The sequence below is a fragment of the Luteibacter sp. genome, from assembly GCF_036500425.1.
Classification (GTDB): Bacteria; Pseudomonadota; Gammaproteobacteria; order Xanthomonadales; family Rhodanobacteraceae; genus Luteibacter.
This window is the reverse complement of the sequence record NZ_DASYCB010000028.1, coordinates 1-105,391: the sequence shown is the minus strand read 5'-3', so window position 1 is coordinate 105,391 and position 105,391 is coordinate 1. Positions and strand designations below refer to the sequence as shown.

At 64.3% G+C, this 105,391-nt stretch carries 82 protein-coding genes and 3 tRNA genes; 53 read left to right on the top strand and 32 right to left on the bottom strand.

Going from position 1 to position 105,391, the window contains the following annotated elements; all coding sequences use genetic code 11:
* The first annotated feature begins 431 nt into the window (after positions 1-431).
* From ppnN to VGN46_RS07210, 4 genes are all read left to right on the top strand, one after another.
* Positions 432-1,829 (top strand): nucleotide 5'-monophosphate nucleosidase PpnN, encoded by a 1,398-nt coding sequence (gene ppnN / locus VGN46_RS07225; protein ID WP_331642182.1) that lies wholly within the window; start codon positions 432-434, stop codon positions 1,827-1,829.
* 131 nt (positions 1,830-1,960) lie between these two features.
* A complete protein-coding gene (locus VGN46_RS07220; protein ID WP_331642180.1) occupies positions 1,961-2,116 on the top strand; it encodes a DUF3309 family protein in 156 nt (51 codons plus the stop codon).
* Positions 2,117-2,196: 80 nt separating this feature from the next.
* Positions 2,197-2,331: a hypothetical protein gene (locus VGN46_RS07215; RefSeq protein ID WP_331642178.1), complete on the top strand. Its 135-nt coding sequence runs from the start codon at positions 2,197-2,199 to the stop codon at positions 2,329-2,331.
* Positions 2,331-2,936, top strand: coding sequence for a DNA-3-methyladenine glycosylase (locus VGN46_RS07210; protein WP_331642176.1), 606 nt, complete (start codon positions 2,331-2,333; stop codon positions 2,934-2,936). The genes VGN46_RS07215 and VGN46_RS07210 overlap by 1 nt, the downstream gene beginning before the upstream one ends.
* A 31-nt stretch (positions 2,937-2,967) precedes the next feature.
* Here the strand turns inward: VGN46_RS07210 and VGN46_RS07205 are convergent, their stop codons facing one another.
* Positions 2,968-4,098: a serine hydrolase domain-containing protein gene (locus VGN46_RS07205; RefSeq protein ID WP_331642174.1), complete on the bottom strand. Its 1,131-nt coding sequence runs from the start codon at positions 4,096-4,098 to the stop codon at positions 2,968-2,970.
* Between the two features lie 172 nt (positions 4,099-4,270).
* Between VGN46_RS07205 and VGN46_RS07200 the strand changes: the two genes are divergently transcribed.
* Positions 4,271-4,543, top strand: a complete 273-nt coding sequence (locus VGN46_RS07200; RefSeq protein ID WP_331642172.1) for a DUF2845 domain-containing protein — start codon at positions 4,271-4,273, stop codon at positions 4,541-4,543.
* 88 nt (positions 4,544-4,631) lie between these two features.
* Here the strand turns inward: VGN46_RS07200 and VGN46_RS07195 are convergent.
* Together VGN46_RS07195 and VGN46_RS07190 are read right to left on the bottom strand one after the other, a co-directional pair.
* Positions 4,632-4,708, bottom strand: a tRNA-Asn gene (locus tag VGN46_RS07195).
* A 47-nt stretch (positions 4,709-4,755) separates the two neighbouring features.
* Complete coding sequence (locus tag VGN46_RS07190; protein ID WP_331642170.1) at positions 4,756-5,289, bottom strand: GspH/FimT family pseudopilin; 534 nt, start codon at positions 5,287-5,289, stop codon at positions 4,756-4,758.
* 127 nt (positions 5,290-5,416) lie between these two features.
* Between VGN46_RS07190 and uvrB the strand changes: the two genes are divergently transcribed.
* The 19 genes from uvrB to VGN46_RS07095 all read left to right on the top strand — a co-directional run bounded on the left by uvrB (position 5,417) and on the right by VGN46_RS07095 (position 27,813).
* Complete coding sequence (uvrB, locus tag VGN46_RS07185) at positions 5,417-7,438, top strand: excinuclease ABC subunit UvrB (protein ID WP_331642168.1); 2,022 nt, start codon at positions 5,417-5,419, stop codon at positions 7,436-7,438.
* Positions 7,439-7,519: 81 nt separating this feature from the next.
* Positions 7,520-7,594: transfer RNA gene (locus VGN46_RS07180), tRNA-Val, on the top strand.
* A gap of 100 nt (positions 7,595-7,694) precedes the next feature.
* Entirely contained in the window at positions 7,695-8,405 is a 711-nt protein-coding gene (locus VGN46_RS07175; RefSeq protein WP_331642166.1) for an rRNA pseudouridine synthase, read from the top strand.
* A gap of 124 nt (positions 8,406-8,529) precedes the next feature.
* Positions 8,530-8,925 (top strand): hypothetical protein, encoded by a 396-nt coding sequence (locus VGN46_RS07170; protein WP_331642164.1) that lies wholly within the window; start codon positions 8,530-8,532, stop codon positions 8,923-8,925.
* A gap of 69 nt (positions 8,926-8,994) precedes the next feature.
* Entirely contained in the window at positions 8,995-9,417 is a 423-nt protein-coding gene (locus VGN46_RS07165) for a CopD family protein (RefSeq protein ID WP_331642162.1), read from the top strand.
* Positions 9,418-9,487: 70 nt separating this feature from the next.
* Positions 9,488-12,913: an exodeoxyribonuclease V subunit gamma gene (gene recC / locus VGN46_RS07160; protein WP_331642160.1), complete on the top strand. Its 3,426-nt coding sequence runs from the start codon at positions 9,488-9,490 to the stop codon at positions 12,911-12,913.
* Complete coding sequence (gene recB, locus VGN46_RS07155) at positions 12,910-16,560, top strand: exodeoxyribonuclease V subunit beta (RefSeq protein WP_331642158.1); 3,651 nt, start codon at positions 12,910-12,912, stop codon at positions 16,558-16,560. Before recC ends, recB begins: the two co-directional genes overlap by 4 nt.
* Positions 16,557-18,458, top strand: coding sequence for an exodeoxyribonuclease V subunit alpha (recD, locus tag VGN46_RS07150; RefSeq protein WP_331642156.1), 1,902 nt, complete (start codon positions 16,557-16,559; stop codon positions 18,456-18,458). Before recB ends, recD begins: the two co-directional genes overlap by 4 nt.
* 157 nt (positions 18,459-18,615) lie before the next feature.
* On the top strand, positions 18,616-20,517 hold the full coding sequence (gene thrS / locus VGN46_RS07145; protein WP_331642154.1) for a threonine--tRNA ligase: 1,902 nt from the start codon (positions 18,616-18,618) through the stop codon (positions 20,515-20,517).
* Positions 20,518-20,561: 44 nt separating this feature from the next.
* Positions 20,562-21,089 carry a translation initiation factor IF-3 gene (gene infC / locus VGN46_RS07140; RefSeq protein WP_414675233.1) on the top strand — a complete coding sequence of 176 codons (528 nt, stop codon included), beginning with the start codon at positions 20,562-20,564 and terminating at the stop codon, positions 21,087-21,089.
* Between the two features lie 240 nt (positions 21,090-21,329).
* Positions 21,330-21,527 (top strand): 50S ribosomal protein L35, encoded by a 198-nt coding sequence (gene rpmI / locus VGN46_RS07135; protein WP_045831437.1) that lies wholly within the window; start codon positions 21,330-21,332, stop codon positions 21,525-21,527.
* A gap of 13 nt (positions 21,528-21,540) precedes the next feature.
* Entirely contained in the window at positions 21,541-21,900 is a 360-nt protein-coding gene (gene rplT / locus VGN46_RS07130; RefSeq protein WP_331642150.1) for a 50S ribosomal protein L20, read from the top strand.
* Positions 21,901-22,000: 100 nt separating this feature from the next.
* Positions 22,001-22,993: a phenylalanine--tRNA ligase subunit alpha gene (gene pheS / locus VGN46_RS07125; RefSeq protein WP_331642148.1), complete on the top strand. Its 993-nt coding sequence runs from the start codon at positions 22,001-22,003 to the stop codon at positions 22,991-22,993.
* A 34-nt stretch (positions 22,994-23,027) separates the two neighbouring features.
* Positions 23,028-25,409: a phenylalanine--tRNA ligase subunit beta gene (gene pheT, locus VGN46_RS07120; protein WP_331642146.1), complete on the top strand. Its 2,382-nt coding sequence runs from the start codon at positions 23,028-23,030 to the stop codon at positions 25,407-25,409.
* Between the two features lies 1 nt (position 25,410).
* Positions 25,411-25,710: an integration host factor subunit alpha gene (gene ihfA, locus VGN46_RS07115; protein ID WP_036114917.1), complete on the top strand. Its 300-nt coding sequence runs from the start codon at positions 25,411-25,413 to the stop codon at positions 25,708-25,710.
* Complete coding sequence (locus VGN46_RS07110; protein ID WP_036114913.1) at positions 25,691-26,047, top strand: MerR family transcriptional regulator; 357 nt, start codon at positions 25,691-25,693, stop codon at positions 26,045-26,047. Before ihfA ends, VGN46_RS07110 begins: the two co-directional genes overlap by 20 nt.
* A gap of 47 nt (positions 26,048-26,094) precedes the next feature.
* Positions 26,095-26,171, top strand: a tRNA-Pro gene (locus VGN46_RS07105).
* A gap of 327 nt (positions 26,172-26,498) precedes the next feature.
* Positions 26,499-27,221, top strand: a complete 723-nt coding sequence (locus tag VGN46_RS07100) for a hypothetical protein (protein WP_331642143.1) — start codon at positions 26,499-26,501, stop codon at positions 27,219-27,221.
* Between the two features lie 148 nt (positions 27,222-27,369).
* Positions 27,370-27,813 (top strand): hypothetical protein, encoded by a 444-nt coding sequence (locus tag VGN46_RS07095; RefSeq protein ID WP_331642141.1) that lies wholly within the window; start codon positions 27,370-27,372, stop codon positions 27,811-27,813.
* 175 nt (positions 27,814-27,988) lie between these two features.
* On the opposite strand, the gene VGN46_RS07090 is transcribed toward VGN46_RS07095, so the two are convergent.
* Positions 27,989-28,300: an EF-hand domain-containing protein gene (locus VGN46_RS07090; RefSeq protein ID WP_331642139.1), complete on the bottom strand. Its 312-nt coding sequence runs from the start codon at positions 28,298-28,300 to the stop codon at positions 27,989-27,991.
* Positions 28,301-28,451: 151 nt separating this feature from the next.
* Here VGN46_RS07090 and VGN46_RS07085 point away from each other — a divergent pair, with 151 nt between their 5' ends.
* Both VGN46_RS07085 and VGN46_RS07080 read left to right on the top strand, forming a co-directional pair.
* The gene (locus VGN46_RS07085) at positions 28,452-29,777 is read left to right on the top strand and encodes a homocitrate synthase (RefSeq protein WP_331642137.1); all 1,326 of its coding nucleotides are present in this window, start codon (positions 28,452-28,454) and stop codon (positions 29,775-29,777) included.
* Positions 29,767-30,708, top strand: a complete 942-nt coding sequence (locus VGN46_RS07080) for a sensor domain-containing diguanylate cyclase (RefSeq protein ID WP_331642135.1) — start codon at positions 29,767-29,769, stop codon at positions 30,706-30,708. Before VGN46_RS07085 ends, VGN46_RS07080 begins: the two co-directional genes overlap by 11 nt.
* Before the next feature lie 56 nt (positions 30,709-30,764).
* Here the strand turns inward: VGN46_RS07080 and VGN46_RS07075 are convergent, their stop codons facing one another.
* A complete protein-coding gene (locus tag VGN46_RS07075; RefSeq protein WP_331642133.1) occupies positions 30,765-32,777 on the bottom strand; it encodes a S1 family peptidase in 2,013 nt (670 codons plus the stop codon).
* A gap of 82 nt (positions 32,778-32,859) precedes the next feature.
* Positions 32,860-34,095: a phosphoglycerate dehydrogenase gene (serA, locus tag VGN46_RS07070; protein ID WP_331642131.1), complete on the bottom strand. Its 1,236-nt coding sequence runs from the start codon at positions 34,093-34,095 to the stop codon at positions 32,860-32,862.
* A 123-nt stretch (positions 34,096-34,218) separates the two neighbouring features.
* Here serA and VGN46_RS07065 point away from each other — a divergent pair, with 123 nt between their 5' ends.
* Both VGN46_RS07065 and pip read left to right on the top strand, forming a co-directional pair.
* Entirely contained in the window at positions 34,219-35,601 is a 1,383-nt protein-coding gene (locus VGN46_RS07065) for an FAD-binding oxidoreductase (protein WP_331642129.1), read from the top strand.
* A 289-nt stretch (positions 35,602-35,890) separates the two neighbouring features.
* On the top strand, positions 35,891-36,847 hold the full coding sequence (pip, locus tag VGN46_RS07060; RefSeq protein WP_331642127.1) for a prolyl aminopeptidase: 957 nt from the start codon (positions 35,891-35,893) through the stop codon (positions 36,845-36,847).
* Between the two features lie 130 nt (positions 36,848-36,977).
* Here pip and VGN46_RS07055 read toward each other — a convergent pair whose 3' ends face one another.
* The 3 genes from VGN46_RS07055 to VGN46_RS07045 form a co-directional block, all read right to left on the bottom strand.
* Positions 36,978-39,713, bottom strand: coding sequence for a lamin tail domain-containing protein (locus VGN46_RS07055; RefSeq protein WP_331642125.1), 2,736 nt, complete (start codon positions 39,711-39,713; stop codon positions 36,978-36,980).
* Positions 39,714-39,931: 218 nt separating this feature from the next.
* Complete coding sequence (gene upp / locus VGN46_RS07050) at positions 39,932-40,570, bottom strand: uracil phosphoribosyltransferase (protein WP_331642123.1); 639 nt, start codon at positions 40,568-40,570, stop codon at positions 39,932-39,934.
* 139 nt (positions 40,571-40,709) lie between these two features.
* Positions 40,710-41,027, bottom strand: a complete 318-nt coding sequence (locus VGN46_RS07045) for a PsiF family protein (protein WP_331642121.1) — start codon at positions 41,025-41,027, stop codon at positions 40,710-40,712.
* A 107-nt stretch (positions 41,028-41,134) separates the two neighbouring features.
* On the opposite strand from VGN46_RS07045, the gene VGN46_RS07040 reads away from it, so the two are divergent.
* Entirely contained in the window at positions 41,135-41,518 is a 384-nt protein-coding gene (locus tag VGN46_RS07040) for a hypothetical protein (protein ID WP_331642119.1), read from the top strand.
* A gap of 4 nt (positions 41,519-41,522) precedes the next feature.
* On the opposite strand, the gene VGN46_RS07035 is transcribed toward VGN46_RS07040, so the two are convergent.
* The gene (locus VGN46_RS07035; protein WP_331642117.1) at positions 41,523-43,019 is read right to left on the bottom strand and encodes an aminotransferase class III-fold pyridoxal phosphate-dependent enzyme; all 1,497 of its coding nucleotides are present in this window, start codon (positions 43,017-43,019) and stop codon (positions 41,523-41,525) included.
* A 246-nt stretch (positions 43,020-43,265) separates the two neighbouring features.
* Here VGN46_RS07035 and VGN46_RS07030 point away from each other — a divergent pair, with 246 nt between their 5' ends.
* From VGN46_RS07030 to queA, 8 genes are all read left to right on the top strand, one after another.
* Positions 43,266-44,186 carry an ABC transporter ATP-binding protein gene (locus VGN46_RS07030; RefSeq protein WP_331642114.1) on the top strand — a complete coding sequence of 307 codons (921 nt, stop codon included), beginning with the start codon at positions 43,266-43,268 and terminating at the stop codon, positions 44,184-44,186.
* On the top strand, positions 44,183-44,962 hold the full coding sequence (locus VGN46_RS07025) for an ABC transporter permease (protein ID WP_331642112.1): 780 nt from the start codon (positions 44,183-44,185) through the stop codon (positions 44,960-44,962). Before VGN46_RS07030 ends, VGN46_RS07025 begins: the two co-directional genes overlap by 4 nt.
* 6 nt (positions 44,963-44,968) lie before the next feature.
* Entirely contained in the window at positions 44,969-46,168 is a 1,200-nt protein-coding gene (locus VGN46_RS07020; protein WP_331642110.1) for a sensor histidine kinase, read from the top strand.
* Positions 46,165-47,298, top strand: a complete 1,134-nt coding sequence (locus tag VGN46_RS07015) for a sensor histidine kinase (RefSeq protein ID WP_331642108.1) — start codon at positions 46,165-46,167, stop codon at positions 47,296-47,298. Before VGN46_RS07020 ends, VGN46_RS07015 begins: the two co-directional genes overlap by 4 nt.
* Positions 47,295-47,897: a response regulator transcription factor gene (locus VGN46_RS07010; RefSeq protein ID WP_331642106.1), complete on the top strand. Its 603-nt coding sequence runs from the start codon at positions 47,295-47,297 to the stop codon at positions 47,895-47,897. Before VGN46_RS07015 ends, VGN46_RS07010 begins: the two co-directional genes overlap by 4 nt.
* Before the next feature lie 88 nt (positions 47,898-47,985).
* The gene (locus VGN46_RS07005; protein WP_331642104.1) at positions 47,986-49,182 is read left to right on the top strand and encodes a DUF3142 domain-containing protein; all 1,197 of its coding nucleotides are present in this window, start codon (positions 47,986-47,988) and stop codon (positions 49,180-49,182) included.
* A complete protein-coding gene (locus VGN46_RS07000) occupies positions 49,179-51,548 on the top strand; it encodes a hypothetical protein (RefSeq protein ID WP_331642102.1) in 2,370 nt (789 codons plus the stop codon). The genes VGN46_RS07005 and VGN46_RS07000 overlap by 4 nt, the downstream gene beginning before the upstream one ends.
* A 34-nt stretch (positions 51,549-51,582) precedes the next feature.
* Complete coding sequence (gene queA / locus VGN46_RS06995; RefSeq protein ID WP_331642100.1) at positions 51,583-52,617, top strand: tRNA preQ1(34) S-adenosylmethionine ribosyltransferase-isomerase QueA; 1,035 nt, start codon at positions 51,583-51,585, stop codon at positions 52,615-52,617.
* A gap of 9 nt (positions 52,618-52,626) precedes the next feature.
* On the opposite strand, the gene VGN46_RS06990 is transcribed toward queA, so the two are convergent.
* Positions 52,627-53,391: an IclR family transcriptional regulator gene (locus tag VGN46_RS06990; protein WP_331642098.1), complete on the bottom strand. Its 765-nt coding sequence runs from the start codon at positions 53,389-53,391 to the stop codon at positions 52,627-52,629.
* A gap of 170 nt (positions 53,392-53,561) precedes the next feature.
* On the opposite strand from VGN46_RS06990, the gene fucP reads away from it, so the two are divergent.
* Positions 53,562-54,857 (top strand): L-fucose:H+ symporter permease, encoded by a 1,296-nt coding sequence (fucP, locus tag VGN46_RS06985; protein WP_331642096.1) that lies wholly within the window; start codon positions 53,562-53,564, stop codon positions 54,855-54,857.
* Positions 54,854-55,210 carry an L-rhamnose mutarotase gene (locus tag VGN46_RS06980; RefSeq protein ID WP_331642094.1) on the top strand — a complete coding sequence of 119 codons (357 nt, stop codon included), beginning with the start codon at positions 54,854-54,856 and terminating at the stop codon, positions 55,208-55,210. The genes fucP and VGN46_RS06980 overlap by 4 nt, the downstream gene beginning before the upstream one ends.
* A gap of 109 nt (positions 55,211-55,319) precedes the next feature.
* Here the strand turns inward: VGN46_RS06980 and VGN46_RS06975 are convergent, their stop codons facing one another.
* The 6 genes from VGN46_RS06975 to VGN46_RS06950 are packed head-to-tail and all read right to left on the bottom strand — an operon-like array spanning position 55,320 to position 61,405.
* Positions 55,320-56,462 (bottom strand): alpha-hydroxy acid oxidase, encoded by a 1,143-nt coding sequence (locus tag VGN46_RS06975; protein ID WP_331642092.1) that lies wholly within the window; start codon positions 56,460-56,462, stop codon positions 55,320-55,322.
* A gap of 5 nt (positions 56,463-56,467) precedes the next feature.
* Positions 56,468-57,787, bottom strand: coding sequence for an L-fuconate dehydratase (locus VGN46_RS06970; protein ID WP_331642090.1), 1,320 nt, complete (start codon positions 57,785-57,787; stop codon positions 56,468-56,470).
* 49 nt (positions 57,788-57,836) lie between these two features.
* The gene (locus VGN46_RS06965) at positions 57,837-58,694 is read right to left on the bottom strand and encodes a fumarylacetoacetate hydrolase family protein (RefSeq protein WP_331642088.1); all 858 of its coding nucleotides are present in this window, start codon (positions 58,692-58,694) and stop codon (positions 57,837-57,839) included.
* 10 nt (positions 58,695-58,704) lie between these two features.
* Entirely contained in the window at positions 58,705-59,544 is an 840-nt protein-coding gene (locus VGN46_RS06960; RefSeq protein WP_331642086.1) for an SDR family oxidoreductase, read from the bottom strand.
* Positions 59,541-60,425: an amidohydrolase family protein gene (locus VGN46_RS06955; protein WP_414675232.1), complete on the bottom strand. Its 885-nt coding sequence runs from the start codon at positions 60,423-60,425 to the stop codon at positions 59,541-59,543. The genes VGN46_RS06960 and VGN46_RS06955 overlap by 4 nt, the downstream gene beginning before the upstream one ends.
* The gene (locus VGN46_RS06950; RefSeq protein WP_331642082.1) at positions 60,371-61,405 is read right to left on the bottom strand and encodes an aldo/keto reductase; all 1,035 of its coding nucleotides are present in this window, start codon (positions 61,403-61,405) and stop codon (positions 60,371-60,373) included. The genes VGN46_RS06955 and VGN46_RS06950 overlap by 55 nt, the downstream gene beginning before the upstream one ends.
* A gap of 377 nt (positions 61,406-61,782) precedes the next feature.
* Between VGN46_RS06950 and VGN46_RS06945 the strand changes: the two genes are divergently transcribed.
* The 3 genes from VGN46_RS06945 to VGN46_RS06935 all read left to right on the top strand — a co-directional run bounded on the left by VGN46_RS06945 (position 61,783) and on the right by VGN46_RS06935 (position 67,255).
* Positions 61,783-64,497, top strand: a complete 2,715-nt coding sequence (locus VGN46_RS06945) for a TonB-dependent receptor (RefSeq protein ID WP_331642080.1) — start codon at positions 61,783-61,785, stop codon at positions 64,495-64,497.
* Positions 64,498-64,562: 65 nt separating this feature from the next.
* On the top strand, positions 64,563-66,203 hold the full coding sequence (locus VGN46_RS06940) for an alpha-L-fucosidase (RefSeq protein ID WP_331642078.1): 1,641 nt from the start codon (positions 64,563-64,565) through the stop codon (positions 66,201-66,203).
* On the top strand, positions 66,200-67,255 hold the full coding sequence (locus VGN46_RS06935) for a glycosyl hydrolase family 18 protein (protein ID WP_331642076.1): 1,056 nt from the start codon (positions 66,200-66,202) through the stop codon (positions 67,253-67,255). Before VGN46_RS06940 ends, VGN46_RS06935 begins: the two co-directional genes overlap by 4 nt.
* 80 nt (positions 67,256-67,335) lie before the next feature.
* Here the strand turns inward: VGN46_RS06935 and VGN46_RS06930 are convergent, their stop codons facing one another.
* The 8 genes from VGN46_RS06930 to VGN46_RS06895 form a co-directional block, all read right to left on the bottom strand.
* Complete coding sequence (locus tag VGN46_RS06930) at positions 67,336-69,906, bottom strand: TonB-dependent receptor (RefSeq protein WP_331642073.1); 2,571 nt, start codon at positions 69,904-69,906, stop codon at positions 67,336-67,338.
* Positions 69,907-69,983: 77 nt separating this feature from the next.
* Positions 69,984-73,043 carry a pectinesterase family protein gene (locus VGN46_RS06925; protein ID WP_331642071.1) on the bottom strand — a complete coding sequence of 1,020 codons (3,060 nt, stop codon included), beginning with the start codon at positions 73,041-73,043 and terminating at the stop codon, positions 69,984-69,986.
* 213 nt (positions 73,044-73,256) lie between these two features.
* Positions 73,257-74,423 carry an ROK family transcriptional regulator gene (locus tag VGN46_RS06920; RefSeq protein WP_331642069.1) on the bottom strand — a complete coding sequence of 389 codons (1,167 nt, stop codon included), beginning with the start codon at positions 74,421-74,423 and terminating at the stop codon, positions 73,257-73,259.
* 67 nt (positions 74,424-74,490) lie between these two features.
* Positions 74,491-75,573, bottom strand: coding sequence for an ABC transporter ATP-binding protein (locus VGN46_RS06915; RefSeq protein ID WP_331642067.1), 1,083 nt, complete (start codon positions 75,571-75,573; stop codon positions 74,491-74,493).
* On the bottom strand, positions 75,570-76,460 hold the full coding sequence (locus VGN46_RS06910) for an ABC transporter permease subunit (protein WP_331642065.1): 891 nt from the start codon (positions 76,458-76,460) through the stop codon (positions 75,570-75,572). Before VGN46_RS06910 ends, VGN46_RS06915 begins: the two co-directional genes overlap by 4 nt.
* Positions 76,461-76,462: 2 nt before the next feature.
* Complete coding sequence (locus tag VGN46_RS06905) at positions 76,463-77,350, bottom strand: sugar ABC transporter permease (RefSeq protein WP_331642063.1); 888 nt, start codon at positions 77,348-77,350, stop codon at positions 76,463-76,465.
* A complete protein-coding gene (locus tag VGN46_RS06900; protein ID WP_331642061.1) occupies positions 77,347-78,675 on the bottom strand; it encodes an extracellular solute-binding protein in 1,329 nt (442 codons plus the stop codon). Before VGN46_RS06900 ends, VGN46_RS06905 begins: the two co-directional genes overlap by 4 nt.
* On the bottom strand, positions 78,672-79,382 hold the full coding sequence (locus tag VGN46_RS06895) for a DUF1868 domain-containing protein (RefSeq protein ID WP_331642059.1): 711 nt from the start codon (positions 79,380-79,382) through the stop codon (positions 78,672-78,674). Before VGN46_RS06895 ends, VGN46_RS06900 begins: the two co-directional genes overlap by 4 nt.
* Positions 79,383-79,550: 168 nt before the next feature.
* On the opposite strand from VGN46_RS06895, the gene VGN46_RS06890 reads away from it, so the two are divergent.
* Positions 79,551-80,705, top strand: a complete 1,155-nt coding sequence (locus VGN46_RS06890) for a hypothetical protein (RefSeq protein ID WP_331642057.1) — start codon at positions 79,551-79,553, stop codon at positions 80,703-80,705.
* Between the two features lie 34 nt (positions 80,706-80,739).
* On the opposite strand, the gene VGN46_RS06885 is transcribed toward VGN46_RS06890, so the two are convergent.
* The 7 genes from VGN46_RS06885 to VGN46_RS06855 all read right to left on the bottom strand — a co-directional run bounded on the left by VGN46_RS06885 (position 80,740) and on the right by VGN46_RS06855 (position 95,488).
* Complete coding sequence (locus VGN46_RS06885) at positions 80,740-82,113, bottom strand: alpha-L-fucosidase (protein WP_331642055.1); 1,374 nt, start codon at positions 82,111-82,113, stop codon at positions 80,740-80,742.
* Between the two features lie 38 nt (positions 82,114-82,151).
* On the bottom strand, positions 82,152-83,987 hold the full coding sequence (locus VGN46_RS06880; protein ID WP_331642053.1) for a beta-galactosidase family protein: 1,836 nt from the start codon (positions 83,985-83,987) through the stop codon (positions 82,152-82,154).
* Positions 83,984-86,353 (bottom strand): GH92 family glycosyl hydrolase, encoded by a 2,370-nt coding sequence (locus VGN46_RS06875; RefSeq protein WP_331642051.1) that lies wholly within the window; start codon positions 86,351-86,353, stop codon positions 83,984-83,986. Before VGN46_RS06875 ends, VGN46_RS06880 begins: the two co-directional genes overlap by 4 nt.
* On the bottom strand, positions 86,350-88,953 hold the full coding sequence (locus tag VGN46_RS06870) for a glycoside hydrolase family 3 C-terminal domain-containing protein (RefSeq protein WP_331642049.1): 2,604 nt from the start codon (positions 88,951-88,953) through the stop codon (positions 86,350-86,352). The genes VGN46_RS06875 and VGN46_RS06870 overlap by 4 nt, the downstream gene beginning before the upstream one ends.
* On the bottom strand, positions 88,950-91,292 hold the full coding sequence (locus VGN46_RS06865) for a beta-N-acetylhexosaminidase (RefSeq protein WP_331642047.1): 2,343 nt from the start codon (positions 91,290-91,292) through the stop codon (positions 88,950-88,952). Before VGN46_RS06865 ends, VGN46_RS06870 begins: the two co-directional genes overlap by 4 nt.
* Before the next feature lie 23 nt (positions 91,293-91,315).
* Complete coding sequence (locus VGN46_RS06860; protein WP_331642045.1) at positions 91,316-94,348, bottom strand: TonB-dependent receptor; 3,033 nt, start codon at positions 94,346-94,348, stop codon at positions 91,316-91,318.
* 99 nt (positions 94,349-94,447) lie between these two features.
* Positions 94,448-95,488 (bottom strand): glucokinase, encoded by a 1,041-nt coding sequence (locus tag VGN46_RS06855; RefSeq protein WP_331642043.1) that lies wholly within the window; start codon positions 95,486-95,488, stop codon positions 94,448-94,450.
* 314 nt (positions 95,489-95,802) lie between these two features.
* On the opposite strand from VGN46_RS06855, the gene VGN46_RS06850 reads away from it, so the two are divergent.
* The 10 genes from VGN46_RS06850 (at position 95,803) to VGN46_RS06805 (ending at position 105,262) form a co-directional block, all read left to right on the top strand.
* Entirely contained in the window at positions 95,803-96,120 is a 318-nt protein-coding gene (locus VGN46_RS06850; protein WP_331642041.1) for an STAS domain-containing protein, read from the top strand.
* Positions 96,121-96,135: 15 nt separating this feature from the next.
* The gene (locus tag VGN46_RS06845; RefSeq protein WP_247334704.1) at positions 96,136-96,498 is read left to right on the top strand and encodes a response regulator; all 363 of its coding nucleotides are present in this window, start codon (positions 96,136-96,138) and stop codon (positions 96,496-96,498) included.
* Between the two features lie 41 nt (positions 96,499-96,539).
* Entirely contained in the window at positions 96,540-98,504 is a 1,965-nt protein-coding gene (locus VGN46_RS06840; protein ID WP_331642037.1) for a chemotaxis protein CheA, read from the top strand.
* Between the two features lie 207 nt (positions 98,505-98,711).
* Positions 98,712-99,224: a chemotaxis protein CheW gene (locus VGN46_RS06835; RefSeq protein ID WP_331642035.1), complete on the top strand. Its 513-nt coding sequence runs from the start codon at positions 98,712-98,714 to the stop codon at positions 99,222-99,224.
* A gap of 45 nt (positions 99,225-99,269) precedes the next feature.
* Positions 99,270-100,982 carry a methyl-accepting chemotaxis protein gene (locus tag VGN46_RS06830; RefSeq protein ID WP_331642033.1) on the top strand — a complete coding sequence of 571 codons (1,713 nt, stop codon included), beginning with the start codon at positions 99,270-99,272 and terminating at the stop codon, positions 100,980-100,982.
* A gap of 3 nt (positions 100,983-100,985) precedes the next feature.
* Positions 100,986-101,864, top strand: coding sequence for a protein-glutamate O-methyltransferase CheR (locus VGN46_RS06825; protein ID WP_331642031.1), 879 nt, complete (start codon positions 100,986-100,988; stop codon positions 101,862-101,864).
* Positions 101,861-102,523, top strand: a complete 663-nt coding sequence (cheD, locus tag VGN46_RS06820) for a chemoreceptor glutamine deamidase CheD (RefSeq protein WP_331642029.1) — start codon at positions 101,861-101,863, stop codon at positions 102,521-102,523. Before VGN46_RS06825 ends, cheD begins: the two co-directional genes overlap by 4 nt.
* An 87-nt stretch (positions 102,524-102,610) precedes the next feature.
* Positions 102,611-103,741: a chemotaxis response regulator protein-glutamate methylesterase gene (locus tag VGN46_RS06815; RefSeq protein WP_331642027.1), complete on the top strand. Its 1,131-nt coding sequence runs from the start codon at positions 102,611-102,613 to the stop codon at positions 103,739-103,741.
* An 18-nt stretch (positions 103,742-103,759) separates the two neighbouring features.
* Positions 103,760-104,944, top strand: a complete 1,185-nt coding sequence (locus VGN46_RS06810) for a methyl-accepting chemotaxis protein (protein WP_331642025.1) — start codon at positions 103,760-103,762, stop codon at positions 104,942-104,944.
* 12 nt (positions 104,945-104,956) lie between these two features.
* Entirely contained in the window at positions 104,957-105,262 is a 306-nt protein-coding gene (locus VGN46_RS06805; protein ID WP_331642023.1) for an STAS domain-containing protein, read from the top strand.
* The last annotated feature ends 129 nt before the right edge of the window (positions 105,263-105,391 follow it).

Below are 105,391 nucleotides of genomic sequence, written 5' to 3'. Positions count from 1 at the left end.
TGGCCTACGGCCGCTCCACTTGTGCGGAACTCGCCTCGAGGGTGGACACCAAGGTCTCTCACGACGATTCGGTTGAGTGGAAAGAGAGCCGTTGGCGTGGCCGTCCCGGAACACCAGGGCGATGCGGAAGCGGTTGCTGGTATGCAGTTGCCGATCACGTCCGTCGCGCCTGTGCCGGCGTGCCTGCCGACGATGCTGCCGCGCGCTTTGGCTCGGCCACGCGAACCTCAGGGCACCGAAGGCTCTGCGCCGCCACGTCCGCCCCCGCAGCGGCGTTCCCGGAATTCCGCGACGAACCTTTTTGCGCCGATTTCGGGCCGCTGCCGCCCCACCCTTGACCCCCGCGCCCGCCACGCGTGATCCTAGGCGGTCCGCTCCCGATCCGGAGCGGGGTTCGCCGCTAATTCGCGGTCAGAAGGACGAGTCACACCATGAATGCCATTCAGTTCGGGGAGCCGGTATCCGGCAAGACGGTCAGCGCCCGCGTTTCGCCGGCCGGCGGCCTCGATATCCTTTCCCGCAATGAGGTCGCGCGCCTGCGCGATGCCAGCGGGTCCGGGTTGCACCAGCTGCTGCGCGGCTGCGCGCTGGCGGTACTGACGTCGGGCAACCTTTCGGACGATCCGGACACCATGTTCGGAAACTATCCTGACTTCGACATCCAGGTGCTGCAGGAAGATCGCGGCATCAAGATCGAGCTGAAGAATGCGCCGGAGCAGGCTTTCGTCGACGGCCGCATCATCCGCGGCATCAACGAACTGCTGGTCGCCGTCGTCCGCGACATCGTCTATGTGTCGACGCAGCTGGCCGCCGGCGCGTTCGATCTGGACGACAGCGTGGGCATCACGCATGCCGTATTCGAAATCCTCCGCAATTCGCGCATCCTGCGTCCGCAGATCGATCCGAACCTGGTCGTGTGCTGGGGCGGTCATTCGATTTCGCGCGACGAGTACGAATACACCAAGCGGGTTGGCTACCAGCTCGGCCTGCGCGCCATGGACATCTGCACGGGCTGCGGCCCGGGCGCGATGAAGGGTCCGATGAAGGGCGCGACCATCGCGCACGCCAAGCAGCGTCGCAAGGGTAACCGCTACATCGGCGTGACCGAGCCGGGCATCATCGCCGCCGAGTCGCCCAACCCGATCGTCAACAACCTGGTGATCATGCCGGACATCGAGAAGCGCCTCGAGGCGTTTGTCCGTCTCGGCCACGGCATCATCGTGTTCCCGGGCGGCGTCGGTACGGCGGAAGAAATCCTGTACATGCTCGGCATCTTGTTGCTGCCGAAGAATAAGGGCATCCCGTTCCCGCTCATCTTCACCGGCCCGCGTAACTCGGCGCCGTACTTCGAGCAGATCGACCGCTTCCTGCGCCTGTGCCTGGGCGATTCCGTGGCCGAGCATTACAAGATCATCATCGATGATCCGGCGGCCGTGGCCCACGCGATGGTCTCGGGCATCGACAAGGTGCGTAACCACCGCCTGGACAACAAGGATGCGTTCTTCTTCAACTGGGCGCTGGATATCCCGCTGCCGTTCCAGCAGCCGTTCCCGCCGACCCACGACGCCATGTCGGGGCTCGCGTTGCACAGGGATCGCCCGCGCCATGAGTTGGCGGCGGATCTGCGTCGCGCCTTCTCGGGCATCGTCGCCGGCAACGTCAAGCCGGAGGGCGTTCGCGCCATCGCCGAGCACGGCCCATTCGTGATCGACGGCGAGCCGGAGATCATGCGTGCGCTGGACGATCTGCTGAAGGCGTTCGTCGAGCAGCACCGCATGAAGCTCCCGGGCGGTACCGCCTACGAGCCGTGCTACGTAGTCCGTACCTGATCCACCGGGCAGGGCGGCCCAGCGCCGCCCTGCCATTGGCTGAACGTGACAATGGCGCCCCCTGTGGGCGTCACGGGCCCTAGACGGGGTGGCGGGCGACGATGCGTCTCACATCACCACGGGAGACGCCCATGCTCGTCACCATCCTGCTTATCGTGCTTATCCTCGCCCTGGTCGGCGGCTTGCCGACGTGGGGGTATTCGCGTTCCTGGGGTTATGGCCCTAGCGGCGGTATCGGCGTCATCCTCGCGATCATCCTGGTCTGCTGGCTGCTGGGCGTCTTCTAACGCCGCACTCACGCTGCCGCGCATCCTTGGGTAGCATGGTGGGATGCGCGGCGCCTTCGCGGCGGCGCGAGGAGACTCCCATGCCCCGACCCCACCGCCCCGTGCCCGATACTGACCTTCCGCCCCCCGGTACATCGCCGCCGCCGTTCGACCACGAACCCGTCGAACGTCCAGGCCCCGAGCCGGATACCGACGGGGAGGCGCCGGAAACCTGATGCCAGCGCGCCGCAAGCCCTGGCCGGGCGAGATCCTTCCGCGATCCTTCTTCCAGCGCGATGCCCGCGAGGTCGGGCCGCAATTGCTGAACAAAGTGCTCGCCAGTGCCGATGGCCGGGCAGGGCGCATTGTCGAAGTTGAGGCCTACGTGGGTGCGATTGATCCTGCTGCCCACACCTTCCGTGGCAAGACCAAGCGGAACGAAGTGATGTTCGGTCCGGCCGGGCATATGTATGTGTACTTCACCTACGGCATGCACTGGTGCGCGAATACCGTGTGCGGTGATGAGGGCGAAGGTAATGGTGTGCTGATGCGCGCGCTGGAACCGATCGCCGGCCTCGAACTGATGCGCGCCGCGCGGCCGAAGATCCGTCGTGACAAGGAGCTTTGCAGCGGCCCCGCGCGACTGACGCAGGCGATGGGCATCACCGGCGAGAAGAACGGCATCGACCTGGTGCGTGCGCGCGATGGCTATACGGTTCTCGACGACGGCACGCCACCGCCGGAGAACGTGCCGGGGTCGGCACGTATTGGTATTCGCGAGGGAACCGACCTGCTGTGGCGTTGGTATATCGCGGGGAATCCGAACGTTTCTAAGCCCTAGCACCGGTCTCTTCAGGCCGGGCGTGCCACGGCTAGAGGCCTCGCTCAACCGTCAGAGCAAAGGTTTTGAGTGCGCCTTCGGTTCCCTTGCAAGTGTCATTCGCCAGAAGCGCGAAACCCTGGTCTCGCTGCGGAAACAGGACGATCTGGCTGGAGGCGCCGAAGCTGCCGCCACCGTGAGAAATGACCTTAAGACCATTCAGCGATTCGACATGCCAGGCCATGGCGATGTCCTCGTCGTCGCCATGCGCGAGTGGTTTATGCGAAAGCGCGATGACCGGGTTGGTTTCGTCAAGCTGCCAGCGCACGAAACGCGCCAGGTCGTTCGGTGTTGACCAGAGGCCCCAGGCGGCGCCTGCATTTGCGGGGTGCTGCGGCGCCGGCTCGCCGAACTGGTCGTAGCCGATCACCTGCCGGGATGTAAGTTTTGGCGACAGGGTCAGTGTCGTTGATGTCATGCCCAGTGGCGTAAGGATGCGCTCTTGCAGAAGTGACGCGTAGGGCACCCGGTAGACGTGCTCGAGGCCGGCGCCGATGAGCAGGAATCCTGCGTTCGAATAGCGCTCCTCTTTCCCAGGCTGGCCTTGCAGGGCGGTGTGATGAAGGTCGCGGAGGAAGTCGCTTTCATCGCGGCCGCGGTTCAATGCCAATAGTTGCGCGGGAAGCGTACGAGGATTCTTCGCAGCGAAGATCGCATCGGAATCAGGGATGTCGCGGGGCATTCCCGATCGGTGGGTCAGCAGTGTGGCCAGTGTGACGGGGTGGTCGTCGGCGGCGAGGTTCGGGTAGGTGCTGCTCAGGTAGCGACGGAAGTCGCCTTCAAGGGTCATCTTGCCTTCGTGCACCGCCATGGCGGCGAGCGAAGCGGTGAAGCTTTTAGTAACGGAGGCGATTTCGTAGACACTGTCCGCGGTAGGCAAGATCGAACGTTTGCGGTCGGCGACGCCGTAGTTGTATATGCGCGCGCCTTCCGCTGCGACGGCGGATATTGAGAGACCTGTATGGCAGGAATCCGAAAAGTAAGCGGTGGCCGCCGCATCGACAGCCTTATCCATGGGCGTGTGCAATGGATTGTCGCTAGGCGGATGTGCTGCTGAAGGAGGGCTCATGAAGGCCGTGGCACACATGGCTGCGGCGATCAGGGCTAGACGGCGTCGATGCATGGTCGCTCCGGGGCAGTACCAGGCTCTATCTTCAATGGCGCCGCCCGCTGTGTCATGTGCAATGCGTCAGTGTCCGGTGGCTGAATGCACCTCGGGGGTGATATCTCTTGCAACTTGTGGCTGATCGGGCGACAGCGGTAGTCTCGGCAACACGTAGACAAGGAGATTCCGCATGAAGCGAGTCATCGTCGGGCTGCTGCTGGCCGCCCTCGCCATTCCTGCCATCGCGTCTGAAACCTGGCGCGTCAACTCGCAGGTTGTCAGTACGGGTGACAGCGAAGGTCGCCTGCGTCAGATCGCCGGCAAGCCGGATCGCGAGACGCCTATCGAAACCTCGCGGGGCGGACTACGCGGGTATCGACTCGAATACTTCCAGCAGACTAAGTCCGTGCAGGTCGAAATCATCAACGGGCGTGTCAGCGACATCAAGCAGATTGAGAACTAGCGGGAAGGCGCCCTGCGGATGCCAGGGGCAAAAACTTAAAATCAGGCAAAAGAAAAGGGCTTGCATCGCTGCAAGCCCTTTCTAAATCTGGCGCCCGAAGTTGGACTCGAACCAACGACCCCCTGATTAACAGTCAAGTGCTCTAACCGGCTGAGCTATTCGGGCGGGGAGCCACGTATTTTGTGGATCTTGCCGGGGACTGTCAAGCATTCTTAACGATGGTCTTCACGCGAGCTCGCACAGGCCGCCGCACTCGGCCGATCCGGCGGTTCCGCGTGGATGCGCCCGGCGCTGGAAATCACCACGGAGACCGCCGTAGCGGGCCGGTGGCGGACGCATAGCGTCACCGTATCGTTGCCGCCCGGTGCCCGTCCGGCCTCATCGAAGGTGATGTGGGGCCGGGCCTGGGAGGAGCGAGTGGCGAGCCGGCCGGGTAGGGCATCGTGCGCTGAGACGACGATGGATCCGTCGACAATGATCCAGCCCTGGTGCCAGCGCCCGCCCGGAGTACAGCGCCGGCCATCGCGGCTCGGGCAAGCGGCGACGTGGCCGCCCCGGGCGATCGCCGCGCGCCGGGCGGTGGCGAGGTCATCGGCGAGTGTCTCGGCGGCGTCGCGTAGCTGGGCCTGCGCCAGAATGTTGCCAAGTGCCGGCAGGGCCACGGCCGCCGCAACCGCCAGGATGGCCACGACGACGCATAGCTCGATGAGGGTGAATGCGCGAGAGAAGCGGCAGCGACGGGGCATGACAAGGTCCAGGGGGCGACTCGCCGAGGATGTTCCTCACACGCCCCCTCATCTGTCGGCCGGCAACGTCACGCCATGTAGGCGCAGCGCCTTTAAACTGAACGCTTTCGCCTGCATATTCTGGGCTATGACTGATCTTTTCCAGCTCGTCTCGCCGTTCCAGCCCTCCGGTGATCAACCTGAGGCCATCCGCCGCCTGACCGAGGGCTTCGATGCAGGCCTGGCCTCGCAGACGTTGCTTGGCGTGACCGGCTCCGGCAAGACCTTCACGATCGCCAACGTGATCGAGAAGATCCAGAAGCCGACCATCGTGCTGGCGCCTAACAAGACACTCGCGGCGCAGCTCTATGGTGAGTTCAAGGAGTTCTTCCCGAACAACGCGGTGGAGTACTTCGTCAGTTACTACGATTACTACCAGCCCGAAGCGTATGTGGTCGCCTCGGATACCTTCATCGAGAAGGATTCGAGTATCAACGACCACATTGAGCAGATGCGCCTGGCCGCGACCAAGGCTCTCCTGTCCCGAAAGGATGCGCTGATCGTCGCTACGGTTTCGGCGATTTACGGCCTGGGTGATCCGGAGGACTACATGAGCCTCCGCCTGATCCTGTCGCGCGGAGATCATGTCGACCAGCGCGCCCTTATTCGTCAGCTCACCGAATTGCAGTACACCCGCAACGAGATGGAACTCCGCCGTGGCTCGTACCGTGTACGCGGCGAGGTCATCGATGTGTTTCCGGCTGAGTCGGAAGCGGAGGCGCTGCGCATCGAGCTGTTTGATGGCGATGTAGAGAACCTGTCGATATTCGACCCTCTAACGGGCGAGGTGCTGCGCAAGGTGCCGCGCTACACGGTGTACCCGAAGACCCATTACGCCACCACGCGACAGAGCGTTTTGAACGCGATGGAGACGATCAAGGTTGAGCTCTCGGAGCGGCTGGAGCAGCTGTACAAGGACAATAAGCTCGTGGAAGCGCAGCGCCTTGAGCAGCGTACGCGCTTCGATCTGGAGATGATGGCCGAGGTGGGCTTCTGTCAGGGTATCGAGAACTACTCGCGGCACATGACCCGCCGCGGTCCCGGTGAGCCGCCGCCGACCCTGTTTGATTATCTTCCGCCGGATGCGCTGATGGTGGTCGACGAATCCCATGTGACCGTGCCTCAGCTCGGTGCGATGTATAAGGGCGATCGTTCGCGCAAGGAGACCCTGGTGGAGTTCGGCTTCCGCCTGCCGTCGGCCATGGATAATCGTCCACTGCGCTTCGAGGAATGGGAGCGCCGCGCGCCGCGTGCCATTTATGTATCGGCCACGCCGGCGAAGTACGAACTGGAGCATTCGGACGACAATATTGTCGAACTTGTCGTCCGTCCGACTGGTCTGGTGGATCCGGAAGTCGAAGTACGTCCGGTGCGTACGCAGGTCGACGATCTGCTTGGCGAAATCCGCAAGCGCGTCGCGATGGGTGATCGTGTACTGGTGACGACGCTGACCAAGCGCATGTCGGAGAACCTCACCGATTACCTGTCTGAGCACGACGTAAAAGTGCGTTATCTACACTCCGATATCGAAACGGTCGAGCGCACGGAAATCATTCGTGACCTGCGCCTCGGCGAATTCGATGTGCTGGTGGGCATCAACCTGCTGCGCGAGGGCCTGGATATGCCCGAGGTGTCGCTGGTGGCTATCCTGGATGCGGACAAGGAGGGCTTCCTGCGTTCTAACCGTTCGTTGATCCAGACCATCGGGCGCGCGGCGCGTAATGTGCGCGGCAAGGCCATCCTGTATGCGGACGAGATCACCCGTTCGATGAAGGAGGCCATGAACGAAACGGCACGTCGCCGTGAGAAGCAGATGGAATACAACGCGGCGAACGGGATTACCCCCACGACCGTGGTGCGGCGCATCGCCGACATCATGGAGGGCGCGCGATCCGACCTGGGCGCACGAGGCAAAGGCAAGAAGGGCAAGGATGCGAAGAAGACGGCCGAGCCGGCCGAGAACTACAGCGCGCTGAGCCCCGAGCAGGCGGGCACGATGATCAAGAAGCTGGAGGCGCGCATGTACAAACACGCCCAGAACCTGGAGTTCGAGGAAGCGGGCAAGGTGCGCGATGAGATCCACCGCTTGCGGGAGCAGGCCCTGCGCTGAGGCCCGGGTCGGCCAGGGCGCGCGTTTTTTCGCCGCCCCCTTGCGCAGGCCTGCGGGCATGGGTAAACTGCGCAGCTCTTCGGGCGGTTAGCTCAGCGGTAGAGCACTACCTTGACATGGTAGGGGTCACAAGTTCGATCCTTGTACCGCCCACCACTTTCCTCAATAGGAAAAGTGGTATGAAGACAACGACTAAGGAGCCGTCAGGCTCCTTTTTTCTTGCCTACGGGCACGGTTCAATTCTCAGGCCACGCTGATGACCGAACCCGAGCGCCTCGCCAAACGTATCGCCGCCCTTGTCCCGTGTTCGCGCCGGGAAGCCGAGATGTACATCGAAGGCGGTTGGGTGCGCGTCGATGGCGTCACCGTGGAGCAGCCGCAGTTCAAGGTGCTTGACCAACGCATTGAGATCGATCCCGCCGCCAGGCTGACGCCGTCGGAGCCGGCATCGATGGTGCTGCATAAGCCCGCGGGCGTGGGCGCGGAAGAGGCCCGGGCGTTGATCAGGGTTGAGAACCATCTTGTCGACGATCCATCGGGCGTGCGCGTACTGCATCGGCACTTCGCCCGCCTGGAATCGGTGCTCCCGCTGCCCGACATGTCGAGCGGGCTACTGGTCTTCACCCAGGATTGGCGCGTCAAGCGCCGACTCCAGGAGGATTTCGAGCGTATCGAGCAGGAATGGGTGGTCGAGGTCGAGGGGAAACTGTCGTCGAGTGGCCTGGCCCTGCTCAACCACGGTCTTGTGTTCGACAGCTACGCGCTCCCACCGATCAAGGTGAGTTGGCAGAACGAAACCCACCTTCGCTTTGCCCTCAAGCGAGTCTCGCCGGATACCGTCGTGCGTATGTGCGACGCTGTTGGTTTGAAGGTGCTGGGCATGAAGCGCCTGCGTGCAGGCCGAATTCCGATGGGGCGGCTCGAGCCGGGGCAGTGGCGGTACCTCGCGACGACGGATCGCTTCTGACCTGTTGCCGTTGCTGCTGACGGGCTTGTAGGCGATTTCCTACGCTTCTTGTTGAGCGTCGGAGGCTGTTGCGTTCTTGCTCCTGCGGGGATGCTTGTGGCCTTCCCCAACGGATGCCAATGCCATGAGTGAGTGGTCACTTTCCGCCGCCGACTGGACCTCGATGCAGGAGCGCATGGCGCGTTCTGATGCCCGCTTTGACGCCTTCCTTGGTCGCTTCGACGACCATGTGCGCCGTACGAACGAGAGCTTCCAGCGTATCGATACGCGCCTGGAGCGCATCGACACCCGGGTCGAGCGGCTGGAGGTTCGTGTCGGGGAGCTCGAGCAGTCGGTCAACATCGTTCGTCGTGACGTAAAAGATGTAGACAAGCGCTTGCGCGTGGTCGAAGGCGATGTCCAGGACCTCATCCGCTATCGGCACCGGTTGTGGGGCATGATCACGGCTATCGCGGCGCTGGGCGGCACCCTTGGGTTCGCGGGGGCCCAGGCCTTCTTTCAGGTCATGCGTCTCCCATGAGGCTCACTGCCGCAGGCCGCGGGCTCGTCTGCCGGGCTACACTCATGCCTTTCCAAGGGAGCGCCGCCCATGGCTTACCTGCTGATCAAGTCGCTGCACATCGTGTTTGTCATCGCCTGGATGGCCACGGTGTTCTATCTCCCACGCATCCTGGTGAACATCAAGGAGGCCGAGGCCGAGCCGCCGGTTGTCAAGGCGCGGCTGGAACTCATGGGGCGCCGGCTGTACAAGTTCGGGCACAGCATGTTCGGCATGGCCTTCCTCTTCGGGCTGGTTCTCTGGCTGTATTTCGGCATCAAGGGTGGCTGGCTGGATGCAAAGCTCGCACTCGTCGCCTGCATGCTCGCTTACTTCATCTGGGCGGGCAGGGCGCTGAAGCGCAGCATCGCCGGTGGCTCGCTGCCGTCATCGAAGGTGCTTCGCATCGGCAACGAATTGCCGGTCCTGGTCCTGCTGGCCATCGTTTACCTCGTGGTGGCCAAGCCGTTCTGAGGTCTCGCCGCGTGAGACCTGCATCGGCCATCATGGTTCGCACCATCCAACCCGCCGACGGAGCTGGCGCTTGATCGAAACGCACCCCATCGAGCCGGGCCTCATGGTCCTGCATGGCAATCGCCTGGAAGACCTGCGCGACATCCTCGTGGGCTGGCTTCGCCAGGCGCCCTTGCGGCCGCTCGAAGACGAGCGTGTGCTTGTCCAGTCCAACGGCATCGCCCAATGGTTCCGCCTGGCGCTGGCGCGGGCGGAAGCCGATGGGGGCCTGGGCATCGCCGCGTCGGTGAATGTGGAACTGCCCGGGCGCTTCCTGTGGGATGCCTACCGTGCTGTGCTGGGCCGGGACGCCGTTCCGCCGGAGTCGCCGTTCGACAAGTCGCGGCTTGTCTGGCGCCTGATGCGGCTTTTACCTGCGCTTGCGCGCGAGCCTGTTTTTGAGCCACTGGCCGCGTTCCTGGGCGACGGTAACGACGCGCGCAAATGCCACCAGTTGGCGGAGCGCCTTGCCGATCTTTATGACGGTTATCAGGTCTATCGTGCCGATTGGCTCGATGACTGGGCTGCGGGCCTCGACGTCATGCGTGACGCCCGTGGTGGCCAGTCCGCCATGGCTGAGGTCGACCGCTGGCAGGCGGCCCTCTGGCGCCGCCTGCTGGAGGATGTGGGCCCGGCGGACGCGCATAGCCACCGTGCCGCTGTGCATGCTCGCTTCCTTGACGCGGCGGCCACAGCAAGGGAACGTCCACGCGCACTCGCGCGGCGCATCGTCGTTTTCGGCATGTCCTCGCTGCCCCGGCAGACGCTCGAAGCCCTCTCCGCGTTATCGCGCTGGTCCCAGATCGTGCTGGTGGTGCTGAACCCTTGCCGCCATTACTGGGCGGACATCGTCGACGACCGTGAGCTGCTTCGTGCCGAGCGGCGCAGGCAGGCGGCGAAGCCGGGTGTTCCGCCCATGCCGGATGAGGGCGACCTGCACCTCTATGCAAACCCCTTGCTAGCCGCGTGGGGCAAGCAAGGGCGTGATTACATCCGGATGCTTGATGAGTTCGACCACCCCGAGACGTACCGCAAGCGGTTCACGGCGTGGGATGAGCGCATCGACTTCTTCGAAGAGCCTCCTGCCTCCACGCTTCTTGCCCGGGTGCAGACGGCGATCCTCGATCTTGAGCCGTTGCCCGTAACGCCGGCTGAGATCACTGCGGACGACGATTCCATCGCGTTCCATGTCGCACACGGTCCGCAGCGCGAAGTGGAGATTCTTCACGATCAGTTGCTGGCACGGTTCGAGGCATCGTCGCGCGCAGGGGCCCCCATCCTCCCGCGCGATGTGATCGTCATGGTGCCGGATATCGACACTTACGCACCGCACATCGACGCGGTGTTTGGCCGTGTGTCTCGCGACGATCCACGCTATGTGCCTTACAGCATCGCGGATCGTGCGTCGCGAGGCACGGTGCCCATGGTGATGGCGCTGGACATGTTGATGGGCATGACCGAGTCGCGCTTCGGTGCCGGCGACATGGCCGACCTGCTCGATGTACCCGCATTGCGCCAGCGCTTCGGCCTCGGTGATGACGATCTGCCCTTGCTCCATCGCTGGGCGGACGGCGCGGGAATCCGCTGGGGCCTCGATGCGGAGCAGCGCGCCTCCCTGGGTTTGCCCGCGCTTGAGCAGAATACCTGGCTGTTCGGCGTGCGCCGCATGCTGCTCGGTTATGCCGTGGGGCAGGGTGAGGCCTGGGGTGACATCGAGCCTTATGGCGAGGTGGGTGGCCTGGATGCCCAGCTCGTTGGGCCGCTCGCTGACCTGCTCGAACGCCTTGGCGCGCACTGGCGCGCCATGGCGATCCCTGCCCCCGCGGAGGTCTGGGGTGAACGCCTGCGTGCGTTGATGCGCGATTTTTTCAACGCCACGGATCCCGATGACCGGATGCGCGAGCAGCGCTTGCTCGATGCGCTCGACACGTGGGAGCGCGCGTGTACGGACGCCCGCTTTGATGTGCCGGTGCCGGTCGATGTGGTTCGTGAGGCGTGGTTGGGCCAGATGGACGATGGCGGCCTCTCGAAGCGCTTCCTTGCCGGCGCAGTCAGCTTCGGCACGCTGATGCCGATGCGCGCCATCCCGTTTCGCCTGGTCTGCCTGCTCGGCATGAACGATGGTGACTACCCGCGCGCGCGGCCACCCATGGACTTCGATCTGATGGCGCGTCCTGGCGCGTGGCGCCCAGGCGACCGTTCGCGCCGTGAGGACGACCGCTACCTGTTCCTGGAGGCGCTGCTCTCGGCGCGCGATGCGCTGCATATCGGCTGGGTCGGGCGCAGTGCGCGCGATAACGCGGAGCGTGCACCGTCGGTGCTGGTCGGGCAGCTCCGCGATTATCTTGCCGCGGCGTGGCGTGATGCTGGGGAGGGCGGTCTTTTACACCGGCTAACCGTGGAGCATCCGCTACAGCCGTTCAGCCCGGCGTACTTCCGCGCGGGCGACTCGCGGTTATTCACATACGCCAACGAGTGGCGTCATGTGCATGATGGCGGCATGGAGACAGCGGGCGATGTCTTGCCGGCCTGGTCGACGGATCGGCCTATCGGGCTTGCCACGCTGCGCCGTTTCCTGCGTCACCCGGTTCGCGAATTCTTCCAGGCTCGCCTCGGGGTCCGTTTTGAGATGCCGGATGTGGCGAGTGAGGCCTTGGAGCCCTTTGCCCTGGATGGCCTCGACCGCTTCAGCATGACCGACGCAGTGTTGCGCGCCGCCTTGCGCGAAGACCGCGCATCCGGCCTCGCTATCGCCGAAGCGGCAGCGCGTCTCCAGCGCAGCGGCAAACTGCCCATGGGCGGCTTCGCTGCACCTGTGCGGCGTGAGCTCGAAGATGGCGCTGCAGCCGTTTACGGTCGCTATGTCGCTGAGCGCAGACGGTGGCCCGTCGAAGCAGGCAAGTTCGAGGTTCGCGTGCGCTCCGAGGGTGTCCTGATCGAGGACTGGCTGGCCGGGTTGCGTGCGAATGCGGAGGGAGCCCTCGCTGCTCTTCTTGTCTCGCCCTCGGGCGTACTCGATGCCGACGGCCGGCCACTCGTGCACCGGGTGGTCATGCCCTGGGTCGACCACCTGGTGGCGCAGGCCGCGGGTTACGCCGTCGAGACGCGCTACATCGGCCCCGATGCGACCATTGTCATGGCGCCCGTCCATCCCGACGATGCCCGGCGTGCGCTGGATGCGCTCGTACGGGCGTGGCGCGAAGGCATGTCGCGGCCACTCCCCGTGGCGATGAAGGCGGCGATCGCCTGGATCAGTGCCGGCGATGACGACCACGCCGAGGTGGCCGCCCGGCGTGCGTATGCGCCGTCGGATGAGTTCAGTCGGGGTGAAGTGGACGGCGATACCTATCTTGCGCGTGCGTGGCCCGATTTCGAGATGATGCTGGTCGCGGGATTCGCCGATCAGTTGGGACCGTACCGTGATCTTTGCGGTGTCTTGAAGGTGGAGCAGGCATGACGTTCGTCGTTGAGCCCCTTCGTCCGCTCGCGCTTCCGCTCAACGGCGTGCGCCTGATCGAGGCAAGCGCCGGCACGGGCAAGACATGGACTATTGCTGCGCTATACGTGCGCGCCGTGCTCGGCCACGGGCTAGCGCAGCCCTTACTGCCGCCACAGATCCTGGTCGTGACCTTCACCGAGGCCGCCACCCAGGAGTTGCGCGAGCGGATTCGTGCACGACTGGTGGAAGCTGCGTCAGCCTTCCGCACCGGCCGTGCCGATGAGCCGTTGCTGGCTGAGTTGATCGCCTCTTATGTTCCGGATCAGCATTCGGCCTGTGCCCGCCGGCTTGAACTCGCGGCGCAGTGGATGGACGAGGCCGCCATCTTCACCATCCACGGCTGGAGCCAGCGCATGCTTACCCAGCACGCGTTTGGTAGCGGTCATGCGTTCGCGCAGACGCTGGAGCCGGATGAAAGCGAGCTGCTTGCCGAGTGCGTGCGTGACTACTGGCGGCAGACCTTTTATCCGCTCGACGAAGCAGCGCTGGTTGCCATCCAGGCGGAATGGCACACCCCCGATCAACTCCTGCGCTCGTTAAAGCCGCTCCTTGCCGGTGGTGAAGCGACGCTGCGCGTGGATGGCGTGGTGCTGGGTGTGGGCGACGGCCTCGAGGCCGTGTTGGTCCAGCGTCGCGTATGGGATGAGGAAAATAGCCGGAGGATGGCCGAGGCAGCGCGTGCATGGCGCGAAGACGCTGACGCCATCAGCAAGACGATTATCGATGCCGTTGCCGGCAAGGTGCTGCACAACGGCTGGTACAAGCCCGATCGCATGCCGGCGGACATGGCGGCGATGCGTCGGTGGTCGGCGTCGGGTGATGCGGATGGCTTCGATATCGCGCGCTATGCGTCTAGCCGGCTGGCGAAGGCTGCGGGCAAGAAGGCGCGTCCGGAGCACCCTGCGTTCGCCGCCCTGGAGCATTGGTTCGAGTGGCAGGCCTCACGCGTGGAGGTCCGCCACGTGATCCTCGCCGATGCGGTCGACCGGGTGCGTGTACGTTTTGCTGATCAGAAGCGCCGCCGGGCGCAGATTGGCTTCGACGATCTGCTGCTCAGGCTCGACCGAGCCCTGGCGACGACGGCGGGCGCCGATCTCGCCGCGACGATCCGCCAGCAGTATCCACTCGCGCTTATCGACGAATTTCAGGATACCGACCCACTCCAGTACCGCATCTTCCGCACGGTCTACGGCGTGGATCCCGCGGCGGGCCTGCTGCTCATTGGTGATCCCAAGCAGGCGATCTACGCATTTCGTGGCGCGGATATCCATACCTACCTGTCCGCGCGTGCGGAAGCGCTCGCGCCGCACTACAGTCTTGACACCAATTTTCGCTCGACCCAGGGCATGGTCGACGCAGTCAACGCCTTGTTCTCGCACGGCGAACGCCATGCCTCGGGTGCGTTCCATTTCGATGATCGCGGTTTGCCGTTCACGCCGGTGCTCGCGCGAGGTCGTGGCGAACGTTTCGTGCGCGGGGGTAGGGATCAGCCCGCGCTGCGCCTGTGGTTGCTCGACGATGAGCAACCGGTCGGCGTTCGCTTCTACCGCAAAGAGATGGCGGCGGCCTGTGCCAGCGAGATCGTCCGCCTGCTCGATGAGGCGTCGCGGGGTGGCGCCGGCTTCCTCGACGCGGATGGTGACCTTCACCCGTTGCGGCCCGCGGATATCGCAGTCCTTGTCCGTAGCCACGCTGAAGCATCCGAATTGCGTGCGGCGCTGGGTGAGCGCCGGGTCCGCAGCGTGTTTCTCTCCGATCGCGATTCGGTCTGGGAGAGCGTCGAGGCGACCGATCTGTTGTTCTGGCTGCGCGCGGTCGCGGAGCCATCGTCCGACCTGGCGATGCGCGCCGCGCTGGCGACGCGCACGCTGCATCTCGGCTTCGGCGAACTCGAGCGCCTGAATACTGATGAGCTGCACTGGGAGGCGCGTGGCAGGGAGTTCATGGCCTTACGCGATACATGGCGCCATGCCGGGGTACTGGCCATGCTGCACCGGATGTTGCACGTCTTCGACCTGCCGGCGCGCCTTCTGGCGATGGAACATGGTGAGCGGGCACTCACCAATGTGCTGCACCTCGCCGAGCTGTTACAGCAAGCGGCGGCGACGCTGGATGGCGAGCAGGCGTTGATCCGTTATCTGGCTGAGCGGATCGCCGATACAGCCAGCCACCATGGCGATGACCAGATCGTGCGCCTCGAGAGCGATGATGATCTTGTAAAGGTCATCACCATCCACAAGTCAAAGGGCCTCGAATACCCATTGGTCTTCCTCCCGTTCGTCTGCGCCAGTGGCAAGGCGCGCAACGGGCAGGGTTACCGTTACCACGATGGCGAAGGCGTCTCGCTTGAGCTTCTCAGCGAGAAGCTTGGTGGTCCCGCCGTATCGGAGGCGAAGGAGGCTGCTGAACGCGCCGCGTTACAGGAAGATCTGCGTCTGCTCTACGTCGCACTGACGCGCGCGCGCCATGCCTGCTGGTTGGGCATCGCGCCTGTGGCTGCGGGCAATGCGAAGAAGCCGCAGGTGCACCGCAGCGCCTTCGGGCATCTGCTTACGGGCGGCGTGGAAATCGACAATGGTGCCATCGCTGGTCTGCTGCAGTCGGTCGCCCGTAATGAACCGTCGATGGCGGTGGAATATATGCCTGCGCCGGATGACCGCCGCTACGTCGCCCCGTTGCGCGACGACCGCCTGTTGCCGCCTCGCGAGCCGCGTCTCACGCGCGCCGAGCCATGGCGCATCGGCAGCTACAGCGGCTTGCGCTACGACGAGGCGGAGCAGGATGTCCCCGCCCCGGAAACCGCTATGGACGACGTCATCGTGGAATACGTCGCCGAACCGGTGGCAACCATCGCGGCGCCGGGGAGTATCCACGCCTTCCACCGTGGGGCCGATGCAGGTACGTTCCTGCACGATCTTCTCGAATGGATCGCCGACGAAGGCTTTGCCGCGATTGCGGGCGATCCGGCACGGTTGCGCGACACGGTCGCGCGCCGTTGTGAGCGGCGTGGATGGGAAGGCGCGATCGATCTGCTTACCGACTGGTTACTGGTGCTTCTGCGCACCTCCATGGTACTGCCCGATGGCAAGTCCATAGCACTCGGCGCGCTGGATGATCCTTCGCGCTACCGTGCGGAACTCGAGTTTCTTTTCGAGGCGCGCCACGTCGATACCCTGGCGCTTGATCGCATCGTTCGCGAACACACCCTGGGTGGCGTCGCGCGCCCTGCGCTAGCCAACGATACGCTTAACGGCATGCTCAAGGGCTTCATCGATCTCATCATCGAGCACGAGGGCCGCTGGTATGTCGCGGACTATAAGTCGAACTGGCTGGGCCCCGACGAGCATGCCTATACCCCCGAAGCCATGCGCGCATCGATCCTCGACTCGCGCTACGAATTGCAGTACGCGCTTTACCTGCTTGCCCTGCACCGGCTCCTGCGCACGCGCATGGGTTCGGCCTATGACTACGACACGCACGTAGGTGGCGCCGTCTACATCTACCTTCGCGGCGTGGATGGGCGCGGTCATGGTGTACACGTGGAACGCCCGGCCAAGGCGATGATCGAGGCCATGGATCGCCTGTTCGAAGGAGCCGCCGCATGATTGCCGACATCCACGCCTGGCTGGATAACGCGACGAAGGAAGGCCGCCTTCGGCCGATGGATCGTGCATTTGCTCGCTTCCTCGCCACACTTGATCCAAAAGCGGATGCCCGCGTCCTTGCTGCCGCGGCCCTGCTTAGTAACGAACTGGCCGACGGGCATATCTGCGTGGATATCGGCACGCTCGGCGAGCGTGAGCCCGCCTTGGTCGATGCGGCCACCTGGCTTTCCGGTACGACGCTTGTCGCTCACCCCACGGGCGACACCAAGGCTCCGCTCGTGCTCGACGGCACGCTGTTTTACCTTCGACGCTTCTGGCGCGACGAGGCGCGTGTCGCCGCCGCGATTATCGATCGCTTGATACCGCTTCCCGATCCGCCGGGGCTCGCGGCCGAACTGAACCGCTTGTTCCCGGCCGCGGAAGATGGCGTCGACTGGCAGAAAGTCGCCTGCGCCATCGCCGCGCGCAGCGCATTCGCCGTGATTACGGGCGGCCCCGGCACGGGCAAGACGACGACCGTCGTGCGCCTCCTCGGCCTCCTGCAAACACTGGCCGCCGCGGCGGACGAGCCGCGCCTGCGCATCCGCCTTGCGGCACCCACAGGAAAAGCCGCGGCGCGCCTCAACGCGTCCATCGCGGCACAAGTGGCCCAGCTCGATGTGGACGCCGGAGTGCGCGAGGGTATTCCGGCCGAGGTGACCACGTTGCACCGATTGCTTGGCAGCCGCCCTGACACGCGCGCATTTCTACATAACGCCGACAATCCGTTGCATGTCGACGTGCTCGTCATCGACGAAGCATCGATGATCGATCTCGAAATGATGGCGGCGACGCTCGACGCGCTGCCGGCGGGCGCGCGCCTTATCCTGCTTGGTGACAAGGACCAGCTATCGTCGGTGGAGGCGGGTGCCGTTCTGGGTGACCTGTGCGCCCGAGCCGAACCCGGCTACTACGACGGGGCCACTCGCGAATGGCTGCGCCAGGTCACCGGTGCCGACGTCGGTGCCTGGACGGATCCCGGCGTAGCCTGGCCACTCGACCAGCGCGTGACGATGCTGCGCCGCAGCCGCCGGTTCGGCAGTGATAGCGGCATCGGCGCCCTCGCCGGCGCGATTAACCAGGGGGATGCCAAAGCGGTCGGCGAGGCATTGGGTGGCGCTTTCCCTGATATCTCGCGGCTCCCCGCCACGCCCGCAGGCGTCGCCAACCTGGCGATCGACGGCCGCGGTGATGCACCGGGCTATCGGGATTACCTGACATGGATCAGCGACCACCGCCCGGCCCACGATGCAGGCGAGGATGCCCATGCGACGTGGGGTCGTGGTGCCCTCGACGCTTACGGCCGCTTCCAGCTCCTCTGCGCCACGCGCGGTGGCGATCTCGGTGTGAATGGCCAGAATGAGCGCATCGCCCAAGGCCTGCTCGAGCGTGGCCTCATCAAAGCGACGACCGGCTGGTACGAGGGCCGTCCGGTCATCGTTGTGCGCAATGACTACGCCGTTGGCCTGATGAATGGCGATATCGGCGTCACCCTGGCCATGCCGGACGGGCAGGGCGGAACCATGTTGCGCGTCGCGTTCCTCGTGATGGATGGGGCCGGAGGCGCGCGTGTCCGATTCGTCACCCCCAGTCGCCTCACCGCGGTGGAAACCGTCTATGCGATGACCGTGCATAAATCGCAGGGCTCCGAGTTCGAGCACACGGCATTGGCACTGCCACCTGAGCCGTCGCCGGTACTCACCCGCGAACTGGTCTATACAGGGGTGACCCGTGCCCGTCGCCATTTCACCTTGATGGCCCCTGCCGAGATCCTCGTTTATGCAGTCGCCCGGAAGACCCGGCGCGCATCAGGCCTGCTCAACCGCCTGCGGATTGACACGGGGCGCCCCAGGACTTAGCTTTCCCGCAGTAATCCCAACGAAAAGGTGGCCCGCGGTAACGTCGGCCGAGTGTGTGACATGCGGACTACGCGCTTCCCAACCTGAGCCCCCGCCACGTCTTCGTTGATACCGAAGGGCGCCTGGCGCCCTTTTTGTTTGTCCGGAATTCGCACTCATGATCCAGATCACGCTACCCGACGGCAGCCAGCGCCCGTTCGACCACCCCGTCTCCGTCCAGGATGTCGCCGCTTCGATCGGCGCCGGCCTCGCCAAGGCCACCCTGGCAGGCAAGGTCGATGGCAAGCTGGTCGACGCCAGCTTCAGCATCGACCACGACGCGAAGCTCGAGATCGTCACCGAGAAGAGCCCGGAAGCGCTCGACATCCTGCGCCATTCCACGGCCCATCTGTTGGGCCAGGCCGTGCAGCGCCTGTTCCCCGGCGCGCAGGTCACCATCGGTCCGGTGATCGACAACGGCTTCTTTTACGATTTTGCCTACGAGCGCCCATTCACGCCCGATGACCTCACGGCCATCCAGGACGAGATGGAAAAGATCGTCAAGGAACAGATCCCGGTCACGCGCTCGGTGAAGAGCCGCGACGAGGCGATCACGTTCTTCCGCGGCCTGGGCGAGGAGTACAAGGCCCAGATCATCGAAAGCATCCCGGCGAACGAGGAGCTCTCGCTCTACACCCAGGGTGAGTTCACCGACCTCTGCCGTGGCCCGCACGTGTCGAACACGGGCAAGCTGCGCGCGTTCAAGCTGATGAAGGTGGCTGGCGCTTATTGGCGCGGCGATTCCAACAACGAGATGCTGACCCGTATCTACGGGACCTCGTGGCTGAACGACAAGGACCTCAAGGCCTACCTGCTCCAGCTCGAAGAAGCCGAAAAGCGCGACCACCGCCGCATCGGCAAGCAGCTGGATCTCTTCCACATGCAGGAAGAGGCCCCGGGCATGATCTTCTGGCATCCGAAGGGCTGGGCCATCTGGCAGGCCGTCGAGCAGTACGTCCGCGGCGTCTACAAGAAGAGCGGCTACCAGGAAGTGCGTGGCCCGCAGATCATGGACGTGAGTCTGTGGAAGAAGTCCGGCCACTGGGACAACTACCACGAGAACATGTTCTTCACCGAGTCGGAAAAGCGCACCTATGCGCTGAAGCCGATGAACTGCCCCGGCCACATCCAGATCTTCAACACGAACTTGCATAGCTACCGCGACCTGCCGATCCGTTACGGCGAGTTCGGTGGCTGCCACCGCAACGAGCCCTCGGGCGCGTTGCACGGCATCATGCGCGTGCGTGCGTTCACCCAGGACGATGGCCACATCTTCTGCACCCCGGAGCAGATCGAGGCTGAAGTCGCGGCGTTCCACGCCCAGGCCATGCAGGTCTACGCCGATTTCGGCTTCAACGACATCGCGATGAAGATCGCCCTGCGCCCGGAAAAACGCATCGGTGCGGATGCCGTGTGGGATCGCGCCGAGAGTGCCCTGCGCAAGGCTTTGTCGGCCGCCGGCGTCGAGTGGGAAGAGCTGCCGGGCGAGGGCGCGTTCTACGGCCCGAAGATCGAATACCACATGAAGGACTCGATCGGCCGCGCCTGGCAGGTGGGTACCATGCAGGTGGATTTCATGATGCCCGAGCGCCTCGGCGCCGAGTACGTGGACGAAAATAGCCAGCGCCAGCATCCGGTTATGCTGCACCGGGCGATCGTCGGTTCCATGGAGCGCTTCATCGGCATCCTGATCGAGCACCACGCCGGCTTGCTTCCGACCTGGCTCGCCCCCATCCAGGCCGTGGTATTCAGCATTACCGACGCCCAGGCCGATTACGTGCAAGACGTCGCCCAAGCCCTTGGCGGACAAGGTTTCAGGGTGAACTCCGATTTGCGCAATGAAAAGGTCGGATATAAAATCCGCGAGCACACGTTGCAGAGGGTGCCTTATCTCATCGTGGTCGGAGACCGCGAGAAGGAAACGGGTACCATCTCCGTACGTACTCGCGGTGGCGAGGATCTGGGCAGCATGACCGTGGCCCAGTTCGCCGAACGCTTGGAAGCCGAGACCCGCCGCTAAGGCGCGGGTCCGGTACTTAGATCAATCTTCTGGAGGATAGCGGTATCGCTACGACCGATAACAAGGGCAATCGCAAGAACAATGAGATCAAGGTCCCGCGCGTGCGCGTCCTTGGTGCCGAAGGCGAGCAGTTGGGCGTCATGGAAACCCGTGACGCTATCAAGGCCGCTGAAGAACTAGGCATGGATCTCGTCGAAATCCAGCCGAACGGCGATCCGCCGGTCTGCAAGATCATGGATTACGGCAAGTTCAAGTTCGAAGCCCAGAAGAAGGCTTCTGCCGCCAAGAAGAAGCAGAAGCAGGTCGAAATCAAGGAAGTGAAGTTCCGCCCGGTCACGGATACGGGCGATTACGACATCAAGCTCCGCAAGATGCGTGAGTTCCTTGAGGAAGGCGACAAGGTCAAGGTCACGATCCGCTTCCGCGGGCGCGAAATGTCCCACCAGGACCTCGGCCAGAACCTGGCCAAGAAGATCCAGGCCGACATCGGCGAAGACGGCGTGGTGGAGTCCTTCCCCCGCCTAGAAGGCCGCCAGATGGTCATGATGATCGGCCCGAAGAAAAAGGTCTGATCAAAGAGGGCGCCTAAGGGCGCCCTTTTTTGCTCTTGTAGGAGCGCGCTTGCGCGCGATCCGGGCCACCGTAAGCTCCCATCGCGCGCAAGCGCGCTCCTACACAAGACCTTAATCTTCGTGTATCATCGCCGGCTCGGTCCGTATGGATGGGCCGTGTACCGTTCCCGGCAGGAAGGAAAGCGCAGGCCCCAGGGTCAGCCGCCGGTTCAGTCAGAAACCCGAAAAGGGAGCACTCCGATGCCCAAGATCAAGACCAACCGGGCGGCTGCGAAGCGTTTTCGCAAGACCGCATCCGGCAAGTTCAAGGCTGGTCACGCCTTCAAGTCGCACATCCTGACCAAGAAGTCGACCAAGCGTAAGCGCGGCCTGCGCGCTCCCAACCACGTCAAGCCGTGCGACACCAAGGGTGTGGCTCGGATGCTGCCGTATCTCTAAGGGAGACTAAGTCATGGCACGTGTTAAGCGCGGCGTAACCGCCCGTCGTCGTCACAAGAAGATCATCGGCCGTGCGAAGGGCTACTACAACGCCCGTCGCAAGGTATTCCGCGTAGCTAACCAGGCCGTCATCAAGGCTGGCCAGTACGCGTACATCGGCCGCAAGCAGCGCAAGCGTCAGTTCCGCGCGCTGTGGATCGTCCGTATCAATGCTGCTGCCCGCATGTTCGGTCTCTCGTACAGCCGTCTCATCAACGGCCTGTTGAAGGCGAACATCGCTGTCGACCGCAAGGTCCTCGCCGACCTCGCCGTGCACGACATCAAGGCGTTTGAAGCGATCGCAGAGAAGGCCAAGGCCAGTCTGGCTGCGTAATCCGCTTTACCACGCGCGGTAGTCATACTGCGCGAAGATGGATGACGTGGGGAGAAGGCCTTGCCTTCTCCCCATTTCTTTTTCCACGTCAGGAAAACCGATGGAATCGATCGAGAACGTCGACGCATCCCTGCGCGATATCGAATCGGCCGCCTCGCTCGAGGCGCTGGATAACGTGCGTGTCGCCTTGCTGGGCAAGAACGGCGCGGTCACCGCCGCCCTGAAGGCCCTGGGCCAGCTCACCGGCGAAGAGCGCAAGGCGCGCGGCGCCGAGGTGAACCGGATCAAGGAGTGCCTTACCGACGCGATCGCCGCGCGCAAGCAGGCGCTGGAACAGGCCGAACTCGATCGCCGCCTCGCCTCCGAACGCATCGACGTGACCCTCCCGGGCCGCGATGGCGAATACGGTGGCATTCACCCGATTACCCGTGCCCTCGAGCGCATTTCCGACATCTTTGGCCGCCTGGGTTACCAGCGCGCCGATGGCCCGGAAATCGAAGACGACTGGCACAACTTTGAAGCGCTGAACTTCCCGCCGCACCATCCGGCGCGTGCGATGCACGACACCTTCTACTTCGGTGACGGCCGCCTGCTGCGCACGCATACTTCGCCGGTGCAGATCCGCTCGATGCAGGGTCGGCAACCGCCGATTCGCATCATCGCGCCCGGCAAGGTCTATCGCAGCGATTCCGACCAGACCCATTCGCCGATGTTCCACCAGATCGAAGGCTTGCTGGTCGACGAAACCTCGAGCTTCGCCGACCTGAAGGGCACGTTGGCTGAGTTCATCCGCGCGTTCTTCGAGCGCGATTTCGAAATGCGCTTCCGCCCCAGCTACTTCCCCTTCACCGAGCCCTCGGCCGAAGTGGATATCCGCTGGGATGCCGAAGACGGCAGCACCCGCTGGCTTGAGGTGCTTGGCTGCGGCATGGTGCATCCCACCGTGCTGAAGAACTGTGGCATCGATCCGGAGCGCTATAGCGGCTTCGCGTTCGGCCTGGGCGTCGAACGTTTCGCGATGCTGCGCTATGGCGTCAGCGATCTGCGCGCGTTCTTCGAAAACGACCTGCGCTTCCTGCGCCAGTTCGCCTGACCCACGCCGCCCCCAACGCATACGAGTCGCTCCCATGAAATTCTCTGAAAACTGGCTGCGTGAACTGGTAAGCATCGACGCGGATCGCGCGGCGCTGGTGCACGCACTGACCATGTCGGGCCTGGAAGTCGAAGAAGTCACCGCCCTGGGCGATGGCCTCGACGGCGTCGTGGTCGCTGAGATCGTCGAAGCCACGAAGCATCCCGAAGCCGACCGCCTGCAGGTGTGCAAGGTCGATGCAGGGCAGGGCGAGTTGCTGCAGATCGTCTGCGGCGCCCCCAATGCCCGCGTCGGCATCCGCATCCCGCTGGCCACCGTCGGGGCGAACCTGCCCGGCGGCATCGCCATCAAGGCGGCCAAGCTGCGCGGCGTGGAATCGTTTGGCATGCTTTGCTCCGCCAAGGAGCTGGGCATCGATGCCGATGCGTCCGGCCTGCTCGAGCTGCCAGCTGACGCGCCGGTGGGCAAGTCGCTCGCCGACTACCTGGGCCTGCCCGATGCCAGCATCGAGCTGAAGATCACCCCGAATCGCCCCGATGTGCTCGGCCTCACCGGCCTGGCGCACGACGTGGCCGCACTGTTCGGTAGCCACGTGCGTGCCGCTGGCGTCGCCGAAGTTCCGGCCCTGATCGGTACGACCCGCGGCGTACGCCTGGATGCCGGTGCCGATGCGCCGCGCTACCTCGGTCGCATCATCGAAGGCGTCGATACAACGGCGAAGACCCCGCTGTGGATGACCGAGCGCTTGCGCCGCGCCGGTTTGCGCCCGATCAGCCCGGTCGTCGACGTGACCAATTACGTGATGATGGAGCTCGGCCAGCCCCTGCATGCGTTCGATAACGACCAGCTCACCGGTTCGATCATCGTCCGCCACGCGGGCCAAGGCGAAGTGCTGAAGCTGCTCGATGGCAGCGATGCGAAGCTCGACCCTTCCTTCGTCGTCATCGCGGATGAAGGCAAGGCGCTGGCCGTGGCCGGCGTCATGGGCGGCTTCGATTCGCGCGTCACCGATGCCACCCGCAACGTGTTCCTGGAGGCCGCGCACTTTGCGCCGGCCGCCATCATGGGCCGCGCCCGCAAGCTCGGCATGCACACCGATGCCTCGCACCGCTTCGAGCGTGGCGTGGACCCGGCCCTGCCGAAGCGTGCCATGGAGCGCGCCACCGAACTGCTGATCCAGATCGCCGGCGGCAAGGCCGGCCCGGTCACCGTGGCCGAGCGCAACGACGACCTGCGCACCCACGCCCCCGTGCTCCTGCGCCACGCGCGCCTGCGCCGCGTGCTCGGCATCGAGGTCGCCGCCGCCGAAGTCACCCGCATCTTCACCGCGCTTGGCATGGGCGTCGAAGAGATCGTGGATGGCTGGCGCGTGACCCCGCCCAGCAGCCGCTTCGATATCGAGATCGAAGAAGACCTGATCGAAGAAGTTGCCCGTATCCACGGCTACGAACGCATCCCGACGACCACCCCGGCCGGAAAGATCGCGCTTGAGCCCGTGGCCGAAGCGCGCCTGCCGGAAATGGCCCTGCGCGACCAGATCGCCGCGCGCGGCTATTTCGAGGCGGTGACCCTCTCCTTCGTCAGTGCCGACCTGCTCAAGACCTGGCAGCTCGACCACGCCTGGGTGCCGCTCGCGAATCCGCTATCGGCCGACCTGGCCGTGATGCGTACCTCGTTGCTGCCGGGCCTGGTCGAGGCCATGCGTCATAACCGCGCACGCCAGCAGGATCGCGTGCGCCTGTTCGAGGTCGCCCGCAGCTTCCACGCCACGGGCGCGGCCCCCGACGAGGTCGGTCGCGTCGCGATCGTCGCTTCGGGCAACGCCCGCGCCGAGCAGTGGGGCGAAGCCTCACGTCAGGTCGATTTCTTCGACCTGAAGGGTGATCTCGATGCGCTGATCGCCCATACGGGCGAGGCGCAGCGCTGGTCGGTCGATGCCGAAGGCCTGCCCGCGTGGCTGCACCCGGGCCGTGGCGCCCGCGTACTTCGCGATGGCCAGCCCGCCGGTTTCCTCGGTGCGCTGCACCCGGCGCTGGCCAAGGCGCTCGATCTGGGTCCCGATGTCCACGTGATGGAGTTGGCCCTGGAGCCGGTGCTCTCACGGCGCATGCCCAATGCCACCCGCGTAGCCCGTTTCCCGGCCGTTCGTCGCGACATCGCCATGGACCTGCCCGAGAACGTGGCCTGGTCGGCGGTGGAAGGGGCGGTCCGCGGTGCCCTCGGCGATCTCCTCAAGGAGGTCCGCCTGTTCGACCGTTATGTCGGCAAGGGCGTCGAGGAAGGGCGAAAGAGTCTCGCTATGGGCTTGATTTTACAGGACGCTTCACGCACCCTTACCGACGACGATGCCGACGCTTGCGTGGCAGACGCGGTGAAAGCATTGGAGCAGACATGCAAGGCGAGATTGCGAGGATAAGATGGCGCTGACCAAGGCGGAAATGGCCGAGCGGCTTTTCCTCGACGTAGGCCTCAACAAGCGTGAGGCCAAGGAATTCGTGGACGCTTACTTCGAAGTGGTCCGCGAGGCCCTCGAGCGAGGCGAACAGGTGAAATTGTCGGGCTTCGGCAATTTTGACCTGCGGCAGAAGAATCAGCGGCCCGGTCGTAATCCCAAGACCGGCGAAGAAATCCCCATCTCGGCCCGGCGGGTTGTCACCTTCCGTCCTGGCCAGAAACTCAAGGTAAGAGTCGAGGGCTATGCTGGATCCAGGGAATAACACCGAACTCCCCGCCATCCCGGCGAAGCGCTACTTCACCATTGGTGAGGTCAGCGAGCTTTGCGGCGTCAAGCCGCACGTACTTCGCTATTGGGAGCAGGAGTTCCCGGCCCTCAAGCCTGTCAAGCGCCGTGGTAACCGCCGGTACTACCAGCGGCACGACGTGCTCATGATTCGCCAGATCCGCTCGTTGCTGTACGACGAAGGCTTCACCATCACCGGCGCCCGTGCCCGGCTGGAGGGTCCCCAGGCCCGCATGGAAGCCAGCATGTCGCACCAGATCGTGCGCCAGGTCCGCCTGGAGCTGGAAGAAGTACTCACGCTGCTGCGCCGCTGATCCTGCTTCCGCAGGGCAGGGCGTTGCTGCTACAATCGTTAGCTCGTCGGGGTGTAGCGCAGCCTGGTAGCGCACTACGCTGGGGGTGTAGTGGTCGCGAGTTCGAATCTCGCCACCCCGACCATTTATTCGAAAAAGGGCGTCCCGGTGGGGCGCCCTTTTTTCATGTCTGGCCAAGGGGGGTGCTGTTCGTGTCTATGCTTCGTTCTTGCCTCGTTGCAGGCTTCGCTGGTCTGCTCCTGACCCATGGCCTTACCTCAATAGCGGCCGATGCCTCTCAGGCCACAACGCCGACCCCCGTGCCACGCCACTTCACGCCACCGGAGGGCATGGTGCTGCTCCCCGACAGTCGGCGACGCGATTGAGGGGCCGTAAGGAGTTTTCGTTGGAAAGGGCGGACTTCTACGATTAACCCCGATAGGGGCATTACCTCGTTAGATAGGTAGTGACCTTGGAGATCGCGATGAAAGTAAGGAACGGGTTGGGTCTGTATGTGGTGGCCGCGGCCGCATGGTTCTCCGAGCCCGCATCTGCCTGCAAGCCTGTCGTCTTTGAACCTCATGGCTTTCCTATAACGATGGATGAGCGCGTCGGCGTCGCGCTGCCCGCGAACGCGCGTGGCGTCACGTTCGTGAACGCGAAGGATGGCGTCGCCGTTCCGGTGAGCGCTACAGATTTCATCCTGGCAGATCGGTATGGCCGCTCAGTGCCCGTGCGGGTGATGCCCATGCAAGGCGCGTCGAGTAGCGGCCAGTTCTTTATTGGCCCTGTCGGTGGCTTCGTCGCTGGCGAGCGGTACACGCTGAAGGCCCCTGGAGTGCATCCCGAGCCGAACTCGCCGTACGCGGGAGAGATATCCATCACCGTAGGCAACGCCTTGCCGCCTGATGCGCTTGAGCGGGACGCGACGATCATCACCGGGCGTCGCACCGAGGTGCTCATCACCGGCGAAAGCGGCCGTTATGCCGCGCGGATAGGCCGGGATGTCAAATCGGACGCGGTGCCGCCGCAAACCGACTGCGACTTCGGCATCACGTCGAGCATCAGATCGCCCGACGGTTGTCATGTGGTCAAGGCATCGATCTGGTTTCCCGAGATGGACGAACGGCAGGTTCGGCTTGCGGCCCTGATCTGCGGCCGTTGGTTGGCAATTCCCTGGCGCGTTGACGGCTAGCGTCTTGGACCTTTCTCTTTGCGCCCATAGCTCCTAAGCTGCGGCGGCCAGCGCCGAGAAAAGGTGACGGCCGGAGATTTGAACGCCATCTGGCGGCACGCAATGTGCCGCTACACGCATCTGCATTCAGGGATAGGGGAAGCAAGGCATGGCACAGAAGACCACCAACAAGCACTACTGGCTCTCGGCGCTGAATAATCGCACGGACGCAGAGAAGGCCATGAAAGGCGGTGCGTTCGCCGCATGGTTTGTCGCCGTCGTCAATATCGGCATCGGCGCGTTCATCATGTTCGGCGCAGCGGACGCCGCACGTGCCTTTGGCGTCACTGGCGCCGCCATCATCGACGGCGTGATCTTCGGTGTCATCGGCGTCAGCATCTGGCGCTACTCGAGAATCGGCGCCTGGCTGGGCCTCGCCTTCTTCGCGCTGGAAAAGATCTACCAATGGACCACGCAGCCGAAATCGCTGGTGGGACTCGCCCTTGCTGCTGCTCTATTTCTCGCTTTCATCAACGCTGTACGTGGGGCGGCCGCACTGCGTCGTTTCAAGCTAGAAGAAGAAAGCGCGCTCACGATCACCGATGCCTCCTGATCGTTTCGCATACCACTCGCCCATACAACGAAGCCCCCACGCTTTCACGTGAAGGCTTCGAAAGACAGGGCCGAAGGAAGCGGTTGCTTCGAGGCAATGGAACTAGGTGAGGAGCGCTTGTCATCGCACTCCGCCTGCTGCAGCTGCCGAGCCAAGAGGCTCCTCGCTGCAGATCTCAATTTCCCCCAGGCGCCTTGGCCGCCTTGTCCCCAGCCCGCTGCAGCAAATAGGTCTGAATCTCCTTCTCGGAGACCTTGCCGCGCCCCGTGGTATCGATCTTGCCGAAGTTCTTGGCGGTCGTCGGCATGTTCCCGGCCTCGGCTTCTTCCCGGGTCAGGAACCCATCCTTGTCCTTGTCCGCCCGCAGGAACTTCTGGTGCAGCTGTTTGGCCGCATAGGTTGCCGCTGAGCCCATGCCGGTCTGGGCGGAAACCACCCCGGACAACGTAAGCAGGGCGGCGGCACACAGTACCAGCGCGCGTTTCATCCCAAAGGCCATTAGCTTTTCTCCGTAGATTCGGATCGTCTGGGCGCGTGCCGACCTTACCCCGCACGCTCCGTCGGCTCAAGGTTTCACCCGCCCTGCCGATACACCAGCGCACACACAGGTCTGGCCCCCGGGGCCACGGGGGAATGCGATGTCGGCATGGGAAGCACGGCAAAAGGCGACCGCGGCACTCGCGGAAGCCGCTGACAAGGTGAAACGACTGCAGGCGATCGAGCCGTTCCTCATCGATCTCTCGCTGCGTGAGAATCCCGTGGGCGCACGCGTTGGCCAGACCCTGGCGGACAAGCTGGCGATCCTGCCGCGCCTGCGTGAGTTTGGCTTCAAGAACATCTCGCTCGGCACCCTCGACTACGCGATCCCTGACGAGCTCGAGGTCGATGACGACTTCATGCTGAAATTGCGTGACACCGGTGCGGACTTCACGGGCTGCTTCGCGTTCACTGCCGTGGGCCTGGTGGATGAGCAGGGCAACTTTATTCCCGACCCCTCGCAGCTGAAGCTACGCGACTACGGGGTACCGAACACCGTCCACGAGATCTACCTGTGCCCGCGCAATATGCACGGCATGTACAACTACGAGACGCTCCGCCGCAGTATCCCGGAAAGCGTCATGTGGTTGATGGAGAACATCCGCGGCGAAAAGGGCGCCGCGCCACGGATCTTCATCAACATCGTCGACGGCTGTGACGCCTTCGCCGACGCCCCCGAGGAGACCCTTTCGATCCTGGAAATGCTGGCCGGCCTGCCGCTGGAGGGCGTCACCTTCGAGGACGACCGCGGGACCTACCTGCCTTGCCAGGTGGGCGCCTGCACGGCCGCCGTCCGTGCGATGCTACCCGCGCCCATGAAGGTCCTCGTCCACATCCACGCAGGCGCTGGCTATGAGAATGCATCCGTGATCGAAGCGTTGCTTAGCGGCGCCGATGGCATCTGGGGCGGCCTGCCCAAGCGTGCGGCGGTTATCGGCCATGCCTCGATCGGCGAGCTGCTGGCCAACCTGGCTCGCATCGGCAATGCAAGTGTCGCCCGCGATTACCACCTGCACGAGCTGTTGCCGCTGGCGACAGGGCTGCAGGTCGTGGATGAGGAAGCCCCGGTCCCCGAGGACCTGCCCATCCTGGGATCCAACGCCTACCGGGTTTCCCTGGCTTCCTTCCGCCAGGTGCCCGACCAGAAGAACGACCTGCCGGCCGAGGCGATCGGCGGCGTATCCCGCTACCGGGTGTGCCCAGTCGTTAGCGATACCGTTGCCGTGGCGGGTCGCCTGGCGGAGGTCAACGGTGTGGACGCCAGCGCGTTTGCGCCGGATGTCATCGAAATGATGATCCGCCTGATGCGCCGCGACCTCCGGGCTGGCTTGCGCACTCCCTACGACGAGCCAGACCGGCTCCTTGAACTTCACGCGCGTGCCATCGAGGCGTGCCGCGCAGTGGCGGAATCTGCCCATGAGCACTGATGTAGCGATCCTCGCCGAAGATATCAGCGTCTACAAAACGCTGCTCGAATCGACCCGCGCCATCCCGTGGAAGATCGACTGGGCGACGTTGGGCTTCGCCTACATCGGTCCGCAGATCGAAGAGCTGCTTGGCTGGGCGCCGCAATCCTGGCAGACCGTGCAGGATTGGGCCGACCGCATGCATCCCGAAGATCGCGAATGGGTCTTCAACTTCTGCGTCGCGCAGTCCCAGGCGGGCATCGATCACGAAGCCGACTACCGGGCGCTACGCAAGGATGGCGAATTCGTCTGGATCCGCGATGTCGTCCACGTGGTGCGTAATGAGGACGGTACGCCGAACGCGCTGATCGGCTTCATGTTCGATATCAGCGAGCGCAAGCGCACCGAAGAAAAACTGCTCGATATGCAGCGCGAGCTGGAAGAGCTGTCGTTTAAGGACGGCCTGACCGGCGTCGCCAACCGTCGCCGCTTCGACGCCGTGGTGGAGACGCGCTGGCGTGATGCGCGACAGACGCGCCATCCACTATCCGTTGTCGTGCTCGATATCGACTACTTCAAACAGTACAACGACCATTACGGCCACCTCGAGGGCGACGAGTGCCTCAAGCGTGTCGCGAGCGCCCTGGCCGGTATCGTGCGCAGCCCGGACGACCTGCTGTGCCGCTTCGGTGGCGAAGAATTCGTGCTGCTCCTGCCGAACACGGACGAAGCGGCAGCCATGGCCATGGCCTGGCGTTGCCTCGACCTGGTGGACAAGGCGCTCATTCCGCACGCGGGTGTCGGTGCGGGCAAGCGCCTTACCTTAAGCGCGGGCGTAAATACGCTGGTGCCGGGCGAGCATGACGCGGTGCTGCCCTTCATCGGCGTCGCCGACAGCCGCCTGTACAAGGCAAAGGAACGCGGCCGCCACCGCGTCGTCGCGGAAGGGTGAGGCCTTGAGGCGCGGGCACCGCTGCGTGATGCGGCAGTGGACCCGCGCCCAATCCGTTAAAGACCTACGGGCGTCGCAGGGGCGGACGTAGCGGCGTCCGCCGTGGGTGATGCCCCCGGTACCTGCGTGCCACGGACCAGTTCCGCGAGGCGCTTCTGCATATCGTCATCGGCGGCCTTGTCACGCACGGCGTAACTCATCGTGTAGATGTAGCTGGCCGCCTTCGGTTGCGAGGGGTCATACACGCGACTCACCAGTCGCCACTCATCGCTTTCGAACGGCTTGCCATCGCGCGGGTGCGCATGTTTGCCCAGCTCGTCCCAGAGCTCATTGGCATCCTGTGATGAATCGGCAAAAGGCTTCTGGAATCGGTCGATGTAGGCCATGGCATTGGGTGCTTCCTGCTGGCTCAGGCTGAGGTGGAGCAGGCGCACCTGAGGCTTGCCGTCCTCGATCGTCCAGCCGCTGGCCGCGAACACTTCCGCGCGCCCGCCGTGCGGCACGATGGCGCTGGGCCATTGCGCTTTGAGGCCATCGATCGCGAGCGTGGCACCCTTCGCATCCTGGCCGAACGACGCGTCCTTCAGCACGGTGGGGCGTGGGCCCTTCGGCAAGAAGGCCTGCCACTGGGCGAGCGTGCCGCCATAGGCGATGTCTTCCATGTCGGCCATCAGCCGCATCTTCAGGGTTTCTTCGAACCGGTCGCCCGGCCCGGCGATACGGATCATGCCGACCGCTCCATCCGGCGTGGGCGTGGTAGCGGTGAGCAGCGACATATCGTGGAAGGGGATGGCGAAGGCATCCACGCGCCATGTGCGACCCTGGCGGTCGGTGAAGGACTCGGTGGACGATGCCTCGCCCAGCGAGGTGACCTTGATGCTCTCGCGGCCGACCTTGCGGGTGATGAAGCCCATGGTCAGCAGCGCGTCGGCGACGGTGCGGCCACCGGTCAGCGCCGGCTGGTCCGCTTCCGAATGGATGTGGAAGAACGCCGTATCGTTCTGCGTCGTACGGTCGATGTAGCCCTTGTTCGGCAGGGGTGAACGCGAGGCATCATCCTTGTCGGCGCGCATCCACACGCCCCCGTTGTCCTGGATGACCAGTGTCGGTACGCCGCCGCTCCACGGGGTATGCGTCAACAGTTCGTGGGATTTCTCGCCCAGGGGCCACAGCGTGGCAGCGCGTTCTTTCAGCCATGCATCGGCTTCCTTTTGCAGGGCGTTGTCGGAGATGGCGGCTACCCGGGCGTAGAAGTCGGCCTGGTTCAGCGGGAGCGCCACCGTGTCGCGCAGGCGGCTATGCCGTGTCTCGGTGCTATATGGCGTGCCAAAGTCCATCGAAAGATCGACGTTGGCCGTCTTGTCCGAGGCATCCATCACGGCGCTGATGGGAAGCGCGAAGTTGAGGTTCTCGCTAGGCGACTTGCGCAGCACCACGCCGATTACCTTGCCCTTATCGTCGATGAGCGGGCCGCCGCTGTTGCCGGGGGAGGCCGGGGCGGAGAAGCGCATCCACTTCCAGCGGCCATCCACTTCCTCGGGCGTATCGGAGGTGTAGAGGCCATCGCGCAGCACCACGCCGGTGCCCAGCGCGTTGCCTACCGCGATCACGTTCTCGTTGACGGCCGGGGCGCGTTCAACCTCAAGCGGCTGCACGGTCGGTGCCTGCTTCAGGCTGAACTCCACGAAATCCTGCTGGGGCGAGAACTTCACCACCTTGTCGACGGCGAAGACGTGGCCTTGCTCATCGCGAAGGGACAGCGGCCCACGCTGGCTGCCGATCCCGCTGGCGAAGACGTGCCAGGCGGTAACGAAGCGGTTTTCCCCGATGGCGAACGCGGTGCCGATGGACTGGAACTTGTCGGTACGTTCCTGGTATGGCATCTGGTCGAGCGGCAAGGGCTTTTCGTACACCACCTTGCCATCGTCGGCCTTGGCCGCGACCACCTCGAACGTGGCCGCCTTCACCCTGGGCAGGAGCGCTGAATCGAGCGTAGCGGCCCCCGCCGCGGTCGTTGCACACACCAGCGCCATCGCGGCCGCGAGAGTCCGTTTCGTCAGAACAGCCATGTCCGTTTTCCCCTGGTTGGTCGCTACAGCGTACGCGACCCGGTGGGGCGATTTGAAGATGCCGGAAGGGCAGTTCGCAGGCTTAGTAGAGGGCACGTGCCCTAAGCGTGCCATCGATCGCGGCAAGCTCGTTACGCAGGGCGGCCGCATGCTCCTCCGTGGTGGTCACGTCGATCACCACGTAGCCGACCTGGCCCGACGTCTGCAGGTACTGCCCGTCGATATTCACCGCGGCGCGGGAGAACACCTCGTTTACCCGTGAAAGCACGCCGGGTATGTTGCGGTGGATATGCAGAAGGCGGCGGCTGGTCGGGTGGCCAGGGAGCGAGACCTCGGGGAAATTGATCGCCGACAGCGTGCTGCCGTTATCGCTGTAGCGCACCAGCTTCGAGGCGACCTCGATGCCGATGTTTTCCTGCGCCTCGCCCGTACTGCCGCCGACGTGCGGGGTCAGGATCACGTTATCCATGCCGACCAGCGGCGAGATAAACGGATCGTCGTTGCCCTTGGGCTCGACGGGAAACACGTCAACCGCTGCGCCTGAAAGATGCTTCGCGTGCAATGCCGCCGCGAGCGCATCGATATCCACGACCGTACCGCGCGAGGCGTTAATCAACATGCTGCCGGCGCGCATCCGGCCGATCTCGGCGGCACCGATCATCAGTTTCGTCTGCGGGGTCTCCGGGACGTGCAGGGTAACCACGTCGGCCCGCTCCAGCAGGTCCTCAAGGTTCGAGGCCGGGCGTGCGTTGCCTAGCGAGAGCTTGGCTTCAACATCGTGGAAGATGACCCGCATGCCCAACGATTCGGCGAGCACGCCGACCTGGGTGCCGATATGACCGTAGCCGACGATGCCGAGCACCTTGTCGCGCACTTCGAAGCTGCCGGCGGCCGATTTTGACCAGCCGCCACGATGGCACTGGGCGTTCTTCTCCGGGATACGGCGCATCAGCATGATCGCTTCGGCGATCACCAGTTCGGCGACGCTGCGCGTGTTGGAGTAGGGCGCATTGAAGACCGGCACGCCAAGGCGCTCGGCTTCGACGGAATCGACCTGGTTGGTGCCGATGCAGAAGCAGCCCACGGCGATCAGCCGGCGTGCCTCGGCGAGCACCTCGGCGGTCAGGTGGGTGCGTGAGCGGATGCCCACGATGTGCGCGTCCGCGATGCGCTCGCGCAGCTCATCCTCGGGCAGCGATTTCTCGTGGAACTCGATCTGGGTGTAGCCGGCCTGGCGGAAGGTATCCAGCGCGCTGCGGCTGACGCCCTCCAGGAGCAGCACCTTGATGTCCTCTTTGGGGTACGACGTGCGCTTCATGGCCAGCCCGGTCTCTAGCGAAGTGAAGCCCCACTATGCCAGATCGTGACCGCGATGTTGCAGTGCAGTGGACGGCTGACGGCTGCGCTGGCACCCTCGGGTGGCCACCCTTGCGAGAGCCTCATGAGCGATCCGCGCCTGACTGAACTGGCCCGCCTGCTGCCCGGCCTGAAACTTTCCACCGACCCCGGCGACCTGGAACATCACGGCCGCGACTGGACCCGGCGCTGGACGCCCGCGCCGCTGGCCATCGCATGGCCCGGCGATATCGCCGAGGTGCAAGGCCTGGTTCGCTGGGCCAACGACCACCAGGTGGCGATCGTGCCTTCCGGTGGCCGAACCGGTCTTTCCGGCGGTGCCGTGGCGGCTAGCGGCGAGCTGGTGGTGTCGCTGGACCGGATGAACAAGGTCCTTGGCTTTGACCCGGTGGATCGCACGCTGACCGTCCAGCCGGGTATCGCCCTGGAAGCGGTGCACAACGCGGCGCGCGAGCATGGCCTGATTTACCCGGTGAACTTCGCCGCGCGCGGCTCTTGCCAGATCGGCGGCAACATCGCCACGAACGCTGGCGGGATCCGGGTCATCCGCTATGGCAACACGCGCCAATGGATCGCCGGGCTGAAGGTGGTCACCGGCAGCGGTGAACTGCTCGACCTCAACAAGGGCCTGATCAAGAACGCCTCCGGCTACGACCTGCGCCATCTGTTCATCGGCTCGGAAGGCACCCTCGGCATCGTCGTCGAGGCGACCCTGTCGCTGACCTCGCCGCCGCCCGCCTCGCAGGTGATGCTGCTGGCGGTGCCGGCCATGGACGCGCTGATGAAGGTCTTTGCCGAGGCGCGCCACCGGCTGCACCTGGAGGCCTTCGAGTTCTTCACCGACCGGGCGTTGCATCACGTGTTGGCGCATGGCGGCCAGGCACCGTTCGGCGAAACCTACCCGTTCTACGTGGTGACCGAGTTCGATGCGGCGGATGAGAAGGCCGAAGCCGATGCACTGGGATTCTTCGAGCAGTGCATGGAGGAAGGCTGGGTGGTCGACGGCGTGATTTCCTCGTCCGATGCCCAGGCCGCCGCCCTCTGGCGCCTGCGCGAAGGCATCACCGAGAGCCTGGCGAAGCACAAGCCGTACAAGAACGATGTCTCGGTGCGTATTTCGCGTGTCCCGGCCTTCATGGCCGAGATGCAGGCGCTGCTGGATGAGGGCTACCCGGACGTGGACGTGGTCTGGTTCGGCCATATCGGTGACGGGAACCTGCATATCAACGTGCTGAAGCCGGAGGCGGTCGAGTACGCCACCTTTGTCGAGCAGTGTGAGCACGTGACGACCTTGCTGGTCGAGACGCTGGCGCGGCACAAGGGAAGTATCTCCGCCGAGCACGGGATCGGGCTGGTGAAGAAGCCGTGGCTGGGGAGCGTCCGGTCAGAGGCGGAGATCGCCCTGATGCGGGGGATCAAGGCGGTGATGGATCCGAACGGGGTGATGAACCCCGGGAAGTTGCTCTAGCCAGGGGAGGCTGATCGCGCGCAAGCGCGCTCCTACAAGGCCTACGCAGATCTGTTGTAGGAGCGCGCTCGCGCGCGATCTCCCCAAGGCTGCAGCAGTTGTAGGAGCGCGCTCGCGCGCGATCCCCCCAAGGCTGCAGCAGTTGTAGGAGCGCGCTTGCGCGCGATGCCCCAGGGCCGCAGTAGTTGTAGGAGCGCGCTTGCGCGCGATCCCGCCGACCGTCCGTACAGGGTAGGGGCAGGCTGGGTTACCCTTGTCACATTTCCCCCATCCCCCCCAAGGACACGCCATGGCTCAGGAATCCCCCGACCTGTACCCCGCGATCGAGCCGTATGACGTCGGCTCGCTCAAGGTCTCCGAGCTGCATACCCTGTATTACGAGCAGAGCGGCAACCCGAACGGCAAGCCGGTGGTGTTCCTGCATGGCGGCCCGGGCGGCGGCACCAACCCGCGCTGCCGTCGCTTCTTCGACCCGAAGAAGTACCGCATCGTGCTGTTCGACCAGCGTGGCTGTGGCAAGTCCACGCCGCATGCCGAGCTGACCGACAACACCACGTGGGACCTCGTTGCCGATATCGAGCGCATCCGCAAGCACCTCGGCATCGACCGGTGGCAGGTGTTCGGCGGTTCGTGGGGTTCGACCCTGGCGCTGGCCTATGCGCAGACCCATCCGGCCCAGGTGAGCGAGCTCGTCCTGCGCGGCATTTTCATGCTTCGCCGCAGCGAGCTTGAGTGGTTCTACCAGGCCGGCTGCGACCAGCTCTACCCGGATGCGTGGGAGACCTACCTCTCGGCGATCCCGCAGGCTGAGCACGGCGACCTGATCAGCGCCTACCACCGCCGCCTCACCAGCAAGGACCCGGCGGTTCGCGTCGCCGCCGCACGTGCCTGGTCGGTATGGGAAGCCGCGACCAGCTACCTGTACCAGGATGAAGGCCATATGGCCTCCAGCGGTGAAGACGAGTTCGCGCTCGCGTTCGCGCGCATCGAGTGCCACTACTTCGTCAACGCCGGCTTCTTCGAGGTCGATGGCCAACTGCTGCGCGACGTGGGCAAGATCCGCCACATCCCGACGGTGATCGTGCAGGGCCGCTACGACGTGGTCTGCCCGGTGCGTAGCGCGTGGGACTTGCACCGCGCGTTCCCCGAAGCGCAGCTGCGCATCGTCCAGGATGCCGGCCACTCCGCTTTCGAACCTGGCATCACCCGCGAACTCGTACGCGCCACGAACGAATTCGCGAAATAACGAGCCCCTTGTAGGAGCGCGCTTGCGCGCGATGGGTGGTTGCGGCAAGACCCATCGCGCGCAAGCGCGCTCCTACAAACAGCCGAAAAAGGGCGCCCGGTTTGCACCGGGCGCCCTTCTCATTTCACGCTTAGAACAAGATCGACGGCAGCGTCAGCAGGTCCACCACGAAACCATCGTGGTCGGACGAGCCCATCGCCTTCTTCACACCAGTCTCCTTGGCAGCATCATCCAGCGTCTGCACCGGGGCATCCAGGTTGCCGCGGCCGTATTCCATGCGGATGAACAGGCCACGCGCGATGGTATTGAGCAGCGCATGGTCGAGCACCTGGTGCGTCGGCACCGAGCGCGGGGCCTGGCCCTGGATGTTGCCGAAGTTCTCGGTGAACAGGAACGAGTAGCGATCCTGCGCGGGCACGGAATCCACCGCATTCCACAGCGCCGGCTTCACAATGTTCTTGCCGAGCTTCAGCAGGTTCTGGCTATCGTCGTACTTGCCCGAGACCAGGCCCACCACGTCGGTGAAGCCATCGCTGAACTGATACGAGTTGAAGTCACCCACCACCATGATCGGCGTGAGCAGGTTCTTCCGGTCGGTCTGCAAAGCCTGCACCTGCTTTGCCAGTGACTGGGCCTGCAAGAAGCGCTTCTGGCGGTCACGATCGGCCGTGGTGCCGGTCTTATCGACGTTCTGGCGAGCCTTCGGGTGCACGGCGATCACATTGACGCGCATGCGGCCGATGATCGACGGCACGTCGGCCGTGAGCAGCAGCGGCGGGTGGTCATGCAGGAACGACTGCGTGCCGCCATCATCCCAGGTGGCATCCGCGTCGAGCTGGCGCACGTCCACCACGCGGACGCGGTCGGTACGCACGAGGAAGCCCACGTTGATACCGCTCGGGTCGTGGCCCGGCTGCAGGAACGCTTCGTACTGGGCCGGGTAATCATCACCCAGCTGCTTCGCCAGACCCTGCAGCACGGCGAGGCTCTTCACCTCTTCGACTGACAGGATGTCCGGGAGCTTCAGCACGCTACCGACGTACGCGGAGAGGCGCTGGGTCTTCAGCTTCACCTCGTCCGCCGTTGGCTCGGTGCTGCCGCCGCTGCAGGTAAAGGTGGTGTTGAAGTCCGTATCGCAGAAGCGCTCCATGTTGAACGCGCCGATGCGCACCGCGTAGAACGGCTTGTTGTCGACCGGACGCGGCAGCGGGTTGGTCTTGGTGATCGTGATCTTGCTCGGGATGAAGGTGTACGCGCCGAACGCATACGAGATCACGCCTTCCGCCTTGAAGGTGGTGCCGGCGTTGTACGGCGTGTTGGCCGGGACGGCGCCGAAATCGGCTGTGTTCATCTTCAGCACTTCCGGGTTACCCGACCAGTTCGGCAGGGTCACGCCATCGGGTACTGGCACCGTGTAACGCACGCCCGGCTTGCGCAGCGAGCGCTGGCCGTTAGCCGTGATGTAAACCTCGGCGAACGGCTCGTTGCTGAAGCGCAGGTTGCCGGTGGTGATCATGCCGTTGTTGATCGTGACGCGCATGCCCACGAAGCACTGGTAGTTCGTCGTACCGCAGGAGAGCGCGTTCGGATCGTTCGACGGGACCTTGTCGTTGAAGACCACGGCGGTCGGCAGGCGCGCGCCGTGCATCGTCGTCGTGATCGTCGCGTTCTTCAGCTCCGGCAGGTTGAAGTAGTTGTCGACCGTGGCTTCCACGTCCACCTGGTCGCCGGCCTTCACCGTCGGCGCTGTGCTGGTGAAGACGTACACACCGTTTGAAGTCAGCGGGTCGTTATCGGCACGCGCGTCCGGGGTCTGCATGGTGAAGCCCGCCGGGCCTACCGCGGTGACGATATTGCCCTTGGTGGCGACACGCTTACCGAGCAGCGGCGACACTTGGTCGTGGCCGGTGATCTGCCAGATTTCAGCGGCGACCGGGATCTCGTTGAGGATCGCGCCGACCGCGGTGGCCTTGGCCAGCGCTACGCCGCCCGAGGCGTTGGTGAGGTTCACCTTGAACGCCCTGTCATCGCCAGCCGCCTTCGCGCCGTGCACGTTCACCGTCACGGTGGCCGTGGTCTGGCCGGCTGGGATGGTGAGGTCGGTGTTGAGCGCGTCGTAGTCACCGGCGGCGACCGTCGCGGTGTCGTCCGCGGTGGCGGCGTGCACGGTCACATCCGCCGCACCCGCCTGGCTCAGCGTCACGGTGAACGGCATCGGCACGTCATCGGCATTGCGCAGGCTGACCGAGGCGTCGGCGATCGACAGGCTCGGGCCCTGGGCCACGCAGGTGCTGGCACTGTTGTGCGGGGCAGTCGGCGCGACCTTCACCCAGTCGGCCGAATTGTCGCCGCTGGACTGCGGGAAGCCCGCCGCGTTGGTCTTGCGGCCGTAGCCCTGGTCGCTGTTCGTGCTACCCAGGGTCGCCAGCGGCGTGCCGAGCTTGTATGCCGAGCCGGCGCTCAGGCCAACCTGGTCGATCACCGTGCCGGAGGCATCCAGCAGGGCCAGGCCACCGTCATCGGTGACACCGGTGGAATACTTCTGATCGAAGGCGACAGTGCCCGAGTAACCCGAGGCGGCGGTGTTAGCCAGCAGCAGGTAGCAGCCCGGGGCGATGCTGACACCGGCCGGGAAGGTGAAACGGGTACCCGTCGTGCCGGCGCTGTTGGACGCGTTGAGCTTGTAGCCGGAAACGTCCAGTGGCGCGGTGCCGGAATTCTGGACTTCGACGAATTCGTCGTTGCCGCCGGCCGGGCCGCGTACGCGGAACTGGGTGATGGAAAGATCCGCCGCCTGGAGCGACGAGACGGCCATAAGGCCGGCAAGCGCCGCCCACAGGGCGCGCTGCTGTTTGGTCGAACGCATTCGATAATCCCCTCGAGTCGTTGAGTTGTACGCGACCCAAGACGCCCGCAATCCCCTGCGGCGGCGCTCCCCCTGTCAGGTCCGCCGCCGGATTTTGCCGCAGGTTTATGACAGGGGAATGTGACGGACCCGGCTCTTGTAGGAGCGCGCTTGCGCGCGATGGGGGTGGCCGCAAGCACCCATCGCGCGCAAGCGCGCTCCTACAAGGGGGTATCGGGTCATTCGGGCTTTTGCTTCGTGCCGAAGATCTTGTCGCCGGCATCGCCCAGGCCGGGGAGGATGTAGCCGAGTTCGTTGAGGTGGTCGTCGATCGACGCCGTGTAGATCTCGATGTCCGGATGGGCGGCCTCGATGCGGGCCAGCCCTTCTGGCGCGGCGACGAGGAACAAGCCCTTGATGCGCTTTGCGCCTGCCGCCTTCAGCATGTCGACCGTGGCGACCAGGGTGCCGGCGGTCGCCAGCATCGGGTCCACGATGATCGCCGTACGCTCATCCATGCGGCCGCTGAGCTTCTCGTAGTAAGCCACCGGCTGCAGGGTCTCCTCATCGCGCTGCAGGCCGACCACGCTGACCTTGGCCGCCGGGATCATCTCCAGCACACCGGTGAGCATGCCCAGGCCCGCGCGCAGGATCGGCACGATCGTGACCTTCTTTCCCTTGATATGGGTGATTTCGACAGGACCGGCCCAGCCCTGGATGGTCTTGCACTCGGTTTCCATGTCCGCCGTGGCCTCGTACGTCAGCAGGGCGGCAACCTCGGAAGCCAGCTCGCGGAACTCCTTGGTGCTGATGCCAGCGGCGCGCATCAGGCCGAGTTTGTGCTGGATAAGGGGGTGGCGGACTTCGACGATTTTCATGGGGCATGCCGGGGCGTTGGTTTCGATGCGCACATTTTCGCATGGTCTGGCGGTGACGCACGCCTATCGCGCGCAAGCGCGCTCCTACAAGAGCCCCTGTAGGAGCGCGCTTGCGCGCGATAGGGACTTGCCGAAACGCTCAACCGTGCAAACAGCTACTCATAAACGCCTTCCGCTCATCGCCCTTCAGGGTCTTGGCTTTCGGGTCGGCGTTACACGCCTTCATCTTTTCCTGCTGGGTCATCTTGGCAGGCGCGGCTGCGGCGGGCTGTTCGCCCTTCAGGCAGCTGCTCATGAAGGTTTTGCGGTCGTCGCCTTTCTTGCCGGCAGCCTGCGTGTTGCAGGTCTTCATCCGCTGCTGCTGGGGGGTAAGGTCTTTGGCGGCCTGGGCCGCGAACGCGGAACCGGCGAAAACGAAGAGGGCGGAAACGGCTAGGACACGAAACTGCACGCGCATGGCGAACCCCTACGTGACGCCGGCAGATCCGGCGTGGGGCAGCTTACGCCTTTTCTCATGACCAGGAAGGGTTGTGCGGCGGGCCCGCTTCACCTAGCGTGCGGTCCATGCGCCAACCCATCGATATCTGGACCGATCCGAACCACATGCTGCGCGGCATCCGTTATCACGATGGCCGCGTGCAGCACGTAGCTTTCGAGGGTGATGACGCTACGGTGCGGATCCTATCGGCTGATGGCGAGCCCGTGGATCTTGTCCTCAGCGGCGTGAAGGCGTGGCGCCAGACCGGCCTGACCAGCGAGAGCATCGTGGGTTGGATCTTCCTGGTCGATCCCGCGAAGGCTGAACCCAGCGTATTAGCGACGATGCTAGGGAGTGACGGCGCCATACAAGAAGGCCTCGAGCCCGGCGAACTGATCGTCGTGGTCGAGGCCATCATGGGTATCGATATTGTCGCCGTATGCCGCGGCGTAGCGGCATACGGTGGTTGAAACGTTACGCAGCCTTTTCGGCAGCGCGGCGCGGGCCTTCTTTCAGGGCGTGGCGGACTTCATCGATGATGAGGTCGACTTCGGCGCTGGTGACGCGGAAGTGCGGGGTGAAGCGCAGTGAGTTGGCGCCGCCGTGGATCACGCCGATGCCGCGCTCGCGCATGTATTCCTCGGTGGAGCCTTCGCCGTAGCACTTGAACTCCGCTGCCAGCTCGCACGAGAACAGCAGGCCGGTGCCCTGGACCTTGGTGATCAGGCCACCGAGTTCGGACTTCAGGCCTTCGAGCTTCTGCACGAATTCCTTGCCGCGCTCGCGGATGTTGTGACGCACTTCGTCGGTCAGTTCGGCCATGGTGGCCACGGCGACATCCAGCGCGCGCGGGTTGGCGGTCATGGTGTTGCCGTATATGCCCTTGCGGTACAGGCCGGCGACGCGCTCGGAAACCGCGAGCACGGAAAGCGGGTACTGGCCGGCGTTGAGCGCCTTGGAGAACGTCTCCAGATCCGGCGGATCGAGCTTTTCGAAGCCCGGGTAATCGATGATCGAGAGCACGCCATGCGCACGCAGGCCGGCCTGGATCGAATCGACCAGCAGCAGGGTGCCGTGTTCGCGGGTGAGTTCGCGGGCGGCGGCATAGAACTCCGGCGTCAGCGCGCGGCCCGGGTCACCTTCACCCATGACCGGCTCGAGGAACATGGCTTCGATGAACCAGCCGTTGCGCTCGGCATCGGCAAATGCCTGTTTCAGCGATGCCACGTTGTACGGTTCGACCGTGATCAGCGTGTCTTCATTACGGAAGCTGGCGAGGTGCTGCTGGTAGTTGCGGCGCGACGAATCCGAATAGATCGCCGGGCGTTCGGTGCGGCCGTGGAAGGCACCCTTCACGGCGAGGCGCTTGATCGTGTGGCCAGCGTGGCGCGCACCCGGGTCGGTCATCAGGCGGGCGTTGACGTCCGCGATGCGGCCGGCCAGCGTGACCGATTCCGAGCCGGAATTCAGGCAGAGGAAATGCGAGTACGGGCTGCCGCCACGGGTCTGGCCGAGTTCCTTACGCAGCGCTTCGCACAGGCGCAGCTGCGAAACGTTCGCGGTCATCACGTTGGCCATGACCTGCGGACGCGACATCGCTTCGAGGATGTGCTCCGGGTTGTGACCGAAGCCGAGCATGCCGTAGCCGCCATCGTCGTGGAGCACAGCACCCTTCAGGGTCACGACCCAAGGGCCGTGCGCGGCGGCGGGGACGTAAGGATTCACGCCGTCGTCGGGATAGAAGTTCACCAGGCCGCACTGCAGGTGGTGGATCTGCGCATCTTCATCCATGCGCAGGAATTCGCCCATGTCGGCGCGCAGGCCCTGGTGGTACGCGGCGGCGTCTTCGATGGCGCGGCGCAGGTTGGCGTCATGGGCGGCGAAGCGCTCGATGGTCGCGTCGGGCAGGCCGGTGGTGCGGGCCTTGCCGCCGAAATCGCGCATCTCGCGCAGGGTACCGATGACGTTCATTACCTTTCCTCACCAAAGAGCAGGTTGCGGGGTTGCCGTGGACCGTGGGGCCGTTGGGTCGCGCGCAAGCGCGCTCCTACAGATACTTCCCTAACTATCTATCTTTAAAGGGATTATTGGCCGAGCATAGCATGCGGCTTTTTGCCCCGTAACCCCCGGGTGACGCTTGTCACATCCGCACAATGACGCAAACGACTGCCGCCAAGGGGTTGCATCCGTTTATGTTGCGACGCAAGGGAGGACACCATGAACTTCGACACCTGCATCGCCCGCCTTGAAGGCGTCCACAAACGTTACGGCGCGGTCACCGCGCTGGATGGCATCAACCTCAGTATCCACCGCGGCGAACTGCTGGCGCTGCTGGGGCCCAACGGCGCCGGGAAGACCACGGCCATCAGTCTGCTGTTGGGCCTGCACCGGGCCGATAGCGGCACGGTCAGCCTGTTCGGCCGCGACCCGCTGGAGATCGACGCGCGCCGCCGCATCGGCGTGATGCTGCAGTCGGCCAACCTGCCGCCGACGCTGAAGGTCCGCGAGCTCCTGCGGGTGACCGCCAGCTACTACCCGAACCCGCGCGCCGTCGCCGAGTGTGCCGCTATCGCCGGCATCACCGATCTGCTCGAGCGTCGCTATGCAGCGCTCTCCGGCGGCCAGCAGCGCCGCGTGCAGTTCGCCATGGCGCTGGCCGGCCACCCGGAACTCCTGTTCCTCGATGAGCCGACCGTCGGTATGGATATCAACGCGCGCCAGGCGCTGTGGTCCGCGATCCGCAACCTGGTCGCAGGCGGCGCATCGGTCGTGCTCACGACGCACTACCTCGAAGAAGCGGAAGCGCTCGCGGACCGCGTATGTGTCATCGCGAAGGGCCGAGTCGTCACGGAAGGCACGGTCGACGCCCTGCGTGCCCACGTCGCGGTACGTCGCATTCGCTGTATCACCAGCGTGCCGGTGGACATCATCAGCGCGTGGCCGGAGGTGGATAGTGCCTCGCTGCAACAGGGCCGCCTCGTCGTCGCGACCACCCAGGCGGAAACGGTCGTGCGTCGCCTGCTTGCCCAGGACGCGAGTCTTTCGGAACTGGAAGTGCAGCGCGCCGGTCTCGCGGAAGCGTTCACCGAAATCACCCGCGATAGCGAAGCGGCGGATGCCGCGCAGGAGGCTGCATGAACACGATCGAAGGCACCGCCACTCCGGGCATGAGCACCGCTCGCCTGTTCAACGCGTACGTGCAGGAAGCGCGCGCGGAAGTGCTGCGCTACCTGCGCCTGCCGGGGTTCCTGCTGCCGACGATGCTGTTCCCGTCGGTGTTCTACCTCATGTTCGGCATCTTCCTCGCCAAGCACAATTCGCCGGATGCCGCGCGCTACCTGCTCGCGTCGTACGGCACCTTCGGCGTGATGGCGCCCGGCCTGTTCGGCTTTGGTGTATCCCTCGCCATTGATCGCGAGCACGGGCTGCTGACACTGAAACGCGCGCTACCCATGCCGCCCGGGGCCTACCTTGTCGGCAAGATGTGCATGGCGCTGATGATGGCCTCGGTGGTGACCACGATCATGCTGTGCCTGGCGATCTTCGGCGCCCATGTGCAACTGGGCGCGGCCAACATTGCCGCCTTCTTTATTACTGAGGTCCTGGGTGTGCTGGTGTTCTGCTCGCTTGGCCTGCTGCTGGGCACGCTGGCCAAGGGCCAGTCGGCACCGGGGCTGGTGAACCTTATCTACCTGCCTATGGCCTTCCTCTCCGGCCTGTGGTTTCCGCTCTCGATCATGCCGAACTTCCTGCAGGCTCTGGCACCGGTCTGGCCGGCGTACCACCTTGACCAGCTGGCCTTGTCGGCGATCGGGATGGGGCAGGGTGGCGTGCTGATCCATGCGCTGGTGCTGGCCGGGTTCACGGCGGTGTTCCTGACCCTCGCTGCCCGTCGTCTGGCGCGGCACGGTTGAAGTAGCATGGCCGAATACCTCCCAGCCCCGGACCGATCGATGCTTCCCTCGTGGTTACTGCCGGCTCCTGATTCGCTATGGGCCCGCCTGAAGGCCCAGGGCAAGCTGCGCTTCACCACGATGTTCAACCTGGTCTGGTCATTCTGGGTCTTTGGCGACCTGATCTTCCAGCCTACGCTGCCGCCGCACTGGGTGCTGGTGACATCGCTGACGTTCCCCGCATTTCTCGCGCTATACGGGCTCGCCTACACCCGGCCCGTACGCCACTCCATGTGGTACGCCTCGCTCATGGCAGTGCTGGGCTACGTGGCGATGGGGATGAATGCGAGCGGTGGTGCGTGTTATGTCATCTTCGCCTGCTCGTTCATGGGCTTCCATGGCCCGGTCCGCGTCTGCCTTGCCAGGGTCGCGGCGGTGCTCATCCTCTTCGTCACGCTGGCACTCACGCTTGCGCACTGGCCATGGACCGTTGCCGCGGTCATGACGTTCGTCGCCTTGTCGGTCAGCGTGGCAAACCTTCTTTACCGCATGAACGGCCAGAAGGACTGGGAGCTGAAGCTCTCGCACGACGAGGTGCGCAGACTCGCGGCCACGGCGGAGCGCGAGCGGATTGGCCGCGATCTGCATGACCTGCTCGGACACACCTTGTCGCTTATTACGTTGAAACTGGAGCTTTCGCGCCGCTTGCTCGATCGCGATACCGAAGCTGCACGACGTGAGATGGAAGAAGCCGAGCGCGTCGCACGCCATGCCCTGGCCGAAGTGCGCGCCGCCGTCACCGGCATCCGCACCACGGGCCTTGCCGCCGAGCTGGCTTCCGCCCGCCTGCTGCTGGGTTCTTCCGCAGTGACCTTCAACTACATCACCGAGATGCCCGTGCTGCCCGCGCGCCTTGAGAGTGAGCTGGCGCTCGTGCTTCGTGAAGCGGTAACGAACATTCACCGTCACGCGGAAGCGAGTATCGCGGAGGCGAAGGTGCAGGTCGTCGGTAACGAACTCACGCTCTGCATCGCGGATAACGGCAGCGGTACGACAGGCACCGAAGGCAACGGCCTGTGTGGCATGCGCGAACGCGTGCGCGCACTCGGGGGCACCATGTCGTTCGAATCGACGAAGGGGAAGGGAACGCGGGTCATGATCTGCATTCCGCTTACTGCCGGGGAGCGACGCGAGCTGCCCGGCGAGCCGCGGAGGCTGGCCTCGTGAACTGGTGGAAACACCCGCGGCCCGATTCATTGATGGGCACGCTGGATTCGCCGGTGTACCTGCGCTGGACCGCGGTCCTGCAGATGTTCTGGCTGTTTGCGTTGATCTCCGCACCGTGGGGCGTGAACGGCTTCCACTGGGACTGGTTCATCCCGTCCGTGATCTCGATGTTCCTGTACGTGGCGTGCTACATGCAGGTCTTCTTCGGGCCGATACGCCACATGGTCCGCAACGCTACGATCATCCTTGTCATGGGCTTCGCGCTGTGGACCGTGAATCCGGTAGCGATCGGTTACGTGGTAATCGCGCTCTCGATGCTTGCCTTCGCACCGGGTCCGCGACCGTGGCTGGTGGCGACGACGGTGTGCTCACTCGTTACCGTGCTTTGGGTGCACTGGTTCAACATCCCGACCATCCAGGCTTGGGTCATGCCGTTCGTCGGCCTGGTCACCGGCTATGGCAATTACCTGTATGCCCGCACGATCCGTCGTGACGTGCAGCTTCGCCTGACCCAGGACGAAGTGACCCGGCTGGCCACCCTGGCCGAACGCGAGCGCATCGGCCGTGACCTGCACGACCTGCTTGGCCATACGCTTTCACTGATCACGTTGAAGTCAGAGTTGGCACGGCGCCTCGCCATTGCCGACCCGCCGCGCGCACAGCGCGAAATGGAAGAGGTGGAACGCGTGGCGCGGCACACGCTCGCCGAGGTACGCAACGCGGTCACCGGCATGCGCGCGGGCGATCTCGGCTGCGAACTCGTTTCTGCGCGGCTCATGCTCGAGGCCTCGGGCATCGCGCTCGCGATCGATAAGCCTGCCAGCCTGGCCTTGCCCACGCAGGCGGAGGCCGCGCTTTCCCTCGTACTGCGCGAAGCCATCACCAATATTCATCGGCATTCCCGCGCCACCGAGGCCCGGGTCACCATCACCCAGGAAGGACAGACGTTCTCGATGCGAATCTCGGATAACGGTTGCGGCGGACTCGCCGCGCATGGCAATGGCGTCTCCGGCATGCGAGAGCGTGTGCGGCAGATCGGCGGACGCCTGGCGATCGATTCGCCGGCAAAGCAGGGCACAGCCCTCGCCATCGAGCTTTCGCACATCACCCTGCAGGAGCGCATCGCATGATCCGCGTGTTCCTTGCCGAAGACCAGGCGATGGTGCGCGGCGCGCTGTCGGCCCTGCTCAACCTGGAGTCCGACATCGAAGTGCTCGGTACCGCGCCCGATGGTGAAACCGCGTGGCGTGAACTCCAGCGCCTGAAGCCCGACGTGCTGGTCACCGATATCGAAATGCCCGGCCTCACCGGCCTGGAGATCGCACAGCGCGTGCATCGCCACGAGCTGCCGATCAAGGTGGTCATCGTCACCACGTTCGCCCGTCCGGGCTTCCTGCGCCGCGCGCTGGATGCGGGCGTCAGTGGCTACCTGCTGAAGGATGCGCCGGCGGAGAACCTCGCCGAGTCACTGCGCCTGGTTCACCGCGGTGGTCGCGCGATCGATCCGCAGCTGGCGCTGGAGGCGTGGTCCGAGGCGGATCCGCTGAATGATCGCGAGCGGCAGGTGCTGCGGCTGGCGGGCGAGGGGCAGTCAGCAAGTGATATCGGCACGCAGCTGAATCTTTCGCATGGCACGGTGCGCAATTACCTTTCCGAGGCGATCGGTAAGTTGGGGGCGGCGAACCGGATTGAGGCGTATCGGTTGGCGCGGCAGAAGGGGTGGTTGTAGGCGGTTCCGGCATGGCGTATCGCGCGCGAGCGCGCTCCTACAGGGAGAGGACGCGGTAGACTGGTGGTTCCTTTCAGGGGCCACCGGATTGGCGCGGATTGTTTGCCTGCTATCGATAACGCTTGCGCTCGCGTTGCTGATCGCGTGCGGTCGCACGCCTGCGCCGTTTACCCACGATGCCTATATCTGGCAGCGGCAGTGGACGCCTGCGTTGCGTAACGCGGTGGAAGGCTCTCGCGACCTGGTGCGCGACTGGCGCGTGCTGGTGGCGCAGGCCTCGCCTGACGGCCACGTCCAGGTGTTCACGCCCGATCGCGTCGTGCTGGCTGCAACCCATCGGCCGGTGATCGTGGTGGTGCGCATCGATGGGCGGTTGGCGGCCTTCAGCGCAGCAGGTCTCCGCGCGCGTATCACGGCTGTCCTGGCGCAATGGCCCCAGGCCGCCGGCGTGGAGATCGACTACGACTGCCCGACCTCACGGTTACCGGCTTATGCCGACTTCCTAGGTGAACTGAAACCCGCGCTTGGCGCGACCTCGCTTTCGATCACTGCGCTGCCCACCTGGATCGGTTCGGTGGACCTCGATCGTTTGCTCGCCATTCCTGACGAATCGGTCCTGCAGGTGCATGCGGTGCAGGCGCCGCAGGCTGGCCTGTTCGATCCCGAGATCGCCGCGGCGTGGGTTGCCGACTACGCGAGGCGCACCCACAAGCCATTCCGGGTGGCATTGCCAACGTACGGATCGCGTGTGAGTTGGAACGAGGATGGCACGCTGCTCGCCGTCGAAAGCGAGCAGGCCGCTTTGGCTGCCGGTGCCGTATCGTCTGAGTTGTACGCCTCACCCGATCGCGTGCTCGCCTTCATCCAGCGCTTGTCGGCGGACCGCCCCGTGGGTCTCGCAGGCTTCGTCTGGTTTCGTCTGCCGACGACCGATGACACACGCGCCTGGAGTCTCGCGACGTGGCGCGGCGTCATCACCCAGCACCTCGATCGCACACCGTTGCGCCTGCAGCTACGTGATGCAGGCCATGGCGCGAGCGATGTCGTCCTCGAGAATCCTGCGTCCGCTGACGCTGCCGCCCCGGAGCGCGTGATGCTGCCTGATGGATGTGAACTGGCCGACGGGATCGACGGCTACCGCCTGGCGCCGGGTGGAACGACACCTGTGCTCGTTGCCGCGCTGGCTCGCCCCTTACCTGCGCATACCACGCGCGCCATCGGCTGGGCGCGCTGCCGTCCCGGCACCGCTACCACGCTTAGCCTGCAGGGAACCCCCGTTTCATGATGAAGCAGAACGCATTTGCGGTTGGCCTTGCCCTGACGGCCATCGGTGCCGTGGTCTGGGCGTGTGGTCCGGACTTTCCGACGCAGCTACTGGATGATCGTGCCGCCACGTTGAAGGCGACGCCGGAGAACACCTTTACGTTCGAGGCGCAACATCTGCTGCCGGCGTCGGATGCACTGGAAGCGGTGGAGACGCCCCGCTGGGGCGATGCGCCGCAACGTGCGGACCTGCCTGTGGCGCAGGCGGAGAAGGTCAAAAGCCTGATGGGGTCACCGACGGGTAGCGCTGCGTACGACGCAGGCGAGGGCCTGCCCGAGGATGTGCGCCGCTACGTCGCGGGCGCCGTGGACTACAACCGCGCGACTGCCGCCTGCCCCCAGGCAGAGACCAGTGATACCGGCGAGGCCACCGACCGCCCGGTGTGCACCACGTTCGATGATGCCGCGCTGGCAGCCGCGCAGGCCAGCTTCGAACAGGTACTGGCGATGCCGGCCGACCAGGCGAAGGCGCGCGGTGCATGGGCGGCCTACATGCTGGGTGAGGTCAACACGCTCCATGCGATCAAGGCGGCAGGCACGCCCGCATTCGGGATGGCACGCGATGCGTCGGCCAAAGCATTCCAGGAAACGCGTGCGCGGGTGCTGGCGGGCGCATCGGATGCGCAGGGTCTTGGTGTGGCGAGCTTCGGCGAGGAAGCGCGACTCAGCCTGTTTGTCGGCAAAACCCTATGCGGCTGGGCTGCGTTCACCCGCAACGACGAGTGCGTAAGTGACGTAGCGCCGGCGGATCTCAAGCACGCGATCGCGTTGTATGCCGCGCAGGCGGGGCATGGCTCCGGCCAGGCCATCGATTCGCTGGAGGCGATCGCCTCGGCGGTACTGATCAATGATGGGCAGGCCGCCACCCTTATCGATGGTCCGCTCACGCAGCGCATGCTCGTTGCGTATGCGCTTGCCCGGGTCGCTCCGCAGACGCGGGACGGTAAGCCACTGCCCATCCTTGGCCAGTTGATCGACGCGATCCTCGCCAACGGCCCCGACAAGGTCGCTTCCGCGGATCGCCTCGCCTCCCTTGCCTACCAGGTCGGCCGCTACGACGACGCCGAGAAGCTACTGGTCAAGGCCGACGGCCCCTTGGCCAGCTGGGTGCGCGCCAAGCTCGCGCTGCGGAAGGGTGATAGCGGCGCTGCGGCCAAGGCGTACGCTGAAGCAGCCAAGGCGTTTCCCACGGCAGATGATCCAAAGGCGTCGCTCGCGCCCGGCAGCGTGCATCTGCTGATGGGTGAGCGCGGTGTTCTCGCACTTACCCGTGGCGAGTATGTGGAAGCGATGGCTCGCCTATACGAAGCGGCAAGCGCCGTGGGTGGCGATGGCAATACGTACGATGAGGTCTACAGCACGGGTATCGGCTATGGCAACGATACAGCGTATATCGCCGAACGCGTCCTTACGGTCGATGAGCTGAAGGCCTTCGTTGACCAGCACGCCCCGGCGTACTCGCCGGCGCCCAAACCCGATGACGCGCATGCGGCATACGCGGCGAGCGGAGTCGCGGATCATCTGCGCCACCTGCTTGCCCGTCGCCTGATGCGCGCGGGACGTTACGACGAGGCCTACGCGTACTTCCCGGCGGCTGGCGACAAGCGGTTTGGCGATGTCGATCTCGTTGCGAAGGCCAAGGCCTATGCCGCGGCGGCACACGAGGGCGATAGCGCGTGGCGTGATATCGACAAGGCCGAGGCACGCTACAAGGCGGCGAAGATCGCACGTGAAGACGGTATGGAAATCCTGGGCTATGAGCAGGGCCCGGATTATTTCGATAACGGCGGAAACTTCCAGGGCGGAAGCGGACAGTCCCTGGCGACGCTGAAGGGGGCCGATGTCACCGACGGTGAACGTCAGCGCTTCAACGCTAGTGCCGCCGAACCGGACTATCGCCTGCACTATCGCTACGTGGCAGCCGACCGTGCGGTGAGCGCCGCCGACCTGCTGCCGCCACGCTCCCAGGCATTCGCCGCCACGCTGTGCCAGGCCACGCACTGGATGCTTGAAGGGCCGCCGGACTACAACGAGGCGCGAGATGGCGAGCGCAGCAAGCAGCCGAACGAGCGCCAGCGTCGGGCCCGCGCCTACTACGACCGCTATGTGAAGCAGGGTCCGTACGTGGCATGGGCCGGTGATTTCGGCTGGAGCTGCGAGGAACCGGACTTCGCCAGTGCCCGTGCGCTGAAGCGGACCCAGCAGATCGCCGCAGTGAAACACTTCGTGCGCCACTGGCTGTGGGCGGAGATGGCGCTGGCCGTTGGCGTGCTCGGTGGTCTGGGCTGGCTCGTGGCCCGGCGCCGTCGCCGCCGGATTGCGCCATAATCCCAGGCCCCTACCTGCTCCACCGGCCAGCTAAGTGAAGAAATCCGACTTCGACTTCGATCTCCCGCCCGACCTGATCGCCCAGGCGCCGCTCGAGCGGCGCTCAGGGAGCCGGCTGCTGGTGGTGGATGTGGGCGCCCGCTCCAAGTCGAACCGAAAGTTCTACGACCTGCCGGATCTCATCCAGCCGGGCGACCTGCTGGTTTTCAACGACACCCGAGTGCTCCCGGCGCGCCTCTACGGCCGCAAGGACAGTGGCGGCGCCGTCGAGATCCTGATCGAGCGCGTTACCGGCGCGCATGAAGCTCGTGCCCAGCTCGGCGTGAGCAAAAAGCCGAAAGAGGGCGGGATCATTGAGCTCGCCGATGGCACGCGGATCACCGTGCTCGGCCGCGACGGTGAATTCTTCATGCTGCGCTTCGAGATCGAGGAACCGCTGGAGCGCCTGCTCGGCCGCCTGGGCGAAATGCCGTTGCCGCCGTATATCGAGCGCGATGCCGATCAAACGGACATGGAACGCTACCAGACCGTGTTCGCCCGCGAGCCGGGCGCGGTCGCTGCGCCTACCGCGGGCCTGCATTTCGACGAGGCGCTGCTGGCCAAGCTGCGCGACAAGGGTGTGGATTTTGGCTACGTCACCCTGCACGTCGGCGCCGGTACCTTCCAGCCCATGCGCGCGGAAAACGTGCAGGACCACGTCATGCACCGTGAATGGCTGAACGTGGGCGCCGAGCTGGTCCAGAAGATCCGCGCCACGCGTGCCGCGGGTGGCCGGGTGATCGCGGTGGGCACCACCGTGGTCCGGGCGCTGGAAAGTGCCACCGTGGAAGGCGTGCTCCGCCCGTTTGCCGGCGAGACGCAGATCTTCATCTTCCCCGGCTACAAGATCACCAGCGTGGATGCGCTGGTCACCAATTTCCATCTGCCGCAATCAACCCTGCTCATGCTGGTCTCGGCGCTGGCCGGCAAGGAAGCGATCCTGGACGCCTATCGCTACGCGGTGCTGCAGCGCTACCGCTTCTTCAGCTACGGCGACGCCATGCTGATCCTGCCGCCGCCTGCGGTGTAACCGCGCCTCTTACGGCGCGCCGTGCGAGAGCTCACGGCTGATGTCCTCGGCAGCGGCGACCAGGAAGCGTGCGGTCGCTTTCGCATCGACTTTCGCTCCGCGCCGCTCGATGAAGGGCACGGTGAGTGCGCAGACGGCGTGGTTGCCTTCGATGATCGGAGCGGAAAGGTCGGTGACGCCATCGACTACTTCGCTGGGGATGGTGGCAAGGCCCGCGGCGCGGATGTCCTTGATGGTGGTTTCCAGGCGGCCGCGCTTTAGCGCGGGCTCGTGTTCCAGCATCAGGCGGAACCAGCGTTCGCGCGTCTCATCGGTCTGCCAGGCCAGCAGCACGTAGCCCGATGCGGAGTGCGAGATGGGGCGGCGATGACCGACGCGGACGACCAGGCCGGTCTCGCCCGGCGGATCGACGCGGGCGATGACGACGATCTGTTCCTGCGAAGGCACCACCAGGTGACAGGACTGATCGATCTCATCGGCTAGCCGGTGCATCACCGGCATCGCGGTTTCCACCAGGTTTTTCACCGGCGGCTGTTCCATGCCCAGCCGGAACAGGCGCGGCGTGAGTGAATAGGCGCCTTCGCCATCGGGGCGGGCGATATAGTCACGTTCTTCCAGGACCTGGAGCATGCGGAAGATCTCGCCACGGGAGCGGCCCACGCCATCGGAAATGTCAGCGATGGAGAGCGGCTGCGTCGCCTTGGCGAGCAACTCGAGGATATCGAGGCCCTTATCGAGGGCGGGGGCGCGATACTTCGGTGTATCAGAGGACATGGCGTTCCGTGGCGTGACCGAGACGTTGCGCGGCAAGTCTAGCCTGCCCCTGTGTACAGACATACGGGGCGCGGCGTGCTACTTATGCTGCAGCGCAGCTTGTTATGCAGGTGAACTATACGTTCATATTTGCACAGGATGGGGCCGGGGTCACGAGGGGTAAGCAACGTATGCAGCAACACACGCCATTCAAGGTGCCGGATTCGCGAGCCCTGGCCAAGGCGCCGCTCTTTCCGCTGGTACTGATCGTCAGCCTGTTCTTCCTCTGGGGCGTGGCGAACAACCTGAACGATGTACTCGTCGCGCAGTTCAAGAAGGCCTTCACCCTGTCGGATTTCCAGGCAGGGTTGGTCCAGAGCGCGTTCTATCTTGGTTATTTCATCGTCGCGATTCCTGCCGGCGCCTTCATGCGCCGCTACGGCTACAAGTCGGCGGTGGTATTTGGCCTGGGACTGTATGGGGCGGGGGCGTTGCTGTTCTGGCCTGCCGCGGCGAGCGCCACCTATGCGACCTTCCTGGTCGGCCTGTTCGTGATCGCTGCGGGTCTCGCCTTCCTCGAAACCTCCGCGAATCCCTACGTCACCTTGCTTGGCCCCCGTGAGTCGGCGGCATCGCGCCTCAACCTGGCACAGGCATTCAATCCACTGGGTTCGATTACGGGCGTCCTGATCGGCCAGCATTTCATTTTCACCGGCATCGAACGCACGCCCGCGGAACTCGCAGCGATGGATGTCGCCGCACGTACGGCCTACGTGCACAGTGAAGCCGCCGCCGTGCAGATGCCTTACCTGTTTATCGGCCTCGGCGTGTTCGTATGGGCGGTGATCATCGCCGTGACGCGGTTCCCGCGCGTCTCGGTGGAAGAGGAGGGCGCGCCGCCGGAACGCGGCGTGCTCGGCCGCTTGTTGCGCGAGGGCCGCTTCATGTCGGCGGTGGCGGCGCAGTTCTTCTACGTGGGCGCACAGGTCGCGGTCTTCAGCTACATGATCCGCTACGCGCAGGCGACCATGCCGGGAACGCCAGACAAGGTCGCGGCAAACTACATCACCGCGGGCCTGTTGGCCTTCATGGCCGGACGCTTCGCCGGCGCAGCGATCATGAAATACCTGCGGCCTGCGCGGGTGCTGGCGAGTTTCGCCATCGTCAACGTCGCACTCGCGGCATTCGCCGCCTTCGTGCCGGGGCACCTCGGCATTTATGCGCTGGTCGCGTCGAGCTTCTTCATGTCGATCATGTACCCGACCATCTTCGCCCTGGGCGTCGAAGGCCGTGGCGATACCGAGCGCAAGTTCGGCGCCTCGCTGCTGGTGATGGCGATCGTCGGCGGTGCCGTGGTGACCGCGGTGATGGGTGCGACCTCCGATCATGTCGGTATCGCGCTGGCGATGCTGGTGCCGATGCTGTGCTTCCTCGCGATCTTCCTGTTCGCCTGGCGCCGTATGCGCCCCTCCGGCGCTGTCGCATGAGCTGGCAGTGCCTTGCCCTGGACCTGCGTGACGATGCGGCGCTGATCGCGGAATACGAGCGCTGGCATCGTGCCGAGTTCATCTGGCCGGAGGTGGTCGCCTCGATTCGCGACGCCGGCATCCTGGAGATGCAGATCTTCCGCACAGGTAACCGCCTCGTGATGTTGATGCGGGTGGGGCCGGAATTCGATCCGGAAGCCAAAGCGGCCGCCGATGCCGCCAGTGAGCGGGTGCAGGCGTGGGAAGCGTTGATGTCCACGTTCCAGCAGCCGTTGCCGTGGGCGGCGGAGGGGCAGAAGTGGGTGCCGATGCAGCGGATTTTTGATCTCGGTGGGTGCGAGGCCGGGCGGTAGAAGCCAGCGACCGTGCGGCGATGGGGCGAACGGCGCCGCGCGTAAGCGCGCTCCTACACGGGACCTGCGGTGCTTCTGTAGGAGCGCGCTTGCGCGCGACCGTTTCGCCTCAGCCTTTCCAGAGAATATCGGACGTTACCCGGCTCGCATCGAGCGCACCCGTCAGCGCCATCGTGGTGCTGAGTTCCTTGCGGATAAGCTCGATAGCCTGGGTGACGCCGGCTTCGCCATGGGCGCCCAGGCCGTAGAGGAAGGCTTTGCCGATGAGGCCGGCCCGTGCTCCAAGGGCGAGGGCTTTGAGCAGGTCCTGGCCGCTGGTGATACCGCTATCGAGCAAGACCTCCGTGCCGCCGGCGACCGCGTCGATGATGGACGGAAGTACGTCGATCGCGGCCGGTGCACCATCAAGCTGCCGTCCGCCGTGGTTCGAGACGACGATGGCGTCCACACCGTGCTGCACGGCCAGCTTCGCGTCGTCGGCATCGAGGATGCCCTTGATGATCAGCTTGCCCGGCCAGAGGTCGCGGATCCACGCGAGGTCATCCCAGTTCAACGTCGGGTCGAACTGGCTGGCGATCCACTGGGCGAGGGTGGTGAGGCTATCCGCGCCCTGCACCTTGCCATCCAGGTTGCCGAACGAGCGACTCGGCGCGCGCAGCACGTTCCACGCCCAGCGCGGCTTGCTGGCGATGTCAAACAGGTTGCGCAGGGTGATCTTCGGCGGCACCGACAAGCCGTTTTTGATCTCGCGGTGGCGCTGACCCTGCACGGTAAGGTCAGCGGTGAGCATCAGCGCGGAGCACTCCGCGGCGCGCGCCCGGCGGATGAGTTCACGGGTGAAACCGCGATCTCGCATCACATAGATCTGGAACCAGAATGGCGTGTCGGATGCGGCGTGGACCTGCTCGATCGAGCAGATCGACATCGTGCTCAGGCAGAACGGGATGCCGGCTTTCGCGGCGGCACGCGCACCGTGGATCTCGCCGCTGCCGTGTTGAAGGCCGGTGAGGCCGGTCGGCGCGATCGCCAGCGGCATGCTGAGCGGCTGGCCGAGCACCGTAGTGGCCAACGAACGATTGTCGACGTTGGACATCACGCGCTGGCGAAAGCGAATCCGCTCGAAGGCGCGGCGGTTCTCGCGCAGGGTCGATTCGTCGTAGGAGCCCCGGTCCGCATACTCGAAGAAAGCGCGCGGGACGCGCTTGCGGGCGAGTTCGCGCAGGTCGGCGATATTCGTGACCGGGGTCGCCATGGGGTTCAGCCTCCTGCTGCCAGGGGCAGCTTGCGCCACACGATACCATCGGGAAACAGGTGGTCGCGCACGGAGGCGGTGTGCATTTGCGCCGAGAAGCCGGGTGCGGAGGGTGCCATGTAGCGGCCGCGCTCGATGCGTACCGGGTCGACGAAGTGCTCGTGCAGATGATCCACGAACTCGATGGCGCGGTCGTCCTTCTTGCCGGTGATGGCGATGAAGTCGGCCATGGCCAGGTGCTGCACCAGTTCGCACAGGCCCACGCCCCCTGCATGCGGGAAGACGCGGACACCAAACTTTGCAGCGAGCAGCAGAATCGCGAGGTTATCGTTCACGCCACCGACGCGTGCCGCATCGATCTGGATCAGGTCGACCGCTTCCGCCTGCAACAGCTGCTTGAAGATCACACGGTTCTGGCCATGCTCGCCCGTGGAGATAGGCGTCGGTGCGACGGCGCGACGGATCGCCGCGTGGCCGAGGATATCGTCGGGGCTGGTCGGTTCTTCGACCCACGCCAGGCCCACGCTTTCCAGGGGCTTCAGCCATTCGATGGCGGTAGCGACATCCCAGCGCTGGTTGGCATCGACCGCGATGGCAATGTCCGGCCCCACGGTCTCGCGTGCGAGCTGGCAGCGGCGGATGTCGTCTTCCAGTCGCAGGCCGACTTTCAGCTTGATGGTGCGGAAGCCATCGTCGACGGCCTGGCGGGCCAGGCGCTGCATCTTCTCGTCGCTGTAGCCGAGCCAACCTGGCGAGGTCGTGTAAGCGGGATACCCCTCGCGCTCCAGTTGCGCGATGCGGGCCTGCTTGTGCGGCTCCGCTTCGCGCAAAATCGCCAGGGCCTGTTCCGGTGTCAGCGCATCGGTGAGGTAGCGGAAATCGATCTGCGCGACGATCTGCTCGGGCGTCATGTCGGCGATGAAACGCCATACCGGCTTCCCTGCGCGGCGCGCGGCAAGGTCCCACGCCGCGTTGATCACCGCGCCGATCGCCATGTGCATCACGCCCTTCTCAGGGCCGAGCCAGCGTAGCTGCGAATCGCTGTTGAGCTCACGCGCGAAGTCACCAAGGTGGTCGGCGATGCTCTCGACAGAGCGGCCGACCACCATGTGCTCCAGAGCAGCGAGGGCGGCGGTCTGCACCTCGTTGCCACGGCCGATCGTAAACACGAGGCCGTAGCCGGCCAGGCCATCCGGGCTATCGGTGCGGATCACCACGTAGGCCGCCGAGTAGTCGGGGTCCGGGTTCATCGCATCGGAGCCGTCGTGGTCCAGCGAAGTCGGAAAGCGGACATCGTATGTGTCCAGCGCCGTGATAATTACCATGTAATCCGGCCTCCCGAGCCGGCGATATGTCGATCCGTCATGGACGGGGTCAGCCCTGTCGCCCAGGGTGGGCTACGACGCGCTGGCGCTGGCGCCCGAGGCCTTCGATGCCGAGTTCAATCACATCGCCGGGCTTGAGGTAGGTAGGTGGTTTCAGGCCAAGGCCGACGCCGGCGGGCGTGCCGGTGCTGATCACGTCGCCCGGCATCAGGGTCATGTAGCGGCTGATGTAGCTCACCAGGTGCGCGACGCCGAACACCATGGTCCGCGTGTTGCCATCCTGGTAGCGGTGGCCGTTGACCTCGAGCCACAACGCGAGCCGCTGCGGATCGGCCACGTCATCGCGCGTGACCAGCCACGGGCCGATCGGGCCAAAGGTGTCGCAGCTCTTGCCCTTGACCCACTGGCCGCCGTGCTCCAGCTGGAATTCACGCTCGGAGAGGTCGTTGATCACGGCATAGCCGGCGACATGCTCGAGTGCCTGCTCGACCGATACATCCCGGGTGACCTCACCGATGATGACGCCAAGCTCCACTTCCCAGTCGGTCTTTACGGAGCCGCGCGGAATCACCACGGTGTCGTTCGGACCACCGATCGCGGTAGTCGCCTTCATGAACAGCACGGGCTGTTCGGGCACGGGTGCATTCGTTTCCGCCGCGTGGTCGGCGTAGTTCATGCCCACGCAGATCATCTTGCCGATGCCTGCGACCGGTGCGCCGTAGCGTGGCGTACCTTCGACCAGGGGCAGGGTGCTTGCATCGATCGCGGCGAGGCGGCGCATCGAGGCGTTGCCGAGCGCGTCGCCCGACAGATCGGTGATCACGCCCGAGAGGTCACGCAGGTGGCCATTGGCGTCGACAAGGCCAGGCTTTTCGTGGCCGGGGGCACCGTAGCGGAGCAGTTTCATAAGGTCGCCTTCAATTCGACCAGCCACCATCCACGACGTGGATGGTGCCGGTGGTAAACGAGGATTCGTCGGAAGCCAGGTACAGGGCGAGCGCGGCGATTTCACGCGGATCGCCAAGGCGCCCCATGGGCTGGCGCTCGGTGAAGCCACGCCACGCGGCTGCTTCGTCGCCGCCCAGCGCGCGCACTCGTTCGCCCAGCGAGGGCGTTTTCACGGTGCCCGGGCAGATTGCGTTGCAACGCACGCCACGGCCCACGTAGTCCGCGGCGATGGAACGGGTGAGGCCGATGACCGCCGCTTTGGTGGTGCCGTAAGCAAAACGGTTCGGCACACCCTTGATGCTGGATGCCACCGAGGACATGTTCACGATGCTGCCCGTGCCGCGCTCCAGCATGCCCGGCAGCACCGCGCGGCAGGTATGGAACATGCTGTCCACATTGATCGCGAACGAACGCCGCCAGCCCGCGTCGTCCGTATCCAACAACGTGCCCGCATGCACATAGCCCGCGCAGTTGAAAAGAATATCGACGGCCCCGGCCTCGGCGACCACCGCAGCGATCGCCACCGGATCCGTCACATCCAGCCGCACCCCACGAACACTGCCCGCCACCGCCCCGCCGTCCGCCGCTCCGCCACCCTGTAGGAGCGCGCTCGCGCGCGACCCCTCAGCCCCCAAGGCCGCGAACGATGCCACGAGCGCATCAAGCCCGGCACCATCAATATCGGTAGCAATCACCGTCGCCCCTTCAGCTGCAAAGGCCAACGCCGTAGCACGCCCGATCCCCGCACCCGCGGCAGTCACCAGCGCGCGTTTACCTGCAAGACGGCCGGACGAACGAACTGAAGTCATGGACTGGTCCTCACATCAAGGGAGTAGATATCGAGCGCGTTGCCGCCAAACACGGCCGCTTCCGCACCGGGTGCATGGCGCCGTACGAGCTCAAGAGCACAGGCCTTCCACGCGCCATACGTGGCCGCCGTGGTCACCACGGGCCAATCGCTGCCCCAGATCAGCCGCGAGCTGCCAAAAACATCAAAGAGATGCGTGGCGTAAGGATCGAGCGCCGTGACATCGGCACCGCGAGTGGTTTCGGTCGCGAGGCCAGAAAACTTGCAATACACATCGGGCATCTGCGCCAGTCGCGCGATCGCACTCGCCCATTCGGCGAAGTTGCCTGCATCGATATCGGGCTTGGCCGCATGGTCGATCACCGTGCGCAGGCCAGGGTGTTTTCCGAGCCGCTCGAGTAACGGGCGCAGGTGGCGGCCGTCGATCAGTGCATCGAATACAAGCGCACGGTCGCGCAGGTGATCGAACGCGTGATCCAGTGCCGGTGACAGCAGCCACCCCGAATCCGGGATGTCCTGGATCATCGGGCGGATCCCACGCAGCAAGCCGCCACCTTCAGCGATAAGCTGGTCGATGCGGTCATGGACGTTGGCCGCTTGCATGTCCACCCAGCCAACGACCCCGAGCGTGCCGGGCGTCGCGCGGGCCAGCTCGAACAGGAAGCGAGTCTCGTCTTCGCTGGGCGCCGCCTGGACGAGCATGCATGCGTCATCGCCGCCGACCAGATCGGCGGGAAGAAACGCGCGCTTCAGCGATGGCGGTGCCCCCGCGAGCCAGGCGTAGTCGAGCCGCGCAGGATCCCAGTAGTGGCGGTGCGCGTCGATGATCACGGCGTGGGCACACCTGCACCGATGATGCCTTCCTCGCGCAACGCCGCCCATGTACTGTCGGGCACGGCGGCCTTCTGTCGCTGCAACGCGATGTCGACCTCGGCAACCGAGCGCAGGCCACAGACCACACTGGCGACCGCCGGGTGAGCCAGTGGAAACTGCAGCGCGGCGGCGCCGACATCGGCGCCGGTGCGGTGGCAGGCATCGTAAAGGCGCCCCGCGCGCTCGCGCACCTCGGCCGTCGCCGGCGCATAGTCATAGGTATCGCCCGGTCGGTCCGGATCCCCCAGTAAGCCTGAGTTGTAGGGTCCGGCGACAAGCACCGCGACGCCATCGGCGGCAGCGCGCGCCATCACCCGAGCACTCGCTGCCTGCTCGAACAAGGTGTAGCGCCCCGCCAGCATGATCGCGTCCAGCGGGAAGCGCGGCATCACGTCCAGGCACACGGCTTCTTCGTTCACGCCTATGCCGATCGCGCCGACAAGGCCTTCGTCACGCATGCGCGCCATTTCCGGCAGGGCTTCATCCAGCGCCTGGGCAAGCACTTGCGCATGGCGCTCACCGTGGGTGAGCGCACCGATGTCGTGCAGGAACAGGATATCGATAGTGTCCGTACGCAGGCGACGCAGGCTGGCCTCGAGACTGCGCCGCACGCCCTGGCGGCTGTAGTCGAAGCGGGCAACGAGGCCATCCACGGCAAAACCATCGGCCTGGCCGCTGCGGCCCTCGGCGTCTTCGATCAGGCGCCCGACCTTGGTAGACAGGGTGAAGCTGGCGCGGGGCACATCGGCCAGCGCGTTGCCGAGGCGGCTCTCGCTCAGGCCGAAGCCGTAATAGGGTGCGGTATCGAAATGCCGGATGCCACCTTCCCACGCACGCCGGACCGTGGCTGCTGCCGCCGCCTCGCTCACCGCCGTGTAGAGGTTGCCGAGGGGAGCGCCACCAAAGGCAAGCGGGGAGAGCGTGGACAGCACCGGTTGCCTCCAGGTGGGCGATGGGGCGGGGATCTGATTCGCATTCTGCGGCGGCATCGGGGCTCCTGGGGCGTTCGGGCGCGTACGCTGAACGGCTGCCCATTTATAAATACTACGTTTATAGGTGAACTTGTCTAGAGGTGGAGTACGAAATTTCGTGGACGTCCTAAGAAATTTCGTGCGGCGTTGCATCTTGCAACCAGACGGTCATATCTGAATACTGAGTTCGCCAGTGAACCGAAGCGTAGGCGGAGTGCGCCTCTGGAATGACAGCGTTGCCGGCGTGGGGTCGGCAGGGGTGTCACCACCGGTGTAAGGGTCGGAAACGCCGCGCCACCACCAGTGGCCCGGTATCCAAGTAGACGAACACGCACGGCCCAGCGGGCCAGGATGCGTGCACCTGTAAGAAACTTGCCTCGGGGGAGACAACCCATATGACGATCAGCAAAACCTTGCTCTGCGCGAGCATCCTATGTGCCCTGGCGACGGTCGCCCACGCGCAGGACGCGGCCCCGGCCGCGACCGCGACCGGCACCACCAACACGAACACGCCGAAGACCGCCCAGCAGAAAGCCGCCGAGAAGGAGGCCCAGAACCTGCAGGAAGTCACCGTCACCGGCTACCGCGGTAGCCTGGAAAAGGCGATCGACATCAAGCGCAACGCGAATGCCGTGGTCGATGCGATCAGCGCGACCGATATTGGCAAGTTCCCGGATACCAACGCCGCTGAATCGCTCTCGCATCTCCCCGGTATCACCGTGGACCGCCAGTTTGGCGAAGGCGAGAAGATCAGCGTGAACGGCACCGATGCCGCGCTCAACCGCGTGCTGCTCAATGGCCAGACCATCGCTTCGGGCGACTGGGGCGGCAACCCGACCGATACCAGCGGCCGCACGTTCAACTATTCGCTGCTCTCGCCCGAGATCATCAGCCGGATGGAGGTCTACAAGTCGCCCGAGGCGCGGATCGACGAAGGCAGCATCGGCGGTACGGTGATCATCCATACGCGCAAGCCGCTGGATCTTCCCGCGAACACGCTGCGCGGCTCGCTTGGCTACAACTACAACGACCGTTCGGCCCAGGGCAATCCGCGTGGGTCGGCGCTGTGGAGCTGGAAGAACTCGGACGATACGTTCGGCTTCCTGACCAGCGTGACCCACGATAAGCAAGACCTCTCGCGTGCGGGTATCGAATTCTTCGGCTACACCACGGGTGCCAATATCACCGGCAACCCGACGGTCACCGGCGACCAGAACTACGCCAACGCAAAGATCCCGGTGGGTATCAACAGTGCGTACTTCCAGCAGACGCGTGAACGCAACGGCCTCCAGTCCGCGCTGCAGTGGCGCCCGGACGACCGCAACGAGTTCAACCTGACGGGCCTCTACGTCAAGGGCAAGTACGACAACTTCAGCGAATCGCGTTACGTCTGCCCAGGTTGCGGTGACCTGAACAAGCTCACCAACATGAATGTCGCCAATGGCTACATCACCTCCGGCACGGTCTCGGCCGACACCGGCAATGGCCAGCCCTATGCGGAGCTGGATGCGAACTACCGCAAGACCGAGGTCTCCACCAAGAGCCTCAACCTCCGCCACGATTTCAATGGCGATGAGTGGGTGTTCACCAGCCAGGTCGGCTACACCAGCGCGAGCGGCGGCAAGGATCCCGAGTACCTCATGAAGTACCTGCTGCAGAGCGGTGGGTATAACTTCGGTTACGACGGCCGTAATACCAGCGTGAACTACCAGAACGGTTCGGCCGCCAACTGGGGCCTGCCGGCGTCGCCAGCCGGTTCGCCGCCGGGCGATACCTCGCTGCCCGGTTCGAACCAGGCGGGCGGCATCTACTACGAGCAGACCACTGACCGCGAGCGTTATGCCCAGTTCGATGCCTCGCGCGACCTCGCCTGGGGCCCGATCAACCAGATCGAGATGGGCGTGAAGTACACCAACCACTTCAACGGCACCCAGTCACGCGGCAACCGGATCAACACCACGGATGCGATCTCCCTGCTGGATTTCCAGCCGGGTAGCACGCCGGGCTCCTTGTTCGATGGCCTGCACGCCAACGGCGACCTAACCGACTGGCCGACGGCGAACAAGGGCAGCGTCATCGACTACCTGAATTCGCTGCCGCAGGGCCCGTACAACTTGAACTACCCGGCGATGTTTGGCGTCGCGGAAGTCACCAAGGACGCGTACGTCCAGATGAACTTCGAATCGGGCAAGTGGCGCGGCAACGTCGGCGTGCGCTACGTCGATACGAAGGACACCTCGAACTACTACGTCAACAGTGATGGTGGCTCGTACCAGCGGGTCTCGAACAGCACGCACTACTACAAGCCACTGCCCTCGGTGAACGTGGCCTACGACCTCGATGAAGACAAGGTGCTGCGCTTCTCGGCGTCCAAGGTCATCGCCCGTCCGCGTTACTCCGACCTGGCTGGCGCCACCTCGCTGAACGGTGCCGCGACTGGCAACTTCACCGCCAGCGCGGGCAACCCCGACCTGAAGCCGTACCAGTCGACCAACTTCGACCTGTCGGCCGAGTGGTACTTCGCCCGGGCCAGCCTGCTCTCGGTCGAAGGCTTCGTGCGCAAGATCGATAGCTACATCGTCACGACGACCACGGATCGCACGATCACGGATCCGACCACCGGCCAGACGAACCTGTACTCGGTGACCTCGCCGGTGAACGCGTCGAACGCCAAGGTCTCGGGTCTGTCCGTGATCTACCAGCAGGACCTTGGTGCCGGCTTCGGCATCCAGACCAACTACACCTACAGCAAGGCCACCACCCACGCGGATAGCAACGGCGACACCCTGAACCTGCCGTACCTGTCCAGGAACACCATCAACATCATCCCGTATTACGAGCACGGCCCGTGGTCGGCACGCATCAATTACAGCCGCCGCTCGCCGTACTTCACCCAGGTCGGCCGCCTGAACTCCAACGTGTTCTCCGACGCGTATAAGGAACTGGATCTCAGTGCGTCATACCAGGTCAACGAGTGGATGGGCGTGACCCTCAGCGCGACCAACCTCCTCGATTCGACCTATTACCAGTACGCTGACATCAAGTACGCCCCCATCGGTGAGTACAAGAGTGGTCGTACCTACTCGATGACGCTTAACTTCAAGCTTTAGCGCTTACCGGCGTCGCCGTTCCCTGCGGCGCCGCCGGTTCTTTTTGGCTATTGAGGAGTTCCACCATGCTGCGACGGCTCGCCCCCTACCTGGCCCTGGCATGTCTCGCCATCCCCTGTAGGAGCGCGCTTGCGCGCGATAACCCGCCCACCTCACCGACCGCCGCCACGGCCGCGACCGTCAGCCCCCAGGCCCAGGATCTCGCCTGGCAAAAAGCCTCCGCCAAGTTCGCCCCCGCCCGCAAGGCGATCCTCGCCCAGGTGGCGGGGCATGTTTCTGACGGCCCGTTCCGCCCCGACTGGGCCTCGCTGAAAGGCTACCGCTCACCCGCGTGGTACGACGATGCCAAGTTCGGCATCTTCATCCATTGGGGCGTTTACTCGGTGCCCGCCTTCGGCAGTGAGTGGTACTCGCGCAACATGTACCAGCAGGGCACCAAGGAATTCGCCCACCATGTAGCCACGTATGGGCCACAGTCCCGTTTCGGCTACAAGGATTTCGTGCCGATGTTCAAGGCCGAGCATTTCGATGCGGATGCGTGGGCTGCGTTGTTCCGCGAAGCCGGTGCCCGCTACGTGGTCCCCGTGGCCGAGCACCACGATGGCTTTGCCATGTACGACTCGAAGCTCTCCGACTGGACGGCGGTGAAGAAAGGCCCGAAACGTGACGTGATCGGCCTGCTCGCTAAGGCAATCCGTGGGCAGGGCATGCATTTCGGCATCTCGTCGCATCGTGCAGAGCACGACTGGTTCTTCGATGGTGGCCGCCATTTCGATTCCGACGTGAACGACCCGGCCAACGCTGAACTCTACGGCCCGGCCGTCGATCACCTGAGCAAGCACGACGAGATCCTGGCCGATGACTGGACCTACGTCTCGCAGTCGTGGCTGGATGACTGGCTGGCCCGAACGGCGGAGATCATCGACGACTACCACCCGGACCTTATCTATTTCGACTGGTGGATCGGCCACCCGACCTTCCGCAACACCTTGCCGACCCTGCTCTCGTACTACTACAACGAGGGTGCGAAGCGTGACGGCGTGGTGGTGAACTACAAGCTCGGCGACTTTCCCGAGGGCGCCGGCACGCTGGATATCGAGCGCGGCCAGCTCACCGGGATCCACGCGACCCACTGGCAGACCGATACCTCGATCAGCAACGATTCCTGGGGCTATGTCGAACACGACACCTACAAGTCACCCACCTTCATCATCCATCTGCTCGCCGATGTCGTAAGCAAGAACGGCAACCTGATGCTCAACATCGGGCCGCGTGCCGATGGCACGATCCCGCAGGGCGCGCAGGATACCTTGCGCAGCATCGGTGCCTGGTTAAAGGTGAATGGCGAGGCGATCTACGCCAGCAAGCCGTGGCGCGTTTACGGCGAAGGCCCGACCGAAGTGGTGGGCGGCACCTTCCAGGATACGAAGACCAAACCGTATACCGCCGAGGATTTCCGCTTCACCACCGGCAACGGCAAGCTCTATGCGATCGAGCTGGGTTGGCCTGCGAAGAACAAGGTGACCGTGCATACGGTCACGCCGGACGAGAAGGTGACCCGCGTGGAGCTGCTGGCCGATGGCAGCCATGTGCCGTTCACGCAGGATACCCATGGCCTGCACCTGACCCTTCCCCCACACCCCGTTGGCAGTGATGCGTATGTATATCGCATCACCCTGGCGGCGCCGCTTAAGGTTTCCCCATGAAACGATGGCTTTACCCGTTGTTCGCCTGCCTGCTCTGGATGCCGCTCTCGGCCTTCGCCAAGAACCCGGTCGCGCTGTTCTACATGATGGAGTCGCAGAAATCGATCGCGTCGTTCGAGGCGCATGTCGACAAGATCGATGTGCTGGTGCCGACATGGTATGGCGTGGACGAGAACGGCCTGGTCTCCGGCGGCCCCGACGCGTACGTGCTGAAGATCGCAAAAGCGCACAAGCTGCCGGTGATGCCGATTCTTTCGGCCGGTGGCGACCGGGAGAAATTCCACAAGCTGCTCGGCAATGAGGCGGCGAAGAAGGTGATGATCGCCAGCATCATCGAGCAGGCCAAACTGCATGGCTTTAGCGGTTACCAGTTCGATTTCGAGAACATCGCGTGGACCGACCGTGATGCACTCACGCTGCTGACGAAGCAGACCTACGAAGCGCTGCACAAGCACGGCTTGCAGCTGAGCATGGCCGTGGTGCCGAACGCGCCGGGGTATGCCGGGCATGGCGCCTTCGGCAAGTGGATGTGGGAGTACTGGCGCGGTGCGTACGATCTCGAGGCGTTGTCGAAGGTGCTCGACCTGGTTTGCCTGATGACCTACGACCAGCACACGCGCTGGACGACGCCCGGCCCCGTGGCCGGTATGCCGTGGGTGATGGAGCATCTTGAGTACGCGTTGAAGGTGGTGCCGAAGGAGAAGCTCTCGCTGGGTATCGGCCTGTACGGCTACCACTGGTATGCCGGCAATCCAGTCGGTGCGGATGGCAAGGAGAACTCGAACATCTCCGCCGCCTACATCGACGCCGACGAATCGTTCCCGCTGGCGAAGGAAATGGGCGCGACGATGCAGTGGGATCCGGTCGAACACGAATCCTGGTTCTACTTCTACCGTGACCAGATGCGCGAGTGGGTCTTCCTGCCCGATGCCCGCGCCTTCCGTGATCGCTATGACGTGGCGAAGCAGCGCGGCCTGCAAGGCTTCTGCGCCTGGGTCCTCGGCGCCGAAGACCCGAAGATCTGGGACGAACTCCCCGACGCCGTGCGCTAACTTTGTAGGAGCGCGCTTGCGCGCGATGGGTGCTTGCGACACGCCCCATCGCGCGCAAGCGCGCTCCTACAGAGGCAACGTCAGAAGTTATACCTGGCCTGAAAGTTCACCTCACGCCCTTCGATGGATCGGGCGAGAATGACCCCACCCGTCGTAGCCGAACCCAGGATGCGAGCGTTACCTTCGGTCATACCGAGTTGGTTGGTGACATTGGTTCCCCGCAGCGAGAGGGCCCACGTTTTGCCCACATTGGCGATCACGCCGAAGGCGATGTCGTAGTAGTGCCCCAGCGGCTGGAGTTCTTGCTGGTCGCTGTAATGATTGCCGATGTACTCATAGGTGACCCAGAGATCCAGCGAACCCCAGCGGGTAGGGATGTCATAGGACGGGGTGAGGCGAGCCTGAAAGGTCGGCTGCCTGGCGAGCTGGTATCCGTTGAAGTTGTTCTGCTTGCTGCAGATCACCTGGGTGGTTTCGCCTTCGTAGGTGTAACAGCCTGAACTATGGGTGTACTTCGAATCCTGATAGTTACCGGAAAGCAATACTGATAGGTGATCGACGGGCTTCAGCGCAATATTGAAGTTGATGCCCTTTGCATCGGTCCCATAAAGGTAGGAAACCGTTTGCGTGGTGTTGCCCACGGCCACGAGAAGACTGGATGGCACGCCACTGAACAGGCGTCGATAGGCGGAGATGTCGGCATATATCCAGCCTGCTTCATACTTGAAGCCGAGCTCCATGTTGTGCACCTTTTGCACGGGCGTGTTCGGCAGGTTAGCCAGGTCGGTGAACGAGGGAAAGTGAACGCCATCGCTCAATCGGGCGTAGGCACTCATGTGCTCGTCAAAGGAGTAGTTGGCCCCCAGCGTCCACGACGGAGCCGATTTCCCATACCGGATGACCTTGGCCCCCGGCACACGGTAGCGCGACTTGTTGTTGTACAGGGTGCTGGGGTCGTCATCCAGGTCGCCGGTGGCGACGTTATCGATCGTCGCATGAAGCCGCTGGTACTCGCTGCGGACGCCAGCGTCGAAAAGCCATTGATCTATTTTCCAGGTATCCGTCAGGAAGAACGCCGTGTTAGTGCCCGTCCCCGGGATATGCTGGGCAGTTGTCGGCCCGCTTGTGAAGCCTTGCGGGCTCGCCAGTTCCCATGTCCGGGACCCATCGCCGACGGATACGGCAATCGGTGTGGGATTATTCTTTGCCTGGAGCAGGATGTTGCTACCCTGGATCGCAAGCTCGTTCGAGCTGTACCCGGTTAGGTAGTTTCCCAACGTCAAGGTGTTGCCCTCGAACAATTCCTTGCTGAGGTGGAATTCGTTGCTGACTGCATGGAACTGCTGTCGCACATAGCGGAGCTCCTGCGTCAACACGTTCTGGCTCATGGGCACCTGGCCACCCGTGGTGTAGGTCGCTGTTGCCGTTAGTCCACCGGGCAGGTTGTTCGCAGACTCCGCGTTCGCGATGTACGCGGAAAGTGGCGTGGGATTGAGGCCGGTACTGTAGAAAGCCACCATGCTCTCGGTGCCGCCATTCACACCCAGCTTGTCCGAGATCGTCCAGCCGTTGCCGAAGTCCCAGTCGAAGTTTGCCCCTGTCATGAAAACATCGGGTCCACGACCATCCGCCATGTCGACGTTGATCCCACCGGGTGAGCATCCCTGGGTGAAGCAGGGCGTGGTCTGGAGAAACGTATGCTGATTGGCCCGGCTTCCCATCGTTCCCGTCAACGGGTCGAATCCCGGGTAGCTTGAAAACTGGCCGCGGCTGGGATTCAGGACGGGCGTGTCGGTCACGAACTGGTTTTTGTCGTTCAGATAGCGCGCAAAGAACATCAACGAACCGCTGTCCCAGTCACGGGTCAGCGTGGCCGTGATCTGGCCACCGTCATCGGCGCGATATTGCGGATCACGCACACCATCGGATTGCCGGTAGAAGCCACCAAGGCTTCCGTACCAATGACTATCCTTTCCTAGTGGAAATCCGACGAAGCCATCAACGCGGCGCAATCGCTCCGAGCCGATGGTCAGTCCGATGTCACCGGACGGCTCATCCGTACCCTGCTTCAGGATAAAGTTGCCGAACAGGCCTGGCTGTGCAGACCCATACAGGACCGAAGGGCCACCCTGGATCAACTCGGCACGTTCAATCGTGTCATCCAGGCGCAGCAGTGATGCCTGCTCAAGGTAGGCCAGGCCGGACATCGGATAGAAGGGCACACCCTGTAGTCCGAGGGTTACATACGGTGACTGACCGCTTCCCGGGAATCCCGCGACCTCGATGTTGGCACCGGTTTGTCCACCGGACGATTCGACGTGGACACCTGGCGATGCCTTCAACAAATCATTGGCACTGGTGACGTTAACCTTGCGAATCTGGTCCGCAGTCAATGACGTGACCGAATAGCTGGCGTCAAGTTTCTTGACGCCAGTGAGGGAGGCGTTACCGGTAACGACTACCTGGTCGAGGCTCTTCGCCTCGGTCGCGACGGCGGCCCCGGCGACGTGATCTGCCGGCTTTTTTTCCAAAGATGACGGGGGCGGGGCGGTTGGCGTGGCTTCCTGCGCCCACGCGCCACCCACGGCGAGAAGTATGGATGAGGCGAGCAATGTGCGTGAGATCGCGGCAGTCGTGGTGCGCAATGTCATGAGATGTCCCCAAAAGGTATGCGATGGAGATGGCCCTCCGCGTGGGAAGGGCATCTGGTTGCGGCGAAATGGGTGGCTTAAGGCCTCGTGACGAACGAGGTGACGACCATGGGGCTGTAGTTGCCGTTGTATGCCTTCAACGAGACCCAGTACGTCGTGTTGCGTTGTAGGTTGTTGAAGGTCCAGGTCGGCGTGGTGAAGCCGTTACTGGTTCCGGCGATGGAGCGGCCGGCATACACATCGGCCTCGCTGGCATACAGCGCGGTATAAATGCCGGCGTGTGCGACGCTGCTGTTGAACACGGGCTGGGCACCCTGGTCGGCAAGGGTAAAGCTCACCGTCGCGCTGTTGGTCGTTGTGGTCACCTGCACATGGTCCGGAGCGCTGGGGTCGTGCGACACAGGGGTCACCGACGCCGATACCGACGGCGCGCTTGAGCCCCTGGCATTGAATTCGCGCACGGTCACGGTCGCAGGCGTGCCGTTGGCCAGGCCGTCGATATAGCTTGCCGACGCATAAAGCGGAAGGGTGACCGGGCCGAAGGTCTTGCCATTCTGCGTGGCAGTCAGGGTGTAGCCCTGTTCGACCGGATTGGAAGGTTGTCCCGCCCAGTTCACCTGGATGTTGCCATTGCCAGCGGTGACCGAGGTAATGGAAGGTGCGGTCGGAACGCCTGCGGCAGGCGCCGGCAGCGGCAACACCTGGCTGGAGTTATCACCGGCGTAAGTCACTTTCGTCGGATCCCAGCTGTCGTTACCGGCGAGATAAGTCGCGGGCTGCAGCGCGGCGACTTCGCTGGTGGTCAGCGACACATTGCTTCGGGGCGACGTGCTTTCACGTTGGCTGATGTCAAATGCCGTCCACGTACCGCCAGCATCCGGGTAGAACGAGCCATATTCGCGGTAGGTCGAGGTGGGGAGATTGTTGGTCCCACCCTGCGATACCGGGGTGGGGATAAATTCAATCCACCCCTTGGTAACGACCTGGGAGCCCATCTTGGTATTGAGGAAGTAGGTGGTGGCGTACGCACCCCAAGGGCGGCCGAGCCATACGTTGGTCATGTACGGGCTGTCGAAAAGAAGCTGCGAGTTGTTGAATACGAAGCCGCTGTCTTCCACCGTGCTGGCCCGGTTCTGGGCGGTAATGGTAGCTTCCTGTGTCAGGTCGCCATGGACACGGGTCTTGATGTAGCAGCTATCGAACACGGCCTTGCCATTGCCAAAAATGTAATCCACATAGCCTTCGACATAGCAGTTGCTGAAGTACGCGCGTTTGCCGCTGCCAAGGTACAGCGTGTCCTGGCCGCCCAGTACGCGCACAGCGCGGAACACGGCGCGTTCGCCTATGTTGTACAGCGCCACCGCCTGGTTGTTAGCCTGGAAGTTGGGTGCCTCGTAGTCAGCGTTGTTCTGGATGGTCAGGTTGGCGGCATAGAAGTCGTTGCCGCTCACCTTGACGGTGTAGCTACCGCCGGTGCCTAGTGCCTTCCCGGCGGCATCGGTCTTGGCGGCATAGTCATCATTTGTGATCGTCACCTGCGAGGCGTCTTTTCCGACACCGATCAGCGCGACATTGGGTTGGGTGATGGTGAGCTTTTCGTGGTAGGTGCCGGGGCGAATCTGGATGATGGCGCCCGCGGACGTCACAGCAGCCAGTGCGGCGGTGATGGTCTTGTAGGCACCGCTGCCGTCGGCCGCTACTACCAGGGTGGGCTGGCTTCCGAGGATGACGCAAGGTTCGCTGGACGAACAGGGGACGTCGTTTCCAGGACGGTCACCCGGGAACTGCATGAGATATTCGATCGTCTCCTTCGGTTGGTCTGTAATGACGAAGCCGAAGTGGACGGAGTCATGCCAGAACTCACGGAACGGTCGATGATCCGCGCATCCCTTGCCGGCGCTGGTGTAGCTCGTCGTACCTGAATCACCGCATTCATTGGCATTCATGGGCGGGGAAAGCGGGCCGCAGATGCCACCCTCCCAGTACGTGCCCGCATTGCCCGCGAGGTTCGACGGCGATGTGTTGGGGCTGGCAACGGTGCACAGCTGTTCCGGCACGTAGATGCCGATCGTCAGCCCGTTGTTACGTAACAGCGTGAACAGGTCGTCAGAGCCGTGGTTCATGCTGCCCTTGAGGGTCTTGAGGCTGACCTCGGGCGACAGGACGTTGTTCTTCTGGTTATTCCAGTTGACCCAGCTATTCCAGTCATTCAAGGCCCAGGGCGATGCGCCACCGCCATCGTTGTCCGCCACCTTGTTCGAGGTGTATACCGGCATGATGAGCAGTTGTGCCAGCTGGGACTCGGTCAGTGAGCCGCCATAGGCCTGGTCATAGAAGTTCGCGGTCGCTTGGTAGAAGTCATGGGGGCCATCGAACATCCATGTCTGGAACTTCATGACCACGTGGCTCGCGACCCATTTGCCGTAGTCATCGTCGATGATCATGATGTTGGCGAGCATCGCGGCTACGTCGCGAATGTTGCCTAGCTGGCGCACGTCAAGAAAGACGAGTCCCTGATAGCTATCCTGCCAGAGCGCGACCATCGTTTCATCAAGTGACGAAGGGAAGGTCGCATCATTATTTGCTGGGTCATAGCAGACGCCGTTGCTGTTGACGGTGAGGCCGTAGCCATCGTTGCCGGTGCACATACGCATCCGCGAGATGTCGCTCCAGCTCGGCGTCTTCAGGGCGGGGTCGTTGCTTACGCTTTGCCAGCGATAAATGTCCGCATACTCTGGGCGATTGAGCATCCGGGTGAACTTCTCGTCATGCATGAGATACGGGACAAGGTCGCTGCTCTCGTAGACATCGAGTTCCATGCTCTCGATGCCGGCGTTCATCGTATTGACGGCCGAGCGGATGGTGTTCTCGGCATGATCTATATCTACGACACCGCGGTGAGCTGCGACGATCACGGGATTGCTCACGAGCTCCTGAAGCGGCGACGATTTGTGGACCTCGAGGATCTGGATGAGGCTGCTGGTGGTCTGGGGGTCAAGCAGATTGAAGTAGCCTGGCCGGTTGATATGGACGGTTGTCGTCTGTGCATGGGTAGCCATACTCAGGCCGGTCGCCATGACGGCCAGGGCCTGTGCAATGAGGATCGGACTGCGTTTGCGTTTAAAGACTGGGTTCACGGCAAAAGCTCCTGCATGGGTGATGGTTGGGCCGGCGTGGGCGTGGAGCGATAGATGGCTTGCTAAATCGGGCGCGCAGATGCCCGTCACGGCGCGCAGACGCCGATGTCGATGTGCGAATGGAATGTCCCCGTTACGATCGCTGGCGGCTCCCCCTCGAAAGCCGCCATCAACTGCTTTTGCCGTTACCGGCGCTAACCGCTGTTGTCGCGGTTACTCGAACAATCGCTCCTTCAGTGGTATTACGGCTGCTCCGATCGCCGATGCGTCACCATTGGCCTCCGCCAGGACGAGTTTGGGCCGATCCGGGCCCGCACCATAACGGTGGATATCGAGAAAACTCACGCGTTCGATGAGTGCGTGTCCGAGTGCCAGTGGCAGCTGCCCGCCGAACACGATGGCCGCTGGGTCGAACAGACCTGTCACGGCATTGATGGTCCGGTTGAGCGCCGGCAACGTCCGCTGTATCCATAGCTCGACGCCTGGCCACTGGATGTCGAAGCGCCGGCGGAGATCTTCAGCGGAGTCGACGTGAACACCGTGGGCATTCAGCTCGTCGATCAGCGAGCAAAGCGTAGGCCGGTGCGCGGCCTCGTCGGGTGTAAACAACGTAAGCTCGCCTGCGTTGCCGTGCGTGCCGAACAAGGGCTTGCCATCAAGCACGATGCCGGCGCCGAAGCCGAAGTTAAACGCGAGGTAGGCGAAGTTTTTCGCCCAGGATCCCGTTCCAAGCATACTTTCACCAATCGCGGCCGTGGTTGCGTCGTTCTCCAGCCAGACAGGCATATGGAAGGCTTCCTCCAGGATCGGTGCCAGATCAATCAGCGACCAGTCCCGCAGCGGCTCGGGCGCATTGACCTGACGCCGGCCCGCGACGAAGAAGCCCGAAATGGCAACGCCCATGCCAATGATTCGGTCGCGCGGCACACCGTTGCGCGCGAGGACGCGCTGCAGTACGTCATGTATCGACTTGAGCGACGCCTGGCGGTGCAAGGGCGCGGTGCGGAGACGTACCTCGTCAAGTACCTCGCAGCCTAGGTCTGCCAGGCACAGGATGATCGAATCCGTGTTGATCGAAACGCCTACTGCGTATGCCGCATCGCGCACGATATCGATCTGCGGACTGGGTTGCCCGCGTCCACTGCGCACGGCATCGCCGGCGCGCAGCAGGCCGCGTTCGATGAGTTGCTCAACCAGGCGATGGACGGATTGCTGGGCGAGATCGGTTTCCGCCGCGATCGCTGACCGCGCGACCGGACCCAGGCGCCGGACGATACTCATGATCAGGCGCTCGCTGGGTGACAGCACGAGATCGCCGAGCGGCGGCGTTCGACGTTCTTTTGGGCTCGCCGGTCGGTTGGCTTTACGCGGGGTGTTCATGAATCGATCGTGCTCCACGATGGAAGGTATGGGCCGGGCGGGCGGCGGGTCGACTGTGCGGAACCGCTCATGCTGGCACATCTCCGGTCGCGTGCCCGATCCGCTCGCCACTCGCCTTCTCGAACAGGGATATGGCCTGCGGAGGGAGGCCCACGCGCACGGTCTGGCCCGGCCTCAGGGTGCGAGGGCCGTGCTCGGTGACCAGAAGGCGTTGCTTGCCGAGGCGGGCGTAGATAACGCGATGGCTGCCGAGATCCTCCTGGGCCTCGACGGTAGCGTCCATGCCAGTCGTGGCGTGCAGGAGGACTGCCTCGGGACGAATACCGAGGACAACAGGCGTCGCGTTGGCCGTCCGCCGATCCAGGCGAACCTCACCGCCTCCCTCCACGGACAGGCGGTCACCTTCGTGTGTGGCATCCAGGAGGTTCATGGGAGGGGTACCGACAAAGCCCGCCGTGAACAGGTTTCGCGGACGATGGTAGAGGGTGGCGGGCGTGTCGGCTTGCTCAACCCGGCCCTGGTTGAGAAGGACAACCTGGTCGGCAAGCGTCATGGCCTCCACCTGGTCGTGTGTCACGAAGATGGTCGTCGCCCCGATCTCGTCATGCAGTCGGCGTAATTCCACGCGCATGTCGTGCCTGAGCTTGGCATCCAGATTTGATAGCGGTTCGTCAAAGAGCAGTACGCGCTGACGCCGTGCGATAGCTCGCCCGATGGCCACGCGTTGGCGCTGCCCACCCGATAGTTGAGCCGGTTTTCGGTCGAGCATCTCCGCCAAACCGAGGAGTTCGGCAGCCTCGTCGATGCGGCGCATGCGTTCGTGCCGGGCAAGGCCCTGGAGCTTAAGCGCATACCCGATGTTTTCACGCACGGTCATATGCGGGTACAGCGCGTAGTTCTGGAAGACCATGGCACAGCCGCGGCTTTGCGGCGGGACGCGGGTCATGTCGTTGCCACCGATGCTGACGGTGCCTTCATCGACGGTCTCAAGGCCGGCGATCGCGCGGAGCAAGGTAGATTTTCCACAGCCGGAGGAGCCAAGGACCACGGTGAACTGGCCGGCGGCGAAGTCGATGTCGAGTCGGTCGATGACCGTGCGCGAGCCAAAGCGCTTGGATAGCCCGCGGACCTGAATGGCCGGGCCGGTCACTTGCCCACCCCCGTTACCCCGCGGACAAACCAGCGCTGGGTCAGGCCAATCACCACAAGCGGCGGCGCCAGCGCCAGCAGGGCGGCTGCCATGACGAGGTTCCACTCCGGCGGCTGCCCCGTTTCGGTCGGGAGGAAGGTTGCCGTGCCAAGCGCAATGGTCTGCATCTCCGGCCTGCTGGTGGCAACCAGGGGCCACATATAGTCCTTCCACGTGGCGAGAAATACGATCGTGCCCAGTGCGGCGAAGTTCGCTTTCGACAAGGGGAGCAGGATGTCGACGAAGAATCGCCATGGTCCGGCGCCGTCCATGCGTGCCGCCTCCGCCAATTCGTCCGGGATCGTGAGGAAAAACTGGCGAAAGAGGAAGGTTCCGGTGGCGGAGGCCATCAAGGGCAACGACAGGCCGGCGTAGCTATCCAGCAGGTTGATGGACAGGTTTAACCGAAGGCCGGTAAGCCATTCCACGATGGTGCGCAGCGGGCTGAGCAGGTCGGAGGCCACCGCGTAAGTCGGAACGACGCGCACTTCCAGCGGAAGCAACAAGGTGGCAAACGTGCACCAGAAGACTACGTGGCGAATCCGCGAGTGAAAGTAGACCGAAGCGAACGCACTGGTCGACGCAAGCGCCAATTTTCCAGCGACGACAATGAGTGACACCGCACAGCTGTTGAGCAACATGCGCCCTATATCCGCCCGGTGCAGCACGGCCCCGAGGTTCTCCCAGAGACGATCGCCTGGAATGAGCGCCAGGCCGTGCACCAGGATCTGGTGGCTGGTGACGGAGGCGGAGCACACGGCGAGATAGATGGGGCCCAGCGCTGCCACGAGACCGAGGACAAGCAGCACCAGGGTTGTCGCGTTCAGGAGAGGATGACGTTCGACCATGGTCAGACCTCCCGCCTGGCTTGGCGTTCGGCCGTGATGAACTGAACGGCGCATGCCGCGAGTACCAGCAGCATCAGGATCATGGACAGGGCGGACGAGCCCGAAAGGTCGAGCCCGATAAACCCGTCGCGATAGATCTTGTACGCGAGGATATCCGTGGCACCGCCGGGACCACCCTGGGTCAGGGTGTCGACAAGGGCAAAGCTGTTCGTGATGGAGTCGATAAGGTTCATGGTGCCGACGAAGAAGAGCTGTGGGCGGATCAGCGGAATCTGGATATCGATGAAGCGACGCCATGGAGTGGCCCCGTCCATCGCCGCCGCGGCCATGTAGTCACCTGGAATAGCGCGTAGTGCCGCCACCAGTACGATGAAGTTGAACGGTATCTGCGTCCACGCGAAAGCACCTACGATCATGGCCATGGCCTGGGCGCCGATCAGGTGCGGTTGCCAGAATCCGGGCCACAGCGAGTTCAGATAGCCCATCACGCCGATGGTTGGATTGGCGGCGACCCGCAGGATCACACCGAGCACGGAACCCGCCACCGCATACGGCCAGATCAGCAGGTAGCGAAACACCTTGCCGCTGCGCTGGTGAAGTTCGACCATCCAGGCGAGACATAGCGCGATGCCGACGGATAGCCCCACGCCAAGCGACGAAAAGATGGCCGTGGTGCCAAGCGACGCGTAGAAGGCCGGATCCTTTAGTTCGCGCACGTAGTTGCCCGTTCCAACGAACGTCGAGCAGTGGCCGAACGGACACACAAGGTGGAAGGACCACCACAGGCCCTTGAGTGTTGGCCAGTAGAAGAACAGGGCGACCAGGGCCAGTTGCGGGAATCCAAGCGCGAATGGCGTCCAGCGGCCATGGAAGCGGGCGCTCGCTTTCATGGCGTCATCTCCACCGATCCTTCATACGTGGCCTTGAAGCGCTCCAGTAACTGGTTTCCCCGCACCTGTGCCCGGCCGAGGGCGTCGTCCATGGTTCCTTGTCCGGCCAGTGCCCGCTGTACTTCCTCTTGCCAGATCTGCCGGAACAGGGACATGAAGCCGAGCCGCGCGCCGACGTTATAGGCGTTCCCCGGGAGCGCCATCGACGCGAGCCCCACGCGAATAGCGTCTGGCTCGGTCGATGGGTTACTGGAGAGTTGCCGTTCTGCCTCATGCGTCAGGGGCAGATAGCCGGTCCGTGCCGAGAACGACAGCTGCTGTCGTGGCTCGCGCAGATAGGCCAGGAAGCGCGCGACAGCGGAATAAGCGGAGGGATCTTTTCCCTTGAAAACCCAGAGCGATGAACCTCCGACCGTATTGCCATAGTGCGTGGTGCCTGCATAGACGGGCAGTGGACCGACCTGGGCATCGACAAGACCGGCTTTGGCCACGATGGCGTAGGCACCCGTGGCATCGATCACCATGGCACATTCGCCATCGGCAAAGGCGAGGGTTTGATCGTTGGCATGCGTCATGATGGCCGGCAATAGCAGGCCCCTGGCATGCCACCGTGCAACGTCGCGCATGTATCGCTTGTGGATGCCATCGGCAAAGGTGTATCGCGCAGCGAGGCCATCGTGACCGTTATGGGCGCTGGCGATCGGTTCGCCCTGGGCTGCATTGACCTGCTCCAGCATCTTCCACGAGGTGTAGTCGGCCGAGGCCGGGCAGTTCTCGCCGTGTGCCTTCAGCCGTTCCAGCGCCTGCCCAAACGCCTCCCAGGTTTGGGGCAGGCTTGTGATGCCAGCGGCCGCGAGCTTCTGGCGGTTGGCATACAACACCAGCGTGGATGCGCCAAACGGCTGGGAGGCCAGGTGTCCGTCTGGCCCGGCATAAACGCGACGAACGCTCTCCAGGTAGTCGTCGACCGGCGCCGGGTGGCCCGTGTCACGCATGAGCGTCTCGACCGGATAGATGGCGCCGCTTCGCATCATGTCCGCCGTGCCGATATCCGGGATTTCGACAAGCGCCGGCTGTTGCCCGGCCCGATAGGCAGCCACTGCCTTGCGCATGGTCTGCTCGTAAGCACCCTGTGGCAGGCAGCGGACGTGGTCGTCGGGATGGGACTGATTGAAACCCGTACACATATCGTCGATGGCCTGCGCGTAAAGGCCTCCGTGCGCATACCAGAACTCGAAGTCCACGGCGTGGGTGGGCGGTGCGGCCGTGGCAGCCCATGCCACCACGGCGCAGGCAAGCCACCTGCGGGTCGTACGGCATGTCACGCGCCGCGCTCCTGGTGACGCAGGAAAAACAGGTTGTCGAAGGAGCGCATGTCGACGAACGTGCAGAACTCCGGTGCGCCAAGCGCGATAGGCCCCAGCGGCATGACCATTTCGGCGTAGAGGTCACTGTGAAACGTGAGGGCCTGCCTGACCTCGTCCTGGTCTATCGACTTCACCAGGTAGGAATGCGTCATGTGAAACACATAGTTGTCGTGCAACGACTCACGAAGTCCGAGCAACGCGGCGAGTCGGTAGCGCAGTTCCCGGAGCTTGCGGGTTTCCATGGCGTCGGCCGGGATTAATGACATCGCACCGATCTTTAGCTGGGCATCGGCCTCGGCGACTTTCATGCGCAACGGCAACGTACATCCCAGGTCGAACGTCCGCAGTTTCCCTGCCATATGGTTCGTGCATTCGTCCAGCGTCGCGTTGAGCGGAATGTCGGCGGGCCAGCTTCCACGCTGCCGCTCCCGTTCGGTGACGCCCTCGAACACGGTCATGTGGTAGCTCTCCGGCGGCAACATCGCCAGGGCGCCCGCATGCGGGCTCGTCCTGATCCGGTCCCGCACGGCGGTCAGCGCGTCCGAGAGTGGCGTGAACAGGGGGACGTGGCACAGCAACGTGTTGCCAGGGAAACGCAGCACGTTGCCGTGCGCGTCGAACTTCTGGTTCAGGTGAACGAGCGGTTGGTGGTATTTGCTGAACATGGATGCTTTTAGTGGGGTGGCCGCGTTCGCTTTGCATCTGGACATGACTAGCGCAGCCGATGCCTTCGGTTCGGGTGAGCCAGATCAGAATATCACTCATGATGTGTCATATTGTTGACAGGGATCGTGTGCCGAGGCAAGTTCCCCTGGGAAACGATTTGGCCTGAAATGACCTTGATTAACTTGGATATAATGCTTCGTTTCTTGGCCTTCGGGGTGGCATCAGGCGATGCGATGCGAAACATGACCCGATGGGTCATGGAAATACTGTCCATGATGAGTAATATGGTGGGCGGCAATCTCGCACGCATCCTGGGTACAGAACGCATGGCTTTTCGGCTCGACGATCGTTGGGTATGGGACTTTTGGTTTACACAGGAAGGAGGCCGTACACACCTGTTCTTCCTGCAAGCACCCAAATCGATAGGCGATCCTGACAAGCGCCACTGGCACGTATCGATCGGACACGCCGTGTCGGAGGATCTGGTGAACTGGATCGACGTGGGGGAGGTGCTACGCCCAGCCAACGCGCCAGCATGGGATGACTACACCACCTGGACGGGCACGGTCATTCGGGCGCCGCAAGGCCACTGGCTGATGTACTACACGGGCACGAGTCGTGAAGAAGATGGATTGGTCCAGCGCATCGGCGTCGCTTCGTCACTCGATCTTTTGAGCTGGGAGAGAGGGGCGAGCAACCCCGTGTTGCAGCTACCGGACAACACGTACTACGAAACGCTCGATAAGACCGTCTGGTACGAGGAGGCATGCCGCGATCCCTGGGTGTTCCCCGACCCCGATGGCCGCGGTTGGCACATGGTATTTACGGCACGCGAGCCAAGCGGGCCGAGCATCGGCCGGGGCGTTATCGGTCATGCCACCTCCGACGATCTGTACGAATGGACGCTGCAGCCTCCATTGTTCCGATCACACGTTTTCGCCCATATGGAGGTGCCACAGGTCTTCGAGTGGCAGGGGCACTGGTATTGCGTGTTCTGCACCGCCGCGAACCTGATCGACAACGACTATGCAGGCGCTGCGATGTCGGAGCCCATGACCGGGACACACTATCTGATGGCCGATCACCCATTGGGTCCCTGGCAGCTGGTTCCGGGTGATTTCCTGCTGGGAGATCCTGCGGGAAAGCTATATGCCGGTCGCGTGCTGCCCAGGCCCGATGGATCCATGTGCATGATGGCGTTTCTCAAGCATAGCGATGACGCCCGGTTCGTGGGTGAGCTGACCGATCCCCTGCCGCTGGCGATGAATGAGGATGGGAGCCTGAGCGTTGACGCCACGTCTGTCTTTGGGCCTTCCCTTTGACGTTACCTCACCCAGGCAACGTGCGCGTTGGATGTCAGGCGCCGACGTTGAAGAGCTTGAACTCGCGAATCCGGGCGGTGCCTACCGCGGACTGGATGTTCAGGCGGACCTTACGCGCCGTGACTGGCGCGAAGCGATCGATCTTCATGTGGCCGATGGCCTGGGCCTGGGCCACGGTTTTCCAGGCGTTGCCATCCCATACCTGCACGGCGTAGCCGTGAATGTTCTGGCCACTATCGAGCCATTCCATGCTCATCGCGTGGTCAAAGGTCACGTCGCGGCCCAGATCGACTTCAAGCGTCGCGTTGGCTGAGCCGTTCGGTGCTGACCAGAACGTCGTAGGGTCGTTGTCGAGCGCGGCGGCGGTGTTCGCATCCGTCGGCGCGTGCTTCGCCGCCAGGTTCGCTTCGTCGCCGTAACGCGCCTTCAGTGCCTTGCCGAAGTCGGCCAGGCGGCGCACATCGGCATCCGGCAGCAGACCATGCGTATCCGGTGCCACACCGAGCATCAGCTGACCACCGTGGCCCACGCTGCTTTCCCAGTTGGCCATGAGCTCATCGACGGTTTTCAGTGAGGTCGCGAAATCCGGCTTCGAGCTGAAGAACCAGTGGTCCTTGTGCAGCGGTGTATCCACCTCCAACGGGCGCCAACGCAATGGGCCGTGGCGGTCGATCACGTTCCAGTTCTCGCCTTCCACGATGCCCTGTTCATTACCGACCCAGCGGATATCGCCGTAGTCGAACAGGGCCACGTCGGCGAAGATCATGGCGTTGGTCTGGTAGGTGCGCAGCGTCTCCACATACTTCGCGAAGTCGTACACGTGGCCAGCGCTGCCGGCGCCATCCAGCCACCATTCGGTGAGCGGGCCATAGTGCTGCACCAGCTCTTCAAGCTCGGCGAGGTAGTACTTGTCGTAGGCGGCGGAATCCTTGTAGCGCGGATCGTGGCGATCCCACGGCGACAGGTAGATGCCGAAGCCCAGGCCGTTCTTTTTCGCGGCATCCGAGGCCATGCGCACGAGATCGCCCTTGCCGCCCTTCCACGGGCTGGCCTTCACCGAGTAATCGGTCTGGCCGGTGGGCCACAGTGCGAAGCCATCGTGGTGCTTGGCGACCAGCACCATGTAACGCACACCCGCGGCCTTGACGGCGCGTGCCCACTGGTCCGGATCGACCTTGTCCGGGTTGAACACGGAAGGCGCGGCGGTGCCATCGCCCCATTCGCGATCGAGGAAGGTGTTGGTGCCGAAGTGGACGATGACACCGAACTCCAGGTCCTGCCACGCGACCTGCTGTGGCGACGGCTTCACGTCGGTAAACGATTCGGCCTGCGACAGGGTCGGCAGCGCGACGAGCAGCGCGGCGGCGAGGGCGGTCTTCAGGCGGTGAAACGGGCGGTGCTTCAACATGGAACGGGGCTCCTTTGGGGGAAACGCGGAGGAGGGAATCAGGGCGTCTTCGGCGGATCGGTCCAGAGCCGCTCGCTGACACCACGCATCACGGGCTTCTCGCGTGTTTCGAAGTCGAATACGACGATATCGTTCTCGCCGCGGCGGAACCACGGCGCCGGGGCGTACAAGTCATGCTGCGGCCCGATGGACCAGACGCGGCCGAGATTAACGCCATTGAGCCACGCGGCGCCCTTGCCGAAGGCGCGGACATCGAGGAACGTGTCGGCTGGCGTGCTGACCTTGACCTTGCCGCGGTGGAAGGCCGGGCCGTCCACCTTCGCGGTGGTCCAGCCGCGCAGCGCGGCGGGTGCGTTCATGGGCAGCGGGAACGCCTGCCAGCCGTGCAGGATCGTGTCGCCCAGCATGACGGGATCGACGATGCCGGCGCGGCCGTCTTCCATGCGCGGGCCGTAGTTCACCCGGCCGATATTCTCGACGAGGATATCGAGCGTGTGCTCGCCGGAGGGGACATCGAGCGCCACCGATACCTGCTTCAACCGGCGCTCCACCGTGCCCTGCGGCTTGCGGTCGATATAGACCGCCGCGTAATCGCGCACCTCGCCGAGATAAAGTGAACCGCGGAAAGGGCCATGCAACGTGGTGCGGTAGAGGATGTAGCCATAGCCCTGGCCATACGCTTCCATGGGCTTCGGCTGGTCCGAGGCCTGCGGGGCGGGGAGGTTGTCCCACAGTGATGCGGACTCCTCCAGCGTGAACGCGGGAAGCGTGCCGACCGCGGGCGACGCGGGTACGGCCTCGGGCTTCGTCCCGGTCGCCTTGGCGATGATGTCGCGGAACTGCCTGTACTTCGCCGTGGGCCGACCCGATTCGTCGAGCGCGGCATCGTAATCGTAGCTGGTGGTCTGCGGCGCGTAGTGATCCGAAGGGTTGCCCTGGAAATTCGCACCATTCATGAAGCCGAAGCTGGTGCCACCGTGGACGAGGTAGATGTTCACGGAGTAACCCTGCTTCAACATCCAGGCCAGTTCATCGGCTTGCTGCGTCAGATCGGTATGCGCGTGCTTGCCACCCCACTGATCGAACCAGCCAGCCCAGTACTCGCCGGCCATCTTCGGTGTGTTCGGGCGGAACTTCTCCAGCAACTCAAAACTCTTCTTCGCTTCGCCCGGGGCGAAGTCGATCACCGGCGTGACGTCAGGTAAGGTGCCGTTGGCGAGCAGGTCCGGGCCGTCGTAGGTCAGCAACAGATCGTCGGCGAGGCCGGCACGCTGCAGCATCGCGCGGATCGCGGCAAGGTAGGTCTTGTCGTCGTTGTACGAGCCGTACTCGTTCTCCAGCTCGGTGGCGATGATCGGTCCGCCGTGACTTGCGAGCAGCGGGGTCAGCTCCTTGCCAAGGCGTTGCAGGTAGCGGTCGGACGCAGCGAGGAAGCGCGGGTCACGCGTGCGTACGCGCATGCCGGGCTCGGCGAACAACCACGCAGGGTAGCCACCCGCATCCCACTCGCCACAGATGTATGGGCCGGGTCGCAGGATGACGTTGAGACCTTCGGCCTGCGCGGCTTTCACAAACGCGACCACGTCGTTGTTGCCGCTGAAATCGAAGGTGCCCGGCGAGGGCTCAAGCAGGTTCCAGAACACGTACGTCGTGATCGTGTTCAGGCCCATCGCGCGGGCCTTGTGCAGGCGATCCTGCCAGTACGCGCGTGGCACGCGCTGGAAGTGCATATCGCCGGAGATGATCTGGTACGGCTTGCCCTCGCGCATGAAGTGCGGGCCGTCGATCGTGACCGGTGGGTTGGCGAACGCGGCGGGCGCCGACATAGCCAGCGCAGTGGCAAAGGCAAGGGAGGTAAGCGTGGAACGCATCATGCGGTTTCCTGGGGGGCGTCCATGGCGAAGGACGGTGGGCGGTCGGCACGCGCCGCGCCATAGCGCGGATTCGGCGTATCGCCCATCTGGAAAACAAGGTGGCCGCCCGCGGCAAGATCGGCGTGGGCCAGCCATGTGCGCGCGTAGGGCTGGCCATTCCATGTCGCGGACTGGATGTAGGGTCGGTCGGCGTGGTTGCCGCGGGCTTCGATCGTCAGCAGGCGGCCGCCGCCCATGTCGACCTCGACGTGCTCGAACAACGGGCTGCCGATGACATAGGTCGCGCTGACCGGATCCACGGCGTAGAAGCCCAGCGCGCTCATCACGTACCACGCGCTCATCTGGCCGCAGTCTTCGTTGCCGATCAGGCCATCAGGCGTGTCCTGGTACATGCTTCCCATCAGCGAGCGCACACGCGCCTGGGTCTTTGCGTGCTGGCCCGCATAGGCGTAGAGATACGCCACATGGTGGCTTGGCTCATTGCCGTGGGCGTACTGGCCGACCAGGCCCGAGATATCCGGCGGTGCGCCAGGGAGCTGCTCCGAACTCGCCGCGAACAGTGCATCGAGCTTGCGCGCGAAGCCTTCCTCACCGCCGAACAGCGCCATGTAACCGTAGAGGTCGTGTTGGTTGAGGAAGGTGGCCTGCCAGGCGTTGGATTCGGTGAAGTCATGCCACGTTTCACCATGGCCGAGCTCGCGCGGATCGAACGGCGAAGCCCAGCGGCCATCCGCAAGGCGCGGCTGGATGAAGCCGCTATCGCGGTTGAATACGTTGCGGTAGTTGCGTGAACGATCGAGGAGCAGACGGTAGTCGTCCTTCGCACCGGCGGCTTTCGCCAGATGTGCCACGGCCCAGTCGTCGTACGCGTATTCAAGCGTCTTGCTGGTGGCTTCCCATTCCTTGTCGGCTGGGACGAAGCCGAGCCTGCGGTAGTCAGCGAGGCCACGGTAGTCATCGTCCATCGCGCGCTTGCGGAACAGTGGCCACGCACGAGCATAGTCGATGCCGGTGAAGCCTTTGGCCTGCGCTTCGGCCAGCACGACGGCCGAGTGGTAACCGATCATGCAGCCGGTCTCGATACCTTGCAGGGGCCACACGGGCGGGCCCTCCGGGCTCTCGGCGGCCATGCGGACCAGGCTATCGACCAAAGCGGGTACGCGTTTCGGCTGGACCAGCGTGAGCAGGGGGTGGACGGCGCGGTAGGTGTCCCACAGCGAATAGGTGGTGAAGGTTTGCTGGCCGCGTGCGAGGTGGTGGATCTCGCCGTCCATGCCGCGGTAGGCGCCGTCGATGTCGCTGGTGAGGTTGGGGGCGAGCAGGGTGTGGTAGAGGGCGGTGTAGAAGGTGCGCTTTGTTCGGGCGGTGAGGGGGTCGCGCGCGAGCGCGCTCCTGCAAGGGATCTGGATTTTGGAGAGTTCTTGTTCCCACTGGGCTTCGGCGGCGGCGCGGGTGTGTTCGAAGTCGAAGCCGGGTTGTTCGGTGTCGAGATTGCGGAGTGCGGAGGCGGCGTCGACCGTCGAGAGGCCCACCTTGACCAGCAGCGGCGCGGAACCGGCATCGGGATAGTGCAGGATCGCCTTGAGGTGGCTGCCTGCGAGGTCTTTGGCATCGGCCTGCAGGAGGTCTTCGTTGTATAGGCCCGCGGTGGCGAAGGGGCGTGAGAGGCGCATCGCGAAGTAGATGTGCCGCCCTTTGGCCCACTGGTGCACGCGGCGGCCGCCGAGCACGGTGCGGTTATCGACCACGCGCAGGGTCGCGTCCGTCACTCGCGTCGGTGTATGCGCGTTGTCCTGCATGCCATGGCAAAGATCGAGCACGAGGTGCCCGGCGGCACCCGCAGGGAAGGTGTACCGGTGCAGGCCCGTGCGCGCCGTGGCGGTGAGCTCGGCGTGGATGCCGTGGTCCTTCAGCAGGACGCCGTAGAAGCCGGGTGTCGCGTGCTCGTCGCTTCGGTCGAAACGCGATCGGTAGCCGCTATCCGGCGCATCCGGTTCACCGGGCGAGAGTTTGACCTCGCCCGTGGCGGGCATCAGCAGCACATCCATCATGTCGCCAATGCCCGTCCCGGAAAGATGGGTATGCGAGAAGCCCATGATCGAGGTGTAGCGCTGGTGGTAGCCGGAACAGACGTCCCAATCGGCGTTGTACGTGTCAGGGCCAAGCTGGACCATACCGAACGGTGTCGTCGCGCCGGGGTAGGTGTGGCCGTGGCCGCCGGTGCCGATGAAGGGATCGACGTAGTGGCGTACCGCCTCTTTGCCCGCCTGTTTTTCCAGCGCCGCCCATGCTCGCGTCGTGCCTTGTCCCGCCAGCAGCGCCGCGCCGAGCGAACCCTGCAGGAAGCCTCGTCGTGTGAGCTTCATCGCGGCAGCACCTCGCGGCCGTGAATGACCACGTCGAGCTTTTGGCCTGCCGCGTCGCCAGGTTGTCCGCCACCCAGGTAGAGGCTGTACGCACCGGCCTCCACGGCGCGATGTCCCGCCGCGTCGACCGAACTGAGCGCACGCGCATCGAGGGTGAAGGTCACCCGGCGGCTTTCGCCCGGCTTGAGGTGGATGCGCTGCAGACCCACCAGGGTGCGTTGCGGCGCGAGCGTGTCGGCTGCGGGGTAGCTCAGGTACGCCTGCGCGACTTCGTCGCCGGCGCGTTCACCGTCGTTGCGCACGGTGATGCTCGCGGTCAGCGGCTGGCCCGCTTCCACGCGGGTCGCGGAGGCCTGTGCATCGGCATAGCTGAAGCGTGTGTAGCTGAGCCCGTGCCCGAATGCGTACAGCGGCGTGCCCTTGAAATAGCGGTATGTACGGCCCTTCATCTGGTAACTGGTGAAGGGCGGCAGATCACGTACCGAACGGTAGAACGTCACCGGCAGGCGACCCGCCGGGTTGTAGTCGCCCGCCAGCACTTGCGCGATCGCGGTGCCACCGTTTTCGCCGGGGTACCACGCGGCGACGATCGCCGAGGCGTGCTCTTGAGCCCAGTCCAGCGCCACGGCGCTGCCGGACATCAACACGACGACGAGCGGCTTGCCGGTGGCGGCAGCACGTTCGAGCAGGGTGCGCTGTGCCGCGGGCAGGCCGATATCCGTGCGATCGCCGCCGTCGAAACCCGGCACGTCGACATGCAGTTCCTCACCTTCGACATCCGGCGAGAGGCCGACAAACGCTACGGTGACATCCGACGAGGCGACTGCCCGTTCGGCCTCCGCAAGTTGCGCATCCGCGGGCGGCAGCCATTGCAGGCGCACGCCCTGGTCCTCGCCGCTGTGTACGTACTCGAGGCGCACGTCATGGGCACGTGTGTCGGCGAAGTGCAGGGTGGCCTGCATGTGCTTGTCATTGCCCGCATCGTCGATGACCGCCTTGCCGTCGACGAAAAGGCGCACCGGGTCATGGCCGGCGCAATCGAAGCAACGCTCCACGTGCACGGCGAGCGTGTAATCCCCCGGGCCGGGAGGCAAAAGCTGTCCGGTCCAGCGCACGGCGTAGCGGCCCTTCGGTAGTCCGGCAGGCGATACATGATCCCAGTCGAAATCGACGGTCCGATCGGTGCGGGTCACACGTGGCGAGCCGCTAAAATCGCTGCCGTCGAAGTAGCTGGCCTTCAGGCCGATGGCCGCGTCCGCGGTCGCGCTCGTGCGTAATGCGGTCTCTGGCACAGGGACAGGCACAGCGGCCGCGATGGGCGACCCTTGCGCATACGTCATGCGATCCGTGCCGAAGCGGCTACGCAGGCCCTGCAGCGGTGTGACCGGCGCGCGCGGCGTCGCGTGATAGTTGGCTTCCAGCGTCTCCACGGTATCGGCGTTGGGGCCGATCACGGCGATGCGTGGCGTGCCCTTGAAGGGCAGGGCGCCCGCGTCGTTCTTCAGCAGCACGATCGATTCCAGTGCGGCTTGCAGCGACAGCGCGCTGTTGGCCTTGACGTTGATGGCGTCAGGTTTTTTTGCAGAAGCACCCAGTTCACCGAGACGATAGCGGGCGGCAAACAGCCGGACCAGCGAGGTATCGAGCACCGCTTCGGTCACGTCGCCGCGGCGCACCGCTTCGCCCAGGTCGGCATACGCGAACCCGCAATCCAGGTCGGTGCCCGCGCGGATGGCAGCGGCCGACGAGCCCGCGTTGTCCGGCCGGTAGTAATGGAACTTGGTCATGTCATCGACAGCATCGCAATCGGAGACGACGAAGCCCTTGAAACCCCAATCCTTGCGCAGCGTATCGTCGAGCAGGCCGGCATCGGCACACACGGGCGTGCCATGCAGCGCGTTGTACGCACACATCACCGAGCCTGCGTGGCCCTCGGTGACTGCTGCGCGGAACGCGGGCAGGAAGGTCGCTTCGAGGTCATGCGGGGACACGTCCACGTCGAAGCCATGGCGGCCCGCCTCTGGGCCGCTGTGCACAGCGAAATGCTTGGGGGTGGCGATAGCGCGGGGGTGCGCCGGATCAGGCCCCTGGATGCCCTGGACGAAGGCGACGGCAAGGCGGCCGGTGAGGTAAGGGTCCTCACCGTAGGTTTCCTGGCCACGGCCCCAGCGCGGGTCGCGGAAAATGTTCACGTTGGGCGACCAGATCGTCAGCCCTTCATAGCGGCCGTGGTCGCGGCCCGCGCCGATGGCGTCGAAGCGGGCGCGCTGTTCGCGCGACACCACGTCGCCGACCTGCTGCATGAGTGCGGGATGCCAGCTCGCGGCCAGGCCGATCGCCTGGGGAAACACGGTGGCATAGCCGGCGCGCGCGGCACCGTGCAGACCCTCGTTCCACCAGTCGTACGCCGGGATACCCAGCCGGGGTAGGGCGGGAGCGGCACTCTGCAACTGCGCCACCTTTTCGTCGAGGCTCATGCGCGCGACCAGTTCGCTGGCCCGTTGTTCCGGCGCGGCGGGCGCGCCAGCGTGGGCAGCCGTGGCGAGTGTCACGGCGCCCGCAAGGGCTAACAGGCGAAAGGTCTGCGCGCGCATCGTCATCGTTTGGCTCCGGTCAACTCCACCGACTGTAGGCCATATAGCGGTCCGTTGATGGGCGCTGTGACACGCATGCAGAGATCGTGCTCGCCACCCGTCGCGGCGAGCGCGCCCTTCAGCTCGAAGCGCTGGCCGAGGGCTTTGCCATCCGGCAGGGGCAGGCTGGCCAGCAGCTTGCCCGAGCAGGTGTCCTCGTAGATCTCGAGCTCGCCATGCGCGGTCTTCGCCGGGTGGGCGATGACCTTGGACTGCTCGTGTGCGAGCCCGTAGTTGCGGGCAAGCCGCGCCGCTTCAACGCGAATACCGGTGATGCCATCCAGCGGCGCCTTCGGGTAACGCCAGCACGAGGTGAACAGATCGATGTCGTACACCGGCGTATCCATCGCGCCGAGGTCGGGCAACAGCGGCATGCGCAGGCCGAGGCCGCCGTCGGCGCACTTGGTGAATTCGCCGTTGTGCCGGGTGAGCAGGGCAGTGGGGTCGATCACCCGGCTGCGCGCGGCCGCGATCCGGGTGCCATCGGGTGCGAAGGTCGCCGCGCGGACGGTCACCGGCAAGGTCACTGCGAAGGGCTCGCTGTACGCGTGCGCGGAAGCCCCCGGTTCGCTCCCGTCAATGGTGTAGCGGATCGTGCCGAAGCTGGTCTGGTTATCGAGGCTCACGGTGGCCTTGCCGTCATGCAGGATGGCCGGGACGTCTTCCTTGAAGTGGATGGCGGGCGCGAAGGCCGTATCCGAAGGAACGATGCCCAACGCCGCGTAGCGACGCAGCTGCGCGGGCAGGCGTTGCTGGAAACTATCCCAGTTCTTCACCTCGCGCGGCGACCAGGCAATTTCCGCCATGGCGTCGAGCCGCGGATACAGCGCGTGCTCCACGTGGCGTTGCGAGGTAATGAACTCTGCCCACAACGTGGCCTCAGTGCCGAGTACGTGCTTCGCCTGCTCGGGCGTCAGCGACGCATCCACTGGCTCGAAGCCATACACGCGTTTCAGGTCGAGTACGGAAAGCCGGCCGCTCGGCTCGTCGGCGCGGTCGCTCTGGTGGTTGTCGAAATACATCCAGCCGGCGGGCGCGAGCACGACATCGTGATCCTGCTTTGCCGCCGCGATGGCACCTTCGACGCCGCGCCACGACATCACCGATGCGCTCCGTGGGAGGCCGCCTTCGAGGATTTCATCCCAGCCGATCAGGCGTCGGCCGTGCTTGCCGAGGTCATCACCCAGACGCTCCATGAACCAGCTCTGCAGCGCGTTTTCGTCCTTGATGCCCAACGACTTCATCTTCGCCTGCACGGTGGGCGAGTTCTTCCACTGGTCCTTGACCGCCTCATCGCCGCCGAGGTGGATGTACGTCGACGGGAACAAGGCCATCACTTCGTCGAGCACGTTGTCGATGAAGGTAAAGCTCTTGTCGTCCACGTTGTAGAGGTAAGGGTTGACGCCCCAGTCCACGGAAACGGCGGGCCGCTCGGCCGTGACGCCGACGACCTCGGGGTAGGCAGCCACCGCCGCCTGCGCGTGGCCGGGCATGTCGAGTTCGGGCACCACGGTGATGTGGCGTGCCGCCGCATAGGCCACGACGTCGCGGATCTCGTCCTGCGTGTAGAAGCCGCCGTACTTCAGCGGCTCGCCGTGCGTGCCCGCACCCGGCGGGATACGCCAGCCGCCCACGCTCGTGAGCTTCGGGTAGCGCTTGATCTCGATACGCCAGCCCTGGTCATCGCTGAGGTGCCAGTGGAAGGTGTTGAGCTTGTGCTCGGCCATGCTGTCGAGCACCTGCTTGACCTCGGCCACCGTGCGGAAGTGGCGGACCACATCGAGCATCAGGCCGCGCCAGGCGAAGCGCGGGTAGTCGCGGATGGCGACATCGGGTACCTGCGCGGCGCCCTGCTTGCCGTCGGAAGTGGCCAGCTGCCACAAGGTCACTGCGCCGTAGAACAGGCCGGCATCGCCGCGCGAGGTGATAACCGCGCCGCTGGTGCCGACATCCAGCGTGTAGCCATCAAGCTTGTCGACCACGGCCTTGGGATCGGTGCGCAACGCGATAGTGCCGCGCGGAGGCGTTGCCATTGCCGATACGGTGAGGGCGAGACCGCGACTGCGCTTCAGCTCGGAGGCCAGATAGCGAGCGGCGGCTTCGGCACCTTTGTCGCCCGGGGCATACGTGATCACCGTGTGCGCATCCACGGTGAAGGTTCCGGCTGCCGGCTTCACCTCCACCGGCATCGGGATCAGCGGTAGTGTCTCCGCGTGGCTGGTTCCGCTGATCCCGGCAGTGCATAGCAGTGCCGCCACAAGCGCGGTGCGCAGGCCCCGGCGTCGTGCCAGGGTGTCCTTCTTCATGCATTCGATCATTACGCCAGCCTTTAGAGGAACGTGTAGCGGAGAGCCAGGGTCGTGGTGCGCGGCAGCTGCCAGGTAGCGGCGTGGTAGTTCACGCTGTCGATGGGGGAGCCGTCGCCGTACAGCCCGGTATCGTAGACCTGGTTGATATCGATCGTGCCCTGGCGGTTCGTCACGTTGCTCACGCGGAGCTGCAGGCTGAGGTCGTTCGATGCGTTGATCTTCCAGTCGTACGTCGCAGAGAGGTCCAGCTGCCAGAAGAACGGCAGGCGTTTGTCATCGCCTTGCTTCGCCACCTGGCCATCGCAGAAGTGTTCCTGCGACGGGAGGCTCTTGTACGCCGGATCGCTCGTCACCGGGATGCTGCCCAGGCAGCTCGTCGGTGCGCCCGTATGCGCCGTGAAGACACCGCCGAGGGAGAACCCGTTGTTGAAATCGTACGTGCCGGTGGCCGTCAGGCTGTGGCGGATATCGCCCGCCAGGTTGCCGTTGCTGCCGATCATGACGCCGGGGAAGTTGAACGCCGAGGTCTGGCCGATCCAGCCGCCGTTGCGGCGCTCTTCGTCGATCAGACCGTTGGTGTTGCCGTATTCCCGCGCGTAGGTATAGCTGAGGTTGAGGAACCAGGGCTCTGCCGGCGTGGAGGCGTGCGTAAGACCGAGCTTGAGGTTGTAGTACTTGTGCTTCGGCTTGGGGATGCCGAGCGCGGCACCGGGGATCGAAAGTGACTCGAGCGTGCCGTCACCGTTGTAGTCGCGCTTCAGCGTGAAGTTTTCGCCCGGATTCACCAGCCAGCAGGTGACGTTGTCCTGGGTGTAATTCGTGTAGCCCTGGCTCTGCGCGTAGGCCTGCACACCACCGCCATAGCAGGTGTCCTCGACGATGCGGCGCAGGTCCACCCAGCCGAGCTGGACCAGGCCCGACCAGTTGGGCGTCAGTTGCTGCTGGGCGTACAGCTGCGCTTCGTACTGATAGGGCGCCTTGACGTTCGTCGCGGCGATCTGCGCGGGTGTCGGTACGCCCTGGTTGGTCACGTACGAATCGCCGATCTGGGTGAGCCCCTGCGGCGCCATGGTGGCCGGATCGATGCCCGTGTAGGTGTAGTAGTTCGTATAGGTGGTACGTGGCTCCGCGACACCAAAGCTGAAGGACGAGGGCAGCGGGATGGAGTACTTGCCAAGGCTGCCGCCGACCTTCAACGAGCTGTCGCCGTTCACGTCCCACGAGAAGCCAAACCGCGGCGAGGTGATGGGCAGGCGCATGAACTGGTTGCCGACGCCATCCTTGTAGATGTAGTTGTCCCAGCGCACGGCGCCGTGCAGGAGCACGCGGTCGGCCGCCTGCCAGTAGTCTTCGACGTAGGCACCCTTGTTGATCGTCTGGAACGAGCCGCCTTCAAGATCGACGTACTGGCTGACGTACTTGCCCGTCGCCGGAGAGATGGACCCGTTGGGCAAGGCGACGCCGGCCTGGTCGTAGTACGTGAACCAGCCCGCCGGTACCGAATCCGTCGTGCTCGCGAGCGAATGCTTGTAGTACTCGCCACCGAACACCAGCTTGTGGTCACCCAGCTGCCAGGTCAGGTCGCCCTTCCAGCCGCGGCGCCAGTAGTCGGACGGCGAATAGCTAAAGGGATTGTTGTTGTGCCCGATGTTGGTCTGGGTCTGCGTCGCTGAGTTGTACGAGGTCACATACGGGAACTCGGCGTTGTCATCGCTCGAGTTCGGTGAGTACACGATTGAACCGAGGTACCCGCCCATCAGGCGGAGCTGGATGTCGTCGTTGATCTGCCAGTGGTAATTGCCGATCAGGAAGCGCGTATCCGTGCGGGTCTGGCTCCACGAGAGCCAGTCGCCCACGGACTTCGGGTTGTAGTTTTCGTTGAGCTGGTAGTAGTTGTTGAAGGACTGCGCGTAATCGCGGTGGGCCAGCACGTTTAGCGACTGGTCGTTGCTGATGTTCCAGGTCAGGTTCAGCAGGTAATTCTTGTCGCGGCTGCTGGTGCTCTGCTTCTGGGTCTGGCCGTAGGCGTCGGAACGCGAGGCCGGGTCATTGCCGAGCAGGGCGTAGAAGAACAGCTTGTCCTTCACGAGCGCGCCGGAAGCCCAGAGGTACTGCTGGGCGATGCTGTCGTGGTTGTTGGCCGAGGCGTAGCTGTAGTAATCGCCGATGCTGTTGAGCGTGTTGTGGCTGCGCGGATTCAACAGGCGTGAGGTCGGCGGCGTGAAGTACAGCGAGTAGCCGGCGTGGAAATCATTGGTGCCCTGTTTGATCGTCGACGACAGCACGCCGCCGGTCGCGTTGGTCCACGAGGCGCTGGCGCCATTGGTGATGATCTGGGTATCGCTGATCGCCTCGGCAGGCAGGGCGGTGGAACCTAGCGAGTTCTTGTCGTTGGTGACGTCGAACTCGTTGTAGTAATAGCGGTTCTCCGCCGGGCTGGCGCCGCCGATCGAGACGAAGCCGGTGTTGTGCTGGTCGAAGCGCACGCTGGAATCCAGGCGTGCCACGCTCTCCGGGCTACGGTCGACGGGCAGGGCGTCGATCAGCTTGTAGTTGTAGCTGGTGGTGAGCTCCGGCGTGCTGACATCGATCGGCGTGACGTTGGTCGTCATCGTCGTCGCCTGCACGGTGACGGCGCCCAACTCGCTGGCATTGACCGACGAAGCTGCGCTCGCCGCCGCGGCGCCCAGTTCAGGTACCGGCGCGTTTCGGTTCGGGTTCACCACGACGCTGTACTGGCCGAGCGACTGGCCATCACGCACCAGGCTGACCTGGTATTCACCGGGGTTCAGGCCGGTGAGGGTGTAGCGGCCGTCGGCATCTGGCGTGACATCCTTGCTGAAGCCCGTGGCGCGGCTCGCGACGTTGACCTTCGCGCCGGCGCCCGCCGCCTCATGACCATACAGGCCGCCTGTCAGCGACTGGGCCATCGCGCCTTGCGCGCAGGCCAGCATGACGGAAACCGAGAGTAACCGGCGAACGAATCGCCCCGTATGCCTGCTTACCCGCGTTCCACACGATTCCGCATGACTGACGTCCTTGCTATGGCTCATCTGCTCGACTCCCCGCTAAGGCCCGGTCGGCTGCTCGCTGCGTTGGGCCTGACTACAACAAATAAGGCGTCCCTCCATCGCGAAGGCCACCTCGGCGATTCAGTGGGCGGTGCCCACCCGGGCGCCCGCGTGCATCGTGGCGGCACCCACGACACCCAGTTGCCCGTGTTCGACCAGATGCACCGGTACGCGCTCCAGGAAAGGACGCATCACGCCCTTGTTGAAGAAGCGCTCGCGGAAGCGGCTGGTCAGGAGAAATGCGTGAAGGTTCGGCAGGATTCCGCCGGCGAGGAAGACACCGCCGGTGGCCCCGTAGAGCATGGCCAGGTCGGCAGTGAAGCCGCCCAGGACGGAGCAGAAAACATCCAGCGCGGCACATGCGGCAGGGTCGCTGCCAGCGAGGCCCGCGCTGCTGACCGCGGCCGGTGTCGGCAGCGGTGCATCGCGTCCCTCGAGTTCGGCCACCGCGCGGTAGGTCGCAAGCAGGCCCGGTCCGGAGACGATGGACTCCACTGAGACGTACGGCCGCGTGCGCGCCAGGACACGCAGGATCGCCATCTCGCGTTCGTCACCGGGAGCGAGGGCGATCTGGCCGGCTTCGGTCGGCAGGACCTGGGCGCACATCGCGCCGGGCAGCAGTACGGCCGAGCCAAGCCCGGTTCCCGGGCCCATGATCACGACCGGGCCGTGGGCCGACTCCGCGCCCGGCAGCAACGCGGTGGCCTGCGCGCGGTCGATGAACTGGCTGGCGTAGGCTACGGCTTCGAAGTCGTTGATCACATCGAGCTGCTCCGCGCCGGTGGCGGCGCGGAGACCGGAAAGGCTGACAGGCCAGGGCAGGTTGCTGTTGGCGACGTTGTCACCCAGGACGTAGCCCGCGATCGCGATGGCGCAGCGCTCGATGCCCAACGGCGCCATGTGGGCCTGCGCCTTGAGGAAGTCATGCAGGATCGCGCCGAGGCTAGGCCATTCGGCACCGGCATAGCGGCCTTCGGCTAATACCTGCACGGGCTGCCTAGGATCGGCCTGACCGACGACCAGCGCCACACGCGCATGGGTCCCACCCACATCGGCCGCTAGCACCGGACGGGGCATCGGCGCCCTTTGCGCCACCACCGGCTGGTTGACCCACTTCCCCATACCCACCCCGCGCGTGGAAAGACATCGCGCAGGGGCCAAAACAGCCATGAGAGCGCGAGAAGATGAAGCGAGTCTTTCCCGTCGGTGACAACGTTGTCAATAAACAACATGTTTACTAATGAATAAACACGAAATATCACAACCAAGTCCGGTGAAAACCATAACCCCCCTGTAGGAGCGCGCTTGCGCGCGATAGGTCCTCGCGGCAAGCCCCATCGCGCGCAAGCGCGCTCCTACAAAAATCAGGTGTGCCTAAAGGTTTCCACCCCAGCGCCGATAAGCCATCCGAACGACCCCCCGGGCACGGTAAGACGATGGCGAAGAAATCTTCCAAAGACGCAACCCTGGCGCCGCTGGCGCTGGAAGCGGACCTGCGTATCGGTGCCGCCCCCGCGCTGCGCGATACCCTGCTGGCGGCACTCAACGCCGGTGCGGCCATCCAGCTCGATGGCACGGCGGTCGCCCAGGTCGATGCGGCCGCGCTGCAGGTGCTTGCCGCCTTCAGCCGCGATGCCCGCGCGGCCAGCGTAGCGGTCGACTGGGTGGGTGCCAGCGATACCCTGCGCCGTGGTGTCACGGTGCTCGGGCTTAATGCATTGATTGAACTGCCGGCCCGCGCCGGCGTGAACTGAAGGTAGAGCACACCGATGGCAAAGATTCTTGCGGTAGACGATTCGGCTTCCATGCGCAGCATGGTCGCCTTCACCCTGCGCGGCGCCGGCCATGATGTCGAAGAGGCCGATAACGGCCGCGCGGCGCTGGACCAGGCCGGTGTGCACAAGTTCGACCTGGTGCTCGCCGACGTGAACATGCCGGTGATGGATGGCATCTCCATGGTTCGCGAAATGCGCACGATGGCGGGTTACAGCGGCGTGCCGATCCTCATGCTGACCACCGAGTCGGATACGAACAAGAAGATGGAAGGCAAGGCCGCCGGCGCTACCGGCTGGTTGGTGAAGCCGTTCGATCCCGACCAGCTGCTGGCCACCGTCGCCCGCGTGCTCGGTTAATCCACTGATCCAGGCGTTCCGTTTTATTCCAGGGTTTACCCATGTCCAAAGTCGATCTGGCGCAATTCCACAAGGCGTTCCATGAAGAGAGCCTCGATGGCCTCGACGCCATGGAGCAGGCGCTCCTCGCATTGGACGAGGGTGCGGATGATCCGGAACTGATCAACGTCGTGTTCCGTGCCGCCCACTCGATCAAGGGCGGTTCGGCCACGTTCGGCTTTGCCGATGTCGCCGCGTTTACCCACGTCGCCGAAAACCTGATGGATGAGGTCCGTAGCGGCCGCCGTCCCATGGAAAAGGCGGTGGTCGAGTTGCTGCTGCGCTCTGGCGACATCATTCGCGACATGCTTTCGCTGCAGATGGCCGGCCAGCCGGGTGCTACCGCGGAAAGCCAGGCACTGCTCGGCGAACTCTCGGCCATGGTTTCGGGTGGCGCTGCCGCACCGGCCGCTGCCGCGAAGGCTGCCGCCCCGGCAGAAGCCATCGAAGGGTGGGACATCGCGTTCCGCCCGTTCGATTACCTGCTGAAGACCGGCAATGACCCGGCACGCATGTTCCGCGAACTCGAGGCCATGGGCCCGCTCACGGTCCAGGCCGATCTTTCGAAACTTCCGCTGCTGGCGGACATGGATCCGTCGTCGTCGTACCTGTCCTACACCCTCGGTCTCGCGGCCGGCGCCAAGCGCGCTGCCGTGGAAGGTGTGTTCGACTGGGTCGATGGCGATTGCGACCTGACGATTACCCCGCGTATGGCGGCAGCGGCCCCCGTGGCCGCACCGGTCGCTACCGCGGCGCCGCGCGCCGTGCGCGAAGTGGCGACCAACAGCGAGGCCACCTCGGTCCGTGTCGGTATCGAGAAGATCGATACGCTGATCAACCTGGTCGGCGAACTGGTCATTACCCAGTCCATGCTTAGCCAGTTCCACGATGGCGTCTCCGACGCGCAGCTCGAGATGCTGCGCCAGGGCCTGGCCCAGCTCGGCCGCCATACGCGCGAACTGCAGGAAAGCGTGATGAGCATCCGCATGCTGCCGATCAGCACGGTGTTCAACCGCTTCCCGCGCCTGGTCCGCGACCTGGCCCAGAAGCTGGACAAGAAAGTAGTGCTCGACCTGCGTGGCGAGGGCACCGAGCTCGACAAAACCGTGCTCGAGAAGATCGGCGATCCGCTGGTCCACCTCGTGCGCAACGCGATCGACCACGGCCTGGAAGTGCCGGCGAAGCGCCTGGCCGCTGGCAAGGGCGAGACCGGCACGCTGCGCATGGAGGCCTTCCACCGTGGCGGCTCCATCGTGGTCGAAGTGGCCGACGATGGCGCAGGCCTCAACCGCGATGCGATCGTGGCGAAAGCCGTGCAGCGCGGCATCATCGCCTCCGGCGAGAACATGACCGACGACCAGGTCGGCGAGCTGATTTTCGAAGCGGGCTTCTCCACGGCCGCTGCCACCACCGATCTCTCGGGCCGTGGCGTGGGCATGGATGTGGTTCGCCGCAACGTCATGGATCTGGGCGGTACCGTCGCTATCTCCAGCAAGCAGGGCAGGGGTACGACGTTCACCATCATCCTGCCGCTGACCCTGGCGATCATCGATGGGCTTACCGCCGCGGTCGGTGAGGAAACCTACATCGTGCCGCTGGTTTCCATCGTGGAATCGGTGCAGGTCAAGGCCGACGCACTGCGCAGCGTGGTCGGTGGCGGGGAGCTGTTCCGCTTCCGCGATGAGTGGTTGCCGATCATCCGCCTGTACGACGTCTTTGGCTGCGATGGCACGCGCCGCGCGATCGAAGACGGCATCGTCATCGTGGTAGAAGGCGAGGGCACCCGCATCGGCCTGTTCGTCGATGAACTCATCGGCCAGCAGCAGGCCGTGGTGAAGTCGCTGGAAGCCAACTACCGCCGCGTGGCCGGCATCTCCGGCGCGACCATCCTGGCGGATGGTTCCGTGGCCCTGATCACCGACATCACCGGCCTCGTCCGCATGCAGGGCCGCCGCAAGGCCGCCTGACTGGGGCGAGTCGCGAGCAAGCTCGCTCCTACAAGAGCCCGCAGGCCTGTAGGAGCGCGCTTGCGCGCGATCACCTCGCGGCCAGCCTACGAAGCACGGATGCAGGGCAGCGACCTTCCAGAAATTCCCACTAAAGGTCCCAAGGTCGTGGCCGATACCCCTTTGAGGGGTCCCCGAACCGCCGCACCGATCCGCAGTGGGAACACAATGAACCAGCCAGCCAGCACCGCCGCCGTGGCCGATGAAGCCGCGCAGTACCTGACCGTCAACCTCGGCACCGAGGAATACGGCGTCGATATCCTCGCCGTCCGTGAAATCCGTGGCTGGACACCGGTCACCCGCATCCCGCAGGCCCCGTCGTACGTCCTTGGCGTGCTCAACCTCCGCGGTGCCATCGTCCCCGTGCTCGACCTGCGCCTGCGCTTCGGCCTGGCTCGCGAGGAATACACCGCGACGACCGTGTGCGTCATCGTCATGGTCGCCGGCCGCCAGTTTGGCGTAGTCGTCGATGCCGTCTCCGACGTGGTCGAAGTGTCCCCCTCGGGCATCCGCCCCGTGCCGGACATGGGCACCACCGTCGATACCGAATACCTGAAGGGCCTGACATCGGTCGGCGAGCGCATGGTGCTCCTGCTCGACGTCGACCGCCTGCTGCAGCCGCAGGATGCCCAGATGCTGGAAGCCGCGCTGGCCTCCGCCGACACCAAAGCCGTTGCCTGACGCGACGGCGCGCTTGCCTTCGAAAACCTTCGAACTGGAATCGTAATGAAGAAGTTGAAGCTGAAGATCCCCGCCCTGACGGTCCGCGGCCGTCTCTACGGCGTGCTCGGCCTGATGGCCGCCATGTTGATCGGTGGCGCGGCCATCGGCCTTGGGGTCATGTACATCCAGAATGAAGGCATGCGCCAGGTCTACGAGGAAGAGCTCGTGCCGGCCAACATGCTTAGCCAGGTGAGCACGCAATCGCTCATGGCCTTTATCGTGCTGAGCGAGGGCGCGAGCAAGGCGACCGACAAGAGCGTGGTCGCGCAGAAGCTGGCTGAGTACGACAAGCTCCAGGCATCGATGAACGTACTGAAGGACGACTTCAAGAAGATGCCGATGTCCCCGGACATCAAGGCCCTTTACGACAAGTGGCAGTCGACCAATGACGATTACGCCTCGGCGAAGAACGATGTGCTCGATGGCCTGAAGCAGGGCGACGAAGGCACCTCGGATATCATCGAGCTGTCGGTCCGTCCGATCCTCATGGATCGCCAGTCGCAGCTCGCCAAGCTGATCGAAGCCAAGCGCGCCGAAGCCCAGGGCATCTACAACAAGCAGACCTCGCAGTACCACGCGATCCGGATCTTCGTCGTGGTCGCGCTCTCGGCCGGCCTGCTCATCAGCCTGCTGATCGGCGTGCTTGTCGTGCGTTCGATCATCCGCACGCTGTCGCACACGGTCGAAGTCGCCAACCAGATCGCCGACGGCAAGCTGGGCCACGACATCAAGGTGACCCGCAGCGACGAACTGGGCCAGCTCCAGGCCGCGTTCAAGGCCATGGATGAGCGCCTTGCCGCCATCGTTTCCGAGGTCCGTCACGGTTCGGGTTCGGTCAGCACCGCCGCGCAGCAGATCTCGCGCGGTAACGACGACCTCTCGCAGCGCACGCAGGAGCAGGCGTCTAGCCTGGAAGAAACCGCCTCGTCGATGGAGGAAATGACCTCCACCGTGAAGCAGAACGCCGAGAACGCCAGCCACGCCAACCAGCTGGCCCGCGGTGCCCGCGAGCAGGCGGAGAAGGGCGGTGAAGTGGTCGCCCAGACCGTCGTTGCCATGCGCGAAATCAACAGCTCGTCGAAGAAGATTTCCGACATCGTCAGCCTGATCGACGAAATCGCGTTCCAGACCAACCTGCTGGCGCTCAACGCCGCGGTGGAAGCCGCGCGTGCCGGTGAGCAGGGCCGTGGCTTCGCCGTGGTCGCCACGGAAGTACGCAACCTGGCCGGCCGTTCGGCGAACGCCGCAAAGGAGATCAAGGGCCTGATCAACGACAGCGCGAACAAGGTGAAGACCGGTTCCGAGCTGGTCGACCAATCGGGCAAGGCGCTGGCCGAGATCGTCGATAGCGTGAAGAAGGTGACCGATATCGTTGCCGAGATCGCCGCTGCCAGCTCCGAGCAGTCGTCGGGTATCGACCAGGTGAACCACGCCGTGCTGCAGATGGATGAGATGACCCAGCAGAACGCCGCGCTGGTCGAAGAATCCGCTGCCGCCGCCCGCGCCATGCACGAGCAGGCCACGGAGCTTAGCCGCCAGGTCGCCTTCTTCCAGGTGAGCGGCCAGGCCACCGCCGCCGCGACGTCGGCCCGCAAGGATCCGGCCCGCGACGAGATGGAAACCGTGTTCGCCGCCGTGCGCAGCCAGCCGGCTGCCGCGCGTGCGCAGCGTCCGGCCGAGTCGGCCGCCGACGCGGGTGTGTGGAAGGAGTTCTGATCCATGAATGCGCTCGTCAACAACGGCGATGGTGTCGTGCTGGCGGGCGCGACGGGGCCGAGCCTCGGTGAAACCGAGTTCGCGTTCCTGCGTGAGTTCGTGCTGCAGCATTGCGGCATCTCGCTGGGCGACCACAAACGCCAGCTGGTGCAGGGGCGCTTGCTGCGCCGCCTGCGCGCGCTGAACCTGTCGGGTTTCCCGGCGTACTGCGACCTGCTACGCCGCGATCCGGAAGCGGAACTCGGCGAACTGGCCAGCTGCATCAGCACCAATGTCACCTCGTTCTTCCGCGAGATGCACCACTACGACATGCTCGTGTCAGAGCTGCTGCCACGCTGGCTGGAAGAGAAAAAGAATAACGGTGGCCGCCTGCGGATCTGGTCCGCGGGTTGCTCCACGGGTGAAGAGCCGTACGCGATCGCCATGGTGTTGGCCGAGGCGATCGAGCGCCTCGGCGTCACGGTGGATGCGAAGATCCTCGCCACGGACCTGTCGCCCCAAGCCCTGGATGCCGCTCGCAAGGGTGTGTACCCGGTCGATCGCCTGGGCGGCGTCGACGATACACGCCGTCGCCGCTGGTTCTTGCGCGGCGAGGGTTCGTTCGACGGTTATGTCCAGGTGCATCCGCGCCTGCGCGAGCTGGTCACGATCCAGCCGCTGAACCTGCTCCACGAATGGCCCATGCAGGGCAAGTTCGATGCCATCTTCTGCCGCAACGTCGTCATCTACTTTGACAAGCCGACGAAGCAGCGCTTGTTCGCTAGATACGCCGGCATGCTGGATAGCCGGGGTTACCTGTTCCTCGGCCACTCGGAATCCATGTACGGACTCTCCGATGATTTTGACCTGATCGGCCGCACGGTCTACCGGAAACGTCAATGAGCGACACGTTCGTCGCGCAGCCGCGCACCTTCGCCGGCTTCGATCCAAAAAGTGTGTTGCCGGGGTTTGAGCACGTCCGTCGTTTCTGGGATCCCGCCCAGGATGTCGTCACGGTGAAGATTCTCCCGGGCGAGTACTACGTCAGCATGCAGGAAGAGATGATCTCCACCGTGCTGGGGTCGTGCGTCTCCGCGTGCGTGCGCGATACGCGCCGCCGTATCGGCGGGATGAACCACTTCATGCTGCCCGAGCCTGCCAGTGCGGATCGCGATAGCTGGGGTTCCACGGTGGGTCGCGCGGCGCGCTATGGCAATGACGCGATGGAACAGCTGATCAACGCGATCCTCAAAGCCGGTGGCCGACGCGAAGATCTCGAAGTAAAGATCTTCGGCGGTGGCCGCGTACTGCAGACCATGACCGATATCGGCCAGCGGAATATCACCTTCGTGCAGCGCTATATCGCGACCGAGAAGCTGAAGCTCTGCGCCGCCGATGTCGGCGACATCTACCCGCGCCACGTACAGTTTTTCCCGGTCAGTGGCAAGGTCCGGGTGCGCCAGTTGCGCTCCACCCACGACAACCAGCTGGCCGATCGCGAGAAGCGATACCTCAAGCGATTGGAAAACGATCCGATAAAGGGAGAGGTCGAGCTGTTCTGACGCCCGTCGTCGAACCGTCGCGCCCCCTGTTCCATGCCCCGTCGGCCGGCCGATGGGGTTATCCCGCCACCCGAGTTCTTAGCGCCCATGCAGAAAGTACGCGTCCTTATCGTTGACGACTCGGCCCTGGTTCGTAAGGTGCTGACCGCCATGCTCGAGTCCGATCCGGGCATCGAGGTGGTCGGCACCGCGCCGGATCCGTTGGTCGCGCGCGAGAAAATCAAGGCGCTGAACCCTGATGTGCTCACGCTCGACGTCGAAATGCCGCGCATGGACGGCCTGACCTTCCTCGAGAACCTGATGCGCCTGCGCCCCATGCCGGTGGTGATGGTCTCGACCCTGACCGAGCGCGGCGCGGAAGTGACCTTGCGCGCGTTGGAACTGGGTGCGGTGGATTTCTTTACCAAGCCCGCCGCGGACCTGGCCAACACCTTCATGGAGCACGCGCCGGAAATCTGCGCCAAGGTGCGCCTCGCGGCAGGTGCCAACCCGCGCGAGCGTTCTACCGTCACCAAGATCGAAAAAATCGACCTTTCGCTGGCCAAGCTCGAAGTCGCCCCACGCCTCTCCGCCGATGCGGTATTGCCGCGTGCGCAGACGCCGGGCAGCCGCGGCGGCCAGCGGATCATCGCGATCGGCGCGTCCACTGGCGGTACCGAAGCCATCCGCGTGGTCCTCGAGGCGATGCCGCCTACCGCGCCACCGATTGTCATCACCCAGCATATTCCCGCGGCCTTCAGCGGCCCGTTCGCGGCGCGCATGGATACCTGCTCGGCCATGAAGGTATGCGAGGCCCGCGATGGCCAGCCCATCCAGGCCGGCCACGTTTACATCGCGCCCGGCAGCCAGCACCTGCTGGTGATGTGGGATGGCGCACGCCACGTATGCCGCCTGCACGATGGCCCGCCCGTGAACCGGCACAAGCCGGCGGTGGATGTCCTGTTCCGTTCCATGGCCGCCAGCGTGGGTGCCGCCACCGTGGCTTGTTTGCTGACCGGCATGGGCGACGACGGTGCGCGTGGCCTCGGTGAACTGAAGGAAATAGGCGCCCATACGCTCGTGCAGGATGAAGCCAGCTCCGTGGTCTGGGGCATGCCCGGTGCTGCCTGGAAGGCAGGCTCCGCCGACGAGATGCTGCCGCTGGACCAGATTGCCGCGCGCTTGCTCGCGCTCGCCCATACCCCCATTCCCGCCGCCGCCGCACGCGTCGGCACTTAAGGACGAAGAGACGTCACCATGGTCATTCCGAAGAACGAACGCATCACCGGCATCGCGGTCAGCGCTATCGCGCTGGTCCTCGTGCTGGTGTTCCACGCCGCCTGGGTCGCGCCACTGGTCGTCGCGCTGCTCACCGCCACCTGGATCGCGATCGCCCTGCGCCCGCGCTTCGAGGAGCCCGTGGTCGAGCTGGTCGTGTCGAACAGCATGCAGGCTGACGAGCAATCGGTGCGCGATGCGATGGAAGACGTCCGCAGCGCTATCGTCGACGAACTCGGCCATGCCAGCCGCGAACTGCATCAGGCACTCGACCTCGTCCGCGATGCCGTGGCCGAACTCGGTGGCGGCTTCAATGGCCTGTCGCAGAAGACCGGCAAGCAGCAGAAGCTGCTCAGCGAGATCATCGAAAGCGGTGGCAAGGGCATCTCGGTGCAAGATTTCGCTTCGCGCACCGCGGGTCTGCTTGAGCACTTCGTCGGCCTGATCGTGCAGCTCTCGCGCGAGAGCCTGCGCATCGTTTACCGCATCGACGGCATGGCCAAGGAAATGGACGCCGTGTTCGCGCTGCTGAAGAACGTGAACACGATCGCCGAAGAAACCAATCTGCTGGCGCTGAACGCGGCGATCGAAGCGGCCCGCGCTGGTGAATCCGGCCGCGGCTTCGCGGTGGTCGCGGGCGAGATCCGCAACCTCGCGCAGCACAGCAACCAGTTCAACGAGAAGATCGGCACCCACGTGGAGCGCTCGCGCACCGCCATGGAACAGCTGCGCGAACTCGTCGGCCGCATGGCTTCGCAGGACATGAACGTCGCCCTGCAGGCCAAGGGCGATATCGACACGATGATGTCGACCATCACCGAGAGCAACGCACGCACGAGCGCCGCCGCGGACGAAGCCGCCACGATCAACCGTGGCCTCGGCAACGACGTGTCGACCACGATTCGCTCGCTGCAGTTCGAAGACATCCTGAGCCAGCTGCTGCACCAGACCCGTTCGCGCCTGGTGGAGCTGCAGGAAATCACCGCCGATTGCACCCGCGATATCGAAGAGCTGGCCTGCGCCCCGGCTGACGCTGCGGAACTCAGCGCCCGCGCCCAGCGCGTGCGTGGCCGACTGGCTGAGCAGCGTGAGCGTGCCCGCCTGCGTTCGCGTGGCCCGGCGCTCCAGCAGTCGATGGCTGCTGGCGATATCGATCTGTTCTAAGGGGAACGCACCATGTCCATTACCGTCCATAACGATACCGAACACGGTTGCCTCACCCTGCAGCTGGGCGAGCGCTTCGACTTCTCCATCCACCGCGCGTTCCACGATGCCTGCCTGGGCGATGTGGCCCAGTCGCGTAGCTACGTGCTTGACCTTGAACAGGTCACCGGCATGGATAGCTCGGCCCTTGGCATGCTGATGCTCCTGCGCGAACACGCCGGTGGCGATCGCGCCGAGATCCGCATCGTCAACGCCAGCGCCGACCTGCGCAACACCCTGCGTATCGCCGGCTTCGACAAACTTTTCACCGTGCATTAAAAGCGGCAACAGACCGTTTCGCTTCACGGAACGCCTCCTTCGGGAGGCGTTTTTTTTTACGCGCAGCCCCTCACGAAACCCCGGCCTTTGTAGGAGCGCGCTTGCGCGCGATGGATCTTGCCGTAACAC

Coding starts and splice junctions, on each gene's coding strand:
- rplT (WP_331642150.1), top strand. CDS start 21,541: ATGGCACGTGTTAAGCGCGGCGTAACCGCCCGTCGTCGTCACAAGAAG.
- VGN46_RS06975 (WP_331642092.1), bottom strand. CDS start 56,462: ATGGCGACCCCGGTCACGAATATCGCCGACCTGCGCGAACTCGCCCGC.
- uvrB (WP_331642168.1), top strand. CDS start 5,417: ATGACTGATCTTTTCCAGCTCGTCTCGCCGTTCCAGCCCTCCGGTGAT.
- VGN46_RS06960 (WP_331642086.1), bottom strand. CDS start 59,544: ATGACTTCAGTTCGTTCGTCCGGCCGTCTTGCAGGTAAACGCGCGCTG.
- VGN46_RS06870 (WP_331642049.1), bottom strand. CDS start 88,953: ATGACGATGCGCGCGCAGACCTTTCGCCTGTTAGCCCTTGCGGGCGCC.
- VGN46_RS07190 (WP_331642170.1), bottom strand. CDS start 5,289: ATGCCCCGTCGCTGCCGCTTCTCTCGCGCATTCACCCTCATCGAGCTA.
- VGN46_RS06805 (WP_331642023.1), top strand. CDS start 104,957: ATGTCCATTACCGTCCATAACGATACCGAACACGGTTGCCTCACCCTG.
- cheD (WP_331642029.1), top strand. CDS start 101,861: ATGAGCGACACGTTCGTCGCGCAGCCGCGCACCTTCGCCGGCTTCGAT.
- VGN46_RS07045 (WP_331642121.1), bottom strand. CDS start 41,027: ATGCGCGTGCAGTTTCGTGTCCTAGCCGTTTCCGCCCTCTTCGTTTTC.
- VGN46_RS06860 (WP_331642045.1), bottom strand. CDS start 94,348: ATGAGCCATAGCAAGGACGTCAGTCATGCGGAATCGTGTGGAACGCGG.
- VGN46_RS07090 (WP_331642139.1), bottom strand. CDS start 28,300: ATGAAACGCGCGCTGGTACTGTGTGCCGCCGCCCTGCTTACGTTGTCC.
- VGN46_RS06940 (WP_331642078.1), top strand. CDS start 64,563: ATGCTGCGACGGCTCGCCCCCTACCTGGCCCTGGCATGTCTCGCCATC.
- serA (WP_331642131.1), bottom strand. CDS start 34,095: ATGAAGCGCACGTCGTACCCCAAAGAGGACATCAAGGTGCTGCTCCTG.
- VGN46_RS07085 (WP_331642137.1), top strand. CDS start 28,452: ATGTCGGCATGGGAAGCACGGCAAAAGGCGACCGCGGCACTCGCGGAA.
- VGN46_RS06910 (WP_331642065.1), bottom strand. CDS start 76,460: ATGGTCGAACGTCATCCTCTCCTGAACGCGACAACCCTGGTGCTGCTT.
- VGN46_RS07075 (WP_331642133.1), bottom strand. CDS start 32,777: ATGGCTGTTCTGACGAAACGGACTCTCGCGGCCGCGATGGCGCTGGTG.
- VGN46_RS07095 (WP_331642141.1), top strand. CDS start 27,370: ATGGCACAGAAGACCACCAACAAGCACTACTGGCTCTCGGCGCTGAAT.
- VGN46_RS07175 (WP_331642166.1), top strand. CDS start 7,695: ATGACCGAACCCGAGCGCCTCGCCAAACGTATCGCCGCCCTTGTCCCG.
- rpmI (WP_045831437.1), top strand. CDS start 21,330: ATGCCCAAGATCAAGACCAACCGGGCGGCTGCGAAGCGTTTTCGCAAG.
- VGN46_RS06855 (WP_331642043.1), bottom strand. CDS start 95,488: ATGGGGAAGTGGGTCAACCAGCCGGTGGTGGCGCAAAGGGCGCCGATG.
- VGN46_RS07010 (WP_331642106.1), top strand. CDS start 47,295: ATGATCCGCGTGTTCCTTGCCGAAGACCAGGCGATGGTGCGCGGCGCG.
- VGN46_RS07110 (WP_036114913.1), top strand. CDS start 25,691: ATGCTGGATCCAGGGAATAACACCGAACTCCCCGCCATCCCGGCGAAG.
- VGN46_RS06865 (WP_331642047.1), bottom strand. CDS start 91,292: ATGAAGAAGGACACCCTGGCACGACGCCGGGGCCTGCGCACCGCGCTT.
- VGN46_RS06885 (WP_331642055.1), bottom strand. CDS start 82,113: ATGTTGAAGCACCGCCCGTTTCACCGCCTGAAGACCGCCCTCGCCGCC.
- VGN46_RS06965 (WP_331642088.1), bottom strand. CDS start 58,694: ATGAAACTGCTCCGCTACGGTGCCCCCGGCCACGAAAAGCCTGGCCTT.
- VGN46_RS07065 (WP_331642129.1), top strand. CDS start 34,219: ATGAGCGATCCGCGCCTGACTGAACTGGCCCGCCTGCTGCCCGGCCTG.
- VGN46_RS07080 (WP_331642135.1), top strand. CDS start 29,767: ATGAGCACTGATGTAGCGATCCTCGCCGAAGATATCAGCGTCTACAAA.
- VGN46_RS06935 (WP_331642076.1), top strand. CDS start 66,200: ATGAAACGATGGCTTTACCCGTTGTTCGCCTGCCTGCTCTGGATGCCG.
- fucP (WP_331642096.1), top strand. CDS start 53,562: ATGCAGCAACACACGCCATTCAAGGTGCCGGATTCGCGAGCCCTGGCC.
- upp (WP_331642123.1), bottom strand. CDS start 40,570: ATGAAAATCGTCGAAGTCCGCCACCCCCTTATCCAGCACAAACTCGGC.
- VGN46_RS06930 (WP_331642073.1), bottom strand. CDS start 69,906: ATGACATTGCGCACCACGACTGCCGCGATCTCACGCACATTGCTCGCC.
- VGN46_RS07205 (WP_331642174.1), bottom strand. CDS start 4,098: ATGCATCGACGCCGTCTAGCCCTGATCGCCGCAGCCATGTGTGCCACG.
- VGN46_RS06850 (WP_331642041.1), top strand. CDS start 95,803: ATGGCGAAGAAATCTTCCAAAGACGCAACCCTGGCGCCGCTGGCGCTG.
- VGN46_RS07210 (WP_331642176.1), top strand. CDS start 2,331: ATGCCAGCGCGCCGCAAGCCCTGGCCGGGCGAGATCCTTCCGCGATCC.
- VGN46_RS07215 (WP_331642178.1), top strand. CDS start 2,197: ATGCCCCGACCCCACCGCCCCGTGCCCGATACTGACCTTCCGCCCCCC.
- VGN46_RS06955 (WP_414675232.1), bottom strand. CDS start 60,425: ATGGGCGGCGTTGCGCGAGGAAGGCATCATCGGTGCAGGTGTGCCCAC.
- VGN46_RS06845 (WP_247334704.1), top strand. CDS start 96,136: ATGGCAAAGATTCTTGCGGTAGACGATTCGGCTTCCATGCGCAGCATG.
- VGN46_RS07025 (WP_331642112.1), top strand. CDS start 44,183: ATGAACACGATCGAAGGCACCGCCACTCCGGGCATGAGCACCGCTCGC.
- VGN46_RS06815 (WP_331642027.1), top strand. CDS start 102,611: ATGCAGAAAGTACGCGTCCTTATCGTTGACGACTCGGCCCTGGTTCGT.
- VGN46_RS07220 (WP_331642180.1), top strand. CDS start 1,961: ATGCTCGTCACCATCCTGCTTATCGTGCTTATCCTCGCCCTGGTCGGC.
- VGN46_RS07040 (WP_331642119.1), top strand. CDS start 41,135: ATGCGCCAACCCATCGATATCTGGACCGATCCGAACCACATGCTGCGC.
- VGN46_RS07030 (WP_331642114.1), top strand. CDS start 43,266: ATGAACTTCGACACCTGCATCGCCCGCCTTGAAGGCGTCCACAAACGT.
- VGN46_RS06945 (WP_331642080.1), top strand. CDS start 61,783: ATGACGATCAGCAAAACCTTGCTCTGCGCGAGCATCCTATGTGCCCTG.
- pheS (WP_331642148.1), top strand. CDS start 22,001: ATGGAATCGATCGAGAACGTCGACGCATCCCTGCGCGATATCGAATCG.
- VGN46_RS06810 (WP_331642025.1), top strand. CDS start 103,760: ATGGTCATTCCGAAGAACGAACGCATCACCGGCATCGCGGTCAGCGCT.
- VGN46_RS06875 (WP_331642051.1), bottom strand. CDS start 86,353: ATGAAGCTCACACGACGAGGCTTCCTGCAGGGTTCGCTCGGCGCGGCG.
- recD (WP_331642156.1), top strand. CDS start 16,557: ATGATTGCCGACATCCACGCCTGGCTGGATAACGCGACGAAGGAAGGC.
- pheT (WP_331642146.1), top strand. CDS start 23,028: ATGAAATTCTCTGAAAACTGGCTGCGTGAACTGGTAAGCATCGACGCG.
- VGN46_RS06895 (WP_331642059.1), bottom strand. CDS start 79,382: ATGTTCAGCAAATACCACCAACCGCTCGTTCACCTGAACCAGAAGTTC.
- pip (WP_331642127.1), top strand. CDS start 35,891: ATGGCTCAGGAATCCCCCGACCTGTACCCCGCGATCGAGCCGTATGAC.
- VGN46_RS06890 (WP_331642057.1), top strand. CDS start 79,551: ATGACCTTGATTAACTTGGATATAATGCTTCGTTTCTTGGCCTTCGGG.
- VGN46_RS06990 (WP_331642098.1), bottom strand. CDS start 53,391: ATGTCCTCTGATACACCGAAGTATCGCGCCCCCGCCCTCGATAAGGGC.
- ihfA (WP_036114917.1), top strand. CDS start 25,411: ATGGCGCTGACCAAGGCGGAAATGGCCGAGCGGCTTTTCCTCGACGTA.
- VGN46_RS06920 (WP_331642069.1), bottom strand. CDS start 74,423: ATGAACACCCCGCGTAAAGCCAACCGACCGGCGAGCCCAAAAGAACGT.
- VGN46_RS07000 (WP_331642102.1), top strand. CDS start 49,179: ATGATGAAGCAGAACGCATTTGCGGTTGGCCTTGCCCTGACGGCCATC.
- VGN46_RS07020 (WP_331642110.1), top strand. CDS start 44,969: ATGGCCGAATACCTCCCAGCCCCGGACCGATCGATGCTTCCCTCGTGG.
- ppnN (WP_331642182.1), top strand. CDS start 432: ATGAATGCCATTCAGTTCGGGGAGCCGGTATCCGGCAAGACGGTCAGC.
- recB (WP_331642158.1), top strand. CDS start 12,910: ATGACGTTCGTCGTTGAGCCCCTTCGTCCGCTCGCGCTTCCGCTCAAC.
- VGN46_RS07170 (WP_331642164.1), top strand. CDS start 8,530: ATGAGTGAGTGGTCACTTTCCGCCGCCGACTGGACCTCGATGCAGGAG.
- VGN46_RS07165 (WP_331642162.1), top strand. CDS start 8,995: ATGGCTTACCTGCTGATCAAGTCGCTGCACATCGTGTTTGTCATCGCC.
- VGN46_RS06830 (WP_331642033.1), top strand. CDS start 99,270: ATGAAGAAGTTGAAGCTGAAGATCCCCGCCCTGACGGTCCGCGGCCGT.
- VGN46_RS07200 (WP_331642172.1), top strand. CDS start 4,271: ATGAAGCGAGTCATCGTCGGGCTGCTGCTGGCCGCCCTCGCCATTCCT.
- VGN46_RS06825 (WP_331642031.1), top strand. CDS start 100,986: ATGAATGCGCTCGTCAACAACGGCGATGGTGTCGTGCTGGCGGGCGCG.
- VGN46_RS07035 (WP_331642117.1), bottom strand. CDS start 43,019: ATGAACGTCATCGGTACCCTGCGCGAGATGCGCGATTTCGGCGGCAAG.
- VGN46_RS07055 (WP_331642125.1), bottom strand. CDS start 39,713: ATGCGTTCGACCAAACAGCAGCGCGCCCTGTGGGCGGCGCTTGCCGGC.
- VGN46_RS06950 (WP_331642082.1), bottom strand. CDS start 61,405: ATGCCGCCGCAGAATGCGAATCAGATCCCCGCCCCATCGCCCACCTGG.
- VGN46_RS06905 (WP_331642063.1), bottom strand. CDS start 77,350: ATGAAAGCGAGCGCCCGCTTCCATGGCCGCTGGACGCCATTCGCGCTT.
- VGN46_RS06840 (WP_331642037.1), top strand. CDS start 96,540: ATGTCCAAAGTCGATCTGGCGCAATTCCACAAGGCGTTCCATGAAGAG.
- VGN46_RS06980 (WP_331642094.1), top strand. CDS start 54,854: ATGAGCTGGCAGTGCCTTGCCCTGGACCTGCGTGACGATGCGGCGCTG.
- VGN46_RS06970 (WP_331642090.1), bottom strand. CDS start 57,787: ATGGTAATTATCACGGCGCTGGACACATACGATGTCCGCTTTCCGACT.
- thrS (WP_331642154.1), top strand. CDS start 18,616: ATGATCCAGATCACGCTACCCGACGGCAGCCAGCGCCCGTTCGACCAC.
- VGN46_RS06835 (WP_331642035.1), top strand. CDS start 98,712: ATGAACCAGCCAGCCAGCACCGCCGCCGTGGCCGATGAAGCCGCGCAG.
- VGN46_RS06880 (WP_331642053.1), bottom strand. CDS start 83,987: ATGATGCGTTCCACGCTTACCTCCCTTGCCTTTGCCACTGCGCTGGCT.